This window comes from Vibrio hangzhouensis, assembly GCF_900107935.1.
GTDB classification, from domain to species: domain Bacteria; phylum Pseudomonadota; class Gammaproteobacteria; order Enterobacterales; family Vibrionaceae; genus Vibrio; species Vibrio hangzhouensis.
In genome coordinates, this window is sequence record NZ_FNVG01000002.1 from 1 (window position 1) to 115,343 (window position 115,343).

Sequence of the window (115,343 nt, forward strand, 5' to 3'; positions counted from 1 at the left end):
TTTAAGTGATGCTGACACAGAAAAAGAAGTCGACAATGAGTCAGATCGCCTCTATTAATGGCTCAAGAAAACAATGTTATACTCAAGTAACCTCAAGATGCGTGTTCAGCGAGAATTACTTGGCTTCTAGGCGCGGCAGTGATTTGAAGATCTAGTGGCTCTAAATCGAAAATCGCTAACAAAGCATATAAGCCAAGTAAACTCGCCCTTTGGGAGCTCATCAAGGTGCTCATTTCTGCGTCAAATAGCTTCGAAAGGGAATAGCCATTCCTTCAACTATTTTCCTTGAACTGAACACCTTGATGAAGCTCTGAGTCCAGCATCTTGAGGTCACTTGAGTATTAAAGCGAGCCTTCAATCATGGCTCGCTTCTTAATTAGCCACTAACACCAGCTAGCACCCTCTTTCGACCCTGGATTGAGCAGTTCGTTGATATTAGCCTCAATGACACGATAACCCACATTACCGAACAGAGTCTGCCTACCTCCATCGAGTAAATAGCTAGGACTGCCCTTTATCTGCTGCGCTTCTCTCAGCAACTGGTCTTCCCACAGTGACGCATATGCGGAACCATCTTCCAGAAAAGGAAATAACGCTGAGATATCGATACCTTGCGCAACAAAGACTGCTGATATCTCCTTGCTACAACTGATATCCTTAGCTTCTACAAAAAAGGCATGACGTAATGAAGACGCTAGCTGAAGAATTTGACGATTGTCAGCGCCAGAAAGTTGAGCAGCTTTCAAATAGAGATGCGCGGTCATTGAACTTGTAGGTCTTACCTCTGACCAAACCCTGGGATTCAGAGCCAGTTCAGGAAACTTATCGACCACTTCTATCGTATGTTTAGCAAAGCCATCAAAGCCTCCCTTCTCCTTCCAGCCTTGACCTATTCGAGCTTCGGTACTCCCGAACAGGTTGATAAATTTGGGGATCAGCTCAACCTGACCGTCGAAGTTAGACATTAATTCTTCATTGCGGGCCTCCGCAGCCCAGGCCCATACACAGAGAACATCGCTTATATAGTCTATCTTTACCATCACTCTATCTCTCCTGTTGGCACATTTAATGGCCCTTAATTATCAACAAGAAGTCATCTCAAACGCTGCATTTAGCGTTCGGGCATTCACTACATTACGGTACCCCAGTGACAACAACGCCTCAGCAGCTTGCGATGAACGCATTCCAGATGCGCAATAAACAACCAGCACATCATCCGGTGACAGATCGGAGTTAGCCAACGAGAAAATCATTTGCAACGGGACATTGATCGACCCTTCAATATGCCCAGCGGCAAATTCTTGAGGTGATCGTACGTCAATAAAGTATGACTTGGTTTTCGCTGCCACCGAAGCACTTGTGGTTAAGGACTGGTTTGCAAATGACATAAAAACAGCTCCCGCTAATTAAGTTAAATCTAATATAAAATCCAATTTCTCGATAGTCAAACTTTTTATTTAGCAATTACTAATAAAATGAGCGCTCGAAAGCGCTCATTTTATTAGTAATTGCTAAATAAAATGAGCGCTCGAAAGCGCTCATTTAGGGTACTTAAATAAATGGAAGCTTATATCAGCTTTAATACCGCTGCATCGTAGGGCTGAAGATCGAGTTCAGAAAGCTTCGAAGTATTCATGTCGCCATTTGATACCAGCGTCTCTATGTCAAAGCCCTCAAACTGGCTGAGGTCAACCGTTACTGACTCACCGCTGAAGTTAGCGACAACCAAAATGCGCGTGCTATCATCGTGACGTAAGTAAGCAAATACTTTGTCGTGCTGTTCTAGCACCGGAGTAAACTCACCATAGACAATAACCTTGTTCTGCTTACGAAGTGCGATGAGCTCTTTGTAATAGTGATATACCGATTCGTTCGAGGCCATATCTTGCTCGGTATTCACATCAATATAGTTCGGGTTAACCTCTATCCATGGCTGACCGGTGGTAAACCCTGCGTGAGGTGCTGCAGACCATTGCATTGGAGTTCGCGCATTATCACGCCCATTTTCCGCCAGGGCATGCATCATCTCATCATGGCTAACACCCGCTTCTGTTTTCACTTTGTAGAAATTGAGAGACTCTATGTCCTGATACTGTTCAAGGCGGTCAAACTGAACATTGGTCATGCCGATCTCTTCACCCTGATAGATATAAGGAGTCCCTTTCATACAATGCAAAACCGTCGCCAGCATCTTCGCAGACTTGATCCTATATTGACCGTCATCGCCATACTTGGACACTGCACGGGGTAAATCATGATTGTTCCAAAACAGTGAGTTCCAACCGGTTTCCTTTAGCTCAAGCTGCCACTTGGTCAGAACCTGTTTGAAAGCCTTTAAATCGAGTTCTTCGGGTTGCCACTTGTCGCCATCACGCCAGGTAAGCGTGATGTGTTCAAACTGGAACACCATAGAGAGCTCTTCGCGTTCCTCGGCACTGTACAACTTGGCAATGTCTGGTGTGGCTTCCCACGTCTCACCGACAGTCAGCAAATCTTTATCACCAAACGTGGCTCTGTTCATCTGCTTCAGCAAAGGGTGCAGACGCGGCCCATTCCCCGTGATCCCTTTATCGATTTCTTTGCCAATTAAGTCAATAACATCAAGGCGAAAGCCGCCGATGCCTTTGTCGATCCACCAGTTCATCATCGTATGAACTTCTTCGTGAACCTTTGGATTCTCCCAATTTAGGTCTGGCTGTTTTTTTGAAAACAGATGCAAATAATATTGGCCCGTCGGTTCATGCCACTCCCAGGCGCTGCCACCAAAAATGGAACCTAAATCACTAGGCGCGCTGCCGTCTGGTTGAGCATCTCGCCAAACATAATAGTCGCGATACGGTGAGTCCTTCGACTCACACGCTTTCTGAAACCAATCATGTTCATCCGACGTGTGGTTTACGACCAGATCCATCACGATTCTGATGCCTCGTTCTCTGGCCTCCGCCAATAAGGCATCCATGTCTTCCATAGTGCCAAACTCAGGCGCAATCGCCTGATAGTCGGAGATATCATAGCCATTGTCGTCCATAGGCGACTGATACACCGGAGAAAGCCAAATCACATCAATACCGAGTTCAGAAAGGTAATCCAATTTAGACCGAATACCATTCAAATCGCCAATACCATCACCGTTAGAGTCACAAAAACTTCTTGGGTAGATCTGATACACAACCGAGTCATGCCACCACTTTTGTTCCATAATCTTGTCCTTTGCAGGTAACTTCTATATCACACTACTTTACGTACTCAGTTGTGGGAAAGAAAATAGAATATACGTATAATCATATAGATTATTCTAATATCACTAACTTTATCCTATGGCTATCAACAAATCCCTGAAATACTTTCTGGCCGTTGCCAAACACGGCAATATAAAACGTGCGTCCGACGAGCTGTACATTAGCCAGCCGTCTTTAACTTCAGCCATCAAAAAGCTGGAAGCTGAGATGGGTGCGCCGCTGTTTAATCGACTGTCGAAGGGAGTCGAGCTTACTCCATACGGTCAAAGGTTTAGAGCATTTGCGCAGGAACAGCAGGAGCAGTACTTCTCTCTGAAACACCAGTTTAGTGACATGCAGCAACGCCAGTTTGGTAAGATCAAAATTGGTACAGGTGAAGTATGGTGGGAAGGTTTTGTGAAGCAGTCCGTCAAAGATTATCAGACTCTAAATCCAGCCAGTTCATTTCATCTTGAGTTTGGTAATAACCTTTCTTTGCTCAACCACCTTACCATGGGTGATATAGATTTATTCATAGGTCATGAGGTACTTGAACTGTCAGAAGACTGCCGTGTTTCCTTTCAACCATTGTTTCAGGATTTTGAGTCTATCTATGTCTCTAACAAGCACCCTCTGTCAAGGTCAACCCCTTCTCCGGACCTTATCAACAACTATCCTCTGCTTAGGGTTACACCAAATCATCCACGCCATCAGACTGTGCTAGCTAACGGTTTGCCCCATGATGATCTTCTGGAGGAACGTATTATTTATGATGTGGATTCTGTACTGGCCAGTATCGACATGCTGCACATGACTCAAGCAGTTATGCCATATAGTCATCGCGCAGAAACCTGGCTGTCAGGCTTGGGACTGTCCACCTGTTACACAGACAAAACAAAAGTGGGAAACATCGGCATTTATACCAAATTGGGAGAAACCAAATCTACGGTATCTGAATTTGTCACGCTGTTGAAACAACACGCCCAAAATTTGGTCTAGTGTGTAAGTTCAAGGTCAAGTCACCAAAGTGTCATTTTTCTTTCATTAAAGTTTGATGTAATCGCCAAACTTTAATGAAAGCCAGAGGTTGGAGCTCGACTTGACTCTGAATCAGATCACGCTCAGTGAATCCACACTAAGCAATTTAAAATCAGTGGAATATCAATGGATTAGAACCATGTATGTGGAAGGGTATCAACGTGATGAGATTAATCATTACATCAAGGCGTGCTTTGGTGGCGACGACGTCTTCGCCGACTTACTTCAGCGTGTAGCACTGGAGCAAGAAAGCCTGTACGTCTTGCTCCAGTATGTAGGCTGTGCCCCGTCTAGTCGTGAGCTAACTTAGCCTCTCGCTCCACTGATGTTGGTGAACGTTGCAAAATAACATCAACCTCGGTAACCGTATAAGGCTTATCCATCTTCTTCCTTAAGTCCGCTACGAATCGCTCGTAGCTCTTAAATGTCATCGACTCCCGTTTAGGATCCACATACACCGACACCCAGGTCTTGCGTCCGAGTTTAGCGATAAAGATATCGACAATCTCAATCTCATACTCCTGAGCCAATCCTTTAAGGCCTCTGTAAATTGGCTTAGTGTGCTCAATCGGCGGCATGGCCAAAGTGAGCTCTCGCATACCGTTCTTAATGAGTTTGATGGGGTCGCTAATGAACGCCAGACTAAACAGAACCACCAGAATTTGGTCAATGTAGCGAGCAATCCAGCCCAAAGATGTCCCCTGAATAAAGATGACTAACAGAAGCGCAACGCCAATGGCACCAGAGATCACACCGTTGATAAACCAAGCGTTCTTTTCTGCCTTAAGGATGTCTGAGTTGGACTTTTTGTAACCCAAATGACATATCCAATATAGAATCGCGCACAAGATAACAGCCGGGAATACGTACACAGCCATAAGACCCAAAGCGGGATCCCTTCCCCCAGCGAGTATCACCGGAATATTGCTGCCCACAGCAAAGGCGATCAAAATAAGGATCGTAATGCCCTTTATCACCACAATCAGAGGCTCAAATGCGAAATAGCCGATAGGATAATGCCGTGACGTGCCCGATTCCGTCAACTTTGCTACGCGGAGAGAAGCAAAGGAGACTATCGCAGACAGTAAGTTAAACGAGGCGTCCAAAAGAATGGCACTGGAGCCGGAAATAGAGGCCATAATACCACCCCACAGCGCTAATAACCCTGCGCCTATCGCAGAGATAATGAGTGCATTTGGCTCGTTGATTTTTATCATCCTGCGCTCCCTTTAATACCGATGTCTATTGCAATATCCACTAACTCATGAATGGCTCCTCAATGTAAAAAACTCTATGACCATCAATGAGTGTTTACATTGGAGTAAAATTTATAACACAGCTATCCGAGCTTGCCTATCGACCCAAAAGCCAAGTGCCTAAAAGTAAGCCAGTTGTTACATAATATTCATACTAGTGGTAGATGTCTCATAAAACAGGCAAATAGATGACCAAAAACCACCCAATGTAACATTAAGTAACTTGCTGACATTCAAATAAAAACTCTTTCAACGCCTAGACGTGCACTTACTTCTAACTGACAGAGAACGTATCGACTTTAACTATGTTTATGACATCTGAGTTAACATGAGACAATTGATATGATTCGATTCAAACACCTCACTTTGGCTTCCATCGTGCTTTCCCTGATTAGTTTTCAAGGACTCGCCCACCCGTCAGGCCACCACAAGCACAAACAGAAGCATAAGCATAAACATCACAAAGAAGTCATTGTTGTGAAGAAGTACTATCCATCACCCAAAAAGCGCCCTAAATACAAACACTATCACTACAAGAAGATGCCCAGGCATACAACGTATATTAAGATTGGTAACTTTACTTATGCCAAGGTAGATGGTCATTACTATCAGAGAAGAGGCGACCGCTACGTCAATGTGATCCTGAAGTAGTTGCCATAAGAAAAAGCCCGGGCGACTGCCCGGGCTCTGGTTACAAGAAACTGTTATTCGTGATAGTAAGGAATCCTGGTAACAGCCAGCTATACGTAACACCAGAATGGCTTGCTTAACTTGTCGGCGGCCAAACCAATGAACGTTAAACAAGACAAAAAAACGGGTGACCTTGCGGTCACCCTTATCGTTATTATCCTTTGACGCCGCCGGCGGTGAGTCCACCCACGAGCCAGCGCTGTGCAAGCAAGAATACGATCGTGATAGGTAGCGCTGACAGTACCGCTGCCGCTGCGAAATCACCCCACAGGTAATTCTGAGGATACAGGTACTGCTGCATACCAACCGCTAATGTGTACGAGTTTACATCAGAAAGTAGCAATGACGCCACAGGTACTTCACCCACTACACCGATAAACGAGAGAATGAACACAACCGCTAGAATTGGCACCGAAAGTGGTAACAATACCAGGCGGAACGCCTGCCAAGGGGTCGCACCATCCAGAGCCGCCGCTTCCTCAAGAGAACCATCGATCGTCTCGAAATAACCTTTAATGGTCCACACGTGAAGCGCAATACCGCCGAGGTACGAAAAGATCAGACCACCGTGAGTATTCAAGCCAAGGAACGGAATGTACTGGCCCAGTTTGTCAAACAACGCGTACAGTGCAACCAGCGCAAGCACAGCTGGGAACATCTGAAAAATCATCATTGCTTTCAGAATGGTGCTCTTACCTGGGAAGCGCATACGTGCAAACGCGTAGGCAGATGTCGTAGACAGCGCAACAATCAAAATCGATGAAATGCCCGCGACTTTAACTGAGTTCCACAACCAAGTCAGAACAGGGAACGGCGGTGGTGTCACAGAACCATCGGCATTTGTTACCGAAAAGCCCAGCGCCAATTTCCAGTGTTCCAGTGACGGATTGTCTGGAATCAGACTACCCGTTGCAAAGTTACCTTCACGGAATGAGATTGCTACTACCATCAATAACGGAAAGATGATGAGTGACAGGAATGCCCAAAGCGCAATATGGGTCGCCCACACTCGGTATTTTAAAGACTTACCTTGTACCATTGCCATTGTGATATTCCTTAATCTTGCTCTAGTTTAGTGAAACGTAGGTTTAGTAGAGCTAACGCACCAACCAGAAGGAAGATAAGCGTAGCAATCGCACTCGCCAGACCGAAGTCCTGACCACCTGAACCTTCAAACGCGATACGGTAGGTATAGCTTACTAGTAGGTCGGTGTAACCTGCTGGCTCAGAGGTACCAATCATGTTTGGACCACCTTGAGTCAATAGCTGAATCATTACGAAGTTGTTGAAGTTGAAGGCAAAACTTGCAATCAATAGCGGCGTAAGCGGCTTAATCATCAACGGTAGTGTAACGCGCGTAAAGTTATGGATGAAGTTCGCTCCGTCAATCGCCGATGCTTCATACAAATCATCTGGAATCGCTTTTAATAGACCCATACATAGGATCATCATGTAAGGGAAACCAAGCCACGTGTTTACTATCAACACCATGGTTTTCGCTAGAATAGGGTCAGAGAACCAGCTAGGGCTGATACCAAAGATCGCTTGCAATACCATGTTGATCTCACCAAAGCTCTGGTTGAAGAGACCTTTAAAGATAAGAATCGAGATAAACGCTGGGACCGCATAGGGCAAAATCAACAGCACGCGGTAAACAGCGCGGCCTTTCAGTTCTTCCCACTGAACCACACTTGCCAGCACCATTCCGATAACCAAAGTGAAGATCACTGTCAGCACTGAGAACACTACAGTCCAGATAAAGATGCTGATAAACGGTTCTTTAATACCATCATCTTTCCAGACACGCTCAAAGTTGTGCGTACCAATATCGACGATAAAGCCAGGAGATACCGTATTGCCAACAAACTCTCCGCTCGCGTCAATAGGCTGATAGAAGCCTACTTCCATATTTGGACGGAATGTCTCACCAGTCTTGTTGTTCAGCAGATCGTCAGTACCTTCGATTTTGCTAAACAATGACTGCACCGACGCGAATTTACGCAGGCCACTCATTCGAATATCAGCACCATCTGGCATATGAAGATCGATGGTGTTCAGAGACGAACGGTTCTGGATGATGGCTTTGATTTTCTCTTTCTCACCCAATCGAGTGTCCGCGACGGTCAGATCGTAGTCTGCTCGAGGACTGGTTATGTCAAACTCCGGCGTCACAAGTAACTGTTCGCCATCTTTCACATAAATACGGTGGCCGTTATCTGTTTTATACAAATCAAAAGAGAAGCTTTCACCGCTTTGGAAAGTGCGCTGCATTAATACGCCCTGCGCCCTATCCAGTGAAAGTTGGTTTTTCGCACTGTAGTTCGTGAAGGCCAATCCGACCGTATACGCTAATGGGAAAAGAATAAAGAGAATCATGCCCGCAATACCCGGGTAGATATAACGGTGTGCGTATGTTTTCTTACTGCCGAAAATGTAAAGTGCCAGAGCGGTTAGAATCACAGTAAGCAATGCGAATGCAAGCTCACCGCGTGAATACATTAGAATTGTCGCGTAACCATTCACAAGACCGACCGAGCCAAGAAGTCCCCACTTAATGAATACTTTCTTGCTGCTTGGAACTGTATTAGTTTCTGCTGACATGGCATCTGTACCTTGAACTGACTGCATAAAAGGACCTGCTAGCGATAATACAAAAAATATAGAAAAGAAGGAGGGGTTACCCCCTCCTTAAAAGGGTAGTTCTGATGTGAAAATTACTTCGTCATCTGTTTTTCAGCGTCAGCAACTGCTGCTTCTACTGTTTGGCGACCGTCTACCACGTTCACGATTGCATTCTTAGCAGATGCCCAGAAAGCACTCATTTGAGGAACGTTTGGCATGATCTCACCGTTCATCGCATTGTCCATTGTCGCCGCGATGCGCGCATCTTCACCCAGTTCGTTCTGGAATGATGTAAGGGCAACAGCACCCAGTGGTTTGTCATCATTCACTTTACGTAGACCGTCGTTTGTTAGCAGGTAGTTCTCAAGGAACTCAACCGCCAGGTCACGGTTAGGCGATGCCGTGCTGATACCAGCAGTCAATACACCAACGAAAGGTTTAGACGCCTGACCGTTGAATTTAGGAAGCGTTGCTACACCATAGTTGATGCCAGACTTCTCAATGTTCGCCCAAGACCAAGGACCGTTGATAGTCATTGCTGTCTTACCTTGGTTAAACGCAGACTCAGAGACTGAGTAGTCCATGTCTGCAGAGATAACGCCTTTCTCTACCAAAGACTTAACAAACGTCAGCGCATCTTTCACACCGTCTTTCGCAATACCTGCGTCTTTGATGTCATAGCTGCCGCCATTGTATTTAAACGCGTAACCGCCGTCCGCAGCCATTAGTGGCCATGTGAAGTACGGTTCTTTCAGGTTCCACATGATCGCTGTTTTGCCATCTTTAGCAAGCTTAGCATTCAGTGCTTCTACTTCTTCCCAAGTCTTAGGTGGGTTTGGAACCAGGTCTTTGTTGTAGATAAGAGATAGGGATTCAACCGCTACTGGGTAACCGATAATTTTGCCATCGTACTTAACTGCGTCCCATGCGAAATCAACGATACCTTCTTTAATTTCTTTTGAAGGTTTGATTTCAGCCAGCAAACCTGCTTGAGCATACTCACCGAAACGGTCATGCGCCCAGAATACGATATCAGGACCGTCACCAGTCGCAGCAACTTGAGGGAAACGGCTCTCTAGACCATCAGGGTGAGCAACTGTCACCTTAATGCCTGTGTCTTCTTCGAACTGTTTACCTACTTCAGCCAGACCGTTATAACCTTTATCACCATTGATCCAAATAGTGAGTTGTCCTTCTTCGATAGCAGCATTTGCACCAAAAGAACCAAGAGCAACTAGTGTACCTAGAGCTACAGTGCTTAGGGCTTTTTTCATGTTCATATCCTTTTTATAGTTTTGATCGCAGGTTCATCCAGAGGATTTCCCAAATTTCGATGAGTATCATCTAAAAAATCCAGCAAGGTCTCATCCTCCTACTCCCTACGCCCTTGGGAGTAGCGATGATTTCCGTGATCTCAGTCGCCCAAGACTATAGATCAACATCACAAAACTATCTCGTGTTGTGACTGATTTCACTATTATCAGAACGATTTTTTTGAACTAGGTCTCACAGGGACTTTCTCCCCCCCTAACCCCTCCTCCTTCTCTACTCCCCCCACAAATTTTTTTATCAGGAGGATGTACGTATTGCCCAAATCACGGAAACTGCAGTCATCCAAAAGTGGATGGTAAGAACCCTTATCCAGTAGAGCATTAAGCTCACTCGCTTAAATAAGCAATGAATACTGGTTTTGCATCGCCGGACTCGTTAAGTAGTCACAAATTGAAGTACTAGTGGTAATTAGTTTTACGGGGGAGGCTTTCAGTTTGTGTCGGGGGATACTAACGAAGTTTTGGCTTTGAGGGTGGCGCCATATCGTACTGCGCCGCCCTTTTTTCTTTCCATCAGGGGCTAGATAAACAACCAAAGGACACGGTCTTTAATCATAATCAAGCGTAACCCTAATCACTGACCAATTTCCTACTATTATTACCTGTCGACTTATCTCTATAATGACCGACGGAAAGATATAAAAAATGAATCGAGGACGAGCTACATGGCGAGTGTCACGTTAAAAAATGTTAGTAAAGCGTACGGTGACGTACTGATCTCCAAGAATGTCGATCTGGAAATCAATGAAGGCGAATTTGTCGTCTTTGTTGGTCCATCAGGTTGTGGTAAATCAACTCTACTACGTTGTATCGCAGGTTTAGAAGACATCACGTCCGGTGATTTGTATATTGGTGAAGAGCGCATGAACGATGTTGAACCATCAAAGCGCGGCGTAGGTATGGTATTCCAGTCATACGCACTTTATCCTCACCTTAACCTATACGACAACATGTCGTTTGGTCTTAAACTCGCTAAAGCAGACAAATCAGAAATCGACCGTCGAGTTGAGCACGCAGCAGAAATACTTCAGCTGGGTCACCTACTGGAGCGTCAGCCTAAAGCCCTGTCCGGTGGTCAGCGCCAGCGCGTTGCTATTGGCCGTACTCTGGTTTCTCAACCGAATGTGTTCCTACTGGATGAGCCTTTATCGAACCTGGATGCGGCGTTACGTGTAAACATGCGTTCGCAGATCACCAAACTACAACGACAGCTAGGCTGCACCATGATCTACGTGACTCACGATCAGGTAGAAGCAATGACTATGGCTGATAAGATTGTCGTTCTGGATGCAGGTTGGGTTTCTCAGGTTGGTAAGCCTCTTGAGTTGTACCACTACCCAGAAAACCGTTTTGTAGCGGGCTTTATCGGTTCTCCTAAAATGAATTTTATGAGCGTGTTCATTGAGGAAGTCGAAGCCGAGCGAGTAAAAGTTCAACTGTCTGATGGTGCTTCTTTCTGGATCCCCGTCGACGGCACAACAGTCAATCGCGGTGACCGTATGTCAATGGGTGTTCGCCCAGAACACTTAGTATCGGCAGAAGAAGGCGATGCGACAGTTGAAGGCGAAGTCATGATTGTTGAAAAGCTGGGCAATGAAACGCAGGCATATCTGAATCTGGAAAGTGCTGATGCGGACGTCATCTACCGTCAGCCAGATACACTGAATGTAGAAGTGGGCGATAAACTAGCAATTGGTATCCCTGCTCATCGTTGCCACCTGTTCCATAGCGACGGCAATGCCTGTCGTCGACTACACAAAGAAGCGGGTGTATAACCGCCAGTTAAACTCCAAGTTGTAAGCATCTTTGCTTGCTGAACACCCCCCTTCCTCGTTGAGGTTGGGGGATTTTTTATCGCCATTCATCTCATCTGACGACCGTTAGGACACAAACTCGTTAGAAGCGATGTTATTCTTAGCCCACAATAATGCCTGAAGCCGGTTTTTGACTTTTATTTTTTTAAAAGTATTGTGCAAATGCGCTTTTACCGTGTTCTCGCTAACAAATAATGCTTCAGCAATTTCAGTATTAGAGGCCCCATCACCCAACAATTTGATGATTTGCTGCTCTCGTTTGGTCAGCTTAGTGAAGTAAGGGCTGGTTTTCGCACATTGACGACCACGATAGAACTTGATGTACTCAAATACCAGCTTACGGCTCATCCACATTTCACCGCGCAGAATACACTCAAAGCCATTGACCAGCGTGTCCAGATTATCCGAAGAATAAAACAATCCAACCAAATTCTGCCACTTGAGCATTTCTGAGTGAGGGATGTCTGCAGGAGCATTGAGCAAAATCTCCTGTACTGTGTCCAAGGCCTGTTCCAAAACTTCGTGATATCGCTCAATATGTTGATTTGAAAGTGCGGGGAAATCGGCGACAATAAAGTCAACTGGCTGTTCGTTAAGGTCTAACGTTCCTTTGACTAAACACTCTGGTGACACCAACGTTATCTTAATAGCGACCTTTTGCTCGATGGATTCTTTAAGTAGACTTGATTGTAAATTGTCATCCGCTAACAAAATCGCACTTCGGGTTTCGGTTTCCGTCATAGCAAACTCCTTTTCTGAGCCCAATTTCCCGAACTGTCATTCTAAAGTTAATTTCTTTTAGTGTAGCGTCAAGTGACTGAATTGTTAATTACATCACCCAAACTTTGAAATACATCCAATAATCATTCAATTAACTTATTTCTCTCAGATTTGAGACAGTACGAAATTACATTCCACGAAGGTTTAGGAGTCAAAGGCGAAACGAGCGAGAAACAAAAAATAAAAGCACATTTCTCAATGTGCTTTTATCGGATAAATCTGGAGGGAAATTAGTGAACGGGTGTTTGATTCTTCTGGTTAAACTTGCCGAAGTACTGCTCTAAGATCTCAGGAGTCAGTTTTCCCTCTGCTTCTAGTTGTTTCAGCTTGGCCGCAATTTCACGCTGCTCCTCGATAGATGGAAGCGCAACTTCTGGCTCAGATTCAACTTGAGAAGACATTAGCTCCAACTCTTTCTCAAAATCACTCATAACACATTTACCTTACTTTAAAACATCGAAACTGGCGTTAGTGTACTTGTTTTACGCAATTGATGCCATTGCGCCATATCAATTCGCCGCTGACAATCTAGTTGTCAATCTGAACATACTGTGGAGCCAACATCACAAAACCAAACATGATTCGTGACAAATTCTGCTATTGTAATTACAAAACAATGACATAAATTAGGGAACTTTCGTCAGGATCAATTATCTACATATACTCGGATAAAGCCCGGATATCAGTATCGGTGTATGATGAGATGAACTCATTGTTACATTCTTAACGCTAGTCATAAGGAACATCAAACATGCCAGCGCAGTCTTTCCAACAACTACAACACTATCTCGAATCTCAGGTTATTGGTCAGGACAACCTTGTTAAACAACTTTTGGTCGCTTTGTTGGCTGACGGACACATTCTCGTCGAAGGCCCTCCAGGCCTCGCTAAAACACGTGCTGTAAAATCATTGGCGGATTGCATTGAAGGCAGCTTTCATCGAATTCAGTTTACACCTGACCTGTTACCCTCTGACCTGACAGGTACCGATATTTACCGCCCTGAAACCGGTGAATTCCAATTCAAGTCAGGCCCCATATTTCATTCACTAATCCTTGCCGATGAAGTCAATCGTGCACCTGCAAAAGTACAGGCGGCCATGCTAGAAGCCATGGCTGAAAAACAAATCAGTGTCGGTCAAACCACATATCCGCTACCGGAACTCTTTCTGGTGATGGCCACACAGAACCCTATAGAGCAAGAAGGTACCTACCCTTTACCCGAAGCTCAACTCGACCGCTTCTTACTGCACTTGGAAGTCAACTATCCTGATTCCGAAAGCGAGCTGGCAATTCTAAGACTCAACCGGGGTGAAGCCCTCGGTGAGATTCACAGCTTTACCAATAAGCTCTCTCAACAAGAGATTTTCGAAGCACGTCGTCAGGTTCTGTCTATTCATATGGCAGAAACCATCGAGATGTACATTGTTCGTCTCATTGTGGCCACCAGACAGCCGGGCATCTATAGTCAGAACCTGCTCAAATGGTTCGAAATGGGCGTCAGTCCTCGTGCTACCATTGCACTCGACAGGGCAGCTCGTGCACATGCCTGGCTCCACGGCCGTGACTTCGTGAGTCCGGAAGACGTCCACGCAGTGATCCATCCAGTGCTTCGCCACCGTCTACTATTAAGTTATCAGGCTCAGGCTGAGGGCGTTACTGGAAACAGGGTGATAGACGAACTGCTTCAGACGGTTGCTTCAGCCTAAGTAGAGTTGATTATGTTTGAGGCCATCAAATTTCTCCGCTTACTCCGCTCTTCTTCCGAGCCGCAGAGCCATCTCGAAAATTTTGTTACTGAGGGCGATCTCCCCGGGTCATGTAATGGTGTACGTGTCACTGTCGAAGAGTTAGCGTTTTACCAGACTCACGGCAAACGCTGGCAACCACCGGCCAAAAATCTTTGGTCGCAACTCAATGGACAGCATGCCAGTCAACGTAAAGGGCGGGGAATGACCTTCTCCGAAGTACGTCAGTATCAGGCTGGTGACGATGTTCGGCAGATTGACTGGCGAGTCACTGCACGCACAGGAAAAGTCCACACTAAGTTGTTTACCGAAGAACGGGAGCGCCCCGTTGTACTGTTCATCGATTTGACGCCAAGTATGTTCACCGGAACCGAACTACTTCTGAAATCAGTGCAGCTTTGCCACCTGGCGAGTTTGTTAGCCTGGATTGCCATTGGCAATAAAGACAGAGTCGGTGCTGTCATTCGAACTCAGGAGGAACTGGTAGAAATACGTCCTTCAGGCTCCAGATCATCCTTGTTTCAGTTATTGCATCGCCTATGTGAAATGCATAATCGTGCTTTCAAGCAACCTAGCGCAGAAGCCAGCTACCACCATGAGGATGTTTTTCGCGTACTGACAAACCTTTGTAGCAAAGGCAGTGAGCTCATTCTGCTCAGTGATTTCTCTGATATCCCCCAAAGCGGACTGGAGTCTGTCACGCGGATGGCACAGCATAACCGCGTTAGAGCAATACAACTCTACGATCCTATTGAACTAGGACAAAGTCGGGCAAAAGGACTGCAAAAGGTGCAAGGCAAAGTTGAACAAATGTCTATTAACTTGTCTAGTCAACAAGTCAGAGCCAGTATTAAGCGCGCCTTTTTAGCTCAGCAAAACACCTTAGAGACCCAATTGGGGCAGTATGGTATTGCGCTCTCTCAGGTTTCCAGTGGTGAGCCACTGTTAAAACAATTATTAAAAACCCATTATTGAGTGTCGAATTATGAGTCAGTTAGATCAAACTCAATCGTTGCCATTAAAAGCAATTCACCTCCCTGCCGAACCTGGTATCTGGCCTCTTCCCTGGGGATACTGGGCATTGCTCGCTTTCGTCATTTTTGCCCTTGTTACCGTCGTGGTCGGGCTGCGAATGCACAAACAAAAGCGCAGAGCCAAGCTTGCCGCCATTCAACTATTGAAGTACGAATCAGACAGCCTCACTCCCTCTGCAGCGAACGAGATTCTCAGACAGGCGGCTCTCAGTTACTTTCCTCGTCAGGACATTGCCAAGCTCACTGGTAACGAGTGGCTAAACTTTTTGGATTCTCAACTGGCAGCGCCAAGGTTTACCACACATTCTGAGCTTTGGATGAATACCCTGTATCGCGCAGAGAAATGTGAACCTGAAACCCAACTTCAGCTTATAGAGGACTGCTTTTACTGGTTGCATAATGCGTTGCCTCCCAAGAGACAGTTTAAAAACTGGAATAAGTCATGAGTGGGTTTGCTTTTGAATGGTGGTGGATGTTTATGCTTCTACCACTGCCTTATCTGTCCTATCGTTTACTGCCCCACCAGAAATCAGATTCTCACGTAGTGTTGCCCCATTTAACAACCATGGCGACTGCGGGGCAAAAAAGAATACTGGCACTGAGAATTATCGCCACTCTTGGATGGATACTTCTTGTGACAGCCAGTGCCCGTCCCGTCTGGTATGGCGAACCAATCGACATTCAGCCAAAACATCGGGATATGATGCTGGTCATCGACTTGTCCTATTCAATGAGTCAGGAAGATATGAAGCAGGGAGAGGGTTACATTGACCGTCTTAGCGCAGTAAAACAAGTGGTCTCTGAATTTGTCGACAGACGCAAAGGAGATCGGATGGGGCTGGTTTATTTTGCAGACCATGCATATTTACAAACACCTTTGACGTTCGATCGCCAAACAATTAACAGTCAACTCAATCAAACAGTGCTTAAACTCATAGGGACGCAAACTGCCATTGGCGATGGCATTGGTCTTGCGACCAAAACCTTTATTGATAGTGACGCCCCTCAGCGAGTCATGATTTTGCTCAGCGATGGAAGCAACAACGCTGGTGTGCTCGACCCTATCGAAGCTGCTGAAATTGCTCACAAGTACGATACCACCATCTACACCATCGGTGTGGGTGCCGGAGAGATGCAGGTGCGGGATTTCTTTATGACTCGGACTGTTAATACTGCAGAGGACTTGGACGAGAAGACTCTTATCAAGATTGCGAATATGACGGGTGGACAATATTTCAGAGCAAGAAATGCAAAAGAACTCGAAACCATTTACGACACCATTAACGCTCTGCAACCGGTTCAAAAAGCAACGCAGTCATGGCGTCCAAGAACCGAGTGGTTTTCGTACCCAGCAACACTGGGTCTGATACTCATCCTGACCGTTGTTGTAATAAGGAGGAATGATGTCTGATATTGTATTCCTTTACCCGACTGTACTCTGGCTGATGATTCCCTGGGCAGCAGTATGTCTTGTGCTAAGCGCCTCTGCATCAAAAACTGCCATCATCGCCCCTCACCTGGCTAAACAGTTGGGCACAAACAATCAGCCATCTCAGCGCAATAGCCGTTGGCTGTCGCTGCTAGGCTTTGTCGTGATTTTGGCCATATCCGGTCCCAGCTTTGAAAAAGCTTCACTACCCGCAGCGCAAACTTCGAAAGCGAGAGTGTTGGTATTGGATATGTCATTATCTGTACATGCAGCTGACATTAAGCCAAGTCGGCTGGCTCAAATCAAATACAAAGCCCAGGATATTCTTCCACTGCTCAATCAAGGACAAACCGGGCTCGTCGCATACGCTGGTGATGCCTACACATTGAGTCCTCTCACCACGGATTCTGCTACCCTGTCCAATCTGATACAAAACCTATCGCCTGAGATCATGCCGTTACCAGGGGCACGTGCAGATCTTGGCGTCAAGCAAGCGATAGACATGATGACGCAGGCCGGACTCATTCAGGGCGAAATTATCCTGTTTGCCGACGATCTCGATGATAGTGAAATCAACCATATCAGGAGCTTATTGGATAATGGACAGTGGACTCTTTCTGTTCTGGCGTTTGGCAGTCGCAGTGGTGCTCCGATCCCACTGTCTGATGGGACACTGCTTACTGACAATCAAGGTAGCACTGTGATTGCCAAAACACAGTTCGGCAATCTGAAGGCAGCAGCGAACCTCACAGGAGGACAATACTCGGTCTACCGCAGTGATAATGAAGACATCACTCACCTCGTCTCCGGTTCATCATTGAGCAATGCGTCGACCGAACGTGGCGTCACCGAGATTGAAACTCAGGTCAATAATGGCTTCTGGCTGATACCACTTGCCCTTGCTCTGGCGTTGCCCTTGTTCAGAAAAGGCACGCTTTTTTCTGCCTCTGTTCTGTTATTGGGATTGTCCATGCCCAGTGATCGAGTGGAAGCATCCATTTTCGACTCGGCTTTCTCAAACGCCAATCAGAGAGGCATGGCCGCATTTAGCAACCAGGACTATACCACCGCCGCACAGACATTCAGCGATGCCCGCTGGCGTGCAGCTGCGCTTTATGAGAGTGGCGATTATGAAGGGGCCTTGCTAGCCTCAGAAGGATTGACAGATATCGCATCCACCTACAATAAAGGCAACGCTTATGCACAATTAGGCCAATATCAGCAAGCTATAGAAAGTTATCAGCAGGTGCTTGCTCAAGATCCAGAACACATCGACGCGCGCTTCAACCTTGATTTAGTCAATCAAGCCCAACAGCAACAGCAACAGCAACAGCAACAGCAACAGCAACAGCAACAAGAGTCTGATAGCGAAGAGTCTCAAGATCAAGCCTCACCACAAGACAACACGGGAGCTGGAGATAAAGGTTCTGACCCGAAAAAGTCACAAGAGCAACATGGCAAAGAGCAAGCTCAACAAAACGCTTCTTCGCAATCAGATGCGAGCAAGTCAGAACCTGAGAAATCCAACCAGCAAACCTCCGAAGACTCGGCTCAAAAGCCCGGAGAATCAACCAGGGAAGGCACTGAAGAATCGAGTGCCGATGTTGACTCCACAGGTGACCCAGAAGTTAGGCATGAACAAGACGCCGCTCGCCAGGCCCAGCCCAGCTACCCAGTTCAACAAAGTGCAGCGGACCCTGAACTCAGAAAACTAGAACAGATCGAAAGTGCCAGGGATCCTGCGTATTTGCTGAAAGCACAAATGCTTCTGCAGGCAAAAGAGAAACAAGCCCCTTCATCAACCGGGAAAAATTGGTAGTTATGATGATAAATTTCAAACCGTTATGGCTGACACTGGCTCTATTGTTCACCACCATTGTTAGCGTGCCTTCATGGGCGTTGAATGTCACCGCAAGTGTCAGTAAGACCAACATCAGTAAAGATGAGGTCATCCAACTTAAAATTGTTGCCGACGAAAAGCTTGATGGCAATAAGGTCAGTTTTGACACACTTTCCAACGACTTCTATGTGGGGCGTCCCAGCTTCAGTTCTTCGGTTAATATTTTAAATGGGACACGTACGGACAGCAGTGTCTGGACGGTGGCCATCGCTCCCCAGAGACTAGGGAAATTAGTCATTCCAAGCTTTGACGTAAATGGTATTGCCACCACTCCCATTACCCTAAACGTGACCATGGATGAGCAGACACCGACAACAGCGGATATGGTGGAGGTTCGCACCCAACTCAGTAAGTCTGAGCTCTACCCGAAAGAGAGCGCCATTCTCGACACCAGAATCATCGTCAAGGTCGATCCTCGTATGCTGCAAAACCCCAACCTGAAAAAACCAGAAGGTTCTGGGCTACAAATGTCACCAGTCAGCGAGCCCAAGCAGTATCAGGCGGTACTTGATGGTGTCGAAGTTCTGATCATCGACCAAAGCTTTCGCGTGATCGCGGAACAAAGTGGCGAATTTGCCATTCAGGCACCAACACTCACCGGAGGCGTTTTGTATGGCAACACTCGTACTGGCGGTACCAAGATACTGACTCTTGATAGCGAGTCTCCGAAGGTCAACATCACTGTGCTACCGATTCCCGATAACTACAACGGTATCTGGTTACCCACCTCTAACCTGACTCTGAATCAAGACTGGCAACTGGATGGGGGACAAAAAGTGGACTCACCAACAGTTAAAATCACAACCGGAGACTCGTTGACCCGCACGGTGACCCTCACTGCCTCGGGAGTCACATCTGAGCAACTGCCAGATCTTACCCTTGCACATCCGGAGGGGTTTCGTGTCTATAATGAAAAGCCTACATTCCGTGACAACGGGGACAGCTCAGTTACCATGACGACAAAGCAAGTGTTGATAGCTAAGCGCAGTGGCGAGTTCGTAATCCCTGATTTGAGCGTGCAGTGGTGGGATTCATTGAATAAAAAGTCTACCCGCAGTCAGGTCGAGGGCATGTCTGTCGTTGTAAACGCAAGCGATGAAACGGTCGCGGCTAACTATAGCACTGCAAACCCCAACGTTTCTGACCCTGTTGTAGTCAACGATGCTGGTTATTGGCCTTGGGTGAGCGCACTGTTCGCGTGCTTATGGATAGGCTCCTGCTACATGTGGTACCGGGCGGCAAATAAACCGTCACTTACGATTAAAGCTTCGCCATCTGACGGCAAAGACAGTTCATCCATTCAAACTCAGCTTATCAACGCGATAAATCAGGGCGATAGCATTAAGGCTCATGCGATGCTTCCTCTGTGGCTATCTGACGTTGAACTCACTCATTCCGACATCACTGCAATACACCATGAATTTGATTCAATGAGCCGGGCTTTAGATGGTAACAGTGACGACCAATGGAATTCGACCACTCTGCTTGGGCTAATTTCTGCCGCCCAGAAAAGCAAGCGCTCTGCCCCATCACCATTAGCGTCTCTGTAAGGCCTAAAACCTAAAAAAGCGCTCGCATTAATGCGAGCGCTTCAAAGGGGGGAATCAAACAAATTGATTATAGGTAGAAACGACCACCAAGAAGGAATTCGTTGTTGCGCACTTTCTTGTATTCAACCCCTTCACCCTGGTTATCGAACTTATAGCCAGTGAATGCACGGAAGCGCGGTGTAATTGTGTACTCAGCCTGCAAAGATGTCGCAGAATTTACACGTAAACCTTTTTCTTCATCACGCAGTTCTTCGTGCTTGACGATTAGGTTTAGACCGTTATCCAGGCCATATGCAACTACAGAATCAAAACCTTTGGTGTCTTTCAAAAGAACGTTATTTGCAGTGTTCATGTTCTCGTTATCTGCATAAGTAGCAGAAACGTATAGACCCGCACCGAAGTTACCATATTTACCAGATACTACATGAGATTGAGCCTTCTTGGTTACAGAAGAACCGCTCTCACGAACATCACCACCTACATAACCGTAGTTCGCCTGGAAACCAGCGATGCTGTAGCCGATGCGACCTTGTGCGCGCGCAGCTGCATCGATTTTCTCGTTCGAGTTAGCACCTTGCCAGCCTAGACCAAAGTCTAGAGTACCTGCGTCACCAAGATCGATAGCGTTAGAATAAGAAGCTAGCTTGTCCGCACGTGCAGTACCTAGAATACCGTGGTTGTCGTAAAGGAAACCATTCGACCATGCGATAGGCTGATCAACAACACCTGCAGCCATGTAGTACTGAGACCACTGAGTACCAAGTGCAACACGACCTAACGTTGCGTGAGTTAGACCGATGTAACCTAGACGAGTGGTAAATGCTTGCTTGCCACCGTTGTCCATGTTGATAGCCCACTCACCTTTAACATCAGCAGTGAAGCCGTTACCTAGCTCTGTAGCAACTTCTAGGTTTACACGTGGCGATTTCTCGTTTTGAACAATTTGACCGTTTTGCTTGCCTTGTTCATTGCTTTGGAATGCCACAGTCGCGTGACCACCGATCTTCGCCGTTGTACCTTCTTTGTTGTAGATTTCAACTGCGTTAGCTTGAGTACCGATTGCAGCAGCTGTTACTGCAAGTGCTAGTAGAGTTTTGTTCATAATGACTTCCATATGACAGTTTCAAACCTAATGACTTCTCTTTATCCATTGAGCAAAGAAGCATGTATTAGGCTATTGGGTGTTAATACTGCACTTTGCTGAGCGAGTTGAATTAACAAATAACTCAGTACAAGTGCCTGAAAAACATGAATTCGTAATATGGAGATACTTTAACGAGGAAGTTCCGCAATGGGGCGTCAAATAAAATGAAGCTTTACAAAACACAACAGAAACCAAAATAGACAAATAAATTCAATAAGTTAAATTTATTCAAATTGGATAAACCAAGAACCCCTACTGTTTTGTTAGATATTTTTACCTTTTGGCAATAATTAAAGTCAATAACACTACAGTGCAGCATTCAGATGGTGAATTAACCATCTTCCAGATGCAAAAAAGCCGCTCAAAAGAGCGGCTTTTACAAACTAGGATGCTAGCTTTCCATTATAGGAAGAAACGTACACCCGCTGCGTATTGGTTGTCTTTGTCAGCTTTGTAGTCGCCAGTGCCTTGAAGGTCAAACTGGTAAGCTACGAACGCACGTACGCGTGGGTGAATGTCGTATTCAGCCTGGATAGCAGAAGTTGCGTATACTGTGTCGCTCTTCTTCTCATCTGTTACTGCTTCGTAGTTAACGCTTAGGTTTAGGCTATTAGTTAGACCGTAAGCTACGATTGCTTCGTATGCGCGAGATTCTTCTAGAAGATCGCCATAACCTGGCTTAGCTGCATCATCGTAGTTCATGTAGTCATTCATTGCGTAAACACCAGCTACGAATAGACCGTTACCGTAAGTACCGTATTTAGCAGAAACTACGTGAGATTGCGCTTTCTCAGTTGAACCAGAGATAGTGACGTCACCACCTGTGTATGCATAGTTCACGTTGAAGCCAGCGATATCGTAGCCTAGAGCTACTTGACCACGGTCAGCAGTTTCACCAGCTTTAGTACCTGCAGCGTCAGTGATGTCTGCAGAACCCTGCCAGCCTAGACCAACGTTAAGTGCACCAGCGTTAGCGAAATCAAAACCGTTTGTATATGCAACCATCTTATCAGCACGGCCTGTACCGAATGCACCATGGTTGTTGTATAGGAAGTCGTTCGCGAAAGCGATTGGCATATCAGCAATGCCCGCTGCAGAGTAGTATGGAGACCACTGCGTACCAGCAGCTACACGACCATAGTCATCGTGAGAAACACCGATGTAGCCTAGACGAGTTTTGAATGAAGTGTCACCACCGTTTAGCATGTTAAGTGCCCACTCACCTTTAACATCAGCTGTGAAGCCGTTGCCCAGGTCTTGAGTTGCTTCCATGTTGATACGTGGAGATTTCTCATCAACGGCAAAGTGATCTTGGTCGCCGCCAGCAACACCAACAGTAGCGTGACCGCCGATAGAGAAAGTAGAACCGTCTTTGTTGTATAGCTCAACTGCTTGTGCAGTAGTACCGAAAGCCGCAGCAGCAACTGCTAGTGCAATAAATTTTTTGTTCATTGGGATTTCCATATTTCAAGTTTTATGTGTCATCACGATGAATGACATTACGTACATAAAGCTGTTACGCACACAGACATAACACCCATGCATGTAACCCGACTTGATGTAACGCTGGATTAACATGACGGGAATCACTCTAACCCTAAAGTTCCCAAAGGCTTCATAAAAAGACGTAAAACATTAAAAACACCGTTTTCTATTTTAATAAACCATTAAATAACATGAACTTAAAACAAGAACAAAAAATATAAACAGATCTAAAAGAAGGGGAGAGATGAGTTTTCTTGAGGTTTTTTAGTGCTTCAAGGTGAGCTAATTCACATTTTTAAATACTTTTCGATGAAAAAAACGGCACTACAACTGGATTAATTCAATAGGTTACATTGTATTCGTCGGCTATTTTTGTGCTTTGTCAGTCTGCTTGGGAGGGATATTTCAATACATATTCTTTACTTTATGCCTTGCTGCATTGTTCATGACAATAAATACGAATAACAGTGATGTAACCAGCTGAACCGTTACTTTGTGGTGAGTTATAAATTTGCCAATGAGACACGCTTTTTATGCGCTATAGATCACAAAACGAACACTTCTAGGGAACTTTCTTTACCTCATAAAGGAAACCTCAGAAAGCCGTTCTATCCTTGCAATAGATCACTCTTGTTAGCAGCAGGGGTGCTCACGCAGTGGCAACATTGCAGTGGTTATAAATAATCAAAGGATAGAATTATGAAAATGGCAGCCATCGCTACGGCGATTACAACAGCACTCGTCTCTGGTTCAGCGCTAGCGGCAGAGGTTTACAACTCAGATGGTACTTCTCTCAGTATTGGTGGTCGTGCGGAGTTCCGTGGCGATTTCCAAGGGCAAGATTCAGGAAAAGAGCTTGATGGTACAATGTACAATAAGTCACGCTTTCGTATTAACGTCGGTGGCGTGACTCAAATTACCAATGATCTCAAAGGAATAGCATTTTACGAGGCCGAGCAAACCGTCAATTCTGATGGCAGCAACAGTCAGAACACTAACTTTAACCAGCGTTACATGTATGCTGGTTTGTCTAGCAATGCAGGCGATGTCACCTTTGGTAAACAGGATGCCGCGACCGTTCAAATCTCGCAAATGACCGATACCGTGACCACACACAGTGGTATCCAGAAAACCTATATAGAAGCGGGTGATGAGCAAATCAACAATGCACTAGCCTACTCTGGCTACTTTATGGACGCCCTGTCAGTCAAGGCAAGTTTCCTGGCATCTAGCAACTCAAGTGAAAACGGCTGGGCATTGTCTGGTATCTATACTCTGCCATTTGGTTTAGGCATTGGGTTAGGCTATGCCGCGAACGACAACCCTGTTGGTCAGGACTCCACTCAATTTATTGGTGCGGTCAACTACCGCTGGGAAGGGCTTTACCTCGGTTTAGGTTATACCCAGGGTGAAGGGTCGAAAAAAGATACCCAACTGCGCGACAACGACTTCAATAGTATTGAAGCCGTGGCTCAATATCGTTTCCCAAGTAACTTCGAAGCCGTCTTAGGCTATCAAAAGGGCGAAATCGATCCTGAGGGCGATAACAAGTACAGTGTCAGCGATTATGTGGAACTAACCGGTATCTACTACTTCAACAAGTCACTTCGTACCTATGCAACCTACAAGGTCAATAACTTGAAAGCCGACAGTTCTGAGCTAAACAGGGACGCTGACAACTCACTGCGTCTGGGCTTGCGTTACGATTTCTAAATCCAGAAAACGATACAAAAGGGGGCGACTTTGGTCGCCCCTTACTAATAGATAACACACAAATCTCTGCTTTCTATCTACCACTCCCTCTCATTGATACTTCCCCAATTTAGTGCACTTGCACCACCAAGCTCTGATATAACGGTTAGTCAGACATTCAATAATTGATATTTTTCACTAATTATCAATAAGTTAATCGCAAGATGCGAATTGGCACGACTACTGCTTTAGTAGTAGAGACAAATGCTGGCAGCATTTGCACTTATCGGTCTCGGTATCCAGAGAATTGTTTTTTTAGAGGGAGAAGATAATTCAACAGATGCTATCTAGGCAGAAGGGACTCTATAAGTGGTCACTATTTTGCCTCCCTTCCGTGAGGGAGGCCTTTTTTTATCTTGAGTCTAGCGAATCAGCCTGACGACCAACGCCCCAGGATCTCTCAAACTATCCACGTTATAACTCAATACCGTCGCATCAATTGGCGCATGATAGGTATCTGTTAACTGCCCGAAGCTATCAAACTGCCTGGCAACCAACTCACCTTCTTTGACGGTTTGCAGCAAGTCCACCTGAGGCAGTACGAAGCCACCTTGTCGTGCCCGTATGGTCACAACTTCCTGGCCTTCAATGGCGCAAGGCTCGGTTTTGACTCTATTCCCCTTAACAAACCCGTGATGAACAAGGATACGTTGAATACCCTCTACCGTTCGCTCAATAAGTTCAGGTTGAGTGATTTTTCCCATCCCGACTTCTATCGTGATACTTGGAATGCCCGAACTATTCCAAACGGTTTCTAGCACACCGGCATCACCAGGATCATTCAAAATTGCATCAGGTTCTATCAGGCGTGCCATCTCCAAAGAGGTGTCCAGTCTGAAATCAGCAAACACATACAAGGGGTAAGTCGCACCACGTGTTTGTGTATGCAAGTCGATAGCGATATTGGCATTCGGTTTAAGCAATCGACTCCAAAGGCTATCTAAGTAACGGTTGGCTGCGTCCCCCTCGGGGTTACCAGGAAAAAAGCGATTGAGATTTGCAGGAGAGGCATCGGGATCTGACGAGTTGAAGTCACGACTGTGGCTCAGAATGCCGGGAATATTCACCGATGGCACAATTGTAATTACGCCCGAATCCAGACTGTTTTCAATGCGGCGGATCAGCTTGTGAGCGGTCAAAATACCGTTAAGTTCATCACCATGAACACCCGCTGTCACCACAAGCTTGGGACCACTTTGTGCTGCCTTAACAACCACAACAGGCAATTGAATAGGTACGCCCATTGCGTTGGTAGATACCTGGAACCAGAACTTATGTGTTCCTGGTGATAAGCTATCAACATCCAGCGTATGTATAACAGGTAGAGGTTCTTGTTCGCTTAAGTATTTCATTTTTGGTCCTGTCGCTAAAAAAAGCGGGCCTTGGGCCCGCTTGTGTCAGAATTTGAAGGCGTCGATTAGGCAAAGCCCATCAAGTGAGCCCCAATCACAACGAAACTGGCTAATAAGAATAGCAGCAGTATAAAGCGCCAGCAGAATTTTGCCCAGTCACCCCAGTCAATTCGGCACACACCTAACGTTGCCATGAGTGACGCCGATGTTGGGACAATGACGTTGGTAAAACCGTCACCTAATTGGAAAGCCAACACAGCGACCTGACGTGTTACGCCCGCGATATCAGCGAGTGGCGCCAATAACGGCATGGTGAGTGCCGCCTGGCCTGAACCAGAAGTCACAAAGAAATTGAACACCGACTGAAATGCATACATCAACCATGCTGCTGCCACATCTGGCAACCCGCTGATCATGCCACCAGCACCGTTTAAAATGGAGTTCAACACACTGGACTCATCGGTAGTGCCACCACCCAGAATCAACAAGACACCTTTAGCGCATCCAACCAATAGTGCTGGCGCGAGCATAATACTCGCCCCTTCCTTAAAAGCATCGGCCATGTCATTCAGTGTCATATCATTAAGACGGAACAGAACACCGATTAAACCAGCAACGAAGCCCATAGAGAAAAATTGTGACGCAATTTCCGGGATATACCAGGCATGAGCAACCACACCCCATACCACCCACACAGTCGTCGCGATTACGGTGAACAATACCAGCGAGTCTCCAAGGACCCAGCGTGATTGCTGCTCTTTTTCCGCCTGCTTCCTGAAATACACATCCGTACGGCGGCTATAGGAAAGCTCTGGGTTTGCTTTAATGCGCGCTGCATACACCATAGTAAACACGATACCGATGATGGTGAAAGCTACCCACATAACCATTCTCATGGTCATTCCGGACAGAACCGGAATCCCTGCAATCCCTTGCGCCACCGCTACAGAGAAAGGATTCATCCAGGAAGTTGCAAAACCAATTTGTGTGGCAACATAAGTCACCATAACGGTCGTTATCCCATCGTAGCCAAGGCGTACCATCAGCGGTGCGATAATGATCGCAAACGCCACTGCTTCTTCGCCCATTCCAAAAACCGCACCGCCCAAAGAAAACAGAGCAAAAAGAACAGGAATAAATAGTGCTTCACTGCCTTTGGTTTTATCGATCAAGCGAAGAATACCGTTGTCGATGGTGCCCGTTCTCATTACTATGCCAAATGCCCCACCAATCACTAGCATAAACATAATGACGCCTATCGCGGATCCCCACTTTGACCCAGACACCAGACCTTCAAAGGCAAAGTTCATCAATCCAATGCCACCGCCGGAAGCGAATAGGCCGACAGACTTATAAATCAACTCGCCATTTTCGTCTGTAGCGTACTCGAACGAGTGAGGGTCGATAACCGTCCGGGTTTTCTCTGCACCATCCACCAGATAAGTCACCTCCTGACTATCAAAGTGGCCAGCAGGAATAAAGTAAGTCAGAGCCGTCGCCAACATACCCACAATAAATATCAAAATCAGAGTATCCGGCATTTGCCATGTTTTTGTGCCATCGCTCAAATTAGTATGGCATTCAGTATGAGAATTCATAATTATGTTCTGGTTAAGCATAAAATTTGGTGCAAATATCCATTAGGCAGCATAAAAAATCAATAGTTTCCAGTTCAACATTTAAACACTCGGGATATTAATTGATCTGCAGCACGAATATGCTCCCAAATTTACTTGTTGGGTCAGACATGAGTTCCGTAGTAACATTGTGAAAAAATTAAGAAAATTGAAATGAGCTTACAACATCACCCAATTCGAGGGGCCGCGTGGATGCTTGCTGCAGGCGCCTCTTTTGCTATCGTTAATAACCTTGCCCAAATTGTTAGCATTCATCATGGGATGTCTTCAACTATGGTAGCGCTTATTCAGTATGCGGTTGCCTTCGTTGTTATCATGCCTTACCTGAAGACGCTTGGCTTTCGGCAATCTTTACTCACTGCCCACTTTCCCGCTCACTTATTACGCGTCTTTTTGTCTGTCATCGGCATACAACTCTGGATGTGGGCACTGGCCTACCCGGTCCCCATCTGGCAGGGGATAGCGCTGCTTATGACCTCCCCTCTGTTTGCAACTTTAGGCTCTGGCCTGATTCTCAAAGAGAATGTTGGCTCAGCAAGATGGTTGGCGACCTTATGTGGCTTTATTGGCGCCATGATCATTTTAGAACCCTGGTCTGATAGTTTCAGTTTGGCAACACTCTTACCCATCGGTGCCGCGTTCTTCTGGGCGTGCTACTCTTTAATGGTAAAAAAGCTCTCAGCAGATGACTCCCCTTCAACCATGGTGGTGTATTTGCTGCTGTTGATCACGCCATTCAACCTGTTTCTGGCTTTGCCCGACTGGTCACTTCCCCAATCAGGCACCGTCTGGACTTTACTGTTGTTCGCAGGTGCGTTAACAGCGTTGGCACAATGGGCCATCGTCAAAGCGTATTCGGTAGCGGATGCCTCTTTTGTCCAGCCTTTCGATCACGCTAAGCTGCCGATGAATGTCCTCGCTGGCTGGATAGTCTTTGGATGGGTGCCTCCCGGTCGCCTCTGGTTGGGCGCTGCAATCATTATTGCCTCAGTGGCATTTATTACCCGCTGGGAAACCAGAAAAGAGCGATAATAGAAGTTAAGGTGAAATAAAAACGGAACCTGACAGTTCTTATTGTTAAACGGATAATTATTGAGGCTGAGAAAATGGCGGAACCAATCAAGATCACTCTTTATCGTTGGGCAGGAAGCTGGGGACCGTTTAAGGTTAACATCCCTTGCGGAGAGTGCACACTAACCAAGGATATCTTGCAAGACACATTCAAAAATGAGTTACGTGGCGTTCCTGTCGATTTGGAAGTAAAAGATTGGTTATCTCACTGGTGGGAACCATTAAAAAAAGGAGCTTGGCATGCCCCTATTCTCATGGTTGAAGGAAAGGTGATCAGCCAGGGTGAAGCACTGAACCGAGGCGTGCTCGTTCAGTCAGTGATTCAAGAGTGGACAAAGCGTGACACGTTAACAGGCAATATTGTTTACGGTAAATCGACGTGCCCCTTCTGTGTTAAAGCAAAACAAATGCTCGATGAAGCGGGTGTTCATTATCAATATTATGATGTAGTGAAAGACAGCGCGGCACTGTATCGAATGATTCCTGAAGTCAAAGCGCATATAGGTCAAAAGACCCCCGTTACCGTCCCTCAGATTTGGCTAGAAGATGAATATATCGGAGGCGCAGACAATCTGGCGGTCTGGCTAGAAAAGAAAAATCAGCAAAGCAAACCCAACAACGTCTTAACCTTCGGCGAAAAAAATGCCTCATAACTAAAAGATAAAAGCCCGTGAACGCTAGTTCACGGGCTTTTATTTTGTGTCTTTTAAATGGCGATTACTTAGCCATTTTTTTCATCATACGCTTGATGAGCGATTTTTTCTTTGGCTGTGGTTTGCCATAGAGCATTTCATTAATCATTTGTTTTGCAGCGATTTGACCAATGTATGCAGCGCCTAGTTCGTAACCCATGATCGTTTCTCCCATAGATTTTGTAATTAACTTTCAACTATGTGTAATTTTATACCTAAAAGAGAAAAAAACAAGACCCACATCACATATTTTTGTATTAAAATTTCACTACAGGGCTAATTTACGAGTTTTCAATCTAATATATTGATTTGATTAGTTATTACTGCTTGCCTTAAATAAAAAGCGATACATCAAACCAGACTGGGTTGTGAGCTTTCCTCAATCGTCAACTTACAAATTCTGCCTCTATCATTACTTACATTAATGCATCATGGATAAACAATTGATTTAAATGGGATATATCCAAATTTAATGAATATTCCAAAATGGAATTTCCATCATTCCACACATTCAATCATTTGTTTCTTATACTTGCGCTCAACAATATTTCGAGTTAAAAAAAAACTAATCGCTATTTCTTCATTTATCTAACAAGTGACCACGACCTTTCCCACACATGTTTACGTTAGTCACTTGTTTAGCAAGGTAAAGTTAATGCTCTATCCAAACTCTAAGGACTGCCTGATTATCGACAATTACCCGCTAGTTAGGGAAGCACTAGCACAAATCGTGTCCTGCATTGAAGATGTGAATCTGGTGCATCAAACCGGGAACACACAAACAGCACTTAACCTGATCAAATCAGGCAATATTGAACTGGTCATTTTAGATGTCAATCTTGCCGAAGCCGATGGGTTTGAGTTCATGCGGCGCGCGTATGCCTCCGGTTATCAGGGCAGAGCAATTTTTGTCTCTAGTTATGGCTATCCTGTCTACTCTGAAACCGCCTACAAGCTAGGCGCAAATGGCTATATCAGTAAGTCTGAGGAGAGTTCTTTGATTCGCGATGCGATTATCGGAGTGTCTCGCGGCTACAACCTCTTTAAAAGTGATTATAAGGAGCGCAACAGGAACATTGTTCTGTCTCAACGTGAAACCGTGGTATTCAACTATCTGAAAAAAGGTTACACCAACAAACAGATCTCAGAGTTTTTGTCACTCAGCGCAAAAACAATCAGCACCTACAAATCGCGAATTCTCGATAAGTATGAAGCGAACTCAATTGTAGAGCTGATCAATGCTCATGACGTGGTGGAAAATGAAAAACAGATGGTAATGAACTGACACTACTCTCAGTAAAAACTAAAGGGAAAGCACACTAGATTTTTCGTGGGCTTTCCTGAGTCACAACTTGCTTCAGTATCTGATGTAGTTTTTGATGCAGCGGACTTTGACGATTACTCTGTTTAATACAGGTCACCACGGGGATATGCGACTGCATATGGTCTGGCAAAGGCACAAACCTCACCTCACCATCGTTAATCAGGTGCTTAGCAAACAAAATTGAGTAGTCCTCGTTTTTCACCAGATCCAACGCTAAATCAAGGTTATCCAATTTAACTCGATAGTCGAAGATCAAATCATACTGGGCCATCTGCTTAATCAAACGGCGATTGGTTTCATTCCAACCGCGAATTTCAAAGAAAACACAGGGACGTTCAAATATCTGCTGCCATTGTTCGAAGTCGCTGTTGGCACCCACCAACGCGCCTAGCTCAACATTCAATATACTGTTCTGGTAAATAGACTTAGAACAGTCTTCATTAAAAAACTGCAAGCCTATTTGCACCTTTCCATCAATGATTTCCTGGTAAGTATTACTTCGCCAGGTTTTGAGTTCAATAAACGAGTTAGGAAATACACTTCTCAAAGTCTGCAACAAGACGCCACCAAAACACTCTATCGTGACATTATCCAGCCCAATGACGATAGGTTGGTCATACAGCGATTCATTGAAGGACTCTCCCTGTTTTAATGCATCCTCGACCAAGCGCAAACCATTTTCAATACCCGGGATAATACGTTCTAGATAATGAGTCGGTTCCAACCCGCTGGCAGATCGAACAAATAAGGGATCATCGAGTTGAGTTCTCAATTTAGCTAAGTGCTTACTCACTGCGCTTTCAGTTTTGCCCAAAACGGCCGCTACCGTAGTCAGGTTTCGGTATTGGTATATAAGAACCAACACTTTAAGCAAATTGTAATCGTGCTGCTTGTACATTCGGTTGTCCTTGGCATTGCATAACGGATTATACTTTCGAGCGTTTCACTTGATAGAGGCGACTGTCTGCCCTTTGAATGGCCGACTCTAATGTTTCGGCTTCTTCTACCACGGCGACACCAAAACTAATGTTCAAAGACAGCTGTTGGGTCCCAAAACTTTTAGCTCTCACTTCACTGGCTAATCGAGAGGCGAGGGATTGTGCCGTGCGCTCATCACAACCGGGCAACAAAACAAGAAACTCATCTCCTCCACTGCGGATTAAGTAATCACTTTCCCGGAAACAAGCCTGCATACAGCGTGCAATAAACACGATAGCCTCGTCTCCTACATGATGTCCAAAAGTGTCGTTGATGCTCTTCAGTTTGTCACCATCAATCGCTATCACAGCTAAGCCCTGTTTCTCTATCGCATATTTTAAGCTGCTATCCCGTAGCGCAGCTCTGTTATATAGTCCCGTCATTTCATCACGTCGAATGGCGATTTCGGCCAGTTTCAACTTCTCTCTTTTCGTTTTTAACTCTTCCAGACGGATAACCACATAGAACAACGCTGTGACCATCAGGAAATAGAGCCACAGTGTATCAACGATGATCTGGCTGTAAGGAATTCGATAAATGACGGCAAAATCTTCATCAACAACAAACCGTTCAGAGTAGGCGGATTGATGAAACGGGTACCGTAAATCTTCCACTATCATTTCCCTGCCATTCGAACTGTTGTTACTGACATAGGTTTTATTATCGAGAAATGGAAACTCATTCAGGTAAATATCAATATTCAGATCACCTACCATCACTAAACCATCGTACACGGGACTAGAGATGGTGATGATGGCCTGTCTAGTAATCCTGTCACGATAAACATCAGACACCACAATTCGATTACTCAGGTCCTGCGCCGACGCATATCGGGCACAACGAAACGACTCCGCACACATTTTCTCTGAAAATACCTCGTCAATCTCTTCTCCAGCAAGGCTAAAGGACTGACTGGCCAATATTTTTAGTCCTTCGTAAGAGCGATAGTACAGTAGGTACTCTAAACCCACGGCCAACTCCGGCATGCTAAGAAACAATCGTTGCGCGGTCGAACTGACGATTTTTTCATTCTGAGTAAGAGCCGCATCCGGGATCAAACGATAGACCCGTCCTTGATCTAGTAACGGTTCATCGACATCGTTACCGGCGTTCAGCTCAATTTCAGCCTCAAGTAATACACTGAGCAAATACAACGTAGACTTGTAATCCTGGATGGATTTGGTGACAAGGTGAAATTGTGCAATTTCATTTTTGACCAGCTTATCCAAGGTCTGATAGACAACAAAACCGTAGATGACAGAAGTGAGCATCGCTGATTTGAATAAGATAATGGCATATTTTTTAGTCAGCTTTTGCATCTGGATGTTTTTTGGCCAGTAGTTTCGATGTTTATTAGCGACAATTATCAATGAAGGCAATCACATGATCAATGCGATTGGTAAAACATCCCAAATCCATAGGGAGCGATGCAAGATTCGTGGGCAAAAACTGACATAGGGAAAAGAGACCCTGTAAACCTGAAAGCCACCTAGCCAAGTTGGTGCGTTTTTTTTCGTTGAATCAAATGTCCGGACGTTGTTAGTTAGGTCTACAGGGTCTGTTTAGAGTTATACCCTTATTCAGAAATTAAGAAACTGCAGAAATTGACAGGTTGACAAATTGGTAAACTGATAATTTTCAAGCTGATCAAATTGTCAGTTATCGACTTCAGAGCCACTGGTTACCCTATACCTGAACTGTATAGGAGATAAAACTATGGAACCTATTGTTTATATTAAAAAATATTCTGAGCTTACAGAGAAACAAAAGCTGGAGATGCACACTTTACGCTATGACGTATTTGTCCGTAGGTTACGCTGGTCACTGAACACGATAAACCAGTTAGATATAGATGAATACGACCGCCCAGACGCTAAATACATCATTATAGAATATGAAGGGAAAGTTGCGGCTTGCTGGCGATTGCTGCATACCAACACGCCTTACATGTTAAAAAATACCTTTCCCGAATTATTGCAAGGGGAATCTTTTGATGACGGTAACGTCGTAGAGTTAACTCGATTTGCCGTTGATCGAGAAATATCTAAGCGTGCAACTCACATCAACTTTACCGAGCTACTATTTTATTTGGTTGTTCAATACGGGTTTGAACAGGGATACTCCGCTTTTATTACTCCCACAACTACGGGTATAGAACGAATAATGCGGCACGTAGGAATACCTAATCATCGCATGGGGGATGGCAAGATTCGCATGCTAGAACACACCAAGAGTATCGCATTGCGAGTACCCATTGATTCAGCTCTGAGAGATTGGTTTACCAACGCTACGATAAACCAGCATAGGCTCGATAGAGCCAGTTAGCAGGGCTTTAGAGACCGCTTGAGTGCGAGAGAAAGCATTGAGTTTTTCACTCGCATTCTGTATATGAAAATTGACCGTTCGCTCAGAACAGCCAATGATCTGCGCGACTTCCCATGAGCTTTTTCCCTCAGCGACCCAGGCCAGGCAAACCTGTTCGCGTAACGTCAGGTTTGATTTAACTTGACCAAACTGTTGCTCGCATACGTGGTTTCTTATGTCATTAATATAGTCTGCCACCAAACTACTCACATAGGTCGCCAGAATGGTTGCCTCATGGCTCAACTTGGTGGCACCTTTGAGATTAGAAAAACTGATGAGACCTAGGCAGCCATGGTTGGCTCTTAACGGTACGGTTACACCTTCACCAAGCCCAAAATCCGAAGCAAGTTTGATTACGTTTTTGTCGTCTGGAACACTATTTTTGATAATGTCTTTCCAATGAATGGGAAGCATACTATTGCGGCAATGAAGCACCACTTGGTCAAAATACATGACTTCATTTTCTTCATAAAATTGGCGCCAATCCAGCGGCTGATTAGTCAAGACGACATTTTCCGCTCTCATTACCGTCACCGGAACAGAAACTGCGAACAAAAAATGTTCAAACCCTATCACTTCCGTCACTTCACTTAACTTTCGATTAAGATCATCAAAATTGAAGCATTCACCCGCTTGTAAATCCCGGACCAATATAGAGTTTATTTTTTCAACAACTTTCACGTCGAGATAGCCCCAGCAGACTGCCTAGTCATATGCATATTAATGACCACGATAACCAGACTCACCAAAGATTACAAATTTTCCATTTGGAAACACTTAATCAAAGATTACAAATTTTCCATTTGGAAACACTTAATCAAATGGTCAACACACTCGCGAATCTTTCTCGGTTGATAGCGATCTTTTTGATAAATCAGTGAAAGAGGGACTGATTTAATACCCCAATCACGAAAAACAGGGACCAACTCACCGTTAGAGATCTCCTGTCTGCAATACATTGCCGGTACTCTTATTAAGCCGAGTCCCTTCTTGGCTGCGTTAATCAACACGCGACCATTCTTGCACTGCAACGCTCCTTCAATAGCCACATCACATACCTCTCCTGAGCCTCGATGTTCAAACCGCCACTTAGTCACTGATCCCGTAATACATCTGTGATGTTTTAGGTCTTTCGGGTGATTAGGAACCGAAGACTGGTGCAGGTAGCCAGCACTTGCGAGGGTTTGCATCTCCACATCTGTCAGGTGCCGGGCCACATAACTGGCATCCGGTAACTCGCCCATCCGAATCGCCAAATCAAATTCGTCTTCCAGTAAATCCACTCTGTTGCTGGAAAAGTCCAGTTCGATATTGACGTCCGGATATTCAAGCAAAAACTGAGCAAGCATCCCCGCAACGAGATCTTCTCCTATATAACCACCAACACAATTGATTTTAATGGTGCCACGTACTGCTTGCGTGTCATCAACCGCATTGTGGACGGCTTGGTCGATAGAATTCAATGCCGTATCACATGAAGCCAGGAAATCCTGCCCGGCTTCGGTCAATTTCATGCTTCGTGTGGTTCTCACGAGCAGAGTGACTCCCATCTGACTTTCAAGCGACTGAATTTGTCGCGAGACGTGCGAACGTGAGACATGCAGTGCTTCTGCCGCCTTGGTGAAGTTCCCTAACTTAGCGACCAGAACAAATGCCCGAACATCAAGAAGATTTATTGTTGAATGAAACATAGTGAAATCCACGGTAGTGTTATGCCTGACACCCTTTTTGATAATGTCAGACGTTCTGGGCTTCTCAATGAGTGAAAACCGTTAATCTTAAGGCACTTGTGTTGTCAAAGGATAGATTTGAAACCAATACTTCGCCTCAATCAATCTATATCTGAATGACTGTCAAATTCTACACAATGAAAAAGCTAAATACTGATCGTCAATCTAATTTCTAGCCTTAATCGTTTAATTTGACAACCAAACTTAAAGCCACTCACATTTTGAAATTAGCCAATTTCGTAATTTGGCAATTTTAGAGGAGGTTTATGTTAGAGCTGCTCATCGGGCTAGTCGTCACACTAGTTGTTGGCTACTTCATCTGCATTAACATTCAGAGACCTGAGTCCATCATTTTCTCACTCCAAATATTTGTGCTCGAAGTTTGTTCCATTTTCCAACTCGCAACACTGCTTTTCCGTACTAAGCTTGTATTTAGCTTTCGTTAAAGTCGAAAAAGGACACACCATGAAAAAAGTACTCATTGGTATTGCGCTGACAACCGCTTTCGCGAGTCAATCTGCTCTGGCAGGAGAACATGTTGTCTACGAGTTAGATGGACAACCCTATGAAGGTTACTGGGCAAAGGTCAATAACACAGCTCCGCTAGTATTGCTCGTTCATGATTGGGACGGGCTCACCGAGTATGAAGAAAAGCGGGCCGAAATGCTCAACAGCATGGGCTACAACGTATTTGCCGTGGATCTGTTTGGTCAGGATGTCAGACCGACGAAAGTAGAAGATAAACGTCAGCATACCGGGGCTCTTTATAAGGACAGAATGAAGCTTCAGGCTCTGATGAATGCCGGGTTAGAGCAGGCAGGCAAGCTCGGGGGAAATCTAGACAATACCGTAGTCATGGGATATTGCTTTGGTGGGGCTGCAACTTTAGAAGCAGCAAGAGCAGGTATGAATGCTCGTGGCTTTGTTACCTTTCATGGTGGTCTACAAACCCCTGAAGGGCAAAACTACACTCAGACTAAAGCACCAATCCTGGTTCTCCACGGTACGGCAGATTCAGCGATTCCGATGTCTCAGTTTGCAGAGCTCGCCGTTGAGCTTGAACAAAGCGGCGTTCCTCACGAGATGATCACTTATAGCGGAGCCCCACATGCGTTTACTGTGTTTGGTTCTGACAGATACCGTGAAGACGCCGACAAGAAATCCTGGCAGGCCTTTTCTGAGTTTTTGGTCACAACAACCGGAAAACCTTAAAATTAACGGAGTTGCGAATAAACAAAAGGCCAGCTCGTTGACGACCTGGCCTTTTAAGTTTTCCATTATTGATCAACTACACTGCGTTACTGTGGATTCTTCGCCTTAAACAGAATCGCGTACATAACTGGAATAAATACCAATGTTAGAATGGTCGCGAAGCCCAAACCAAACATAACAGTAATGGACATATTCACGAAGAATACATCGCCCAATAGCGGTATCATCCCCAGAATCGTTGTACACGCTGCGAGCATAACAGGACGCATACGAGAGATAGAAGAATCAATAATAGCGTCGTATAGCGGCTTCTCCTCGGCTTGCATATCTATCTCTTCAAGCAACACAATCGCATTCTTAATCAATAGTCCAATCAAGCTGAGTGCACCTAGCAGTGCCATAAAGTCAAACGCACCATTTAATAGTAACAAGCCTGCTGTAATACCGATGATAGCCAGTGGTACGGTAATCCAAATGATCAACGGTTGACGTACCTTACCAAACAGCAACACAACCACGATGATCATCATGATAAATGACACCGGAATAGCACTAAACAGCGCTCCTTGAGCTTCTGCTGAGTCTTCGTACTCACCGCCCCAGTCCATGGTGTAACCCGGAGGCAGTTCAATGGATTCAATTTGCGGCTTCAGGCGCTCAAACAGAGGGGCCGCCAGTTCACCGGTAGGGTTAGCCGAGGCAATAATGGTCGTCAAACGATCACGACCACGTATCATTGCATCTTCCCAAACAGTTTCGAATCCAAGCACAACCTGCGCAATTGGAACCGTACGTTGCAACACTGGGCTATATACCTGAGCATCCATTAATTGCGATACATCCTGGCGCTCACTCGCATCGGCACGGAAGTAGATAGGAAGCAGTCTTACACCATCACGGTAAATACCGACCTGTGAACCTTCACTAGCCGCACGCAGTGAGGCGGTCAATTCAGTTCTGGTTACGCCCAACTGTCTGGCCACTTGCTCATTAAAGATCGGTTTGATCAGCTTAACGGGTTGACGCCAGTCATTACGTACCTCTTTTGCTTCAGGGTCTGCATGCATAATTGCCTCAGCCTGCGCAGAAAGATCTCTCAACACCTCTGGGTCCGGCCCTGCAAAGCGGGCTTCGATTTTTGAGTCGCGCCCCGGACCAATACGTAAGCTCTTAATTTTAGGCTCTATGCTATCGATATTTTCAGTCATGTACTTATCGATTTTTTGCTGGAGCCCGGCGATCAATTCTCGCGTCTCAGTACGAACGATGATCTGCCCATATGCTTTGGTTGAATCTTGTGGGGTGTAAACCAGTGAGAATCGCGAAGCACCGCCTCCGATAAAGCTCGCCGTCCATTCCACACCTTCTTGCTCGCGAATAAACTCAGCGACTTTAAGCGTATCGTCCCGGGTTTGACGAATATCAGTACCTTCAACTTCCCAAACATCAACGAAGAACATCGGTGTATTCGCATTCGGGAAAAAGGCGTTCTTAACGAAGCCGAAGCCCCAAACGGACGCCAAAAACATCGCGACAATAACGCCAATAGTCAGCAGACGCTGTTTGAGAGCAAATGTGAGTACGCCCTTGTAAATAACGAATCCAGCACCCGCATACGGATCCTTCTCCTCTTCGCCTTCTTTCTTTTCTTCTTTTTTGAGCAATAAAGCACACAGCAAAGGTGTCGTCGAAACCGCTGTTACCCAACTTAAAGAAAGAGAGATCAAAATGACGTAGAACAGTGAGCGAGTGAACTCACCGGTGTTACTTTGCGACATACCAATTGCCGCAAAAGCAAGGATACCTACAGCCGTACCGCCTAACAGGGCCCAACCGTTAGCGCCAACAACTTCTCCTGCTGCTTTTAGAGCCGGTACTCCCCGCTTAATCCGAATCATCATACCTTCGGCAACAACAATAGCGTTATCAACCAACATCCCGAGCGCAATGATAAGCGCACCAAGTGAAATACGCTGCAACTCGATACCATAGAGATGCATGAGCGCAAGAGTACCTGCAACCGTAATCAACAGTACCGCGCCGATGATCAGACCAACACGCAGCCCCATAAACGCCAGCAATACCACCACAACAATGATAAGTGCTTCGACAGTATTAGTCACAAAGCCCGCAACCGACTGATCAACTTCTGTTGGCTGATCGTAGATGATATCCAGATTCATTCCCAACGGGATCTGATTTTGCAAACTGTCTATTTTATCGGCAATTAAGCCACCGACCTCAACTACGTTCTTACCACTCAACATCGATATACCGATGGTCAGAGAAGGCTTACCATTGAAGTAAATAAGCTTGGTCGGTTCATCCACATATTCACGAGTAACTTGTGCGACATCTCCAAGTCGAATGAGTTTTTTGTCGTTACTGGAAATCAGAAGGTCTTCGATTTCGCTCACATGTTTAAAGCTTCCAGTTGGCTCTATACGAATGTACTCAGGCCCTACACGAAAACGTCCTGAGTCAGACACCAAGTTCTGCGAACTTAGCAGATTTTCAATAGTGGCCATGTCGATGCCTAGCTCCGCCATTTTCGAGCGAGACATTTGGACGTAAACTACCTCTTTCTGGTCACCATCAATAGACACCTTACGAACACCCGGCACTAATACCAATTGTTTCTTTAAGTTGTCTGCAACGTCTTTCAGTTCACGATACGTATAGCCTTTACCATTCAGCGCCAGGAACCCACCGTAAACATCAGCAAAATCATCCACAATTTGTGGCTCACCGGCACCTGGTGGCAACTTATGCTTGTTGTCGGCAATTTTACGTCTCAATTCATCGTAAATACCCGGCATTTCTGCCGAAGTGTATTCGTCTTTGAACTCGATAGTGATATCCGAAAGTCCTTCACGAGTCACTGAACGCTTAATCCGTTTTACCTGACCTAGCAGTCGAACAGCATCCTCAATGTGATAGGTAACTTCATCGTAGACCTCTTGTGGAGAGGCTCCTGGATAAGACGTGATGATCTTTGCTTCTTTGATCGTAAAAGCCGGGTCCTCTAACTTACCCATCTCGAAGTAAGCCAACACCCCGCCAATCGTCATCAACAGCACTAGCAGCCAACTGTTGACTTTGTTCTTTACTGAATACTCACCTAAATTCATAAAACTTCTCTTCTTGCTGAGTCACAGTTACTGAGCCTGGTCAATTTCTGGCATTAAGCTCACTTCCATACCTTCAATAAGGAAAGGCACACCTACCGTCACGATACGCTCACCCATATCTAGGCCAGAGAGAACTGTAATACGGTCTCCTGCCATAGTAGAGACTTCAATTGATTTCGGTGACACGGTGTTGTTCTCATTCACGACCCAAACGGTAGCATTATGTGCATTGTCACTCACCACTGCTGTAGCCGGAACCTGAATTGCCCCTTTGGTTTCCTGAAGTTTTGAAAAATCAGCAGTCACATAACCCGTCATACCCGGAAGAATATTTTGATCAGAGGGCGCTTCCATCGATACGGTGACTTCAAATGTCTGCGTATCTGAATCGGCTTTTGAAGACACTTCGGTGACGGTGACCGGATAAGGTTTCTCACGGCCTGCGTCAAAATAAGCAAATACAGGAATGTCTACTGGATCTGCGGATTGTTCATCACGAATTTGACGCACCAGTTTTTCCGGCACATTAAACTTGAGTTCTAGTGTGTTCAGATTTTGGAACGTGAATACGACTTGTTTTGCTTCGACGTTTTCAAAATTCTGTATCTCGCGCTTTGCAACAAAACCATCGAATGGAGCCAACAATTTTGTGTAGCTTAGCTCTGTAACCGCTTTGTCATATGCTGCTTTCGCTCGGGTTAAATCCGCTCGAAGTTGTTCAAAGTCCTTTTTGGAAATAAAGTTATCCTTGATCAGTTCCTGCGCACGCTTGAAGTCGGCTTGTGTTCTTTGCAATGTGGCTTGTGTGTCTCTGACCGCAAGTTTAAAACTGGTGTCGTCCAACGTCGCTAGTACGCTGTCTTTCTTGACATTGTCGCCTTCCTTAACTGGAATGCTGTTTACCTTACCAGCTACACGAAACGCCATTTCCGCACGGTTTGAAGCAAGCACTCGCGCTGGAAATTCGCGCACCATACTTTGGTTTTCCAAACCGATTACCATGGTTTTTACCGGACGAACTACAGGCGCTTCTGCCTTTTGCTCTGGCTCTGGTCCACAACCAGTGAGCGCGACACCTATTAATGTCGCTAACGTCATAGCTCTCAAATGCGTTTTCATAACAACCACCCAACAAAAAAATTTATAAAAACCAACACAATAATAGGTTAACGAGGTCAATTACACCTTCTTGGTACAAATTACATTAAGCGCAGCAAAAAGCAACAAATCAACCACAAAAACACAACCCGCCTACTTTAGTACGAAGATGAATCATCGCAGTAGCACAAAAAAACTTTATGTAAGACATCTGGTTAGTGAAAAGTTCATTATTATCACGGGTTTTTTTTGTTTTATTCAAGCGCAAAATAAGTAACACGGCGAAAGCACTCTCAACACTATAAATGTTACATACCGTATACATACGACAAAGAAATACACCTGGCACGACCCATTCATAAAGCGAATGGCTCATTCTCCAAATGCCCCAGTTCACTGACACATCTATATCCACCAACTTTCACCAGTTGTTGAGTCAATTTGATTAAGAGATACGTAACGACTCGCAAACCTCAAAAAGCAAAAATATGTATAAACATAGAAAGTGAACTGGTTTCAATAAGGCGCTACATGGGAAAAAACCTACAACCAGATCAATCGCCAGATTAGCTCCATGTACACTGTTGATGGATTCTTGATGGTCAACGTCATAGCCCAAGTGACAGTGTCACCATTAGGTGATTAAAAACCTGAATACTGGGTTACAAAGTAAGCTATTATTATTTAAAGTCTATTTGAGCAAGAGGGCACTCTTTTGACCATTGAAGCCGTAGTTTTTGATTTAGACAATACCCTCGTTTCTTCAGATCTGAACTTTAAACAATTGAGGGTTGAACTTTGTTGTCCTGAAGATAAGGACCTACTCCTTCATGTGGATGAACAATCGTGCGAGCACGAAAAAAGCCGTCTAAACGCCCTGATTCTAAAACATGAGCTTGATGATGCACGGGTAAGCAACACTATGGAGGGTGCCGTTGATTTATTGAGATGGTTGCGTCGCAAAGGTATTCGCTCAGGCATTGTCACTCGAAATTGCCGACAAGCAGCGACAGCAAAACTCAAAGCACATAATCTTAATGTACAAGAACTAATTACAAGAGAGGACTTTCCCGCCAAACCTGATCCCAGTTCGCTGCATTACTTAATGGATAAATGGCGTATCCCTCGACAACGTATTTTGTATGTGGGTGATCATCATTATGACATTCTGACGGCCAAGAACGCCGGATGTAAGAGTTGCTTCATCTCAAATAACGGAGTCAGTCAGAACTCTTTTGATGCCGACCTGTTTTACAGTTCATTGAAAGGTCTGTTGGATTATCTTGAACAACTGTAATCCTTCAATACCTTGCAGACTTAGTCGCCAATAAAGCGCGTTGCGCTTTATCAAACAGTTCGCTGAAACTAATCTCTTCAAGGGGAGAACAGCAAACAACGCCTACCCCACATCCCAATTCGTAAACCTTGTCACCAAACTGATTAAATTGTTTGAGTTGCTCTCTAAAACGCATTATTGGAAAGTGTGCATCGGTCCCTGTCGTACCAGACATTAAGACCGCAAATTCGTCACCACCGACTCTGGCAATCACGTCCGAATCCCTGAAGTTTTCCAACAACAACTGAGAGAACTGAACCAAAGCGTCATCACCAGTTAGATGTCCATGGAGTTCATTGATGTCTTGAAATGAGCTCAAGTCAAACAATGCTAGCGTGTAGGGTTCAGTATGAAAACGACACACGTTCATCACTTTTTCCGCAAGCAGATTGAAACCGCGACGGTTAGAAATTTGAGTGAGCTCATCGATAGTACTTTCCAGATTTGCTTCAAGTTCAATTTCGGCTAACTTAGCTAGGTCGATAAGATCCTGGACTTGCTGATCGGTAAAATGTCTAGGCTGGCTATCAACAATACATAAGGTACCTACCTTAACACCTTCCTTAAGCTTTAAAGGGACACCGGCATAAAAACGAACCTTTGGTTCGTCTAAAACCAATGGGTTATCGTTAAAACGAACATCCTTAGATGCATCAGGTATAATAAAAGGTTCATCACCAAGGATGGCATGACCACAGAACGAAACGTCTCTCGCCGTCTCCTCGACTTGTAATCCAGCACTTGATTTAAACCACTGACGTTTTTTATCCACGATACTGACTAAAGCGATGTCCACACCAAACATACGCCTGGCTAGGCGTGTCACTCGATCAAAACGTTCTTCAGGTGTGTCCAGCAAATTTAGTTGCTGAATTAAACGTAATCGATAGTCATCGTTGGCTGGAATTGGGGCTGGTTGCATAAATTTGAGCTTCCTTCACTATCTTCAGCTATAAAACTAGCCAATATAATTAGGATGCGCCATGAAAATATCATCAGAAAGGATTATCGTGATATGAAATTTGGGGCTCTACTGACAATAATGCAATTGCATAATGCATTATTATTGCATTATGCAATTGCATTTCGAGAATGTGAGAGTTTTATACTCAACTAGTTATGATATATAGCGGCCGATAGCGCCTTTTCTATGTTGGCACGTATCATGCAGGACTATCGGTGACTTCTAACTTTGAAGTCACCTAGCCAACTGACGTTGTTAGTGGACCAATTTGTTCACACTGTTTTCGGCCGATTGATTCGTCAATCGGCCTTTTCTTTACCTTTTCCTAGGCTTGTTTTTCGCATTATCCTGCTGTGCTAGCCGCTTCGTTCTGTTGACGTTCCATCTCAGCCAACTTTTGTTCTAATTCTTTTATGCGCAGTTCCGCCTCTAACTCATCCGCACGTTTTTCTGCATCACTGCGATTGTCTTGCTTAATCCCATCTGCCAACGTTTCAGTGCGACTCGTCTCACGTGACTCTTCAAGGTCCTTCATTGAACCAGCGACACCACCAGCAACGCCTCCGGCTACCGCACCTTTCACGGCAAGTTCCGGTTCCCCTGTTAACACCCCCATTGTCGCGCCTAACAACGCACCTCCGGCGGCACCTCGATTTCTAGCTGCGTTCTCATTTTCTTTGTCGAACGCTGGCGAAGAGCATCCTGCTAATAGTGCCAATGTTGAAACTGCAAATAGTGACTTTAGAGAAGTTTTTGAAAAGGTCATATGGATGCTCTCGAAGTTGTTCATTTAACTTAGGTGTAGATTAAACTTCGGGCTCCAATTACGGAATTCACTTGTCGTTATTAAGCTGATAAGCACTGGTTATCACACCGGCTAAATGACAAAAATACCGTCTTCGCAGACTTAATAGCTCTGGATACTCATAGAACAGGTAGCGACTGACAGCCTCTGGGAGATTAGTTTTCCAAACATGAACGACAAGGTAAATCTGCGTTCATGTTTGGTTCATGTATCTTCCATTATGATTCAATCATCAGGGAGCGAACGCCATAAGGACTCATCCATTTTTTACAAACGGTTTTTACTAAGAGGTCATTATGAAAAAAGCACTCCTAACAATCATTGCGATGTTTATTGGCTTTGTCGCCATGATGTTCAGTTTATTAATGGCAATCCCACTCACGATTGCTGCCTTTTTCACCGGAAAACGTATAAAAAAGCAGTTGGACCAAGAATTGGCCCAGCATCAGCAGGCTATGAATGGCAATACGATCGAGGGTGAATATGAAGAAGTCTCATCTAGGTAAAGCGGTATCGCGCGATATAAGGTTGCGTCATAAGCGAAAACTTGTGGCTCTATCTTTCTATATTTCGGTTTTTGTAAGCTCGGCAGTGATTGGCTGTTCGGTCAAAAGCGATGTTACCATCAATCGTCTGGCGGAAAGTTCTACTATGGCCTCAGGGCCTATGACAGTTGCCCTAACAGATATTACCGGAACCTCGCGCAATTAGCGACAGGCTGTCCACTAGCCAATATTTGAGCAAACAGACTGTGCCCCTACTCTATTTTGTTGATATTGATTCCAAAAATGATAAATTGACGATGATTAATTAAACACTTACAATACGTCATACTTATAAATATTAACGATATCTCAGTGCTTTCACATCGATTGTGTTTTCTGTTGTTCACTGTCTGCTCCACATTGAGCTCTACTCTAGTCTGGGCTGACTTTTCACCCCAGGCCTTGCTCGAAGACAAACCCTATAAACAGATTGCACTGAAACTTCAGTCTCAAGATGTTCACGATCCCCACCAAGCATCACTGATGCTGAGCAAACTGCAAGCACAGGCTAAAATTAATGAAGACCCTGTTGCGACTTATTTCTACTATCTTGGTCAATTCAATCACTATCGCTCATTCAAAAGACCTATTGACGCTCGGCAGTCACTGATTGAGATGAAACAGTTTGCGGTCACGCAAAAACTAGACTGGATGATTGCGGATGCCGACATGTGGTTATCAACTTTTGATATCACTGACGGCAACTACAGCAAAGCATTGCAGCGCGCCACAGAAACGCTATTGGTCGCTAAAAGCACAGGATTTATGCACCTGGAGGGACGCCTTCACAACCTAATCGCTGTAATTCACTCAACGCAAAATCGCCAGTTACAAGCCAAGCAGCACTATCTGGTTGCCCTTGAGATCTTCAAAGATATCAATGACGCTCCCTACGTCATCAAAGTCCTATCCAATATTTCTCTCATTTATGCCGACTTAGAGGAGTGGGATAAAGCCCTTGAGTACAATCTTGAAGGTTATGCGTGGCTGAACAAGCAATCAACGCCATCTACTGAGCAACAGGCTATCCTGGCGATCAACCGGTCCATTATTACCGGAAACCTGGGTGACTTCCGCGAACAGGCTCAGTATCTGAAGCTAGCTGATATCAATGCAAACAAACTTGGCGACATTGGTTTAATTGCTACGGTGAAAGGAAACAAGTCTCACAACTTAATAGAACAAGGTCATTACGCACAGGCAAGGATTTTAGCCAATGACTGCCTGCGTATAGCCCGTGAAAATTTGCTTAGAAACCAGATACCATATTGCCTTACCCACTTAGGTCGAGCGCTCACCTACCTGGGAGAGTCCAAAAGCGCTGAATCCCTACTCCTCGAAGCCAAAAGTTCGTTTGTTGCCCTCGATGACCCAATCAACACGGTTCGAGCCTACGACTATCTGGCCAAATTCTATGAATTTCAAGGTGAGTTCAAAAACGCTTATCACTATTCCCGCCTATATCAAACGGAGAATGAGATTCTTCTATTTGATAATCAAAAAAGGGCGCTGTTTGAACTTGAGCAAGTTCACTTAGATATCGAGCGACAAAGTCAGATTATCCAGTTGGACACAGAAAACAAACTCAAGCAGGCACGACTTGAACAACAGGATTCCATTGAAAAGATGTGGGTCGCCACTTTTGTCGCTGGCCTGTTTGGTTTTTTGCTGCTGTTTCGTAGCAAAAGCTCTCTTGAGCAACAAAACGCATCGCTTTTGACCACTAATCACTCCTTAAGAGAGCAAAGTCTGCTTGATCCGCTAACTCGTGTTCCAAACCGGCGCTTTGCAGAGAATTTCTTAGACGGTCCGAATCTGGAACAGGAATCCGGGCACTTCGCATTAGGGATTATAGATATTGATCATTTCAAGAATATCAATGACCAACTCGGGCACGCTGCTGGTGATATCGTACTGCAAGAAATTGCCCAAACTCTGAGCGGAAAGCTGCATCCTGCAGAAATACTGGCCAGATGGGGAGGAGAAGAGTTTTTATTGGTAGTTAAAGCTGAAAGCCTGACAGAATTAAATGTCCGACTAGAACACTTTAAACAGACCGTAGAGATAATAGATTTCTATTTTGATGGTGGGCAGATTAATGTCACTGCATCCATAGGGGCGACCTATTTAAGCCAAAGCAATTACCAGAAACAATGGCATTACTATTTCGATATTGCTGACAAAAACCTATACAAAGCCAAGTCACAAGGCAGAAACAAAGTCGTGTTCTGTTGACTGCCCGGCGACTAAATCGACCCTAACGAAGTTAATTAAGCCATCTGATAATTTGCCAGATATTGCTTTGGTGTTAATCCACGGTATTTCTTGAACATTCGACTGAAACTGGTCATGTTTCGGTAACCCAGGCTTCTCGCCACTTGCTCCAAAGGGATACCTAACGCAATCTGTTTCACCGCTTCGCCTGACAGAACATACCCAACAACCGAAGTGAAGTTTAATCCTGTCGCTTGCAATCGTCTTTGGAGTTGTTGCTCAGACAGTCCTAATAACTCAGATACACGAGCCAACGTCGGTAACCCAAAGTGACGTGAATAATTTACAACCTCATACAACACCTTCATGTGATCCTGAGAATCTGGCATATTCAGATAATCATCCAGATCGGCAAAACTCATCGACAACTTTTCAGCAGGAAGCGAGGGCACTTTACTGCCAGCCAGGCGCACTTTGTTTGGTAGCCATACCTCGGTTTGATTGTGACCCCATTCAATAGCGCAGCCAAAGTAACGTTCGTACTTAATTTTGTTCTGTTGGGTGCCGGGAATGCAAACCCGGTCAGGCGTAAAACCTTCCCCCAAATAGCGCTTTATTACATTACACATAAAATTAGCGACTCGAACTCCATCATGAGCTTTTGCTGGCGCGGAAATCGAATTATTACGGTAGGTCCATTTAATAATGGGCCCGACAACTTCACCACTTAAGTAAGCGCCTGATTGAATACAAGTAATGCCAAAATTAATCCTACGAATCGTGGAGGCGAGATCATGGCCAGAAAAGAACCAGCGGCTGATTGACCCTAACTGTTCAATATTCAATTTACTCACCAAGTTGAGCACTGCATCAGGGTCACCTGTAACTTGCTCTATATTCTCATAGTATTGATTCAGTACAGACACTGGGATAAGCGTCATCGGGTGCTCAAAGACCGAAGCTGGCAGCCCCAGTTGCTCTGGAGTAATGCCATAAGTAGCTCGAAGGCCATCTGTAAGGCCACGTATCCCCATCGCTCGAACAAAATAACCGTTCTCAAACACCTCAACCTCACTATCATCAATTACCTCAAATCATGCTAATTTTTGATGAAATCTGTCGCTTTGTAAATAATTGTTTCTGCTGTAAGTAAACTTCACGTTCCTCCAGAACAATTAAGGTTGATGAATGAGCTTACTGAGCGTCCCTTTTGTAGGTACCGGGGCAGACACCGCATTGCATGTTGTCTCAGGTGTTGTGTTAGTCGCTAGCGTGATTGCTGCGGTTTACGGTTTTTGGCGAATCCACGAACTTCCTATTAACAAAGCACACAGCAGCGACCACCACCAACTAGGGCTGATTACCGCGCTCACCTGGATTGGATTTATCTGGCACTGGGTTTGGGTGTTGGCAGTCATTATCGCGTTTGTGGATATGGAAAAAGCCATTATTCGCCTTCGTGACATTTGGAAAAATGAACATACCGATGAGGAGACCACACAATGCTAGAAGGCTTAGCGGTATGGGCGCTATTTATTTATCTACTCCGTTTGATTGGTATGCCTTGGAATAAGTACTCAAAGGGCTTTGCTTACATCGGCGGCACCGGTTGGCTAATGTTCGTTTGGGTTGGTCTTATTAACTACACACCCATGGATTTATCGGGTGGTTCTTTGGTACAAGCACCTCACATTCAGCTTCGTCCCGACTCTTCAAACGTATCTGGAAAAGTGATCAAACTTCACATTGAGCCGAATCAGCAGATCCACAAGGGTCAGTTGATCTATGAAATTGACCCTAAGCCTTATCAAATCGCGTTTGATCAGGCGGTCATTCAACGCAATGCCGCACAAATCGCATTAGAGACCGCGATTCAGGATGTTGATATCGCGAAGTCCAGTTACGTCTCCATGCTAAAAAGCGTTGAGACTTCAGAGAGTCAACTACGCTCAGCGAGAGTCGATTATCAATTACAGCAAAAAATGCTTAAACGCTATCAGGAGCAAAATCAGGCGGTTAGCAATACCATCACCGCCAGCGACATTGACAAGCAGACCAGCCTGGTTGAAGTTGCAAAGCACAAAGTAAAAACGATTGAAGCACAATTGGCAAAGCGCAAAGTGGACGCGGATAAAGCACGACTGAGTATCGGTAAGTCCCAGTTAGCCGTCACCAGCAAGGACAATGACCTGAAAAATTTACAAGAGTCAGTCAAACGCGCGCAATGGGACCTCGACAGCACCAAAGTTTACGCCCCCGCAGATGGGTTTGTGACAAACTTTATTTTGCGTGAAGGACAACTGCTTTCCCGTGTTCCTCGCCTACAGATGTATACAAATGAGAAATATGTCCTGATGCGCGTCAACCATCAAGCGATTCGCAATATTAAGCCTGGACAAGCGGCAGAATTTTCGACCTCAGTCTATCCTGGTCACGTTTTTTCGGCAGAGGTCGAAGGCATTGTCGAAGCGACCGGAGAAGCACAGGGTACATTGCTTGCGCTTGATCCATCAGTAAGGGCAACAACAGGAAAGAACCTGAATAACAAGCATCACTTTGTACGTCTGAAAATTCATGAAACGGACAGCTATGACATTCCGGTGGGATCGGTAGGTTTGGCTTGGATCAGTGGCGAAAAGCCAATCAGTTTCCTGGCTTTCTTAGATGTTATTCGAGGCATTATTCTTCGGATGAAGTCGCAATTGTACTTCTTTTACTCTATCTAATCAGTCCACTTACGGTAGCACAATATAGTTATCGCTTCCCTTTGCCACCCTTTTAGGGTGGCTTTTTAATTTTAGTGTGCAGGAAAACAGGTTCTGAGGGCAAATCGACAGACACTTGTCTTAATTTTGTCCTACATTCAAAGAACGGATAATAAGGGAGAATTCGTCGCAATGAAAAAGGTAGCTGTCATACTCAGTGGCTCTGGTGTTTTTGATGGAGCAGAGATTCACGAATCGGTACTCGCCCTGCATGCGATTGAGAAAGCAAATGCATCATGGCATTGCTTTGCACCCAATGTAGAGCAATTGCACGTAATAAACCATTTAACCGGAGAGGTCACCGAAGAGAAACGTAACGTGCTGGTTGAAGCGGCCCGAATCGCCAGAGGGAATATCGAGGACGTGGCAAAACTCAACGTCGACGACTTTGATGCGCTGCTGCTGCCAGGAGGATTTGGTGCCGCCAAGAACTTAACCGACTTTGCCCTCAAGGGTGCCGAGTGCTCTATCAATGCCCATGTCGCCAGCGCCTGCCGAGCGTTTGCTGAAGCCCTAAAACCCGCGGGGTATTTGTGTATCGCTCCTGCCATCATTCCTTTAATTTACCCAGAGAATGTCAAAGCTACTATCGGCAACGATATCGACACTGCGGCTGGATATAATGCACTGGGAGGGCAGCACGTGGATTGCCCGGTAGACGATTATGTTTTTGATGAACAGCACAAGGTGCTATCGACACCCGCTTATATGCTCGCAGAGAACATCTCTCAGGCAGCTAGCGGTATTGATAAACTGGTGGCTAAACTGGTGGCTATTGCCTGATTAAGCCACTCCTCACTGCCCTACTAACACATTTAACAATCAAGTGGGGCTTTGTAACATTCTGTACTCTTTACATCCTACTTATTTCAAATTCCCTCAATCTCACATACAATGCGCCACTCGTTGGCAATCTCGCATTGTATTTTGCCTGCGATTAAACAGATTCAACCATTCACTTTACCGGTGTTTCGAACATGCTAGATTTTTTGAAGTCCAGACTTAGCCCTTATTACGAGTTTTGGATCCTGAATGCCTTACTGGCCACACTTATTGGTGCTCGCTATTTTCTCTACTTCCCTGAAGTACCATTCGACGGATACCAGTTTTCATTTGCAGTAACCAGTCTGTTTAGCCATATGAGTTTACTCGCACTGGTATTCTGGCTTGTCGGTTTAATCCTATGCTTTTTGCCACTCAGAGCAAAACGCCCACTTCTGGCGTTAATCGCTACTGTGGCTCTGGCCTTTTTGTTTGTCGACACTATGGTCTTTGGCTTCTATCGCTTCCATCTGAACTATCCGGTGCTTTCATTAGTGATGTCCGGACAAATCGTCGAGTTCCCGGCTTCAGCCTGGGCAATGCTTGCATTCGGTTTACTCGCGGTATTTGGTTTTCAGTGGTGGGCCTTAGGTAAAATGGAGAACAGATCGTTCTCTGTGACCAAGAAGCTGCGCAGAGTATTTTTCCCTCTATTTATCGCAACCACATTAGCAAGTCACAGCATTCATATCTGGGCTTCAGCGACTGCTTATCAACCGGTATCATTCGTTAACCAGTATTTACCACTATTTTACCCGACCATTGCTAACTCGTTCTTGATGAAACATGGCTATATCAGTCGTGAGGAACTGGCAAAAAAGCAGGCTAAAGCACCTAAAATGCAAGGTGGTCTCAACTATCCGTTGAGTCCTATTGTTGGCGATGCCCCAGAAAACCCCAAGAACATCATGGTGATCCTAATTGACTCCTGGCGCCCGGACACCGTAACTCCGAAGTACATGCCAACGGTTTATCAAATGTCTCAGGATGGGTTGTCATTTGATAAACACTACTCGTCAGGCAATGCTACCCGCATGGGCACATTCGGCCTGTTTTACGGGTTACCTGGTCCTTATTGGCATCCAATGCTAGCAAACCAACGTCCTACAGTGCTGATGGACCGACTGCAAGAGTTGAACTACGAGATCGGCGTGTTTACGTCGGCGCACATCGAATCGCCTGAGTTCAACCGCACCATCTTCGCTAACATACCAGACCTGCGCATTCGTGGGAAAAGCAAAGGAAATGCTGCCGACAGAGACATTGAGTTAGTTGATGACTGGGTCAAATGGTACGATTCGAATCAGGACAAACCGAAGTTTTCATTTTTGTTCTTCGATGCGCCACATGGGTTTATCTTCCCTGATGACTATGAAACAAAGTTTGAACCAATGTCTGGCCCGAACAACCCATTTGTGCGTAGCAATGATTCGGATCCAGAACCTATCTTTAATCGCTACCGTACCAGCACGCATTTCGTAGACAGCAAAATCAAGGATGTGGTCGATAAGCTAAAAGCGGATGGCACCTATGAGGATACTCTAATCATCGTCACCGGGGATCACGGTGAAGAGCTTAACGATAATGGTCAGAACTTCTGGGGACACAACGGTAACTTTACTGAAGCTCAGATCAAAGTACCGTTCATCATGTTAGGCGCAGGCGTTGACAAACAAACCAACCAATGGCCGTCTGGCAAAATGACGACACACTTTGATATGGTGCCAACCATTATGACTAACTACCTTGGTGTCACAAATGCGATTTCTGACTATTCCGTTGGTGAAGACTTATATGGTCCATTTGTCGATCGTCCATACACTATTGTGGCAGATTACGGTGACTACTCGGTAGTGTCAGAAGATAAGATATTCTCTCTCAAAGGAAATGGTCTTTATGAGGTCAAAGATGGTCGAAATAGACTACTTCCCGTGCAGGAGATCGACCATGAACGTATGCACTATGCCATAGAACTTCTTACTCGCTATACTAAATAGCCATTTCGCAGGAATAGCCCTCTCTAAGAGAGGGCTTTTTTATAATTGTCGCGATTAACTTTGGTTCAGCAGAACCTCGGCACTTCCCGCTTTTACTTCAACTTTGTTGGCTGTCTTACTGATACTTTGACAACCAAATATCGAAGCATATTCGGCATCCAGTTCCAGCGTGATCGATTTGTCTCTGGTCGATTTGTTGAGCAGCACCAGGCCTTTCTCCCCGCGTTTGAACACCAGCAAGTCATCGTTGGCCTCAACCAGACTGAACGGTTCACCATGCACAGTATGACAAAAGGCAATCAGGGCTGACAGGCGCGGCTCTTTCCACCCATCGGTCCATCGTGGCGAACCACTGTCGCTGCGTATCCCACTTGGATCAAGATCGGAGTAAATCAAAGGTACACCCCCATCTCTGGTCAGGATGTACACTGTGGCTAACCACTCATTTTCTTCCTTCATAACCATGTCACTGAACACATCGTTATTTGGGATATCATGAGTAATCGCAAACGTAATCGAGCGCTCATTGGTCAAAGCCTGGCCAAAGCAGTAAGGGTCAATCAACGCCGTCATGCTACCCTTTTCTGATTCCAATGCGTCATACACTGTCTTAAATAACGGAAAGTCATAGGCAGCCAGTCTGGTCTGCTCCAAATAGGGCTGCAGGAATAATTCATACTCTTCTTCCGTGGCTCCCCCATCTGTAATAATTTCCCCGAACACATGCATTCCGGCCGTGATATCATCAGTAAACACTTGCTTGATATGTTCTAAAGTTAAGTGTTTTGCCGCGTCTATTCTGAAACCTCTCACACCGAGATCTTTCATCGCTTGCAAGTACGCCTGTTGTTGTGAGACTACATAAGGACTGGATCTTAACGTTGGTAAGCCAGGATCTTGCGGCCCCCCCGTTAGTCGGCCGTTTTGCACTTCCCAACGATCTTTCCAGTTTTCAATACCAAACGCTTCGACGAAATCCTTCTCGTTGAATAGCGGTTGACTCAAATCACCAAACAATTTCTGCTGTTCGAAGTAGCTTTGGTGACTCTGGTAACTAAGCATGTCGGCTTCACTCGGATACTGAAGGTCAAGCCTCTGACCTGACTCATTCGCCATATGATTGAAAACAACATCGATGTAGACCCAAATATCCAACGCGCTAAGTGCCGCCATCATGGCCTTAAAGTCTTCGGTGTTACCCAATTTGTTATCGATGACACGGTAATCTTGAGGCTGATAAAGTTGCCACCACAACACCTCATTCCCCACACGGTAAGATTTCATCGGTGGAGAAACCAATACTGTTTTATACCCAGCGGCTTTGATTTCTTCCGCCCTTTCTGTTACCAGAGCATATGGCCAGTCGAATGCGTGTAAAATCACATTGCTCTGATTCTTATTTGTTTTTGACATTAATTAGCCCCCCTTCCACGGGTTCACTGCTATTAATTCAAATTATAGTGATCGACAGAAACGATCAATCCTCCCCTAACCATCAATAGGCTGTATGAGGTGACAGGCGTAGGTGATAAAAGTGAGGGGTTTGTTCAAAAAAACTAACGTTTGATTCAGGTTCGCAAAGGAAAAGCAGCCACTAAACACCTGTATTTTAATTAAAAACCCCTAATCTCATAGCTTTTCATGACTCATCGTTCTTTAAGTAACAAAATATTACAATTACAGTGATAGCGAACAAAGCCGTGAACTTAATCACGACTTGTAGGGTTCGTTTGGTCGCAAAAACTCATGTAAACTCTTTTTTCGCAACTTTTAACCACTTAACATCATAAGCATCGAGAATAATGTTGTGCTGGTAAGACGTTTTCTGCTGATTCAGGATATCTTCAACGTCTCGTGAACCCAAAATATCGCATATTGATGTTGGGACTTCCTGACGGTGTTCGCTGAAGTTACATATTGCGAGTAACCGCTCACCGTTACTGTGCTTTCGGGCGTAGGCAAACAGGTGAGGCCGGAAAGTTTCCAGAATTTCTGTCTCTGCCTCGCCTAGCACTGGCTGGTGCTGTCTCAACGCGATCAGATAGCGGAGATCTGAATGAATACGACTTCTTGGATCACAAGTATCGCTCACACACTCTTCGTCCTCTTGGGTAATCCGCGGCCGATTTACCCAGCGGGCATCATCACTCTTAGTTAGGTCGTTTTGATAGCTATAGTCATTAAGCATCCCCAGCTCATCCCCTTGGTAAATCAACGGGATCCCTCCAATACTCAGGTTGATGCTGTTTAACAGTCGAACTCTCCTCACTGCGAGTTCAACTGCCCTATCACTACCGGCAGCCATCGCATTTTCTAACCCACACAGGGAGGATAAAGAACCACAAACCCGGCAATCTCCTGTCTGCGGGTTCTCCTGAAAAGGGACACCGTGCGCGAACGAACCCTCAAACTTGCCGGTATAAAACTGATTCAGGAACTGACGATGGTCATGCCCATTAATCCCAACCTGGTGAGCGATCTCATCATCGAAGGTCCAGCCAATATCATCGTGACAACGGATATAATTTACCCAGCTGCATTGAGGTGAAATCGCAAAACTCTTTTGCAACGACGCTGTCAACAACTTAGTTTCTCGTGTTGCCAAACTTTCCCACATTAATGCCATCATTAGAGGGTTATAGGATAACTGGCACTCGTCTCTGTCAATATATTGCGCCACCTCATCCGGATGAACGATGGCCTCACTCTTGAACAACACTGCAGGTGCTGTTATCTGTAAACAGCGGTTAAATGCCTGAATAAGCGTGTGTGCTTTGGGTAAACTCTCACATTGAGTCCATTTCTCTTTCCAGATGAATGCCAGAGCGTCCAAACGTAAGCCATCACAACCCAGATTGGCCAAGAAAAGCATTTCCTCCGTAATGGCATTGAAAACTGCCGGATTACTGTAATTTAAATCCCATTGAAAACTGTTGAACGTTGTCCACACCCACTGTTCCAAGTCGTCAAGATAGGTAAAGCTGCCACGACGAACCGTCGGAAATATTTCCCGGCAAGTCTGATTGTATTCATCCACTTCATTCTTATCTTCAAAGAAGTAATAGAAGTCCTGATACTCTTCCTGCCCACTTCTGGCTCGTAGAGCCCACTCATGCTCATCCGACGTGTGGTTGAATACAAAATCCAGTACCAGGGCGATCCCCGCCTCGTTAAAGGCGTTGGCAAGCGCCTTCAAGTCCTTTTCTTTGCCAAGTTTAGGGTCTACTTTTCGATAATCAGAAACCGCATACCCCCCATCGCTGTTTCCTTCTGGAGCCAGATACAAAGGCATCAAGTGAACATAGTTAACTCCAAGCGATTGAAAGTATGGGATCTTTTTCTTTAGCTTATTAAAGTCACCAGCAAATAAATCAACATAGACCGCCATCCCCAGCAATTGCTCACTACGAAACCAGTTAGGCTCTTCCTGTCTCTGAAGATCTTTATTCTTTAACTTTCTCGAACGCTCTGAGAAACCGTTACAAAGGGCAGTGACCAAATTCTGAAGATGAAGAAAGAAGTCATATCGATCTCCATAAAGCTGGTAATAGAGTTCAAACAGCGCAGGAAAATGTCGCTCCAGACGCTGATACAACATCTTCTCATCTTTCTTGGTGAGCTTTGGCAATTCGATTGACGCCATGACTTGCTTTAACGCTTTGTGACTATTCTCAGATCCATTCATTGACACACTCTTAATCGTTTAAGTTTACTTCAGTGATTATAGAACGCTTTGGCTGATTTTTGTGGACGATAATTGTGATCCAGTTCTTAATCGTTTAAGTCGGAGTATGTCCGAATATAGAGCAAAAAAAAGCGCACTTGTAAGTGCGCTTCTGGTATTTGTCTGTATGGTTAGAACGACTTAGGTGCGTAGCCAGTCATCGCTTTGAGCTTAAGCTCTTTGCCAATTTTGGTCATTGGGTGAACCACAATCAGTCCCTTCACTGATTTCTTAAGTTTGCCCATGTCGGCCTGCTCTGCTTTGGTGATTTCACGAGAAAACGGCATATCTAGTAGAGTCTTACGCTCTTTGCTCAAGTCATAGCTTTGCTTATGCTTCAGTTGAGACACTTTTTTACTCAGCTTTTCAATCTCATCAGTGAAACGTGAGATCAGTTCGTTGTCACCACGAGACTTCGCACTGTTAAGTTTGTGTTGACACTTATCAAGGCAGTTATTCAGTTTTTGGATTTCTTGTTTCATACTCATGGTTCTGAACCTTAAAAAAATGAGTTAACAGATAAAAATGCTGGTCGAGTTAAGTACGGTACAGAACCTTGACCACATGCCAGCCAAACTTCGTTTTCACTAGGTGTGGGACCAGTGTCTCACCGGAAAAGCACACTTTATCAAACTGTGGCACCATCTGCCCTTGACGAAACTCACCAAGATCACCGCCCTTTTTTCCCGATGGGCAAGTCGAATACTTTTTAGCAAGAGTCTGAAATTTTGCGCCTTTCTTAAGCTGCTTAATAATATCTTCAGCTTGCTCTTTGTGCTTTACCAAAATGTGAAGTGCTGCCGCAGTTCTTGCCATTGTATATCTGACCCTATTAGCGAGTGTGGGATGATGGAAAGGGCAGAGTGTAAAGGAAAATGAGATACAAATCACGTTTACTTTTCAAGCGACTAAACTTTTTTCTTTATCAGCCGCATTAACTTATAGCGACAAAGTTTGTAAAATCAGTCAATTGGCCAATAAAGTAACAAAGATAATGGAAATGAGCATCAGCAAAGCTAACCAGTCTCAAGGCATGTTACTGTTTACCCTTAACATGCAAAAACAGCGCTTCGCGATCGGCACGCTAAAAGTTAGAGAGATTGTCCCTTTCTTACCAACCACGCAGATCCCCTACTCTCATCGACATGTCATTGGTACCGCCAGCATCCGCGGGCTTACCGTTCCTGTTATCGATATGGCAGCCGCCATCGGCTTTAGGCCGATTGCACCCGAGGAATATCCTCAAACCTACCTCGTGGTGACTGACTGCCTGAGAACCGTGGTGGCATTTATGGTGCGTGATATCGATAAGATCATAGAGTGTGACTGGAAGTCCATCGAACCTGCCCCCGACAGCTCTGGCAAAAATGTCTTTGTTACTGGTGTCACTCGATACGAGGATCACATCGTTCAGTTGCTGGATGTCGAATTGCTACTTTCGAAAATCTATCCGCAATACGCAGACACCAAAATTCCTATGCTTACTGACGTTCAGCGTGAACGAATTAAGTCTCTAAATATTCTTTTAGTGGATGACTCTTCCATTGCCCGAAAACAGCTTGGAGACGCTTTGAACAATATCAACATTCCTTTTGATATCTGCCGGGATGGAAACAGTGCGCTTGCATTTATGCGCCACAAAGCTGAACAGAATGACGCTATCGATATTCTGGTAAGTGATATTGAAATGCCAGGCCTGGATGGCTATGAGCTGGCCTTTGAGGTACAGAACGATCAGGCGCTCAGTCACGCCTACCGCATTCTTCACACTTCACTTTCAAGTGAGATGTGCACTGACAGAGCCAGACAGGTTGGAGCGCATGAAGCACTGGTTAAGTTCAATGCGGGAGAGTTGATAGAAGCGATGCTACGCGGTGCTGATAGTCTCACCGCAAATTAGACTCGCCCCCTCAGAACCTAGAGCTAAAGGGGCGGGTTTCCAGTCAATTACCTTCGTAGTTGTTATTTGGGGCAAACGAAAACCCTTGTCCCCCTATTGATGCTTCATACATCAGACCGCCCTTGGTAACTGTAAATACAGCCATGCCATTAATATAGGTTGCCTTACTCTGCTTATCGCCCGCTTGTGCGCCTGCACCAGTAGAACCGGCCTGCGCACTGGCTCCCAAGGTTAAAGCAACCGCCGATGCCTGAGCACCAAACTCAAAACTACCGCTGGTAAAGGAGTAATAGTCTGCTTTGGTCTCAAAGAAGATTATCTCACTGTAGGCCTGTGCCCCCAACTGAAGGCCTATACTTAGTTGCGCCAGAGTGGAATCCCCGACATGGACACCCTGACGATAGACCTGCCCTTCTCCGTAGGAGCCCCCTATTCCAAAGCCGCCCTTTCCAACCGTGGGAAAGACCGCATAACCGTAGGCATTATCAAAGAACGGCCGTGTGGCTTCCGCTTGCCTGAACTTATTAAGTGTCGCCTCGTATTTACTGCCTACACTGGCAGAACTTGTGGTGGGCTCTGTGGTCTCCTCTTGTGCATACACACCCGGAACCACTGCAATACACGCCGCAAGCAGATACGGCTTTACTCTAATTAACATGCGCTTTCCTTATGCTTTGTAGCGATACCTGTGTCGCCTAACGAACACTTGAAACCTCTGAGTTTCATAGCGTTAGACGCCCCGGCCCTCTATTGGTTCAACCCAATCTCATTGAACCAAGCCGTTCAATAATAAAGCCTTCATTTTGCGAAGCTACCATTTTGAACCTACACTAGAGCCATACATCGCGAACATATAACCTTATGAAAATTTTGATAAAGAAGGTACTGATTAACGTCACTTTGATACTGCTGGGTGTCCCGATACTGCTTACCCTGTTTTTTAAATTCGTCGACCCACCGATTTGGGGGTGGAAGATTGCACGCACCTTATCGCCACCGGAAAGCTACCCGCAAGAGACACTTCAAACCTGGGTATCAATTAATCAAGTCAACACTAATATGCCTCTCGCCGTTGTGGCTTCGGAAGATCAAAACTTTCCTGAACACATGGGTGTAGACTTCATCGCCCTTTTTGGGGTCATTCTTACCAGTAGTGGCTCCGGGCCAATCAGGGGAGCGAGTACCATTACTCAGCAAACGGCCAAAAACGTATTTCTATTTCCCAGTCAGACCTATATCCGTAAGGCATATGAGCTTTACATCGCACTGCTACTCGAGCTGATTTGGGGAAAAGAACGGATTATGGAAGTCTATCTGAATGTGATCGAGTTTGGCCCCGGCATCTATGGTGTCGAAGCAGCAAGTCAGCATTTCTTTGGCATTTCTGCCAGTCAGCTGAATCGCATCCAAGCAGCGCAACTTGCGGTGGTTCTGCCTAACCCTTATCGGATTAAGCCCACTCCAATGACCGATTACGTCAATAAGCGGACTTATTGGGTAGTGCAACAAATGGGTAATATAGGCTCGCTTTCCTATTAGCTACCTGCGACTTCGGTAGATAGTGGTTTTCTATTATAGCGACGGATCTGACTAAGCAATAATACCCCTGCCATAAGAAACGCAGAAACAACATAAAAACTACCTAATGAACGCTGAGTCGTTACCCAATACTCCACCAGAAATCCGCCACAAATACCCGCAACCACCATCTGAATGGAGCCAGATAACGCTGACACTGATCCAGCCTGCTCTTTATGTGGTCCAAGCAACAAGGCGATCGAAATAGGGAATGACAACCCTTGGGCAACTGTCAGCCATGTAAAGGCAAATAGCAGATTAAACACCGTCATCTCTGTCATTAACAGCCACAGACCTGACATGGCCATGATAAGGATAGCCAACAAAAGCAGCCAGCTATTTGAAAAATAACGATTTAGTATGTTGAGTGATACACTGCCCATCATCAGCCCCGCCGACGGTATGATCATGATACTCCCGTATTCTGCGGCAGTCAGACCTAACTCATGTTGCATTAAGAATGGGAAAATACTCAAAGAGACCACGGCGCCCAAATAGCTAATCCAGTTGTAACTGGCACTGCCTACAACTTGTGGATTAACAATCAGTTGAGCATAGCTTTTCACCACCTGTTTAGCATCAAAACGTCGCGGTGCATAAGGCAAGGTTTCTGGCAGAATAAACCAACCCAGAACAAATATTGCGATCAAATAAACCAGAACAAATGCAAATACCGCCTGCCAGGTAAAATGGAAAGCAATCCAACCTCCGAATACCGGTGCAATAATAGGCATGATAGAGGCGGTTACCGAGATATAAGACAACGCTTTCGTCAACTGCTTACCATCATAGCTGTCTCTAAGCACGCTACGACCCAATACCGAGGCACTGCCCGCTCCCAAACCCTGAAGCAAACGCCCGATTTCCAGAGCACTGAAATACTCACTCAAGGCAATACACACCAGTGTACCGACCAGATAGACCCCTTGCCCGAGAATGAACACCGGCCGCCTACCGATAGCATCCGACAGTGGACCATAAAACAATTGTGACAGACCAAAGCCTATCAAAAAGAGGGTAACCAACATCTGCACTTCCGCATGTGCAATGGATAGTGATTCACTGATCAGAGGCAATGAAGGGAGATAGATACTGACCCCAACTTGCCCGGTTGCAATGATCATCATCGCAAGTAGCATTGGCGTTTTATTAAACGATTTATTGATTTTTCTATTCATACGCTCATTCTATATTGCGTATGAATTTGTGATAATACACTATGATGGAAAGAGAATACGTCCTAACAGGAAATAATAGCAGAGTGACTTATGGATTGGATATCATGTATCAATACTTACATTCGTGTCGTCGAGGAAGGAAGTTTTAACGGTGCTGCGCGTAGACTGAACACCACCAGTTCGGCCATCAGTAAGCGTATACATTGGCTAGAAGAACGAATTGGCGTCCAGTTACTGAAACGCACAACGCGATCGGTCACACAGACCGAAGCGGGCGCTCTTTTCTATCAACGTGCCAAAGATTCTCTCGACCGTTTTCAGTCTATTATCGATGAAACCCGTTCCGTGAACGAGACGCCAGCTGGTCTGTTAAAAATAGGAGCGACCATAGCCGTTGGCTCCAAATTTCTGGTTCAGTACCTCAACGACTTTCTCATCCAGTACCCTGATATCCTGATACAGCTGACAACCACGGTTCCGGGGCAACTTCCCGATTCGAATCTCGACGTATATATCAGCCGTGAAATTGAAACGCTCAATACTCTGAGCCTGAAACAGACCTCACTGTTTGAGCAACGTATCGGTTTCTATGCAGCCCCTTCCTACATCGAGAAGTACGGCGTACCTCAGTCTATCGAAGAGTTGAAATCTCACAATGTCCTCAACTGGGGAGAACGCCCACAACGAGAATACAAAATTGCAAAAAACCAGCGAGTCATGCTATCTGGCAACTTCGCTACGACAAATCCCGAGGCTCTGTTCTATGCGGCCAAGAACGGTATGGGCATACTGATCAGCAACGATATTATGATCAAAGAAGACGTCAACTCTGGCGCTTTGATTCGTATTCTTCCTGAAATTCAGGCTCAGGACTCCACCGTCTATGCCTACTATCCGAAACTGGACTACGAGCACACTCGCACTAAGCTCTTTTTGGACTACATGAAAATGCGTTTAGCTCAGTCGAACGAAGATGGTGCTGAAAACGCATAATTGATACCAAGCATCCATTTTCAGCCATCTTGTCACACCAATTTGGCTCAGACTGCACCAGAAAAGTGCAGCTTAGCCTTTTGTAAGGCATACTCAATTCCGTAGATCGCGGCAAACAGACAGGAGAAGAACCATAGAGATTGCCCGGCAATAGCGAGCCAGCTATTTTTCCACTCAGGTGCTGAATAAACAATAAGTTGCAAGCCAGAGAAGTAAATAAAAACGCCGATACTGATCGCAAACGCCAGTGAGACGGCTGTAAATAATGGTAACCACTTAGACATCTTAATCCTCCAAAAAAGTCATCGTATTTCTTTCTATGTCTAACAGTTGCATTAATAATGCCACTTTTTGTGTGGCTATTTATCATTCGAAAAAATTGAACATCTCTCTCGAATAATGCGACTTCTCACTCGGCCCCCGACTCCATAAACTGTCCCCATCGCTTAAATAAGCCAGATGAATAACAAGGAAACTACTATGTCAAATACTCTCATTCTTAAGTCCAGCATTCTTGGTAACTACTCTCAGTCAAACCAGATCATTGACCAGGTAGTTGAAGGCAAAACAAACGTCACTGTTCGCGACTTGGCGGCGGATCCTATCCCTGTATTAACCATGGAAATTGCCACTGCCCTGCGCGGTAGCACCGACGACCTGACATCAGAATTGAAACAGATTGTTCAGCTGTCGGATGAGTTGATTGCCGAGCTACAAAACGCCGATCAGGTAGTGATTGCAGCACCAATGTACAATTTCACCATCCCAACTCAGCTGAAAAACTACTTTGACCTTATCGCCCGAGCAGGCGTAACGTTCAAATATACAGACACAGGCCCTGTAGGACTGATTGAAAACACCAAAGTGGTCGTGCTCACTACACGCGGTGGTGTTCACAAGGATACGCCACGTGACAGCATGCATGCTTACTTGCAGACAATTCTTGGTTTCATGGGTATGACAGACGTTGAGTTTGTATACGCAGAAGCTCTGAATATGGGTGATGAGCCGGCTCAACAAAGCCGAACAACAGCACTGGATACACTGGGTGCCTTAGTATAGAAAACAAAAGGACGGCAGATCGATTCTGTCGTCCTTTCCCTATTTTTTCCCCTGCATACTCCCTCACTGCACTTCATACAAACCCACGACACATTTCCACAGTTATATCTGAATGAGTGTGCAACAATCTGTTTTATTGTGGATACAAGGACACCTCTTTGATCGTTTTCTTTTGCTTTTGTCTCAGCGCATACTACCTAATCGGGTTTCCCGTGGGAGTAAAGGCTTATCGCAGAGGTCTGTTAAGCTTAGGAGACGTGTTTTTGCCACTCACAGTCATCGCACTATGGTCACTTCTCGCTGCATTGGGTTTGGGGGCTCAAAGTCTGGGGAATTTGGTTGAGCTGTTATTGCTTCTTTCCGTCGCGTTATGCCTGTTCTACGTCAGGATTTTTTACGTTTGCAAGCGGCCAGAAAATCGCCGATTTTCTCTGACCGTGATTTATTCGCTTACCATCACTCTCGTCGTGATATCACGCCTTGCCTTTCCTCATGTTGCTGAGTAAGACTTCATTTTCTGTCTGAGTTGCTCTGCGAACTCTCGCATTTGTCGTGCGTTGTCCGCTCGGTCAGCAATACCACACTCCCTGCCATTGTTGCTCACTTCCGGACTTGAGTAGACGGGCAAAATGTCCACTTCGTAGCTCATAATAGTACCTGCCCCGCCACAATGATAACCTCGTGCGTAAGGTTTCAACCTTTGTTTATTCACTTCTGAAGTGTGTTTTTCCAAGGTATCATCTAACACCTGAAACCAAGACGTATCTTCATGCCAGGCCCATGACAAATGCCCGAGTTCATGCTCTAAGGTATATTCGTCCGCATGTTCCGATAACATGAAAAACTGACTGTCCTCATCAGGATTGGTCGTACCCAGTACGTCGTAATCAAAGTAGCCGTCTTCGATTGCCAGCACAGCCCCATAGAACTGATTTGGCTTAGCGTAGATCTGCTCCACCTTGTCCTCACCAATCAGTTCCCACAGGTAGCGCCGTATCTGATCAATATCAAACAAAGGTCGTCCAGAAAAATCGACCACCTCCACGCATGCAACGATCCGTTTCATCGGAATGCATGAGTTTTTCATCGTGAGGTTACTTTTACGTACAGAAGCTTTGATGGACGCTTCGATCTCATCCATTGACCATTTATCTGCAATTGTTCGAGAAACGAAAAAGTGAATAGGAGTTTCCACCGCCTCTGCCTCTTCACAAAGTGGCAATGTCATACCTGGCACGTCCACCTTATAAACCAAAGGAATGAACGTCAGAGACAGACAAAAAGCGATGATTAAGGTTTGAATAGACAGCAGTTTCTTCATTATTCTTATAAGCAAGTTGTTGTTTATAAGATATCCTACTGCAACTCTTCCCGTATGACCGCTCGCAAGATAGAGAAAAACGATTTACATCATATAATTACTTACTTTTACAGAGTGTGACCTAATGCTACATTGAAGTGAAAGGGGGAGTCATAATTAATCGGGAACGAACTCCCTGGTAAACCGTATAGATTTAACCAAAAATCAGCCTCTGGACTGAAATCCAGATAAAAAAAACGCTCTTAGATCATAAGAGCGCCAGTGAACGATCAGTTGAGACTCACTTCAACATTAGATTTGATGGTACTCGAACAAGCCAGCACGAAACCATTTGCTTTATCTTCATCGGACAGTGTTTCAAAGCTGGTCGAATCGACCTGCCCCACCTTGACCTTACATTTGCAAGAGCCACAGATACCACTTCGGCAAGCGGCGATTACCGGAACGCCACCTCTTTCAAGTGCATCTATAAGCAGGCTACCTTCGTCAGCCTCAAGCTCAACAGCAAAGTCTGGAACCGCAACTCTGACGACGCCACCCGTTGACTCACTCACAGCTTCTGCGGGCGTGAAACTTTCCTGATGAAACTGGGCCATATCGAAACAAGCATGCTCCAGCGCGCTCTTCACGACCTCCATAAAACCCGTTGGTCCACACAGATAAACGGTACGAGCATGAAAGTCTGGAACCAGTTTTTCCAACCATTCCAAGCTAATCAGGCCTTGCGGGAAACTCGTACCTGTGTTGTCTTCCAGTAACATTTTAAGAGTAAAGTTAGTGACATTACTATCCAGTTCTATCAGTCGATCATAATAAATCGTGTCCTGCTTACTCTTAGCAAGATGCAGAAATTCAATGTCAATGGGTGTCTTGTCTTGCAGCCAATGGTCAACCATCGACATTACCGGTGTAATACCGCAACCGGCACTCACCATTAGCACCTTACTTTTTGGGGTACAGTCGATGTTGTTGAAATTTCCCAATGGAGCTTGAGCATCCACCTTCGCGCCCACTTCTAAATTTTCTACGATGTGATTTGACACCAGTCCACCAGCAACTCGCTTTACAGTAAACTTCAGTGAGCGACTACCGGGTACTGAACTGATCGAGTACGCTCGGTAAGCCTTGCCACCGTTAATATCAAATCCAAGTGATGAAAACTGTCCTGGCTTAAAGTTAAATTGGGCACTTTCATTCGACGATGACAATTCAAATGAAACAGAATCTGGCGTTTCAAACCATTTATTAGTGCAGGTTAGCTCGACACTGTTCGATTGCGACCATGCCATATTAGTCAATCCTCTCAATCACAGATGGCGCCGAATTCACGCCATCTGATTACCTACCTATTACGCTGCTAGAATTGTTTTCAAGTCTTCTTCTACGGTAGAAATACCGCGCATATCAAACTTATCTTCTAGGATACTCATTAGATTGTCAGTCAGGAATGCCGGCGCAGTCGGTCCGGTGTAAATGCCTTTAACACCAAGTGCTAGCAGGGTTAACAGGATAACGATAGCCTTTTGCTCAAACCAAGAAAGGACCAGAGTCAGAGGTAGCTCATTGATGTCGCAATCAAATTCCTTCGCCAGCGCTAACGCAAGCTGAATCGCTGAGTAAGCATCATTACACTGACCCACGTCCAGTAAGCGTGGAATACCGTTAATGTCGCCAAACTGGTTCTTATTGAAACGGAACTTACCGCATGCCAGAGTCAGAATTACGCTGTCTTCTGGTGCTTGTGCAGTGAAGTCGCTGTAGTAACTGCGCTCGGCTTTATCGCCATCACAACCACCAACCAGGAAGAAATGTTTAATTGCACCCGCTTTTACTTGTTCTACCACCGCAGGAGCCGCTTGCATCAGTGCATTACGTCCAAATCCAACCGTGATCATGTGCTCGATTTCATCGTGTTGGAAACCTTCTTGCGCCAGAGCGCACTCAATTACCTGACTAAAGTCGTCGCCCTCAATATGGGCAACACCTGGCCAGCCTACAATGCTACGGGTAAACAAGCGATCCGCGTACTGACCCACATTCGGGTTAAGCAGACAGTTAGAGGTCATCACAATAGCACCAGGGAAATTAGCAAACTCTTTCTGTTGGTTCTGCCATGCACTTCCATAGTTACCAACCAAATGCGGGTACTTTTTCAGCTCTGGGTATGCGTGTGCAGGTAGCATCTCACCGTTGGTATAAACATTAATACCCTTGCCTTCTGTTTGTTGCAGAATCTTCTCTAGATCATGCAAGTCATGGCCTGAAACAAGAATACACTTGCCTTTTACAGTCTTTACATTCACCTGAGTGGGTTCTGGATGGCCAAAGGTCTCTGTTTCACCTTTGTCCAGCATTTCCATGATCTTGTAGTTCATAAGACCAATCTGCATAGATGTGTTAAGAAGTGGCTCAAGCTCAACCGGGTCCGTGCCTAACCAAGCCATAATCTGGTGGTATTCTGCGTAAACCGTTTCGTCAGTTTGAGACAGTACTCGTGCATGCTCCAAATAAGCAGCCGCACCTTTCAGGCCGTATAGGCAAAGTAGACGCAAGCCAATCACATCTTCGTGGAGACTTTCATGACCACGGTTGACAGCCGCCGTTGGTGCAAACGTCAGCAATGCTTCTTTTGAAGTCGGCAGTTCGAACTGAGCTGCAGGAGAAAGCTCATCGATTGCAATACCTTGAACCAGAGAAGCCGCTTGCACCTGCGCCTGAAGGCGAGCTTTGTAGGTCGCCGCTAGGTTTGCGAGCTCGATGATGCGCTCTGGATCAAAGTTCACGTTGGTGAGTGTAGAGAAGAATGCTCGTGGTGCCCACTGATCAATTTCTTGGTCAACAATGCCAAATTTGCGCCCCTGGTCAGCCCAGAAAGAGACGCCCTGTAGGGTGTACACTAATACGTCTTGTAGGTCAGAGACTTCTGACGTTTTACCACACATACCTTGTGTATAAGAACAGCCCTTAGAGACAGGGGTTTGAATAGTTTGTTCGCATTGAATACAGAACATAATGAGGACTCCAGTGTTTTATGTGGTGCTTTGATACATAGCCAAAGCCGATTATTCCTGAACCCTCTAAGGCATAAAGCATGCCAATTTTTATATAGTTGATTTATAATAGATTAAACATAATTTTCACATAAAAACGGGTCATTTAGACACGCAGCAAGTACCATTCAATTACACACCAAGGAGTCAAAATGACACAATACCTATCCAGGTATCAGTTTCTTTTTCTAACTTATTGAAGTTTATCTGATTCTATATTCAATCAAAGTTTACTGGTGACTTTAGCACCGTCGATGATGTCGGTTCCCGACGCGTGAACATTGCCGAACAGATAATGGCTGGCAACACGCTTTTGAGTTGGTTTTACGCCCACACGAAACGGTGAACTTAACTACTCTTTCAGGAAATGACGTTTGTTGGAACCAAAATCGCCAATTCATCAGGTTTGACCTTTGAGATATGGTTGATCGTTGGGCTCTGTTACTTCCTACTCTGTTTTCTCTGTCGCTCCCATTCAGACAACTGGAGCGCCCGGAAGAAAGCTAAAACGGTTCATCAGTTTCACTCTCCCCCGACACAACAGATCTCGCGTCAAGGAAGAGCAACTGTAAATTCAGCTAAAGAGGAAGGTAATGGTCAACCAACAAGACCACAAACAGTAACATCAGGTGGATAATAGAAAACTTAAAGGTTTCAATCGCCGTTTTATCATCACAGGCATATTTGAGCTTCCAGGCATAATAGATGAAACCTGTACTAAGAAGCGTCGAGCCCGCCAGGTATATCAACCCTGTCATTCCGACCAATGCAGGCATAAGACAAACCAGTGCCAACAAAATGGTGTAGAGCAAAATCGATGTCTTGGTATACGCAATACCATGGGTGACAGGCAACATAGGAATGTCGGCTTTGGCGTAATCTTCTCTTCTGTGAATCGCTAAAGCCCAGAAGTGTGGTGGTGTCCAGATAAAAATGATCATCACCAGCAACCATGCATTGGCATGCAAATCACCGGTGACCGCTGTCCAGCCTAATAACGGTGGCATAGCTCCAGCAATCCCGGCAATAACGATATTTTGCGGGGTGGCTCGTTTGAGATACAAAGTATACACCACCGCATAACCTAGAAGACTGGCAAACGTTAACCAAGCCGTTAGCCAATTCACCCCACCAGCTAATACGACAAAGCCCAACACACCAATCGCAGTGGCAAACACAAACACCCTAGTGGCACTTAAATCACCGGAAGGCAGAGGACGTTTGTGTGTTCGGGCCATTATGGCATCTATGCGCCGGTCAATCAGGTGATTAAAAGCAGCCGCCGATCCAGCCATCAGCGCAATACCACTCAAACCTAACACTGTCGCTTTCAAGGGCAAAGCACCCGGTACCGCGAGACACATTCCGACCAGAGCAGTCAGAATCATCAACGCAACCACTTTTGGCTTCGTCAGGGTTAAGTAGGTTCTCCAGCTAACGCCCCTGCGCTCAGATGCCACCAAATTATCTGTAGCAATCACATTTGATTTACTCATAGAGAACTCTCCTTGTCTCCGGACACCTTCAATGTCTCTATTGAAATACCCGGCTCAATTGCCGTTAGCTCTGGTTTTTTCAGACCCACATAACTCACTCGGTGTAATACATAGTTAGTTTGTATCAAACTTAATAACAGACACGCTGCCCCCAAATTATGTAACACGGCGACAGGCAGAGGTAAGTGAAAAACAACATTACTGACACCCAGAACTAACTGAATACTCAGGACCACAGCGACAATGCGTCCAAGCCGACTAATAACATGCTGTTCATGTTTAAGTAACTGCAACGCGAGCAGGCCAACCACCAAAGCCACCAAAATGGCCCCTATTCTGTGACTCACATGAATCGTTATCCTTGCGGGGTACTCAAGTACACCAAATTCATAGTTGTCGAAGCCAAAATGAACGGGCGTAAACGCGGTTTTGAAGTCCAGGTAACTGACCCAGTTACCCTCACAAATAGGTAACGCCGTACAGACGACGGCAGCATAGTTGGACGAGGTCCAGCCACCGAGAATAATTTGCACCACCGTCAATACCAGTGCGACCAACGCAAAGATCTGTAACCTTTGTGAAACGACGCCTTTACGCCTATGGGATGACTTGTTCGATACAACCTTCAGAGAACCCTGGCTAACAGGGTGAGTAGGACTCGTATCAAACTGTTCGATACGCGAGACTTCAACCTTTGGGCGCAGCCGTAAATATGTCAGAAACAGCAGTGAAAACATGGTAAAGCCACCAAGCAGATGACCCATAACGACAATAGGCATCAATTTAAGTGTGACCGTCCACATCCCTAGCGCAGCCTGAAACACAATGACCAATGACAGAGAGATGGGCAGCACAGTACCCAGCTGCTGTCTTTGTTTTCCTAATGCGAATGCCGTGATCGCGAAAACGACAATTCCCAGACTGCCTGCCAAATAACGATGAATCATCTCTAACCACGCTTTATGGGGTTCCACTGCGCGTTCAGGATACAATGTATTCGCTACTTCCACGTCCACTTTGGCGCTGGGTACCGTTAGATGACCATAGCAGCCGGGCCAGTCCGGACACCCCAATCCAGCATCTGCCAGGCGTGTATAAGCCCCCATTGCGATGACAATCACAGTGAGCACCAAACTTGTTCTAACCAGATTAATCAGCCCCATAGCGACTCCTTGCTTTACACTGCTTACCAGGCATGCTGCTTATTCCAATACCTAACCAACTCGAGAGAGCTTAAGTAGTTTCCTCAAATCCGAAAGCAAGCCCTTGCTATGCTCAAGCTGATTCGCTGTTGTAGTCGGTGGAAAAAACATCACCAGTTGGCCGAGAGTATCCGCAATGACATACCCTTCATTCGGAATAAGCTGGTTAAACTCCTCATTGACGACGACCCGTTGAATCGAATCAGGAAGCTCCGGAACCTTCTGGTGCGCCTGAATGTAAACTACAGGCGTGACCCGTTCTTTGTATTTACCCAGTGCGAGATAGGTCTGCCCCATAATATAAAGCCGATCTAGACATTCTTGCTCGCAGACTTTGGGCAACACAAAACCAAGTTGCCAACTCTGTCCCTGCAGCGGATTCTCTATGGCCAGACTGTCGAACGTCACTCTTGGTTCTATTAATTCACCATGGTTAGTCACCCCTGACTGATACCAGTTGTTTGTAAGAATTGCTTTGGCTACGATAAAAGGCATAGCAAAAAACAGGATCAGGGACAGGAGCATTAAACGACCTCTTGCAACCGACTTTGAATTCGAACGATCTGTTGCTACGTCAATATCCATTTTGGAACTCATCATCTCTCCTTAACTGACCAGGTATTCACTTTCATCCTACGTATTAGGACCACGAGTATTAAGCCAGCAAAAACAAACGCCATTGCGAACCACTGAAAGGCATAGCCATAATGCTTTTTAGCGTTCATCGATAAGGGCTTCCATGGGTGAACATAAGATGTAAGGTCGTCTGTAGGCTGAATCACCCACCTCACTATAGGTTGTTGAATAACCTCAGCCATCGCCTCCAAATTGAGGTTCTGAACTCGATACTGAGATACATCCCCTACCCCGAACGTCTCTGTATACAAGTCACTGCTCAAAACACTTTGCATCTTTTGATACAACCTTCCCGTTACTGCAACTGGCTTCGTGATAACGGACACCTCAGGAAGTTTCCGCCTGTCATCAGTTCCAGCAACAAAGCCCAGTTCAACCAACCAGTGACGAGATGAGTTATCCACCATCAGTTGCAATACAAGATAGCCAATTCTTCCATCGACAGTTTGATTATCCAGATAGAAAACGGTCGGCAATGGCTGCAATTCGCCAAAAACAGGCAAAGCAAACCATTCCATGTAAGTCGCTGGATGATCGCTGGTGACTGGTATCTCAAGAGAAAGAAGGGACCTGGGAGGCAGTTGTGCGCGCTCAGCTAACATGGTTTCGATCATGGTTTTGTCGTCACCGCGCTGCCTTTGCCACAGACCTAAGTTGACCAACGCTGAAAACACAACCACAGTTAATACACCCCCAATCCAGAACTTCATGGATTTAAACCACAGAACACGAGGCCTGCCAATGTCACCGACACTGCTGTTTAAGATTGCTTTAGTACTGCTGTTACTTTTCATCATCTTCAACTTAGCGCTTGCCCTAATCAGAATGGTTCGCGACGATCCAGACTCTGGAAAACCCATGAGTTATTATCTAGGTCGTCGCGTGCTGTTCTCAGCGATTGTCATTATTCTTTTAATTATTGCCCTACAAAGTGGTTTACTGACTCCTAACCCTCGCCCTTACTAAAAACCACTGTACCGTACCCAGCTACAATACGTAGACAAACACGAACAGGCATAGCCATACCACGTCAACGAAGTGCCAGTACCAACTGCCAGCCTGAAATCCGAAATGATCTCGGGGTGTAAAGTGATCCTTGGCAATTCGAAACAAAAGTACCGTCAAAAACACCGTGCCAATAAATACGTGTAACCCGTGGAATCCAGTCAACATAAAGAAGGTGTTTCCATAGATCCCGGACTGTAACGTCAGCCCCATATCCTGATAAGCATGTGCGTATTCCACCGCTTGGTAATACAAGAAGAGCACCGCAAGAACGATGGTGATTTCAAGCCAGACAATCAACGCGGTACGTTTGTTTTTTTCCAGACTCACGTGTGCCATATGCAGTGTGACAGAAGAGATCAATAAGATAATGGTATTTTTCAGAGGTAACCCTTGCCATGGCATAGCCTGTGTCGTCTCTCCACCAGGAGTGGTGGTCAGAGGCCACATGGCCTCAAACGTCGGCCATAGTATCTCATGGGTCATCACATTGTTGTCTGCACCGCCCAGCCACGGAACAGAGACCATGCGCGCGTAAAACAGTGCACCAAAAAAAGCACCGAAGAACATAACTTCAGAGAAGATAAACCAGCTCATTCCCTGCTTAAACGAGCGTGACAACTGATCTGAATACAACCCCGACAACGACTCAGAAATCACATTACTCATCCAGCCAGAAAACATATAAATCAGTACTACAAAACCGAGCGCGAGGACCACACCGCCAATCACGCTCCCCGCTCCCCCTGTCTCAAGATTCTGGACCGTAAGTCCGGCTCCTACAGCTACAAAAAATAACGCTACGGCCCCTACAATGGGCCAACTGCTTTGCGCCGGAACATAATATGGTTGAGGCTTACTCATAGCTTAACTCCGAAGTCGTTTGGTTGAGTGCGCTTTTACTGCTTATACCGGCTAGCGCATCGGGAGTCGCCAGAGGCTCCTCACCGCTGCTGGCACTGCCCGAGATGTTATAAAGCGTATAAGAGAGAGTGAGTGTGTGTATCGAGTCCGGAATGTCCGGCTCCAGATAAAAGATCAGTGGCATTTCCGCCTCTCCGTTACCTTCTAACGGCTGGCGGTTAAAGCAAAAGCACTCGATTTTATTAAAATAAGAAGCCCCCATTCCAGGAGAGACTGAAGGCACAGCTTGTCCAACGAGAGACTGGCTCGAGTTATTTTTGGCAAAATAGGCGGTTTTTATCACTTCACCCGGATGCACCTCAAGCGCCATCGTTTCAGGCTCAAAGTCCCAAGGCATATCCGGGTTAATATGCGCCATAAATTCAACCCTAACCGTTCGGGAAATATCGGCTTGCATCCCTACCGGCTGGACCGCTGAAACGGAGCTGGTTTTTCCATTGATGCCCAAAGCTTCACACATCACGTCGTACAAAGGAACCAGAGCAAAACCAAATCCAAACATGGCCACTACCGCAACGCTGAGTCTTGCGACCAACTTCCTGTTTGACGTTTTGGTTTTGCTGTCCATCGCTACACGTCCCCTTAATCAATCTTTGGTGGGGTGGTGAATGTGTGGTGAGGAGCAGGACTTGGTACTGTCCATTCGAGCCCTTCTGCCCTATCCCATGGCTTGGCTTCCGCTTTCTGGCCGCCTTTGATGCACTTGATCACGACCCACAAGAAAATCAACTGGGACACACCAAAAGCAAAACCGCCGATCGACACAATCTGATTCACATCGGCAAACTGAATGGCGTAATCCGGAATGCGTCGGGGCATACCTGCCAGCCCCAAAAAGTGCATAGGGAAAAACAACACGTTCACAGAAATCACCGAACACCAGAAATGCCACAGGCTCAACTTATGGTCATACATATTGCCCGTCCATTTAGGTAGCCAGTAATATGCCGCCGCCATGATCGAGAACACTGCACCTGACACCAACACGTAATGGAAGTGAGCGACAACAAAATAAGTATCATGATATTGAAAGTCCGCAGGAACAATGGCCAACATCAACCCAGAGAACCCACCAATGGTAAACAGGACAATAAAGGCAATCGCAAACAGCATAGGAGTCTCAAAGGTCAGCGCGCCTCGCCACATCGTCGCCACCCAGTTAAACACTTTTACCCCGGTCGGCACGGCTATCAACATGGTACAGTACATGAAGAACAGCTCGGCAAAGACCGGCATTCCCGTGGTAAACATATGGTGTGCCCAGACTAAGAACGAAAGCAACGCAATACTGCACGTTGCATACACCATCGAGTGATAACCAAACAGTTTTTTACCACTAAACGCAGGAACAATAGCGGAAATGATCCCGAACGATGGCAAGATCATAATGTAAACTTCGGGATGGCCAAAGAACCAGAAAATATGCTGGAACATGACCGGATCGCCCCCGCCAGCCGCGTCAAAAAAGCTAGTACCAAAGTACTTATCGGTGAGTACCATGGTCACTGCTCCGGCAAGCACTGGCATCACCGCAATAAGCAAGAACGCTGTTATTAGCCAGGTCCAGACGAACAGCGGCATTTTCATCAAAGTCATGCCTGGCGCACGCATATTAAAGATAGTCACGATGACGTTGATCGCCCCCATGATAGAACTTATCCCCATTATGTGTACCGAGAACACAAATAATGCCGTACTGTCAGGTCCATACGTTGTCGACAGAGGTGCGTAAAAAGTCCAACCGAAGTTAGGGCCGCCACCAGGAAGGAACAGTGAGGCGATCAGGATCAGAAACGCAAACGGCAATATCCAGAAACTCAGGTTATTCATTCGAGGCAGAGCCATATCTGGCGCACCTATCATCAAAGGCACCATCCAGTTCGCCAAGCCAGTAAACGCCGGCATAACTGCACCAAATACCATCACCAGTCCATGGACGGTCGTCATTTGATTGAAGAAATTTGGCTCAACGAGCTGGAGACCCGGCTGGAATAACTCTGCACGTATGACCATAGCCATCGCGCCACCAGTCAAAAACATGATGAAACTAAACCAAAGATATAAAGTTCCTATGTCTTTATGGCTGGTAGAGTATACCCAACGCTGCCAACCTGAAGGTGCATGGTCATGATGATCGTCTTCGATGACTGCCGTGCTTTCTGCCCGGCTCATGTCCGCATCCGTCACAGCCGATGCTTTCACTTTTTCCATTGGATCCGTTTTCATCATAACTCCTTGGAGCCTTGCTCCGCTTCCTGAGTTTTGTAGGCATTGATATCTGAAGCTTGAACTACATCTCCCGTATTGTTGCCCCATGCATTACGCTGATATGTCACCACCGCCGCAATTTCTTTGTCTGTAAGCTGATTGGCGAAAGACTGCATCGCAGTTCCGCTCACGCCGTCCACAATCTTACTAATATGAATGTCGATGTTTCCGGTCGTCGCTACCTCACTGCCTGCTATAGCAGGAAATGCACCCGGCAAACCTTGACCATTAGCCTGATGACAAACCGCACAGCGGCTCGCATACACCGCTTCCCCCGTCGTCAACAGCTCCTCAATCGACAGTGTCACGTCCAGAGCTTTTGCCGCCTCGGCTTTAGCGGTTGCCATTTCCTCTTTTTTACCTGCCAACCATACCGAGTAATCCTCCTGAGCCATGGCGTGCACGACGATAGGCATGAAGCCATGAGCCTTACCGCAAAGCTCAGCGCACTGACCCCGGTATACACCGGGTTGGTCTATCTTGGTCCATGCTTCATTAATGAATCCCGGAATCGTATCTTTTTTGACGGCAAAATCAGGCACCCACCAGGAGTGAATGACATCATCAGAGGTCATCAGGAAACGGATCTTCGTATCCACCGGCACGACGAGTGGATTATCCACTTCCAGCAGGTAATGCGCCCCTTTCTCTTCAACACCATCGATTTGTTGTTGCGTGGTGGACATCAATGAAAAAAACTCAACATCTTCACCAAAATAAGCGTAATGCCATTTCCATTGCGAACCGGTGATTTTGATTGTGAGGTCGGATTGAGAGGTGTCTTCCATAGCAACCAGAGTTTTAGTTGCCGGAATCGCCATTAACACCAGAATGATGATGGGAATGACCGTCCAAATAACTTCCACTTTGGTACTCTCATGGAAGTTAGCAGCTACTGCGCCCTTAGATTTCCTGTGTTTGAATATGGAATAGAACATCACTCCAAACACAATAAAGGCGATCGCACAGCAAATGTAAAAAATAAGCATGTGCAAATCATAGACTTGGTTACTGATATCAGTAACCCCCCGAGTGAGATTGAAGTTACTCGACTCGGCGAAGAGAGGTTGGCTGACAAGCGCAGTCGCCAAACCAATCCCAATGTGAGTGGTCAGCAATCTTTTCAAAAGATTTCTCCTTTGCCTAGCCACGTCTTTCCTGACGTGGTTCCCCTATGACTCTTACCAGGCACGTCCGGAATGAGATCAAACACTCCAGGATGGTATAAGTCCGTAATCAAAACCCAACAAGCTGTGATTCGACGACGTTAAACGAAGACCAACTAGGTTTTTTGACTCCAAAATGAGTCTCAAAAATTCTGCCAAACTACACAATTAAACGGTCAACACAACGAATTAACCACTTAGTTATTGAGTCTGGTGTTAATAAAATACAACCGAAAACAATTTGTTATATTTTTGTTAACTAAAGGCTAGTTACAGATTCAAAGATCTGCAAGAAGAAAAATAAATGCCCTTATTTTGTGATAGGGGCATTTAGAGTTCAGGCGGGAAATTTGACATCTTGGGTAGCGTGGACTTCCAGTGACGCTATCAGAAATTCTTATTCAACATACGTTTTGAACCACGTTTGTCAGAACGATAATTGAGTTGCTTCATTTGATGAGCGGTAAACTCATCTTCAGTCAACAAGCCATCGTTATTAATATCTAACGTAGTGAACATTGGCGCATTCGATGCGTTCTTCATTGGGCGGCCTAATTCGCTACGTGCTGCCATTCGCTCAGTTCGAAACTGCTCCAACTCAGACTCTGTTACCTGACTATCACCATTAATATCCAGTTCACTGAATGCCACACGATTACCGTAAACCCCCATTCCCGTACCTGAATTGGCGTACATTCCAGCATACGCGGCCGATCCCAAAATGACGCTCAACAATGTAATAGCAATAAGTTGTACTTTCATGATTCCATCCTCCGTCGCAACCTCAACATAAGCATAAGCTTATATGTGTAAAGCAACGTTATGGAATGTAAAGGTGGGTAAAGGGAGGGGGGAGTTGATGTGTAAGGAGGCCGTGATAAACCGGCCTTGTGAGAGTGACCTAAATAGCCACCCACTCTACCTCAATGATGGTCTTACCCTCATGCTTGATGCGGCCCAGAAAACGATCACCCTCGACAATCTCACCCACACCCTGTGGCGTACCTGTCATTATGATATCGCCATCCTCGAGCTCAGTGTACGACGACAACTCAGACACTATTACCTCCGGTTTGTAGATCATCTGTTGGGTGCTGCCAAGCTGCATTCTCATACTGTTGATAAAGAGTTCGACTTCAAGTTTCGTCACATCCATGCCCTTAAGGGGAACAAATCGACTGAATTTTGCTGAATGGTCAAATGCTTTGGCTCGCTCCCATGGCAGGCCTTTTCCTTTTAACTGAGATTGCAGTCCTCGCTTGGTCAAATCAAGCCCGAAGCCTACCGCAAACAGGGCCTTGTCCTTGATCAAGAAGCATATTTCTGCCTCGTAGTGAAGTGGCTCATCAAGATAAGCGTGCAGCTCAGAAGCAATGCTCGAGTTTGGTTTATTAAACACCACCATGTTCTCGGGGATCTCATTACCCAGCTCATGAATGTGCTCAACGTAATTGCGCCCTACGCACAGAATCTTCGATGGAAAATAGTTTTTGTCTCCAACCACGACCGCTTTCATTACTCTTCCTTGACGTACACATTAATCCAATAAATGAGAACGACGTATTTTAGCCGAAGAATAATGACAGACTTATGATTTAGAAGAGTATTTTTGAAAGTTGAGGCAAAGATCTGCTTTTTGAGTAGCGCCAAAAGATTGCCCATACCACAGAGTTAAGAGGAATACGTCTCGTCCCTTGCATTTTGATTCAATTTCATTAACCATTTGTATATTCAAATTTGTTTTCAGAGCCGTTCATGCCATCAGAGCCGTTATATATCCAGATAAAACAGTACATAGAGCGAAAAATTGACCAGGGACACTGGCCGGTTGGCGAACGTATTTCCACAGAAATGGAACTCACCGAGCAATTTTCAGTGAGCCGAATGACGGTAAATAAAGCCATTCGCGATTTGGTTGGTGAAGGAAAATTAGAACGGAAGCCTCGTCTGGGCACATTCGTCAAACGACCGGCAGAGAAAGCGGAGTCTCCTCTTCTCGACACTCGAAACATCGCTCAGGAAGTAGCAACCCGTGGCAAAAGTTACTCCTGTGTCGTCATCAAGCACCAGTCCATCCACGCCGATCAAACCATAGCGACCAAGCTCGGAGTCATGTTAGGAAGTACTGTGTACTACAGCGAAATTCTGCATAAAGAAAATGAGCTTCCCATTCAACTTGAGTGTCGCTGGGTCAACGCCAAGTACGCACCAGAATACCATCATCAGGATTTCTCCAAAGTCACCCCTAACGAGTACCTCACCGCGAACTGTCCAATGACAGCTGTGGAGCATACTGTCGAGGCGATTATGTGTGGCGACAACATCGGTAGGTTGCTTGAGATGAACGCACAAGATCCCTGCTTGTTGCTACACAGACGAACATGGAGTGACGACAAGCTCATCAGTAGTGCCCTGCTTTATCATCCAGGAAGCCGATATCAATTAAGTTCGAAGATTGAACTATAGTGTGTGGTGTTAGCATTCTCTGGATCAGCCACAACACCATCTGTCAGTTATAAATTCCAAAATTTGATCAGTTCTGACAGCCTACTGAGACTCATTTCTGCCCTTTTTTTGTTTCAAACCCAAGAAATAACCCCGTAATTCCCTTGATAAAGGGAATGTGATTCAGCGCGTCGCGAAGTCGATTTACGTGGCTTAATCTAAGGTTTTCAGCTGACTACACGCATTAAGAGATCCCCACTTTCGTGAGGACGACAATAATTTTTGATCATGCCGATTCCGAAATCAGGATCACTAAGTGATCACATTTCCAACCAATCCACTTGACCATTTGTATATATTGAACTATTAATTGTATATACAATAATAATTCAGTGATTAGTATGAACCTCATTCTTACCAATGCGCGCCTGGTTACCATGGAGCCCGGACTCAAAGGCTACCTACCAGGCTCGCCTTGCTGTCTGGTCATTCGGGGCGGATATATTGAAGCTGTGTTCGACAATGAACAGGAGATCGCACAGCTCACCAATAACGTAGGTCCTGACTTCACTCTGTTGGATTGCGAAGGACACATTGTGACTCCTGGCTTTATTGACCCCCACACCCATTTGATCTTCGCAGGCAGTCGCGCAGAAGAGTTTGAGGCACGTCTAAATGGCGAAACCTATGAAGCCATCGCCAATCGTGGTGGTGGTATCAACAGTACGGTACAAGCAACACGAAGTGCATCGGTAGACGAGTTAGTAGAGCTGGCTTTACCTCGTTTAGACAGCCTTATTCGCAGCGGTTGTACCACCGTAGAAGTGAAATCTGGTTACGGACTCACTCTGCAAGACGAAGTCAAAATGTTGGTCGCAGCTAAGTCTCTGGAAAATCACCGCCGCGTGACAATCACTACAACGCTGCTTGCCGCGCACGCCGTTCCCCCAGAGTACCAAGGCAATGCCGATGCCTATATCGATTACGTTGCGGACGTCATCATTCCTCATGTCGCTCAACATCAACTCGCTGATGCCGTCGATGTTTTCTGTGAATCCATAGGATTCAATCTCGTTCAAACAGAAAAGGTATTTTCCGCCGCAAAAGCACATGGCTTGGCCATCAAAGGGCATACTGAGCAACTGACGAATCTGGGAGGCAGTGCTCTGGCAGCACGCTACAAGGCGTTGTCTGTGGACCATATAGAGTATCTTGATAACGAAGGTGTATTGGCACTATCTAAAAGTGGCACCGTCGCCACTCTCCTGCCTGGCGCTTTCTATTACCTGAGAGAAACACAACAACCACCTATTGAATTGCTCAGAGAACTCGGGGTACCAATGGCTCTCGGCAGTGACCTCAACCCGGGCACATCACCATTTGCCCATCTTCAGCTGATGATGAATATGGCTTGTACACTATTTCGTCTTACCCCCGAAGAAGCATTACGTGGTGTCACATGCCATGCAGCTCAGGCCATCGGTCGCTCTGAAACGCTGGGACAAATTATACCTGGATACCAAGCCGACCTTGCGATCTGGGATATGTCACATCCCAGTGAACTTAGCTACCAGTTTGGCATGAAAGGCCTGAAACACCGCGTATATGCCGGGAGAGTTGAACATGTCATCTAAATCCGTCACAGAAAAACTTAACACACAGCATCATTACGTTTGGTCCGGCCGAAATGACCTTGAGGATAGTGATCGGCGCTGGCGAGTACACCACGTCATTGAACAAGTAGATACTCTGAGTTCCTTTACAGATTGCGTTCAACTACTGGGTTTTGAAACCGATGAAGGGGTTCGCCGTAACAAAGGTCGCACCGGAGCCCACGCTGGACCAGACATTATCCGCACAGCCCTAAGTAATCTGGCTTGGCATCAATCTTCTAAGCTGATTGATCTGGGAAACACCGCCACTATTACCGATGACTTAGAGAATAGCCAACTGACCACAGCGAAGGTGATCGAATCTGCGCTGGCGAACGGCCCTTTAGTGGTACTGGGGGGAGGACATGAAATTGCGTGGCCATCCTTTTTAGGTCTGTCCAATCACCTAAAAAACGCTCAATCCGCCCCGCGCATCGGTATTGTTAATTTTGATGCGCACTTTGATTTGCGGGAATACAAATCAGATATAACGGAACTCAAACCAAGTTCCGGAACCCCCTTTTCACAAATTGCTGACCATTGCCACGCAGAGTCGCTGCCATTCGAGTATTTCTGTATTGGGATCAGCGCCACGGGTAACACACAAGCACTGTTCGACAAAGCCAAACGACTTAACGTGCAATACATTCAGGATACTGAGTTGCTCTCCAGTCCACTCGACGTGCAGTTAGACAAACTGATCGCCTTTATGGAGCGTGTCGACTACCTCTACCTGACTATCGATCTGGATGTCTTCAATGCCGCACTCGCACCTGGTGTTAGTGCACCCGCTGCATTTGGTGTCTCACTCGAACATTTTTACCCACTATTTACGGCTATTCTCCAGCAGCAAAAACTGAAGCTGGCCGACATTGCCGAATACAACCCGACCTTCGACATCGACAACCGCACTGCCAAGCTCGCCGCAAGGCTCTGCTGGCAAATGATGAGCGCGATGTCTGAATCAAAACAATAACAGCGAACAAAGTAACACTGTTGCGCCCCTTCCAAACCACGGAAGACGCAATTCAAAAGGAAAATACGATGACTGATAGTAATAATCCACGTCTGGATGCCACTCGCTCAATCAAAGCGCCTCATGGCACCACTCTCAATGCGAAATCATGGCTGACGGAAGCGCCACTTCGCATGCTTATGAACAATCTGGACGACGAAGTTGCCGAACACCCACAATCTCTGGTTGTGTATGGTGGCATTGGACGCGCAGCTCGCAACTGGGAATGCTACGATAAAATTGTTGAAGTTCTGAAACGACTGGAAGACGACCAGACTCTATTGGTTCAGTCAGGTAAGCCAGTAGGTGTTTTTCCAACACACAAAGATGCCCCAAGAGTGCTGATCGCAAACTCCAACCTGGTACCTCACTGGGCCAACTGGGAGCACTTTAATGAACTCGATAAACAAGGTTTGATGATGTACGGTCAAATGACCGCAGGATCGTGGATCTATATCGGTTCACAGGGCATCGTTCAAGGCACCTACGAAACGTTTGTTGCCATCGCAAAACAGCACTTTAACGGTGACGCGTCTGACAAATGGATCCTGACCGGTGGCTTGGGTGGAATGGGTGGTGCTCAACCTCTAGCAGCAACGATGGCGGGCTTCTCGATGATCGCCGTCGAATGCGATGAATCCCGCATCGACTATCGTCTCAATACTCGTTATGTGGACACCAAAGCTCACTCGCTCGAAGAAGCACTTTCCATCATCAAAAACAGCGATAAACCCATCTCTGTCGGTCTGCTCGGCAACGCAGCGGACATCTACGCCGAACTGGTAGACAAAAACATCACACCGGACGTTGTCACCGACCAGACCTCTGCTCACGATCCCCTCAACGGTTATTTGCCTCAAGGCTGGACAATGGAGCAGGCCAAAGAACAACGTGTTACCGACCCTAGCGGTGTAGTAAAGGCCGCCAAGGCCTCCATGGCCGTCCAGGTGAAAGCCATCCTGGCCATGCAGGAGCGGGGCGCAGTGGCAACTGACTACGGAAACAACATTCGCCAGATGGCACTGGAAGAAGGCGTCGAAAATGCCTTCGACTTCCCGGGTTTTGTACCTGCGTACATTCGTCCTCTGTTCTGTGAAGGTATAGGTCCCTTCCGCTGGGCTGCACTGTCCGGCGACCCTGAAGATATCTATAAAACAGACCAGAAAGTCAAAGAGCTTATCCCGGATAATCCACATCTGCATAACTGGCTCGATATGGCCAGAGAGCGAATTCAATTTCAGGGGCTGCCAGCGCGAATCTGCTGGGTTGGCCTGAAAGATCGCGAGCGTCTGGGTCAGGCCTTTAACGAAATGGTCAGGAATGGCGAACTAAAAGCGCCAGTGGTGATAGGCCGAGACCATCTGGATTCAGGCTCAGTGGCAAGTCCAAACCGCGAAACGGAAGGCATGATGGATGGCTCGGATGCCGTTTCCGACTGGCCATTGCTGAATGCTCTGCTCAATACCTCCGGTGGTGCCACCTGGGTATCACTCCATCACGGTGGTGGCGTAGGCATGGGATTCTCACAACACAGTGGTATGGTTATCTGCTGCGATGGTACCGATGATGCTGCACGTCGCATCGGACGAGTCCTTCATAATGACCCGGCAACTGGCGTAATGCGCCACGCAGATGCGGGTTACGACATCGCCAAACAGTGCGCCAAAGAGCAAGGCCTTGATCTGCCAATGCTAGAACAAGATAGCAAACATGGTTAAGGAGCAAGAGATGTTGAAATTAGTTTTAGAACCAGGTCAGTTAACCCTTGCTCAGCTTCGCCAGTTAAGTCGCTCCCCAGTGAGTCTGTCATTAAGCCCTTCTGCGATAGACGACATCGAAGCCAGCACACGCATTGTCGAACAGGTAATTGCAGAAGACCGTACCGTTTATGGCATCAACACAGGATTTGGTCTGTTGGCCAACACACGAATTGAACCTGACGATCTGGAGATTTTGCAAAAGAGTATCGTACTTTCTCACGCCGCCGGTATTGGCGAGCTGATGAGTGACGAAACCGTTCGCTTAATGATGGTGCTGAAAATCAACAGCCTGGCACGTGGCTACTCCGGTATCCGCCTCAAAGTAATTCAGGCTCTGATTGAGCTGGTGAACTCGCAAGTGTATCCATGTGTCCCTCAAAAGGGCTCTGTAGGCGCATCTGGCGATCTGGCACCGCTGGCTCACATGAGCACCATCTTACTTGGTGAGGGAGAGGCAAGACATAACGGTAAGATCATCAGTGGTCTGGAAGCACTGCAAATAGCTGGCTTAGAACCAATCACCCTGGCACCCAAAGAGGGCTTGGCACTACTTAACGGCACACAGGCGTCGACGGCCTTTGCTCTAGAAGGCTTATTTCTGGCTGAAGATCTATTTGCCTCGGCAACACTCTGTGGTGCTATGTCCGTGGAAGCCGCACTGGGAAGCCGCCGCCCGTTTGATCCGCGCATTCATCGCGTACGCGGTCATCGGGCTCAGATGGATGCGGCACTGGCCTACCGCCATCTGCTGGAAAACGGCAGTGAAATTGGTGACTCTCATCAAGGCTGTGAAAAGGTTCAGGATCCTTATTCATTGCGCTGCCAGCCTCAGGTGATGGGAGCCTGCCTCCAGCAGATCCGCAATGCTGCAGAATCCTTACAAGTCGAGGCGAATTCCGTGTCTGACAATCCTCTGGTGTTTGCCGAAGATGGCGACATCATCTCAGGGGGGAATTTCCATGCGGAGCCCGTTGCCATGGCTGCAGATGGGCTGGCGCTCGCCATCGCTGAAATAGGCAGCTTATCAGAAAGGCGAATGGCGCTACTTATCGATAGCGCACTTAGTAAATTACCGCCATTTTTGGTCGACAATGGAGGCGTCAACTCAGGTTTCATGATTGCTCAGGTGACGTCTGCGGCACTCGCCAGTGAGAACAAAACCCTTGCCCATCCGGCTTCTGTCGATAGCCTGCCCACCTCCGCCAATCAGGAAGATCATGTTTCTATGGCGACATTTGCGGCAAGAAGGCTTAAAGACATGTCCGAAAACACGCGCGGTATTCTGGCTGTCGAGTATTTAGCCGCAGCTCAGGGCCTGGATTTCAGAGCACCACTGAAGTCCTCACCTGGGGTTGAACAGGGCAAGCAAATTCTGCGTGAATCCGTGCCCTTCTATGATAAAGATCGCTACTTTGCACCGGATATCGCCAAGGCCAATGACATCATTAAACTCGCTCTTCACAATAGCTTGATGCCTGAGAACATTCTTCCAAGCTTATGATTTGTAATTGTTAATATTGAGCCAGCCTATGTGCTGGCTCTTTTATTGTCTCGTTCAAACTTTTCCATCACTAAAAACCGAACGATATGTTGACAGTCACAAGTTTAAAATGAATCTGTGTGTACATGCATCAAATTGCGTTATAACAAAGTGCTTAATAAAAGAACAATGAGGCACAAAAACATGGAAAATACGTTTAACCACCCAATGCCCAATGCAGACGGTTACTTCGGTGAATACGGTGGCAGTTTTATCCCTCCTCAACTTCAGGAGATCATGGATGAGATCAGTGCTGCTTACGATGCTTGTCGTCAGGACCCAGAATTCAAGGCGGAACTTGCGCGCCTTTATAAACATTTTGTCGGCCGCCCGAGTCCAATATTTCACGCTCAAAATCTTTCAGAAAAATATGGCGCGCCGATTTACCTCAAACGCGAAGATTTGAATCATACCGGTGCCCACAAAATCAATCACTGCCTGGGAGAAGCTCTTTTGGCCAAGAAACTCGGCAAGAAAAAGCTCATCGCTGAAACAGGGGCCGGTCAACATGGCGTCGCTCTGGCTACCGCGGCTGCTCTGGTCGGCCTTGAGTGTGACATCTATATGGGTGAAGTAGATATCGCCAAAGAACATCCGAATGTCGTTCGCATGCGCATACTCGGCGCAAACGTCATTCCTGCTACCCATGGACGAAAGACACTAAAAGAAGCGGTCGATGCGGCATTTGAAGCCTACTTAGCTGACCCGCACACTCAGTTATATGCCATTGGTTCGGTTGTCGGTCCTCACCCATTCCCTGCAATGGTGCGAGACTTCCAATCGATTATCGGCAACGAAGCACGAATCCAGTTTCAGGAAATGACCGGACAACTGCCGGATAATCTGGTTGCCTGTGTCGGTGGTGGCTCCAATGCTATGGGATTATTCAGTGCCTTTCTGGAAGACGAGTCGGTACGTATTCACGGTGTCGAGCCATCAGGTCGAGATATAGAATCCGAAGGAGAGCACGCAGCTACGCTAACCTTGGGTGAGCCGGGTGTAATGCATGGTTTTAAATCGTACATGCTCAAAGATAGTCAGGGTGAACCGCAGGAAGTCTACTCGGTAGCAAGTGGTCTGGACTATCCTTCCGTGGGACCTCAACACGCATATTTAAAAGACAGTGGCCGAGTCAACTATGGGCATATTAATGATCAAGAGGCGATAGAAGCCTTCTTCGAACTGTCGCGTCTGGAGGGAATCATTCCCGCTATTGAATCCGCTCACGCCGTCGCCTATGCCCTTAAACTGGCAAAACAGGGGGAAACGGGTTCGATTTTGCTCAACCTGTCTGGACGAGGGGACAAAGATATCGACTTTGTCGTTGAACACTTTGGTAAAGACTACGGCATCGAGTCCTTAATTTAACATCAGATAATCACTTTAACCTGCCCAAGCTCACTATGAGCCTGGACAGGTTATTGCGTCAGGCCTTCAAATAAGCCTGTACTATCACGAAACAAAAATAAATTCCGAACAATACGCACACCGAAATTTAACAGGCTAAACTTTGTATTAACCTTATGATATATTGAAGGTGTTTATATCTTGATGTTTTCGGTGATAGAAATGGATATTCGTCATCTCTCAATAGCTGCTCTTTTAACAGCACTCTTTCCGTTTACTTCTGCTGCTGGCGATTTCAAAGTGGCAGTAGGTGCGTTTTTCTCTCAGGCGGACACCTCGATTGGTGTAACGGACCCTTTTACTGGACAGCCATATGAATTGGATTTGGAGTCAGATCTTAGTTTAAAAGAACGATCAACGCTCCCTTACTTATTGATTGGCTATGACTTTAACGATCGTCACGGCGTTTTTCTCGACTGGCGCAGTCTTCATCGTGATGCCACCAACGAATTCATTTCCAAACCTTTTCAAATTCCCGGTGAAGACTACTTAGTGCAAGCGGGAGCCAGAATCGAATCCACCCTGAATATCGATATCCTCCGGATAGGGTATACCTATAAGTTCTACGACGGTGAAGATTGGGACTGGAAAGCTCAGGCGGGGTTACATGTTATGAACTTCACTGTTGGGATAGGAGGAGAACTGGGCGTAAGGAGTGAAGATAATGGCGACATCATCACTCCTATCAATAAAGAAGAGTTTACCAGCCTCACCGCGCCACTGCCCAATATTGGACTTGTTGGTGAATACTGGTTTAATGAAGACTGGCAATTACTTGGTCATGCACAAGTGTTTGCGCTCACCGTAGAAGACATTTCTGGAATGCTGCTCGACCTTGGGCTTGGATTTGAGTATCAGTTTACCCAAGACTTAGGCCTGGCTGCGACCTACAGTTACTATGAAATCAATGTGGATTACGGGTATGAGTTTGCCGATCTCGATGCCAGATTCCGCTTTTTTGGTCCCAAGCTTATGCTGTCATGTGCCTTTTAAGTTTCCGCTAATCCGCGATGAACCTAAAAAAGCCCGCCTGAATACACAGGCGGGCTTATATGACTACACCATCTCAACTTGTTCGGTCATTGCTAGTGCCACAGCTTCAGCGGCCTTGATGCCATCAATACCCGCAGACAAGATACCACCCGCATAACCGGCACCTTCACCCGCAGGGAAGAAACCTTTTAGGTTTACGCTTTGATAGTCTTTACCACGCTTGATACAAACAGGTGATGAGGTACGAGTTTCAACACCCGTCAATAGGCCGTCTGCACCTGCGAATCCTTTGATTTTCTTATCGAAAGCAGGGATGGCTTCACGAATTGCTTCAACAGCAAAATCCGGTAGTGCTTTCGACAAGTCAGTAAGCTTGATACCTGGCGTGAATGACGGTTCAACGTCACCTAACGCACTTGGATCGTTACCTTTCAGGAAATCACCAATTTTCTGTGCTGGCGCATCGTAGTTTTCGCCACCCAGAACGTACGCGTTGCTTTCTAGTTCACGCTGGAAGCGAATACCCGCTAGCGGATCACCAGGGTAATCTTGATCTGGAGAGATACCCACCACAATCGCACTGTTCGCATTACGTTCGGCACGGGAGTACTGGCTCATGCCATTGGTGACCACGCGACCTTCTTCGGAGGTTGCCGCAACTACAGTACCACCTGGACACATACAGAAACTGTACACGGTACGACCGTTCTTACAGTGATGCACCAGTTTGTAGTCCGCCGCACCGAGGATTGGGTTACCAGCGTTAGGGCCAAAGCGTGCCTCATCAATCACAGACTGTTTGTGCTCGACACGGAAGCCGACAGAGAATGGCTTGGCTTCCATGTATACGCCGCGCTCGTGCAACATCTCAAAGGTATCACGAGCACTATGGCCTACAGCCAGAACAACGTAACGAGATTTGATCTCTTCACCGTTTGACAGAGTCAGACCCGTGATTTGTCCGTCTTCCATGTGAATATCATCAACACGAGTACTAAAGCGGATCTCACCACCAAGCTCCAGGATCTTCGCACGCATTTTTTCAATCATGGTAACCAGTTTAAAGGTACCAATATGAGGCTTACTAACGTAAAGAATTTCCTCTGGCGCGCCTGCGGCCACAAACTCTTCAATGACCTTGCGGCCATAATGTTTTGGATCTTTTACCTGACTGTACAACTTGCCATCAGAAAACGTTCCAGCGCCGCCTTCACCAAACTGTACGTTAGACTCAGGATTCAGCGTACGCTTACGCCAGAAACCAAAGGTATCTTTGGTACGCTCACGAACTTCTTTGCCACGTTCAACAATAATCGGTTTAAAACCCATTTGAGCCAACACCAGGCCTGCAAATAAGCCACAGGGACCAAAGCCAATAACAACCGGACGCTCAGTCTGGTTCTCTGGTGCCTTAGCCACAAATTTATACTCCATATCTGGAGTAACCTTAACATGCGGGTCGTTGGCAAATTTCTCTAGCAGAGCAGCCTCATTCTTCACTTCCACATCCAGTGTGTAGATGAGTAGAATTCGAGTTTTTTTACGTGCATCATAGCCACGTTTAAACACGTTGAATGAAACCACTTCATCGGCAGAGATGCCTAATTTATTCAGGATTGAATGGGAAATCTCACCTTCCTCGTGATCAAGAGGAAGTTTAATTTCTGTTAAACGTATCATGGAGAGTTCTCGCGTAGTAGGTGTCTTAGCGAACCAGTCCAGGTAAAGACAAGCCGCTCACAATGGCGCGCATTTTACGTTAACTTGCTTTGTCTGTCATACTTAATTGAATTTCACAGGCGACTGTCTGCTCAAGTCATCGCAAGATGTTGAATTTTGCGTCGGGATCAGTATTATCGCCCCTCCACAAATTTGGCTAATAAGAGTTCACCACCATGGCATTTGTCGTCACCGATAACTGTATTCAATGTAAATATACCGACTGTGTAGCGGTATGCCCTGCAGACGCCTTCCACGAAGGTCCAAATTTTATGGTGATCAACCCAATCGAATGTATTGACTGCGGATTGTGTGTACCCGAGTGTGATGCTCAAGCTATTTTCCAAGAAGATGAACTTACTGACGACCAACAGGTGTTTATCGAGCTTAACTCCGAACTTTCCGAAGTTTGGCCAGTGCAAACCGAAGTGAAACCAGCGATGGATGACGCGGACAAGTGGAACGGTGTGCCGAATAAGCTGGGTATGCTTGAAAAGTAACCATGACCTATTACTAAAAGGGCGCACTTCCATCCGGAGTGCGCCCTTTTACAATTTGTAACCGGTTTAATGTTCTAACATTCGCTGTGCTGACGACGAAAATTGTCCAGTATAATGCCCGTTGCCATTGCAACATTCAGTGATTCTGCCCCACCAAATGCCGGAATCGTGATTTTATCAGTCACATATTGCTTCGCTTCGGGGCGCACGCCATGTGACTCACTGCCCATCAGCAAGATACCTTGTGCTGAAAATTGTGTTTTATGCACATTCTCACCTTCCAGAAATGCGCCATATACTGGTAACGCAGATTGTTGCAGGTAAGCTGGCAAATCGAGTAGCGTCACTTGCACGCGGCCGAAACTGCCCATTGTTGCTCTGATGGTCTTAGGATTGTATGGGTCAGCACAATCTGTACTGGCAACGATATGCTTAATGCCATACCAGTCAGCGATGCGGATTATCGTGCCCAGATTTCCCGGGTCGGACACCCCATCCAGAGCAATCATCATTCCTTTTGCTTCCGGCGCCTGAGTTTCCGGGATCTCAACAACCGCAACGGCTGCATTATTGCTCACGAGAGAACTCGCCTTAGTGAGTTCATCAAGCGAGGCCTCAATGCACTCAAAACCTTTTAATTCTTCAAGATGCTTAGTCAGAAATTCACTCGTTGCAAAAATCTGTCTGACAGACAACGAAGTATGAACCAGCTCAAGGACATTTTTCTCACCTTCGACCAAAAACAGGCCATGCGCTTTGCGCTGCTTTTTTTGTCCTAGCGCGCGAAGAAGTTTTAATTGGTTTTTTGAAATCATAGTCATACCCCAGATGAAAGCGCGGGCATTATATACTTAATTGAGAATATGATGCGAGCGCCAAAGCTTTGGAATGTATTCACCACACTTTTCCGCCGCAATTTGACGACCGTTTTACCAGAAATTCGAAACATCTCACTAGCCACAAAGCCAAACTTTCTCAAGCCATATGCTCATATGCATCAATAGCACCTGAAATCTAACATTTAAACGCCATTTGCAAACGGTTGCTATATAAAATAATCAAAAAAATAGCATTTATAATTCACAAGATAAAAATCATAAATAATTGATTAAGTTAAACAATATAAAACACACCAACAGAAAGAGTAGAAATTATCCAAATTACGACCTTGACTCTAAGGTTTACATCACCATAATACGCGCCGTTTGCCTGAAATATGGCGATACGCATCGTTTAATTTGATGAACAATTTGTGAGGTAAAAGATGTCTGCGGATAACAACTACAGTTTAGGGCCGGTCCCGAAATCGGCCAGAAAGGGAGTCGCTTCATTAACCATGGTGATGCTGGGACTGACTTTCTTCTCCGCAAGCATGTGGACAGGCGGTTCACTGGGCACTGGCCTTTCCTTTAATGATTTCTTCCTCGCTGTTCTTATTGGTAACCTCATTCTTGGTATCTACACTTCCTTCCTTGGTTACATCGGCTCCTCAACTGGTCTTTCAACTCACCTCCTGGCTCGTTTCTCTTTCGGTTCTAAAGGCTCCTGGCTTCCCTCTGTTCTTCTTGGTGGTACGCAGGTTGGATGGTTTGGTGTTGGCGTCGCCATGTTTGCTATCCCGGTGCAAAAAGCCACGGGTATCGACACCAATACTCTGATTATCGTCAGTGGTCTGCTGATGACAGCGACGGTGTACTTCGGCATCTCTGCGCTGATGGTGTTGTCTGCCATTGCAGTACCGGCCATTGCGCTGCTGGGTGGTTATTCGGTTCTAACTGCCGTAGACAGTGCTGGCGGTGTAGCAGAACTTCAGAAAATCCAGCCCGCAGAACCACTCGACTTTTCTGTAGCACTCGCCATGGTTGTCGGCTCTTTCGTCAGTGCAGGTACCCTCACAGCCGATTTTGTTCGCTTTGGCAAAAAGCCAATGGGAGCCGTAATTATTACCATGGTAGCGTTCTTTATCGGTAACTCACTCATGTTTATCTTCGGTGCCGCAGGTGCATCGGTAACAGGTCAGTCCGATATCTCTGAAGTGATGATTGCTCAGGGTCTGCTGCTCCCAGCTATCATTGTTCTGGGTTTGAATATCTGGACCACCAATGACAACGCACTGTATGCCTCTGGTCTGGGCTTCTCTAACGTAACTGGCCTGCCAAGTAAGTACCTGTCTATGGTGAATGGCTTAGTGGGCACTTTGTGTGCATTGTGGCTATACAACAACTTTGTCGGCTGGTTAACCTTCTTGTCGCTTGCAATTCCACCGATTGGTGGCGTTATCATCGCAGACTTCCTGATGAACAAGAAGCGCTATGCAAATTTTGAAACGGCAAAATTCCAAACCGTTAATTGGGCAGGTATCATTGCCGTAGGTCTGGGCGTTGCTGCAGGAAACTTCCTGCCAGGTGTTGTACCAGTCAACGCAGTACTGGGTGGCGCACTAAGCTATCTTGTATTGGACCGTCTACTTAATAACAAAGCTGCTCAGCCACAAAACGCTGAAGCTTAATAACCGGGAATATGGTGTGATGTCATCTTTGCTCATTCAGAACGCTTCTATCAATGCTAAAGATGGTCTTTACGACCTTCTGATAGAAGATGGCGTATTTACAGCGATTGAACCTGCGGGCACTCAATCTTTTTCAGCTCAACAACGTATCGACGCCACCGGTCATATGGCCACCGCGCCATTTTGCGAACCGCACATTCACCTGGACACTACCCAAACGGCCGGAGAGCCTAGCTGGAATATTTCCGGAACTCTGTTTGAGGGCATTGAACGTTGGGCTGAACGTAAAGCATTACTTTCCATTGACGATGTAAAACAGCGTGCGAAGCAAACCTTAAAATGGCAAATCGCCAATGGCGTTCAACATGTGCGTACTCACGTTGATGTTTCCGACCCGACACTGACCGCCTTGAAGGCGATGGTAGAGGTTCGTGAAGAGATGAAGCAATGGGTCGACATCCAGATTGTTGCTTTCCCTCAGGAAGGGATTCTTTCCTACCCAAATGGTAAAGAACTGTTAGAGGAAGCAGTTAAACTGGGCGCTGACGTCATTGGTGCGATTCCGCATTTTGAATTCACACGCGAATATGGGGTCGAATCGCTGCACTATATCTTTGAATTGGAGCGCAAGTACGACTGCCTGATCGATGTTCATTGTGATGAGATTGACGATGAGCAGTCTCGCTTTGTAGAGACGCTGGCTGCATTGGCACACAAATTTGAAATGGGTGAAAAAGTTACGGCAAGCCACACAACTGCAATGGGATCATACAATGGTGCCTATGCTTCTCGTCTGTTCCGTCTGCTCAAAATGTCGGGCATCAGTTTTGTCGCAAACCCGCTAGTCAATATTCACTTACAGGGTCGCTTCGACGATTACCCGAAACGCCGAGGCGTAACACGTGTGAAAGAGATGCTGGCAGCGAACATCAATGTCTGTTTTGGTCATGATGATGTGTTCGACCCATGGTATCCATTGGGAACAGCCAACATGATTCAAGTTCTGCACATGGGATTGCATGTTTGTCAGGTCATGGGCTACGACCAAATCAACCAATCTCTGGATTTGATCAGCACCAATTCAGCAAAAGCGCTCAACATTCAGGCTAAACACGGCATTGAAGTGGGTAAACCAGGTAGCTTGTTACTGCTGGCCGCTGAAAATGGCTTCGACGCAGTTCGACGCCAGGTTCCGGTTAGCTACTCGATTCGTCACGGTGCGGTCATCGCTCAAACCAAACTAGCTGAGACACACATTCACCTGGAAGCTTCAGAAACCGTAACTTTCAAACGTTAACCCCCGCAAAAGAGCAAGCGACATAAATGCTTGCTCTTTTTGTCACTATTTCACAAGAAATTCATTTAATCCGTTGACAGGTGTGGTACACTGCTACCGCTCTGGTGTTCAGAGTTATTTAAAGTAAGAGTAAAAGAGTACGAGAAGTATTGTCAGATAGTATCCTTAGCGAGCATTTGCCAGTCGTTTTTCCCATTTACAGCTTGATTAAATAAACAGAACCACAAAGCAAGATCGCCGTAAGGCAAAAATTTTTAATCTGAAAAGTAAGGGACATAACATGTCTAACACAAATACTGGCACTGTAAAATGGTTTAACGAAGAGAAAGGCTACGGCTTCATCGCTCAAGAGAACGGTCCAGACGTATTCGTTCACTTCCGCGCTATCTCTGGCGAAGGTTTCAAAACTCTAAAAGAAGGCCAAGCGGTTTCTTTTGGTGTTGAGCAAGGCCAAAAAGGTCCTCAAGCTGTTAACGTTATTCCTCAATAATAACGACAGTTACCAAATTTCAAAAGGCTTCGAGAATTCGAAGCCTTTTTTGTATCTGTCGTCTCCTCACCTTAAAACTGGTGTATCCACGTAGTTAACCGATCTCTGAATCATCTCAAGTGGCTAATACCAGGCTTCGGGAACCGGATCGTTGTAAAGAAATACGTCAGGGTTTCGCTTCAGGAACGCCGTTGCCATGTCTGCCATTCCCGTGGCACTGGCTAAGAATGTTCGTGCCTCACCCACGTTACCCCAGTGACCTATTCCATGCTTGATAAACGGGAGCTCAAGTTTGTCGTAATTTTCGTGGATGCTACGAAACGGGCTTCTATGACGATGTAACACAGTCTCTATCATCTCCTCCCCCTTCTTGATGGTGATATTTTCTGGGATGGAGTCAATTCGGTTGGGGATCCCCAGCCATTCTTCAACGCCATGGATATAGGTATTGCGAGTTAGAGGGCAACCAAGAAACATAATTTGCGCGTCCACATCGTACAACTTTCCCCACACGCCAGATCTAGGACAAGGCGATGTCGCCGTTTCTTCCCCCTCTACAAACTGCTTTGCATTGTGGCCGAGTGCCGCCACGGAGTGCGTGGGGTGAAGCGACCGTACTACCCCAGATCGTTTTCTGAACAACTCACTGAGCAGTCCTACACAAGAAGGTTCTGTTTCGGGATCGAAGAGGCCATTTTGCAAATTATGCTTATCCCAACTGTGGGTTGGCAAAAGCAATAGGCCTTCAGACATCACTTCGGACAGTGCATCCAATACCGTATCTGCACCGCCCTCCACCTGACCGATAGCTTTCATCGAAGAGTGAACAAGTAGTACGCCATCAGCGCGCACACCCAGTTTTCTCAGATCATCAATTAGCGTTTGTTTCGTTATCATCATTCTTATCGGGGTAACCACAAATATTCTCAGGATATTGACAAAAATCGCAGTAAATAACTGTTATCCGGCCATTGATTCCGGCAAATTGACACAAAATTGACCTATAAAAAAACCGGAGCATCTAAAGCTCCGGTCTGACGCTTAATGAAGTCTAACGTGATCAGAAGAAACCCAGTGGGCTAGTCGAATAACTCACTAAAAGGTTCTTGGTATTCTGATAATGGTCAAGGGCCAGTTTGTGGGTTTCACGTCCGATACCAGATTTCTTGTAGCCTCCGAACGCCGCGTGCGCCGGGTAAGCGTGATAACAGTTAACCCATACTCGTCCGGCCTGTATTTCTCGCCCCATACGATACGCAAGATTACCATTACGAGTCCAGACGCCGGCTCCCAGGCCATAGTCAGTGTCATTAGCGATTTGCAAAGCTTCCGCTTCATCTTTAAACGTCGTAATTGCGATAACCGGGCCAAAAATCTCTTCCTGGAATACTCGCATTTTGTTATTGCCCGCCAGCATTGTTGGCTGGATATAATAGCCGTTTGCCAAATCGCCCTCTTGCTGACTGCTGTCACCGCCAATGATTACCTTTGCGCCTTCCTGACGACCAATTTCAAGATAGCTCATGATCTTGTCAAACTGCTCCTGAGACGCCTGAGCTCCCACCTGAGTCGTCACGTCTAGCGGGTTACCCTGCTTAATGGTCTTCGAACGCTGTTCCAGTTTTGCCACAAATTTTTCGTAAATAGATTCCTGTACCAGAACACGGGACGGGCAAGTACACACTTCGCCCTGATTGAAGAACGCCAGCAACGTGCCTTCTATACACTTGTCGAGAAAGTCATCTTCCTGATCAAAGATGTCTTCAAAATAGACATTCGGAGACTTACCACCTAATTCGACTGTTGATGGAATCAGACTCTCTGCCGCACACTTGAGAATATGATGGCCAATCTCCGTTGAACCGGTAAACGCCAGTTTGTTAATTCGCTCGCTGGTCGCCAGTGCCTGCCCGGCTTCAGTACCATAACCATTTACCACATTGACTACACCCGGCGGGATCAAGTGTCCAATCTTCTCCATCAACAACAAAATCGAGGCTGGTGTCTGCTCTGCTGGCTTGAGGACAACACAACAACCTGCAGCTAAAGCAGGTGCCAGTTTCCATGCCGCCATCAGCATAGGAAAATTCCATGGAATGATCTGGCCCACTACGCCTACAGGCTCCGGAAAATGGTAACTGGCGGTGTTGGCGTCAATGTCTGCCGCAGTGCCTTCCTGCGCACGGATACAACCAGCAAAATAACGGAAATGATCCACCGCCAGTGGAATGTCTGCCGCCAGCGTTTCTCGCACCGGTTTACCGTTGTCCCACGTTTCGGCAATAGCAAGTTCTTCGGTATGCTGCTCTATGGTATCGGCAATTTTGAGTAGAATATTGGCACGCTCAGCAACGCTGGTTTTGCCCCATGATTCACGCACCGCATGTGCGGCATCGAGCGCTAAGTTAATATCGGCTTCATCTGAACGCGGCACCTCACAAAAGGCCTGTCCATTGATGGGGGACGTGTTTTGAAAGTATTGCCCGTTTACCGGGGCTACCCACTCTCCTCCAATGTAATTTTCATATCGGCTCTTATAGTTAACTACTGCGTTTTCTGTTCCTGGCTGAGCGTAAATCATGTCATTTCCTTTCTTTTGTTTTTCAGAATGTTGGCAGCGCCTCTCAAAGCTGGAGCACCTCCACAACTCTGTGAGACACAGTGACAAACGCAACAATTACGCCAACCCAAACAAAAGAAATGTTACCAATATGTAAATTAATGATTAATATAATATTAACCAAACTTAAGATATTAAACCCATTGTTGATGCGAAAGCGGTTAGTGTTCCGTTAAGTAGCATGTTGTCACAGTGTACTGTCACAAAATGGAACACACATGTTAGTCAATCCAACACCGCCACAAAAAGCCTGGTTAAGAGACTCCTGGAAACGCAGTATTCAGGCCGGTTTAAACAGCCGAACTCAACCGGAAGATCACCGACTCCCCCGCAATGAGGTTACTGAACGGGTAGACCAACATCAAACGCTGATTCAAGTCGTAGAGGAGCATGCTTACCCATTGTTTTGTCAAATATTCTCTCGCACCGACAGTCGGTTAATACTGGCTGATACCAAAGGCATCATTATAAAAACCTGGGGACAGAAACGGTTTCGTGAAAAGCTAACAGAAATCGCTCTGGATCAGGGCGTATACTGGGACGAGGGGCTCAAAGGCACCAATGCGATTGGCACTGCCATCGTAGAAAAGCGCCCGGTTTCCGTCATTGGTGGGGAGCACTTTATCCGACATCACCATTTCATCAGTTGCACTGCCAGTCCAATTTTTTCGCCCACGGGTGAGCTGATTGGTGTCCTTGACGTTACCAGTGAGTATCAGGCGCACAATGATGCGACTCAGGTTCTGATTCAGAACATGGTTCAGAATATCGAAAGTGAGTTACTCAACTTTATTCCCGATGCGGCGCTCAAGATAAAGCTCGGCCACGATAGTTCCGTGCTTGACAGTGGTTGGCAGGGTATCGTTGTTACCGACAAAAATGGCCAAGTGCTAGCACAAAATGCCATTGCTGCCAGCGTGCTCGCCAATCAATTGCAACCCGGAGACGCGATCGAATCGGTTTTGGATTCTCTTGCACTAAATCGGGTACGTAAAACCGAACAGTTTTACTATCAGGTGGAGTCCGTAAACCGCCACCATTCCAACAAACCCTCTCTGGCTAAGAACATGCCAGTGAAATCGGAACAACAACCCTCTTGCCCACTTCACCAAGGTGATCCTGTTGTCGAGCAAGCATGGAAACAAGCTATAACGGTCATGGACAAGCGCATTGGTCTGGTGATTTCCGGAGAGACCGGCACGGGTAAAAATGAGTTTGTCAAAGCGCTGCACAGACAAAGCGTTTTGTCTGATAACCCATTGATTTCTATAAACTGTGGAGCACTACCCAAGGATCTTATTGAAGCCGAACTCTTTGGCTATGCCCCAGGGGCCTTTACCGGAGCCAATCCAAAAGGCTTTGAAGGACGATTTCGTCAGGCGGATGGCGGGATCTTATTTCTGGATGAAATTGCCGACCTGCCACTGAGCGCCCAGTCCCGACTGCTGCATGTCTTGCAGGAGAAGGTTGTCGCTCCTATCGGCGCAACACGCAGTTATCCCGTAGATGTTTACGTGATAGTGGCTAGTCACAAGAACTTGAAAGAAATGGTGGCTCAAGGCGAGTTCCGGGAAGATCTCTGGTATCGACTGGAGGGACTCAGCATTACCTTGCCGTCAGTACGTTACCGTCAGGATTTAGAGGCCCTGATCCGTTCGATTTTCGCCCAGCACGCAAACCAACAAACACTATCTGATTCACTGCTGGAAAAGATGACGCACTATCCTTGGCCCGGTAATATCCGCGAGATTGACTCCACTTGTCGGCTCATTGCGGCGCTTTGTGACATTGATAATATTCAACTCACTGATCTTCCAGACAATATACAAGAGAAATTTTGCTCTCTCGACGGCAGGGTCACTACCTCAGTCCATGACTTACAGGCTACTTTAGAAGCGAAACTGATTCAGACCATGCAAGCAACGAACGGAAATGTCAGTCTGGCGTCGCGTCTGCTGGGTGTCAGTCGCAATACCATTTACCGCAAACTCAACAAGCTTGGTATTAAAACGACAAAACAACAAAGCTAATCCTTTCGACAAAATAGTTTTGTTAGACTTCAAGGCCAAATTATCCGTTAATGCGCACGACTCTTGAGTACCCTGCTCCACAACATTGGCTCTCAAGAAGCTGTTCGTGACCATCATGGAAGATCATCACGAGGTTTGATTTTTCAGGTTAACGCTAATTTCCAATCATCAAATCGAGCGACAATTCGACAAAGACAAGATTAGTACCAGCCTGAGCGCATGATTAAGTGAGACATGCCGTGACTAATACTTCCAAACTTGACCGTATCCGTGCCGACTACAACGTACAACACTGGAGCCAGAACTTTTTTGGCATCAATGATGACGGCGACGTGACTGTTTCTCCTCGCAAAGACGGTCAACATCAGGTTCCACTAACTCGCATTGCACAAGCACTTGAAGACAAAGGCTTAACTCTGCCTGCTTTGGTACGTTTTCCGCAAATTATCCACCAGCGAGTTCATGGTATCTGCGATGCGTTTAACCAGGCGATAAACGATTACGGATATCAAAATGAATACCTGTTGGTTTACCCAATTAAGGTGAACCAACAAAAAGACGTCGTAGAGCAAATTCTTGCTAGCCAGGCAGAAGCTGAAACTAAACAGCTCGGCCTTGAGGCGGGCAGTAAGCCCGAGCTAATGGCAGTGCTTGCGATGGCGCAGCGTGCGAGCTCTGTGATTGTTTGTAACGGCTACAAAGACAGAGAATACGTGCGTCTTGCTCTTATTGGCGAAAAACTTGGCCACAAAGTGTTCATCGTTCTGGAAAAGCTATCTGAGCTTGATACTGTCCTTAAAGAAGCGAAAGCGCTAAACGTCAAACCTCGTGTCGGTTTACGCATTCGCTTGGCATCACAAGGGGCAGGTAAATGGCAAGCAAGCGGCGGTGAAAAATCGAAATTCGGTTTGTCTGCATCTCAAGTGCTACAAGTTGTAGATAGATTGAAAGCTGAAGATCAGCTCGAAATGCTGCAACTGGTTCACTTCCATCTAGGTTCGCAGATGGCCAACATCCGCGACGTGCGTAATGGCGTGAACGAAGCTGCACGTTTCTACTGTGAGCTTCGCAAAATGTCAGTGCCTATTGCTTACTTCGATGTTGGGGGCGGTCTAGCCGTTGATTACGATGGTACACGTAGCCAATCAAGCAGTTCCATGAACTACGGCTTGGCGGAGTACGCTCGCAACATCGTAAGTACCGTAGGTGATGTGTGTGCTCTTTATGAAGAAAGCGCGCCGGTGATCATTTCTGAATCTGGTCGCTCACTCACCGCACACCACGCGGTGCTGATTACTAATGTCATCGGTACTGAAAGCTACAACGTGACCGTGGTAGATGCGCCTGCACAAGACGCACCTATGCTGCTGCAGAATATGTGGCAGAACTGGCAAAACCTGAAAGCCGGTACTAACGCACGCGCACTGATTGAGATCTACAACGATACTCAAAGTGACCTGGTCGAGGCTCAGACTCTGTTCACCTCTGGTGTCGTGGACTTGCATCAAAGAGCCTGGGTAGAGCAACTCAGCCTGAGTATTTATGGTGAGCTGCATAACCAGATGGACAATAAGAACCGGTTCCACAGACCGATTCTGGACGAGCTGAGCGAACGCCTTGCAGACAAGTTCTTTGTGAACTTTTCTTTGTTCCAGTCTATGCCTGATGCCTGGGGTATTGAACAAGTCTTCCCTGTACTGCCGCTTTCGGGTTTAGACAGTGAAGAGCAAACTCGCGCCATTATGCTGGATATTACGTGTGACTCAGATGGAACCGTCGAGCAATATGTTGATGGCCAGGGCATTGAATCTACACTGCCTGTACCAGCTTGGAACAAAGACAAGCCGTATCTGATAGGCTTCTTCCTTGTCGGTGCCTACCAGGAAATTCTGGGTGACATGCACAACTTGTTTGGTGACACTCACAGTGCTGTGGTAAACGTGACCGAAGAAGACGATTTCGAGTTTGCCGCCATCGATCTCGGTGATACAGTGGAAGACATGATGCGCTACGTACACATCGACGTCGATGCCATCAAGAACAATTACAAAGAGCTGGTCGAGCGCCACATTGACGCAGACGAACAAGCGCTGATTTTGGAAGAACTAGAATATGGCCTGACTGGCTATACCTATTTAGAGGATTTTTAAATGAATGATTTGTTTACTAAAACTGATTATTCACTGTATTCCAATGCGATGACATTTGTACGTCGTCCATACGTGAAAAATCCAGTGTCTGCTGATGCTGACGTGGTGGTTTTGGGTGTTCCTCTCGACATGGCGACCTCTGGTCGCCCTGGTGCTCGCATGGGGCCAGACGCGATTCGCCGCGCTTCGGTTAACCTAGCGTGGGAAGGAAAGAAATTTCCATGGGATTTCAACGTATTCGACAAAACTAAAGTTATCGACTCTGGCGACTTAGTTTTCGATTGTGGTGATGCCGAAGATTTTACCTATCGCTTAGAAGCCGCGACCAGTGAAATTCTAAAGAGCGGAAAAACCATGCTCGCACTTGGTGGTGACCATTTCATCACATTACCTATCTTGCGAGCCTATGCTAAACACCACGGAGAGATGGCTCTAATCCATTTTGACGCACATACTGACACCTATGCTAACGGCAGTAGCTACGACCATGGCACCATGTTCTACCATGCACCAAAAGAAGGTCTGATCTCAGCTAAACACTCGGTGCAGATTGGTATTCGTACCGAGTACAATTATGACGACCATGGCTTTAACGTCATCAATGCTATGCAGGCCAATGATCTGAGCTCAGAAGAGATCGTCAAACAGATACGCGAAACCGTCGGCGACAAACCTGTCTATATCACATTTGATATCGACTGTTTGGACCCAGCATTTGCACCTGGGACAGGTACCCCCGTATGTGGCGGTCTGAATTCCGACAAAGTACTGAAGATCATTCGAGGCCTGGCGGGGGTCAACGTAGTGGGTATGGACGTGGTTGAAGTCTCTCCCCCATACGACCAGAGCGAACTCACCGCACTAGCTGGGGCGACTATCGCGCTAGAGCTACTCTACGTGTGGGCCAGCAAGGCGGAACAAGAGTAATACTACCAAGAAGCAAGTCACCAATAGGGGCTTGCTTCTTTTACATTCCATACCTTCATTCTCGTTGATGGCGATTAATCACGTTTTCCAGCGTCATGATGCCAAACATGATTTTTCTGACGAATGATTCTGAGCTACCAACAAAATAGAACTGAGGGTGACGCGACCATATCGCCTGAAGTTTTTTATCCAGTCGAGCCGCCTGCTCCGTCGATTCATTGCGAACCGGATTATTGCTGTTAATGTCATGACCGCTTGCAGCCGCTGATTCAAAGAAAATCACCGCATCATAACGCGCGACCTCAGTTTCAAAGTCTGAATCAATCACCTTGAAAAAGTCCTCTTCCTCACCCGGCCAATAAGCCAGACCATCCAACGATCCTCTGTCACACACCAGCAGCCTTTCTGGATATTGGAGCTTATACATCTCTTCAAGATTTTTTTGAAGCTGGTAAATGGTCTTCTGAACCAATTTAATGATTTCGTCGTCGTTAGTACGGGCAATCCCTTGCGAGAACAGCACCGTCGCAGCCTCAGGAACCACCGCGATTTTTTCGCATAACTCTCGCTGAAACAGATCCAGCGCCGTGGTTTTGCCACCGCCGGGTCCCCCTGTTACCACAACTTGCAACTGCTTTTTCATAGCGGCCTCTGCCTAGTGGTTTGTTCTATATAGAGTTTAGTTGAAGAACGGCATTTTTGAGCAGATTAGACGTCCGAAACGGAACAAACCTGAAACTCTCTTATTGAAGGCGTTTTTTTTGATAAATAGAACGAAAACTAATCGGCCCTGCTCTCAAGTACAACCCGACGACATCACTATTTGAATAAGGACGGGGGCTGCACCACTAGCTCTAATAAACGGTACACAGCAACCTCTGAGCATTCGTGGGTACTCACAAATCTAGAACAAGATTTCTTCCGGTAACATAGTTATAGGATGCTACGATGAGTTGAAGAACAATCTTTAGTTCTTCTTCATTCACGGGTGTGTAGATCATCACAAATCCTTCCCAACCCTTTCTTTTATCAGCCCAGGGGTGATGAACCGCCCAGCCTGCCTCAACCGCTTTAACCGCTAATGCTGGCGGCAGAGAAGCATGCAGGCTTCCATCAGGATGGACATGGGCAAACTCTCGACCACCAACGATTGCGTAGGGCTTGGCAAGTACAACATCGTCTGTTAGCCAAAAACCCAGAGCACCCGGTAATGAAATCACTGTGTTACGGACCTCAACGCCTGGAATTCGCGCGACGTGGGTAAGCAATGCGGTTGAAATCTCTGGATCTGGCTCGATGCCCAACTGTACATGCGGCACGCTATCTGTCGTCGCCGGTATCGGTGTAGCTTTCGCTGGCAGGTGTTCTGTCTCAGATGCCGCAGCTACCTGCATCATGAGAAATAAAGCAAGCACAGGTAATGTACGCAGTATATTAACAATATTCATGTTTAACTCCGCTATCAGATAATACATGTATTGCCGCACCGTCTATATGGGCAGGGACCACAACCAGATAACCCAACCTGCGGATACCACAACTGCGAAAATTAACAGAGAAATGCGGACTTCTATTACAATTTTCTCGATGGGTGGAAGCGGTTTACGACCATGAACCATTGCAGCGATCAGTGGTTCCTTCAACAAAAATTTATGAATCAGGACGGCGATGACGTGAAGTGCAACAATGATCTTAAGGCCAACCTCAAGCAAACGGTGGATAGTTCCACCAAACTCTCTAAGGTCAGCAGACACCAAGTGGTAGAGGGGCCCATTCCAAAGTATGTCGTCCGTTGTAACCAAACCTGTAAGCGCTTGAATGCCTAAACCAACTATCATTGCTATAACCATAATGGCTCCGGCCGGATTATGGCCCGCATAGTGGTTTGCGTGGCCTTTAACCACCTTCTGAAGGTAGTGCAGGGCTTGACGTGGTGATCGCACGAAATTGCTAAACCTTGCGTGATAAGAGCCCACAACGCCCCAAATAAATCGGAACAGAATAAGCCCTGACAGCAGATACCCAGCGAGCATATGCATCCTCATCCAGTCATTACCAATTTCACCACTGACGATCAAAAACAGAAACAAACAAACCAATGCCCAATGAAATATTCTGGTTGGTACATCCCATACTTTGGTGAGTGAGTGTGGATTGTTTTCCATACTATTTCGCTCTCTATAATAGAATTTGCTGGCATTGGTTTGGCTAGTGGAGACCATAGCCTGTCAGGAATTAATCGTCCGCTTTGACGAGTTTGTGACAGCCCTGACACGATTTACCCACTGCGCCTATGTTTTTTTGAAGCTCACTTAATCCGTTACCTGCATTTAACGCCAGTGCACCAGAAGCTTCAATCCAAATTCCATGTTTCTCCGCTACCTTGGGATATTGAGACCACGCTTCAGGCTTAGCATTGGTTGAAATCGCTGAGTTAGAATTATCCGAACCCACAGGCCACATAGCACCGTTATTCATTTGGGACGCAGCATGAATATTCTTGGCCAATGCTTCAGCCAGCTTTGCGTCGTATTCGCGATTACCTTTCGCCATATCACCCAGAATGCCAAGGTTAAATTTCAGCACCTGCATAAATGCCTGACGAGCTTCTACTTCTGCTTCAAAGGGTTCTGCCGCCAATGATTTGTTGCCAAAAGCCAATATCAAAACAGAACAGACAGTAACAAGGATCCTTTTCATACTATGAACTCCATATTCGTTCTTGTTAGTTGTTGTTTTTACTATACCCGTGCTAATTTGTAGGTAAATTCCTCAATTAAGCACAATGGATTTGCAAAAATGCACAACATTCGATGGGATGATTTACAGTATGTTTTGACTGTTGCGAACGAAGGCTCCGTCTCTGCGGCCGCAAGATCACTTGGTGTTAATCACAGTACGGTATTACGCCGACTAAACGCATTTGAACATCGTCATAAGTTACGAGTGTTTCACAAGCTACCAACTGGATACAAACTAACACTGGAAGGACGGCAACTACTCGACTCTGCCCTCTCAATCGAGTCTACCGTAAAAGCGCTGGAGCGTAAGATATTCGGTCAGGAAATGAAATTAGAGGGGACATTGCGATTAACAACAACCGACACACTGCTGCGCTTAGTCTTATTCCACCATCTGGCTAAATTTCATCAACTCTATCCACGAATTCAGATTGAACTGAATGTAACCTCTCGCCAGCTAGATCTTTCGCAACTGGATGCAGATGTAGCCATCCGACCCGCCAAGGAATTACCTGAATCACTCATTGGCATAAAACTGTCCAGCATCGCTTTTGGTGTTTATGGAGCACCAATTTATATCAACAGCCTCCAGGGGCAACATCCATTAGAGTCAGCAAACTGGCTAGGAATAAGCTCGGCAATGATACAGGGAAGTGCCTCACGGCAAATATCGAACAGCACTCCAGACGAACAGGTTGTTCTAAAAGCCGATTCCTTTGAGCCACTTGTAATGGCTGCTGAGCAAGGTATGGGACTGGCGTACCTGCCGTGCTTTGTTGGCAACTCTTCGGGGAGGTTGCAAAAAGTAGAAATGGAGATCAAACACAAGGGTACAGATTTGTGGATGATGACGCATAGTGACTTAGAAAACTCAGCGAGAGTAAAAGCCTTTTTCGACTATATGAAAGAAGCAATAAAACCAGAACGAACTCGTTTGGCAGGATTAAGTTAGTAAAAACAGTACTCATGAGTACTTTTCGACAATCCAAACATTCGCCTTAATCCTAATCTAGCGCCACGGGTAATACCCTTCATTGACAATAAACGACCTAAACTCTTTTACCTAATGGCGCGAAATGACAAGTTCTTCTTCGCCAAATATCTAAACTACGCCTCATCCAATTTTTCCATGAGGCACAAACACCATGCGTAACCTACTTCTGATTCTCGCTGCACTTCTACTACCTGTATCAGCAAGCTATGCAGACATCTCTATCAAAACAGATAACCTTGAACTTAGCGAAGACTGCGTAAGTTATGAGTCAAAGCACGTAAAAGTTGAATCAGAAGAGTGTGATAACAAGAACCATAAAGATAAAAAAAATCGAAGTGTTCACGGGGGAGATAACCCGGGTAAAGGACATGGAAAGAAAAAATAGCTTCTACAATAGCGACCACTGTTCGTCGAAGTGGTCGCGACCAATGACAATGTTGGCTTAATGGTTTCCACGGCGATAAATAGAGCCTAGTAACGCAAAAATACACACCAACACCATGGGTAAATTAATCAACGCTCCAGGTGCATCGCCAGCCGTCACCACTGGCTTATACATGCCAATCGCTAGTCTTCCTGCGTACTCGGCAATCATGATGATGTACATCAGTGGAATTAAGCTTCGATAGCGAATGGAAACCAAAAGATAGAGAAACGCAATCAGCAACTGCGATAACCCCCACAATGCGAAGACACCAATTATGGTTGATGCCGCCTCAGAGCTGAAAGCATCCAACGGTATCGTTGCAATACTTTGCGCACCGCCATCTGCGGCCAGTAAGTGATGCTGACTACGCCATAACGTGACAGCCGTCAGGAAGTAAAACAAATATTGGCTAAGCTTTGCGCCTTGATAGTGGTTATCAATGACTTTAGGGAAAATAGATTTAAAAACAAAACTCATTTCAACCTTCCTTTATTGAGTGTCAACAGGATCTTGGTTCAGTAACGTCTGCTCCAGCTTATTGACCCATAATCTTAGTATCTTGCGAATTTCTTCTTCTGGATCGAGGATATTGTCAAAACTTTTATCACCTGCAACGATATCAATTGCAGAAAACAGCGGCTCACCACTTTTGCTATCACTTATCAGTACTTCGACTCTGGCGGTTGTAACGTTAGTATGCTCCCCAGTGGTAAGCATAGACGCATATGAAATCGCTAACCCGATCGGTAATACCGTACTGGTTGTCGCCAATATCGAGTTTGGTGTCGATACATTACTCAGAGCAAACTGCACTGTTAAGCCACTCTTTTGACTACTCAACTCAGGGGCTGACGTGGGTGATTTATAGGCACCTAGAGTATCTTTGGCCTCCGATTCAAGGTAATTAGCAAAGGCTCTTAGCTGAACCTCGTCAAACTCAGAACCCTCGACTTCCAATCTCGTTGGAGCGACATAAAAACTAGAGTACGTAGAAAATTTGTCTTTTAATGTCCCATTATCAACGTATTTTTTCGGTATCCATACATAGCGCCATGAGGCTGAGTTATTCGTCGCATGATATTCAAATTCATTGCTCTTGGAGCGCTCTGGTGCCATGCTGCACGCGGTTAATGTTACTAAAAGTCCCATCCAAATGAGTGATCGCATCCTGCTTCCTATAGATTGCTGTCCAATATATTAGCTACTCTAACCGAGCCTCATCTTCGGGTAAGCGTTTAGAGAACGAATGGGTATAAATCTGGCATGAAATGTCCATTCAGAACAGGTCATTGAGTGTCACCGCACCTCGCCAGTTTTAAGAACTCCATGCCTCCAACTGATACGTATCGCAACGGCGATTTTATTCAATGCGTGTCCAAATCATGGTTTTCGAAAAAAATCCGGCTGTGACCTCTATCTGCAATGTGTTATCCACGGGCTTGATCTCCGCATCATAGTGTTTCGCTTTCTTAATCGCGTACACTTTGCCTTCATAACCATCTGGTGCTTCTACTATGGCCGACAATAATTGCGTACCTTCCAACTCCGCCTTGGACGGAGAGCTTGTCACGACTCCCTGCCAACGCCCTGATTCGGTTTGGCTAATTTCAATTTGTGTGGATTTATTTTCCGCCAACCATAGGCCTTCAATCGGGGCTGAATTGGCAAACGTCGTCACCGACCATAAGGTAAAAAAGAGTGTGACTAGTATTTTCATTGTAAAGCCCTTGTTTAATTTAAAATCGTTTCAAAAAGGGAGAGTGGCTCCCCCCTCCCATTAGTCCTTTCACCCACTAAAATTTGGGTTAAACCTCTACTCGATAGAAGATGCTGTACAGGACGGGAACAAATATCAGCGTCAGCAAAGTAGAGAAAATAAGCCCGGCAATAATGGCGATCGCCATGGTTTGCCACATTGCTCCCCCTGTTATGAGTAGCGGAATCATCCCTAGAACAGTGGTCAGAGTGGTAAGGAGAATTGGCTTCATGCGCCTCTTACCCGCTGCGATCAGTGCATCAATAGCACGCTTACCTGACAACAGTTCAATATCCACTTGTTCAAGTAAAACGATGGCGTTGTTAATCACGATACCCGCCAGCGATATCACGCCTAAGAATGTCATGAAACCAAAGAAGCTATTACCAATGTGTAGACCTGCTACTACCCCAACAAACGCGATTGGAATCGTTGATAAGATGATGATGGGCTTTCTAAATGAGTTAAACTGCGCCACCAGCAAACCAATAATGACAAACAGCGCCAGTGGCAGATTTTCACTGATACTGCCTGTCGACTTTTTCGACTTCTCTTCTTCACCGCCAATTTCATAGAAGATGCTGTTCGGCCAAGTTTGAGACTCTGTCTCCAACCAAGGTAAAATCGCATTCAGCCCTTCATTCGCGGTATAGCCAGGCTCCAACTGAGCACCAATGGTGACCGATTTGTAACTATTGCGACGATAGATCTTGGCGTTTTGCCATACGATATCGACGTCGGCAATGTGCGCGAGCGTCACGCTTCCCGCAGGAGTATAGATTGGCAGTGCCAAAATTTGTTCAACATTAAGTTCCTCACGCTCTTCATTAGAAAGCACGATAGGGATACTCAAGATTCCGTCACGAAACTCACTCAAGTTTTTGCCAACCAGTGACGTTTGCAAGCTAAGTGCGATGTCTCGGTTATTCACGCCTGCGAGCGCGGCTTTTTGTTGGTCAATAACAATACGGATGGTTTTGGTTTTTTGCCCCCAATCGTCACTCACATCCTTGAGGCCATCTATACTGGCTAATTTCGCCTTGACCTCTTGAGTAATCGCAAAGACCTTATCCTGATCCAAGCCATTTAATCGAATTTCAACCGGATTCAGAATCGCCGCGCCATTTTCGATAAGTCTTGTGGTCGCAATGGCATCTGGATGATTCTCGCTGATGTAAGACTCGATACGTTGCATCAGTTCAGGATTATCACGATAGTCGTGGGTGTTGATGATCCAGAATGAGTATTCCGGGCTCGACGTTCGAGAGCTGTGCGGTAAAATATAACGCGGGCCACCGTAACCTACGTACACCGTCCAGTTTTTGATACCTTGATTATCCGTATCTAATTCCTTGACGCTAGGCTTACCATGCGAAGGTTCCTTAGCTTGCAACGAAAATAAGAACTGCTCAATGTCCGCGACCATGGCTTGGTTGTGCTCAATGGACGTTCCCATTGGCATCGTCACTTCCATTTTGAAAAAAGTTCGCTCTGATGGCGGGAAGAAGATATTCGGTAACCACTTCATCGCTTGAAAAGCGAATACCGTTGCCACCACCATGGTCGCCACAGTGAGCCAGCGAAAACGGATAAGCCTGGTCAGTAATTTGGCATACCACGCGAGCTGGCTAGGTGACTCTTCCTTTACCTGTTTGGTTGGCTTTAAAAGCAGTACACAAAGTAGCGGGATCATCACTAGGCTCAACAGCCAAGAGGCCAAGAGCGTAATAGTTACGACCACAAATAATGCCCCCGTATACTCACCCATATTCGACTTTGCTAAAAAGATCGGCAAGAAAGCGGCGGACGTGGTTAAGGATGACGTTAGCAAAGGCAGTTTAAGCTCATTGGCACTCTCAATGGCTGCGACATTTTTGCTCACCCCTTGATTAATGCGCACCAGAATATTTTCCGACATCACAATGCCATTATCGACCAACATACCGAGTGCAATAATGAGCGCGGCAAGGGAGATCTGATCCAGACCAACCCCAATTTTAGACATCACCAAAATGGTCAGTAGCATACTGATAGGCACCAGTAGAGACACAATCAGCCCGGTTCGCCACCCTAGGAAAATAAACATCACCAAGCCAACAACCGTCATCGATTGCACTAAGCTTGATACAAATTGATCAACCTTGTCTTTCACTTCCTTGGGAGCAAAATTGACCTTGCTGATCTCCAAGCCAATAGGTAACTGACGAGTGAACTGCTCTACATAAGCGTCGACTTGTTCGCCCAAACGCACATTATTGCCGGTTTCAACCATAGCAATCGCAACGTTAACGGACGGCTTTCCATTGAAGTAGACTGGATTGTTGATAGGAAACTCGTACCCCGATTCGAGGGTGACCAGACTGTCCAACCTCACTGTCTTACCGCTACTTGGTAACGTCACCAAGGTACCTTTGATCTCATCCGGTGTGTTGTAGTTACCACTCGGCTCAATCGGTAAGCGCTCCTGACCAAAAACAACACTGCCGCCACTCAAGACAATATTCTGTTTCGACAAAATATCCGCGAGCTGATTGGGTGTTAAATCATAGGCCGCTAACGCATTGGCATCGAATTTAAGTTTGATTTGCTCTTGCTGTACGCCATGAAGGTCAACCTTAGCCACATCGTCAAGCAAGAACAGTCCACTACGAAGGTCTTCTGCTGTTTGTTTTAGTTCACGATAAGAAAAACCTTCACCGTGAATCGCCAGCACGATGCCATATACATCGCCAAACTCATCGTTAACCACAGGTGCTGAAACACCTTCTGGTAGTGTGCTCGCAGCGCGGTCTATCTTGCGACGCAATTTATCCCAAATAGGTTGTAGCTCAGAGTAGTCCTCTTTGATGGCGACGGTGAGTATCGACACTCCATTTTTAGATTGGCTCTTAACAAAGTCCAATTCCGCAAGCTCTAGCACCGCTTTTTCAAGCGGGTCGGTCACCAGATCCTCGACACGTTTTGGGCTGGCACCGGGAAACTGAGTAATGACCTGTGCATTTCGAATCGTAAACCCAGGATCATACGCCTCCGGGATCGTGTTATAGGCTTGGATACCCAAAAACGTCAACACCGCAATAATAAGCAGCGTGATGCGGCTGTTGTGTAGAGAAAAAGCAGTCATCGACATTATTTCGTCTCCACTCTTACCTGCTGACCGTCATGAACTTGGCTCACGCCGGCGACGACAACGCGCTCACCGTCCGATAATCCATCGACAATATTGATGCCTTGTTCACTGACGCCATCAACGCGCACGGTTCGCTTCTCGAGTACATTGGTTGTGGGATGTACTACGAACACATAATGCCCGTTGCCATCACTGAGCACAGTGTGGCTAGGCAATACCATCGAATGGCTTACACCAAATGCCTCAGCTTTGACCTTAACCGAAGTCCCCGTGAACAGTCTTCGCTCAGACGGGGGCTGCATCACTAAAGTGACATGGAGCTGCTGGCTGCTTTGCTGACTCACACTGAGCTCATCGACTTTTAGTGGGAATGGCTGTGAAAAGCCTTCAATTTCCGCGCTGAGTTTAACGGCATCAGCGGTTTGAATTTGCACAAACTGTGATTGCGGCACCGTGATGGTGATTTTGTATTGTTCAACGTCTTGCAAAGTGAGAATTTTGGTCGACGAGGTAACTTTAGAGAAGTTATCGATATAACGATGACTCACCACACCAGAGAAAGGAGCAAGCAAAGAGGTGTACTCAACATCTTTTACACTTTGCTCAAAAGCGGCTTGCGCTGAAATATATTGGGATTCCAACGCATCCAAGTTCGCCTGGCTAATGGCATTTTTATTGATAAGTGTCTGTGCTCGCTCGTATTCTGCTTTTGCTTGTTTCAAAGTGGCGTTACGAGACTTTTTATTGATCAGTTGTTGGCTATTATCCAGTTGAGCTAACAGTTGTCCTTTTTCGACTTTTTTCCCCGATTTAATGGGCAAATCTGTCAATTCACCTTGGATTCTAAAGTTCATATCGATGGTTTTGTTCGCCTCGAGAATCCCAGTAAAGTGCCTCACCTGATGCTGTTTCTGACTTACAACCAAGGTTTTCACCGGTTTGATTGGCACAGAAGTGACTTCTGGTGCTTCATCTTTGTTGCAGCCAAATAGGCTCAGCGCGACTATCAGGGTAGTCAGTCCATTTTTATAACTGTGTGGCACTCTCATTTCATTCAACCATTGCAGCGACATTGATGAGTCATAGTAATAGGCTGGGCCTGTCGCAAAATGGTAAAATGTACGAGTGGGTCTATTTCGGTCATGAGTGGGTCAACACAAGAAGCTGGTTCGCTTATACTATCGTTACCCCATGCCAAGAGTGCCTATTTTGAAATCCCAGTTATTGGACCCCATGCTCACAAAGTTACAGTCGCTCAACTTATCTTTTTCAAGACAAGACTTACTCATACTGGTTATCTGGCCACTCATTAACTCAATTATCATTTGCGTGGCTGTCTACTACGCGATGACCGTGCTAAACAAGCCTCACGCTGCTGTTTATGCGCTTCGTGCGCTGTCGGTCATTTTTATGGTTTGTGCCCTGTTTTGGGCATTCCGACGCGTTTTTGATGCGACTAAGTTTGGCACGGTTTATCGTCACAAGCTGATACATCAGATTTTCATCAATGTGGCACTGGTTTCACTGGCTATTGCGATCACATCTGGCGGTCTGCCCGTTATACAAACCTTTGATACGGTGACTATATTTCAGCTCGTCCGGTTAAAGCTGCTCACCTATTTAAACTTGTTACTCCAAGTCGTCATTTACACTATGGTGGTTCACAGCTGGCAGCTAAAACAAAAAGCATTAGAGTTAGAAATGTCGTTAAAGGAATCTGAGATTTCTCTATTGCGTATTCAAACCAACCCACACTTTCTGTTCAACACGCTAAACCTGCTGCACAGCGAGATCCCTGAGCGCCCCGAGCTTGCTCAAGAGCTTATTTTTGAGCTCAGTGACTTACTCAGGGGCACGATTGCTATCTCTGACAAAAAGCGAATTTTGCTCCGTGATGAGGTAGAACTGATTGAGCACTATTTAGCCATTCAAAAAGCGCGCTTTACCGAGCGATTGCATTTCTCCATCGATATTGGCGAAGAGAGTCAAGCGCTGCAAATTCCACCAATGCTGATCATGCCGCTGGTAGAAAACGTGATTAAGCATGCTATTAGTAGAACCATTGATCCGATTCACCTCGACATTAAAACTCGCTATGCAAAAAGTGAGCTTTGCATAACTGTCTGCAACAGTTGGCCGGAACCTACAACGCCAACATTTGAAGCAGGCAGTGGCCACAACAATATTATTGAAACTTTGAATTTAGAATACGACGACGCCAGTTTTTCGATGAATTTTGCTGACGGCATCAGCTGCGCGCAAATCACCATTCGTCATGGCTTTTAGGGAGAATACTGTGTACCGAGTGCTACTCATTGATGATGAACCTGCAGCCACTCACGCATTAAAGCGCAGTTTGGCCTCATTTAGCGAGATTGAAGTGATTGGCAGTTACAACAACCCGCAGCAAGGAATTGAGGCAATTTGCCAACAGACACCTGACATTGTGTTTATGGACATAGAAATGCCAGGATTGGATGGGTTTATGGTCGCTAAAGCTACGGAACATGTACCCTATCACTTGGTTTATGTGACTGCATATTCTGAGCACGCATTGAACGCATTTGAAACCAAAGTCGTGGACTATCTATTAAAACCCGTTCGCCAAACCAGACTTGAGCGCTGTTTTGAAAAGATTAAATCCCTTCCACCTCTGGTATCACCTGCTGTAGAACCTGAAATTCTAGTCAATGATGGCAAGACAACCTACAGGCTCACCGAAAGCGATATCAGCTACATAGAGAGTATCGGCCGCTACCAACAAGTTAACCTAACTTCATCGGGACAAAGAAAATTTCAACTGCAAACCATAGTGACAGAAGAGACTATGACAAACTTTGAAACCGAGTTAGGCCCTGAGCACTTTTTGAGAGTGCACCGCAGCTTTATAGTTAACGTGAGTTTGATAACGCAAATACAGCGCGAGGCCAGAAATACTCTCATTTCGTTAAGTGGTGTCGGTCAAAGTATCCCGGTAGCGAGGGCTAAGGTGTCTATAGTCAATGAGTACTTAAAATAGCGTCCAACAATGACTTCTTGATAAATGGGTGTCCCATCACTTCCTTAATGGCGGTTCACCCAATTTGCTTTCCTTAGCAGGCACAGTCCGAGACACACCTACTCAGCCGATGAGATAGCATTATTAATATAGATTTTTCGCAAAATCCCAGCAATTTCACCTGGTTCACCAGAGCCAATTTTGTGGCCATCGATCTCAACCACTGGCCAGACAAAGGTGGTTGCCGAGCTTACAAAAGCTTCAGATGCCTTATAGGCCTCTTCAATAGTGAAGTTACGCTCTTCTATTATGATCCCAGCTTGTTCGGCCAATTGCAGCAAACTTTTCCTGGTGATGCCATGTAGAATAGCGTCACTGAGCGGGCGTGTAACCAGAGTTCCGTCATTAGTAACAATATAGGCATTGTTGGAACTACCTTCTGTCACATAGCCCTCTTCCACCAGCCATGCATCATCAGCTCCCACATTGAGTGCCGCCTGTTTAGCCATGCATGGCGCTAAAAGACCAACGGTTTTAATATCACGTCTTTTCCAGCGAATATCCGGCAACGAGATTACTTTCATGCCTTTTGCAGCCTTTGGGCTGTCTAACAAAGCGCGGGCTTGGGTAAACAGCACTAACGTCGGCTTGGTATCCACAGGATAGGCAAAGTCACGGTCGCCAGCATTGCCCCGGCTAAGCTGAAGGTAAACCCCACCTTCTTCTAACTGATTTAATTTCACCAATTGTTTCTGAATTTGTGTCAATTGCTCAGCACTTACTGGCAAAGGCAACTCCAGCTCTTGACATGAGCGTTCCAGCCGAGCCAAGTGACCAGCATTATCAACCAACTTTCCGTTTAAGACAGCGGTTACTTCATATACAGCATCGGCAAACAAGAAGCCTCGATCAAAGATAGAAATCTTTGCGTCAGTTTCCTTTACATATTCACCGTTCAAATAGACGATGCGTTCCATAATTATTTCCTCAAATCTTTCTCAGGCACACTAGCATTTCATGACAATGCATTAACCCCAAAGCTGGGGCCGAAAAGGCTGCATTGCTTGCTGAATGAATTTAAAACCGTTTTCCCTGTCTTTATCTAGCAATAAGGGACCATCTAAATCAACAACCTGGGCCCCCTGAGCAACCACAAATGCCGGTGCCATCGCCAGTGACGTGGCAAGCATACAGCCAACCATGACCTGAAAACCTTCTTTTCTGGCTTCGTATTTCAGTGACAGAGCTTCAGTCAGACCACCGGTTTTATCCATTTTGATATTGACCATCTCATATCGCCCTCGCAACGCCGGAAGGCTTTTTCGGTCATGGCATGACTCATCGGCACACAAGGGAATTGGGTGTGGCAATTCGGCCAGTACTTCATCATCACCTGCCGGCAGGGGCTGCTCTATCATGGCAACATTCAGCTTGACCAGTTCAGGAACCAGCTCCTGGTATAGTTCTGGAGTCCAGCTTTCATTGGCATCAAGAATAATTTTAGCTGTTGGTGCTCCACGACGCACAGCTGCTACCCTTTCCAAATCACCTTCCCCGCCCATTTTCAATTTTAAAATTGGAAACTGTACGTTATCTCGAGCAGCTTGCTCCATCATGTCTGGAGAATCTAACGAGAGGGTGTAAGCACTGACTAAAGGTTGCGGCGGATAGCGACGTAATCGCTGCCAGATAGATACCCCAGCGGCTTTACATTCCAAATCCCACAAAGCACAATCCACGGCGTTACGTGCTGCCCCAGCAGGCAGTATCTCTTGTATGCTAAAGCGATCTAATCCCGCTTCTAGCAGAGGAACCAGCGCTTCAAGCTGGCTCAGAACACTGGTCACCGACTCGCCGTAACGACTGTAAGGAACACATTCCCCCCGGCCTACAACACCGCGCTTTTCCAACTC

General features: G+C 46.0%; 105 protein-coding genes and 1 pseudogene (1 of these 106 running past the window's edge). 48 read left to right on the forward strand and 58 right to left on the reverse strand.

What is annotated here, in order from left to right; all coding sequences use genetic code 11:
• Positions 1-383 precede the first annotated feature (383 nt).
• The 3 genes from C4S60_RS01830 to C4S60_RS01840 all read right to left on the reverse strand — a co-directional run bounded on the left by C4S60_RS01830 (position 384) and on the right by C4S60_RS01840 (position 3,199).
• Positions 384-1,040 (reverse strand): DsbA family oxidoreductase, encoded by a 657-nt coding sequence (locus tag C4S60_RS01830; protein ID WP_103878627.1) that lies wholly within the window; start codon positions 1,038-1,040, stop codon positions 384-386.
• Positions 1,041-1,082: 42 nt separating this feature from the next.
• On the reverse strand, positions 1,083-1,388 hold the full coding sequence (locus C4S60_RS01835) for a rhodanese-like domain-containing protein (RefSeq protein ID WP_103878628.1): 306 nt from the start codon (positions 1,386-1,388) through the stop codon (positions 1,083-1,085).
• A 179-nt stretch (positions 1,389-1,567) separates the two neighbouring features.
• Positions 1,568-3,199: a glycoside hydrolase family 13 protein gene (locus tag C4S60_RS01840; protein WP_103878629.1), complete on the reverse strand. Its 1,632-nt coding sequence runs from the start codon at positions 3,197-3,199 to the stop codon at positions 1,568-1,570.
• A gap of 124 nt (positions 3,200-3,323) precedes the next feature.
• Here C4S60_RS01840 and C4S60_RS01845 point away from each other — a divergent pair, with 124 nt between their 5' ends.
• Entirely contained in the window at positions 3,324-4,217 is an 894-nt protein-coding gene (locus tag C4S60_RS01845; protein ID WP_103878965.1) for a LysR family transcriptional regulator, read from the forward strand.
• Positions 4,218-4,317: 100 nt separating this feature from the next.
• The gene (locus tag C4S60_RS01850) at positions 4,318-4,566 is read left to right on the forward strand and encodes a hypothetical protein (protein WP_103878966.1); all 249 of its coding nucleotides are present in this window, start codon (positions 4,318-4,320) and stop codon (positions 4,564-4,566) included.
• Here the strand turns inward: C4S60_RS01850 and C4S60_RS01855 are convergent.
• The gene (locus C4S60_RS01855) at positions 4,547-5,473 is read right to left on the reverse strand and encodes a cation efflux transmembrane domain-containing protein (protein WP_103878630.1); all 927 of its coding nucleotides are present in this window, start codon (positions 5,471-5,473) and stop codon (positions 4,547-4,549) included. The genes C4S60_RS01850 and C4S60_RS01855 overlap by 20 nt on opposite strands.
• A gap of 381 nt (positions 5,474-5,854) precedes the next feature.
• On the opposite strand from C4S60_RS01855, the gene C4S60_RS01860 reads away from it, so the two are divergent.
• On the forward strand, positions 5,855-6,163 hold the full coding sequence (locus tag C4S60_RS01860; RefSeq protein WP_103878631.1) for a VPA0510 family protein: 309 nt from the start codon (positions 5,855-5,857) through the stop codon (positions 6,161-6,163).
• Between the two features lie 193 nt (positions 6,164-6,356).
• Here C4S60_RS01860 and malG read toward each other — a convergent pair whose 3' ends face one another.
• The 3 genes from malG to malE form a co-directional block, all read right to left on the reverse strand.
• Positions 6,357-7,247, reverse strand: coding sequence for a maltose ABC transporter permease MalG (gene malG / locus C4S60_RS01865; protein ID WP_103878632.1), 891 nt, complete (start codon positions 7,245-7,247; stop codon positions 6,357-6,359).
• A gap of 11 nt (positions 7,248-7,258) precedes the next feature.
• Positions 7,259-8,830 carry a maltose ABC transporter permease MalF gene (malF, locus tag C4S60_RS01870; protein WP_103878633.1) on the reverse strand — a complete coding sequence of 524 codons (1,572 nt, stop codon included), beginning with the start codon at positions 8,828-8,830 and terminating at the stop codon, positions 7,259-7,261.
• A gap of 86 nt (positions 8,831-8,916) precedes the next feature.
• Positions 8,917-10,098, reverse strand: a complete 1,182-nt coding sequence (malE, locus tag C4S60_RS01875) for a maltose/maltodextrin ABC transporter substrate-binding protein MalE (protein ID WP_103878634.1) — start codon at positions 10,096-10,098, stop codon at positions 8,917-8,919.
• Between the two features lie 722 nt (positions 10,099-10,820).
• Between malE and malK the strand changes: the two genes are divergently transcribed.
• Positions 10,821-11,930 (forward strand): maltose/maltodextrin ABC transporter ATP-binding protein MalK, encoded by a 1,110-nt coding sequence (gene malK / locus C4S60_RS01880; protein ID WP_103878635.1) that lies wholly within the window; start codon positions 10,821-10,823, stop codon positions 11,928-11,930.
• Between the two features lie 105 nt (positions 11,931-12,035).
• Here malK and C4S60_RS01885 read toward each other — a convergent pair whose 3' ends face one another.
• Together C4S60_RS01885 and C4S60_RS01890 are read right to left on the reverse strand one after the other, a co-directional pair.
• Positions 12,036-12,710: a LuxR C-terminal-related transcriptional regulator gene (locus C4S60_RS01885; protein WP_103878636.1), complete on the reverse strand. Its 675-nt coding sequence runs from the start codon at positions 12,708-12,710 to the stop codon at positions 12,036-12,038.
• 269 nt (positions 12,711-12,979) lie between these two features.
• Entirely contained in the window at positions 12,980-13,180 is a 201-nt protein-coding gene (locus C4S60_RS01890) for a chromosome partitioning protein ParA (protein ID WP_103878637.1), read from the reverse strand.
• Between the two features lie 320 nt (positions 13,181-13,500).
• Between C4S60_RS01890 and C4S60_RS01895 the strand changes: the two genes are divergently transcribed.
• From C4S60_RS01895 to C4S60_RS01920, 6 genes are read left to right on the forward strand one after another with little or no spacing between them, the layout of a single operon-like run.
• Entirely contained in the window at positions 13,501-14,457 is a 957-nt protein-coding gene (locus C4S60_RS01895) for an AAA family ATPase (protein WP_103878638.1), read from the forward strand.
• A gap of 12 nt (positions 14,458-14,469) precedes the next feature.
• Positions 14,470-15,471, forward strand: a complete 1,002-nt coding sequence (locus C4S60_RS01900) for a DUF58 domain-containing protein (protein WP_103878639.1) — start codon at positions 14,470-14,472, stop codon at positions 15,469-15,471.
• A 10-nt stretch (positions 15,472-15,481) separates the two neighbouring features.
• Positions 15,482-15,976 (forward strand): DUF4381 domain-containing protein, encoded by a 495-nt coding sequence (locus tag C4S60_RS01905; RefSeq protein ID WP_103878640.1) that lies wholly within the window; start codon positions 15,482-15,484, stop codon positions 15,974-15,976.
• Complete coding sequence (locus C4S60_RS01910; RefSeq protein ID WP_103878641.1) at positions 15,973-16,941, forward strand: vWA domain-containing protein; 969 nt, start codon at positions 15,973-15,975, stop codon at positions 16,939-16,941. Before C4S60_RS01905 ends, C4S60_RS01910 begins: the two co-directional genes overlap by 4 nt.
• Positions 16,931-18,778 carry a VWA domain-containing protein gene (locus C4S60_RS01915; RefSeq protein WP_244182996.1) on the forward strand — a complete coding sequence of 616 codons (1,848 nt, stop codon included), beginning with the start codon at positions 16,931-16,933 and terminating at the stop codon, positions 18,776-18,778. The genes C4S60_RS01910 and C4S60_RS01915 overlap by 11 nt, the downstream gene beginning before the upstream one ends.
• Positions 18,779-18,780: 2 nt before the next feature.
• Entirely contained in the window at positions 18,781-20,409 is a 1,629-nt protein-coding gene (locus tag C4S60_RS01920; RefSeq protein ID WP_244182997.1) for a BatD family protein, read from the forward strand.
• Positions 20,410-20,476: 67 nt separating this feature from the next.
• Here the strand turns inward: C4S60_RS01920 and C4S60_RS01925 are convergent, their stop codons facing one another.
• Positions 20,477-21,511, reverse strand: coding sequence for a porin (locus tag C4S60_RS01925; protein WP_103878643.1), 1,035 nt, complete (start codon positions 21,509-21,511; stop codon positions 20,477-20,479).
• 444 nt (positions 21,512-21,955) lie between these two features.
• Positions 21,956-23,005 carry a porin gene (locus tag C4S60_RS01930; RefSeq protein WP_103878644.1) on the reverse strand — a complete coding sequence of 350 codons (1,050 nt, stop codon included), beginning with the start codon at positions 23,003-23,005 and terminating at the stop codon, positions 21,956-21,958.
• A gap of 732 nt (positions 23,006-23,737) precedes the next feature.
• On the opposite strand from C4S60_RS01930, the gene C4S60_RS01935 reads away from it, so the two are divergent.
• The gene (locus C4S60_RS01935; protein WP_103878645.1) at positions 23,738-24,751 is read left to right on the forward strand and encodes a porin; all 1,014 of its coding nucleotides are present in this window, start codon (positions 23,738-23,740) and stop codon (positions 24,749-24,751) included.
• A gap of 401 nt (positions 24,752-25,152) precedes the next feature.
• On the opposite strand, the gene C4S60_RS01940 is transcribed toward C4S60_RS01935, so the two are convergent.
• Positions 25,153-26,142, reverse strand: a complete 990-nt coding sequence (locus tag C4S60_RS01940; protein WP_103878646.1) for a succinylglutamate desuccinylase/aspartoacylase family protein — start codon at positions 26,140-26,142, stop codon at positions 25,153-25,155.
• A gap of 65 nt (positions 26,143-26,207) precedes the next feature.
• Positions 26,208-27,683: a putative basic amino acid antiporter YfcC gene (yfcC, locus tag C4S60_RS01945; protein WP_208623237.1), complete on the reverse strand. Its 1,476-nt coding sequence runs from the start codon at positions 27,681-27,683 to the stop codon at positions 26,208-26,210.
• 249 nt (positions 27,684-27,932) lie between these two features.
• On the opposite strand from yfcC, the gene C4S60_RS01950 reads away from it, so the two are divergent.
• Both C4S60_RS01950 and C4S60_RS01955 read left to right on the forward strand, forming a co-directional pair.
• Positions 27,933-28,811 (forward strand): DMT family transporter, encoded by an 879-nt coding sequence (locus C4S60_RS01950; protein WP_103878647.1) that lies wholly within the window; start codon positions 27,933-27,935, stop codon positions 28,809-28,811.
• A 74-nt stretch (positions 28,812-28,885) separates the two neighbouring features.
• Complete coding sequence (locus C4S60_RS01955) at positions 28,886-29,503, forward strand: glutaredoxin domain-containing protein (RefSeq protein ID WP_103878648.1); 618 nt, start codon at positions 28,886-28,888, stop codon at positions 29,501-29,503.
• Positions 29,504-29,567: 64 nt separating this feature from the next.
• Here the strand turns inward: C4S60_RS01955 and C4S60_RS23840 are convergent, their stop codons facing one another.
• The gene (locus C4S60_RS23840; RefSeq protein ID WP_279626933.1) at positions 29,568-29,702 is read right to left on the reverse strand and encodes a hypothetical protein; all 135 of its coding nucleotides are present in this window, start codon (positions 29,700-29,702) and stop codon (positions 29,568-29,570) included.
• Positions 29,703-30,197: 495 nt separating this feature from the next.
• Between C4S60_RS23840 and C4S60_RS01960 the strand changes: the two genes are divergently transcribed.
• Positions 30,198-30,827, forward strand: coding sequence for a response regulator transcription factor (locus C4S60_RS01960; protein WP_103878649.1), 630 nt, complete (start codon positions 30,198-30,200; stop codon positions 30,825-30,827).
• A gap of 34 nt (positions 30,828-30,861) precedes the next feature.
• Here the strand turns inward: C4S60_RS01960 and C4S60_RS01965 are convergent, their stop codons facing one another.
• Both C4S60_RS01965 and C4S60_RS01970 read right to left on the reverse strand, forming a co-directional pair.
• On the reverse strand, positions 30,862-31,764 hold the full coding sequence (locus tag C4S60_RS01965; protein WP_103878650.1) for a LysR family transcriptional regulator: 903 nt from the start codon (positions 31,762-31,764) through the stop codon (positions 30,862-30,864).
• Between the two features lie 28 nt (positions 31,765-31,792).
• The gene (locus C4S60_RS01970) at positions 31,793-33,163 is read right to left on the reverse strand and encodes a GGDEF domain-containing protein (RefSeq protein ID WP_146060837.1); all 1,371 of its coding nucleotides are present in this window, start codon (positions 33,161-33,163) and stop codon (positions 31,793-31,795) included.
• A 397-nt stretch (positions 33,164-33,560) separates the two neighbouring features.
• Here C4S60_RS01970 and C4S60_RS01975 point away from each other — a divergent pair, with 397 nt between their 5' ends.
• Positions 33,561-34,169 carry an acyl-homoserine-lactone synthase gene (locus C4S60_RS01975; RefSeq protein WP_103878652.1) on the forward strand — a complete coding sequence of 203 codons (609 nt, stop codon included), beginning with the start codon at positions 33,561-33,563 and terminating at the stop codon, positions 34,167-34,169.
• Here C4S60_RS01975 and C4S60_RS01980 read toward each other — a convergent pair.
• Both C4S60_RS01980 and C4S60_RS01985 read right to left on the reverse strand, forming a co-directional pair.
• Positions 34,104-34,889: a helix-turn-helix transcriptional regulator gene (locus tag C4S60_RS01980; protein ID WP_103878653.1), complete on the reverse strand. Its 786-nt coding sequence runs from the start codon at positions 34,887-34,889 to the stop codon at positions 34,104-34,106. The two genes, C4S60_RS01975 and C4S60_RS01980, sit on opposite strands and share 66 nt — an antisense overlap.
• Positions 34,890-34,996: 107 nt before the next feature.
• Positions 34,997-35,899, reverse strand: coding sequence for a LysR family transcriptional regulator (locus tag C4S60_RS01985; protein ID WP_103878654.1), 903 nt, complete (start codon positions 35,897-35,899; stop codon positions 34,997-34,999).
• A 504-nt stretch (positions 35,900-36,403) separates the two neighbouring features.
• On the opposite strand from C4S60_RS01985, the gene C4S60_RS01995 reads away from it, so the two are divergent.
• Positions 36,404-37,150 carry a dienelactone hydrolase family protein gene (locus C4S60_RS01995; protein WP_103878656.1) on the forward strand — a complete coding sequence of 249 codons (747 nt, stop codon included), beginning with the start codon at positions 36,404-36,406 and terminating at the stop codon, positions 37,148-37,150.
• An 86-nt stretch (positions 37,151-37,236) separates the two neighbouring features.
• On the opposite strand, the gene C4S60_RS02000 is transcribed toward C4S60_RS01995, so the two are convergent.
• Both C4S60_RS02000 and C4S60_RS02005 read right to left on the reverse strand, forming a co-directional pair.
• On the reverse strand, positions 37,237-40,281 hold the full coding sequence (locus C4S60_RS02000) for an efflux RND transporter permease subunit (RefSeq protein WP_103878657.1): 3,045 nt from the start codon (positions 40,279-40,281) through the stop codon (positions 37,237-37,239).
• A gap of 27 nt (positions 40,282-40,308) precedes the next feature.
• Entirely contained in the window at positions 40,309-41,400 is a 1,092-nt protein-coding gene (locus tag C4S60_RS02005) for an efflux RND transporter periplasmic adaptor subunit (protein ID WP_103878658.1), read from the reverse strand.
• 694 nt (positions 41,401-42,094) lie between these two features.
• Between C4S60_RS02005 and C4S60_RS02010 the strand changes: the two genes are divergently transcribed.
• Complete coding sequence (locus tag C4S60_RS02010; RefSeq protein WP_103878659.1) at positions 42,095-42,676, forward strand: HAD family hydrolase; 582 nt, start codon at positions 42,095-42,097, stop codon at positions 42,674-42,676.
• Between the two features lie 4 nt (positions 42,677-42,680).
• Here the strand turns inward: C4S60_RS02010 and C4S60_RS02015 are convergent, their stop codons facing one another.
• Both C4S60_RS02015 and C4S60_RS02020 read right to left on the reverse strand, forming a co-directional pair.
• Positions 42,681-43,637 carry a sensor domain-containing diguanylate cyclase gene (locus C4S60_RS02015; RefSeq protein WP_103878660.1) on the reverse strand — a complete coding sequence of 319 codons (957 nt, stop codon included), beginning with the start codon at positions 43,635-43,637 and terminating at the stop codon, positions 42,681-42,683.
• 385 nt (positions 43,638-44,022) lie between these two features.
• On the reverse strand, positions 44,023-44,445 hold the full coding sequence (locus tag C4S60_RS02020; RefSeq protein WP_103878969.1) for a glycine zipper domain-containing protein: 423 nt from the start codon (positions 44,443-44,445) through the stop codon (positions 44,023-44,025).
• Between the two features lie 335 nt (positions 44,446-44,780).
• Between C4S60_RS02020 and C4S60_RS02025 the strand changes: the two genes are divergently transcribed.
• The 3 genes from C4S60_RS02025 to C4S60_RS02030 all read left to right on the forward strand — a co-directional run bounded on the left by C4S60_RS02025 (position 44,781) and on the right by C4S60_RS02030 (position 47,264).
• The gene (locus C4S60_RS02025; RefSeq protein ID WP_103878661.1) at positions 44,781-44,990 is read left to right on the forward strand and encodes a hypothetical protein; all 210 of its coding nucleotides are present in this window, start codon (positions 44,781-44,783) and stop codon (positions 44,988-44,990) included.
• A complete protein-coding gene (locus tag C4S60_RS23415) occupies positions 44,968-45,195 on the forward strand; it encodes a hypothetical protein (RefSeq protein WP_146060838.1) in 228 nt (75 codons plus the stop codon). The genes C4S60_RS02025 and C4S60_RS23415 overlap by 23 nt, the downstream gene beginning before the upstream one ends.
• A 146-nt stretch (positions 45,196-45,341) precedes the next feature.
• Entirely contained in the window at positions 45,342-47,264 is a 1,923-nt protein-coding gene (locus C4S60_RS02030) for a tetratricopeptide repeat-containing diguanylate cyclase (protein ID WP_146060839.1), read from the forward strand.
• A gap of 35 nt (positions 47,265-47,299) precedes the next feature.
• Here the strand turns inward: C4S60_RS02030 and C4S60_RS02035 are convergent, their stop codons facing one another.
• A complete protein-coding gene (locus C4S60_RS02035) occupies positions 47,300-48,277 on the reverse strand; it encodes an AraC family transcriptional regulator (RefSeq protein WP_103878970.1) in 978 nt (325 codons plus the stop codon).
• A 154-nt stretch (positions 48,278-48,431) separates the two neighbouring features.
• Here C4S60_RS02035 and C4S60_RS02040 point away from each other — a divergent pair, with 154 nt between their 5' ends.
• The 4 genes from C4S60_RS02040 to C4S60_RS02055 all read left to right on the forward strand — a co-directional run bounded on the left by C4S60_RS02040 (position 48,432) and on the right by C4S60_RS02055 (position 52,827).
• A complete protein-coding gene (locus tag C4S60_RS02040) occupies positions 48,432-48,752 on the forward strand; it encodes an MFS transporter (protein WP_103878663.1) in 321 nt (106 codons plus the stop codon).
• On the forward strand, positions 48,746-49,969 hold the full coding sequence (locus tag C4S60_RS02045) for an HlyD family secretion protein (RefSeq protein WP_103878664.1): 1,224 nt from the start codon (positions 48,746-48,748) through the stop codon (positions 49,967-49,969). The genes C4S60_RS02040 and C4S60_RS02045 overlap by 7 nt, the downstream gene beginning before the upstream one ends.
• A gap of 171 nt (positions 49,970-50,140) precedes the next feature.
• Positions 50,141-50,791, forward strand: a complete 651-nt coding sequence (elbB, locus tag C4S60_RS02050) for an isoprenoid biosynthesis glyoxalase ElbB (protein ID WP_103878665.1) — start codon at positions 50,141-50,143, stop codon at positions 50,789-50,791.
• A 194-nt stretch (positions 50,792-50,985) separates the two neighbouring features.
• Positions 50,986-52,827, forward strand: a complete 1,842-nt coding sequence (locus tag C4S60_RS02055) for a DUF3413 domain-containing protein (protein ID WP_103878666.1) — start codon at positions 50,986-50,988, stop codon at positions 52,825-52,827.
• A gap of 54 nt (positions 52,828-52,881) precedes the next feature.
• Here C4S60_RS02055 and C4S60_RS02060 read toward each other — a convergent pair whose 3' ends face one another.
• The 4 genes from C4S60_RS02060 to ppiC all read right to left on the reverse strand — a co-directional run bounded on the left by C4S60_RS02060 (position 52,882) and on the right by ppiC (position 57,367).
• On the reverse strand, positions 52,882-54,240 hold the full coding sequence (locus C4S60_RS02060; protein WP_103878667.1) for an alpha-amylase family protein: 1,359 nt from the start codon (positions 54,238-54,240) through the stop codon (positions 52,882-52,884).
• A 331-nt stretch (positions 54,241-54,571) separates the two neighbouring features.
• A complete protein-coding gene (locus C4S60_RS02065) occupies positions 54,572-56,512 on the reverse strand; it encodes an alpha-amylase family protein (RefSeq protein WP_103878668.1) in 1,941 nt (646 codons plus the stop codon).
• Between the two features lie 170 nt (positions 56,513-56,682).
• Complete coding sequence (locus C4S60_RS02070) at positions 56,683-57,039, reverse strand: YibL family ribosome-associated protein (protein WP_103878669.1); 357 nt, start codon at positions 57,037-57,039, stop codon at positions 56,683-56,685.
• A gap of 49 nt (positions 57,040-57,088) precedes the next feature.
• Positions 57,089-57,367, reverse strand: a complete 279-nt coding sequence (ppiC, locus tag C4S60_RS02075) for a peptidylprolyl isomerase PpiC (protein ID WP_103878670.1) — start codon at positions 57,365-57,367, stop codon at positions 57,089-57,091.
• A gap of 178 nt (positions 57,368-57,545) precedes the next feature.
• On the opposite strand from ppiC, the gene C4S60_RS02080 reads away from it, so the two are divergent.
• Positions 57,546-58,451, forward strand: coding sequence for a chemotaxis protein (locus C4S60_RS02080; protein WP_103878671.1), 906 nt, complete (start codon positions 57,546-57,548; stop codon positions 58,449-58,451).
• Positions 58,452-58,494: 43 nt separating this feature from the next.
• On the opposite strand, the gene C4S60_RS02085 is transcribed toward C4S60_RS02080, so the two are convergent.
• On the reverse strand, positions 58,495-59,109 hold the full coding sequence (locus C4S60_RS02085; RefSeq protein ID WP_103878672.1) for a lipid-binding SYLF domain-containing protein: 615 nt from the start codon (positions 59,107-59,109) through the stop codon (positions 58,495-58,497).
• Between the two features lie 203 nt (positions 59,110-59,312).
• Here C4S60_RS02085 and mtgA point away from each other — a divergent pair, with 203 nt between their 5' ends.
• Positions 59,313-59,990, forward strand: a complete 678-nt coding sequence (gene mtgA, locus C4S60_RS02090; protein ID WP_103878673.1) for a monofunctional biosynthetic peptidoglycan transglycosylase — start codon at positions 59,313-59,315, stop codon at positions 59,988-59,990.
• Here the strand turns inward: mtgA and C4S60_RS02095 are convergent.
• Positions 59,987-61,207: a multidrug effflux MFS transporter gene (locus tag C4S60_RS02095; RefSeq protein WP_103878674.1), complete on the reverse strand. Its 1,221-nt coding sequence runs from the start codon at positions 61,205-61,207 to the stop codon at positions 59,987-59,989. The genes mtgA and C4S60_RS02095 overlap by 4 nt on opposite strands.
• Positions 61,208-61,297: 90 nt before the next feature.
• Here C4S60_RS02095 and C4S60_RS02100 point away from each other — a divergent pair, with 90 nt between their 5' ends.
• Complete coding sequence (locus C4S60_RS02100; RefSeq protein WP_103878675.1) at positions 61,298-62,200, forward strand: LysR family transcriptional regulator; 903 nt, start codon at positions 61,298-61,300, stop codon at positions 62,198-62,200.
• A 47-nt stretch (positions 62,201-62,247) separates the two neighbouring features.
• Here the strand turns inward: C4S60_RS02100 and C4S60_RS02105 are convergent, their stop codons facing one another.
• Complete coding sequence (locus C4S60_RS02105) at positions 62,248-62,484, reverse strand: hypothetical protein (RefSeq protein WP_103878676.1); 237 nt, start codon at positions 62,482-62,484, stop codon at positions 62,248-62,250.
• A gap of 196 nt (positions 62,485-62,680) precedes the next feature.
• Here C4S60_RS02105 and C4S60_RS02110 point away from each other — a divergent pair, with 196 nt between their 5' ends.
• A complete protein-coding gene (locus C4S60_RS02110; RefSeq protein WP_103878677.1) occupies positions 62,681-63,262 on the forward strand; it encodes an FMN-dependent NADH-azoreductase in 582 nt (193 codons plus the stop codon).
• Between the two features lie 490 nt (positions 63,263-63,752).
• Here the strand turns inward: C4S60_RS02110 and C4S60_RS02115 are convergent, their stop codons facing one another.
• From C4S60_RS02115 to hcp, 3 genes are all read right to left on the reverse strand, one after another.
• Positions 63,753-64,583, reverse strand: coding sequence for a hypothetical protein (locus C4S60_RS02115; protein ID WP_103878678.1), 831 nt, complete (start codon positions 64,581-64,583; stop codon positions 63,753-63,755).
• A gap of 269 nt (positions 64,584-64,852) precedes the next feature.
• Positions 64,853-65,872, reverse strand: a complete 1,020-nt coding sequence (locus tag C4S60_RS02120; protein WP_103878679.1) for an FAD-binding oxidoreductase — start codon at positions 65,870-65,872, stop codon at positions 64,853-64,855.
• A gap of 60 nt (positions 65,873-65,932) precedes the next feature.
• Positions 65,933-67,594 carry a hydroxylamine reductase gene (gene hcp / locus C4S60_RS02125; protein WP_103878680.1) on the reverse strand — a complete coding sequence of 554 codons (1,662 nt, stop codon included), beginning with the start codon at positions 67,592-67,594 and terminating at the stop codon, positions 65,933-65,935.
• Between the two features lie 400 nt (positions 67,595-67,994).
• Between hcp and C4S60_RS23735 the strand changes: the two are divergent.
• Positions 67,995-68,140: pseudogene (locus C4S60_RS23735) on the forward strand (amino acid ABC transporter permease); the annotation flags it as partial.
• A 71-nt stretch (positions 68,141-68,211) separates the two neighbouring features.
• Here C4S60_RS23735 and cyoE read toward each other — a convergent pair.
• From cyoE to C4S60_RS02150, 4 genes are read right to left on the reverse strand one after another with little or no spacing between them, the layout of a single operon-like run.
• Positions 68,212-69,129 carry a heme o synthase gene (gene cyoE / locus C4S60_RS02135; RefSeq protein ID WP_103878681.1) on the reverse strand — a complete coding sequence of 306 codons (918 nt, stop codon included), beginning with the start codon at positions 69,127-69,129 and terminating at the stop codon, positions 68,212-68,214.
• Positions 69,126-70,292, reverse strand: a complete 1,167-nt coding sequence (locus C4S60_RS02140) for a COX15/CtaA family protein (protein WP_103878682.1) — start codon at positions 70,290-70,292, stop codon at positions 69,126-69,128. The genes cyoE and C4S60_RS02140 overlap by 4 nt, the downstream gene beginning before the upstream one ends.
• Positions 70,293-70,343: 51 nt before the next feature.
• Positions 70,344-70,931 (reverse strand): hypothetical protein, encoded by a 588-nt coding sequence (locus tag C4S60_RS02145; protein WP_244182999.1) that lies wholly within the window; start codon positions 70,929-70,931, stop codon positions 70,344-70,346.
• Complete coding sequence (locus C4S60_RS02150; protein WP_160111318.1) at positions 70,928-71,677, reverse strand: SURF1 family protein; 750 nt, start codon at positions 71,675-71,677, stop codon at positions 70,928-70,930. The genes C4S60_RS02145 and C4S60_RS02150 overlap by 4 nt, the downstream gene beginning before the upstream one ends.
• A gap of 31 nt (positions 71,678-71,708) precedes the next feature.
• Here C4S60_RS02150 and C4S60_RS02155 point away from each other — a divergent pair, with 31 nt between their 5' ends.
• Positions 71,709-71,933: a DUF2909 family protein gene (locus C4S60_RS02155; protein ID WP_103878684.1), complete on the forward strand. Its 225-nt coding sequence runs from the start codon at positions 71,709-71,711 to the stop codon at positions 71,931-71,933.
• A gap of 21 nt (positions 71,934-71,954) precedes the next feature.
• On the opposite strand, the gene C4S60_RS02160 is transcribed toward C4S60_RS02155, so the two are convergent.
• The 6 genes from C4S60_RS02160 to C4S60_RS02185 form a co-directional block, all read right to left on the reverse strand.
• The gene (locus C4S60_RS02160) at positions 71,955-72,836 is read right to left on the reverse strand and encodes a cytochrome c oxidase subunit 3 (protein ID WP_103878685.1); all 882 of its coding nucleotides are present in this window, start codon (positions 72,834-72,836) and stop codon (positions 71,955-71,957) included.
• A complete protein-coding gene (locus C4S60_RS02165; RefSeq protein WP_103878686.1) occupies positions 72,829-73,464 on the reverse strand; it encodes a cytochrome c oxidase assembly protein in 636 nt (211 codons plus the stop codon). The genes C4S60_RS02160 and C4S60_RS02165 overlap by 8 nt, the downstream gene beginning before the upstream one ends.
• A gap of 14 nt (positions 73,465-73,478) precedes the next feature.
• On the reverse strand, positions 73,479-75,122 hold the full coding sequence (ctaD, locus tag C4S60_RS02170; protein ID WP_103878687.1) for a cytochrome c oxidase subunit I: 1,644 nt from the start codon (positions 75,120-75,122) through the stop codon (positions 73,479-73,481).
• On the reverse strand, positions 75,122-76,261 hold the full coding sequence (coxB, locus tag C4S60_RS02175; protein WP_425275105.1) for a cytochrome c oxidase subunit II: 1,140 nt from the start codon (positions 76,259-76,261) through the stop codon (positions 75,122-75,124). The genes ctaD and coxB overlap by 1 nt, the downstream gene beginning before the upstream one ends.
• 456 nt (positions 76,262-76,717) lie before the next feature.
• The gene (locus tag C4S60_RS02180; protein ID WP_103878689.1) at positions 76,718-77,092 is read right to left on the reverse strand and encodes an EF-hand domain-containing protein; all 375 of its coding nucleotides are present in this window, start codon (positions 77,090-77,092) and stop codon (positions 76,718-76,720) included.
• A 139-nt stretch (positions 77,093-77,231) separates the two neighbouring features.
• Entirely contained in the window at positions 77,232-77,846 is a 615-nt protein-coding gene (locus C4S60_RS02185; RefSeq protein WP_103878690.1) for a fumarylacetoacetate hydrolase family protein, read from the reverse strand.
• A gap of 239 nt (positions 77,847-78,085) precedes the next feature.
• Between C4S60_RS02185 and hutC the strand changes: the two genes are divergently transcribed.
• The 7 genes from hutC to C4S60_RS02220 all read left to right on the forward strand — a co-directional run bounded on the left by hutC (position 78,086) and on the right by C4S60_RS02220 (position 87,142).
• Entirely contained in the window at positions 78,086-78,796 is a 711-nt protein-coding gene (gene hutC / locus C4S60_RS02190) for a histidine utilization repressor (RefSeq protein WP_103878691.1), read from the forward strand.
• A 380-nt stretch (positions 78,797-79,176) separates the two neighbouring features.
• On the forward strand, positions 79,177-80,409 hold the full coding sequence (gene hutI, locus C4S60_RS02195; protein ID WP_103878692.1) for an imidazolonepropionase: 1,233 nt from the start codon (positions 79,177-79,179) through the stop codon (positions 80,407-80,409).
• The gene (gene hutG / locus C4S60_RS02200; protein WP_103878693.1) at positions 80,399-81,403 is read left to right on the forward strand and encodes a formimidoylglutamase; all 1,005 of its coding nucleotides are present in this window, start codon (positions 80,399-80,401) and stop codon (positions 81,401-81,403) included. The genes hutI and hutG overlap by 11 nt, the downstream gene beginning before the upstream one ends.
• 68 nt (positions 81,404-81,471) lie before the next feature.
• Positions 81,472-83,160, forward strand: coding sequence for a urocanate hydratase (gene hutU, locus C4S60_RS02205; RefSeq protein ID WP_103878694.1), 1,689 nt, complete (start codon positions 81,472-81,474; stop codon positions 83,158-83,160).
• 10 nt (positions 83,161-83,170) lie between these two features.
• Positions 83,171-84,703 carry a histidine ammonia-lyase gene (gene hutH / locus C4S60_RS02210; RefSeq protein ID WP_103878695.1) on the forward strand — a complete coding sequence of 511 codons (1,533 nt, stop codon included), beginning with the start codon at positions 83,171-83,173 and terminating at the stop codon, positions 84,701-84,703.
• A gap of 183 nt (positions 84,704-84,886) precedes the next feature.
• Complete coding sequence (gene trpB / locus C4S60_RS02215) at positions 84,887-86,110, forward strand: tryptophan synthase subunit beta (protein WP_103878696.1); 1,224 nt, start codon at positions 84,887-84,889, stop codon at positions 86,108-86,110.
• 201 nt (positions 86,111-86,311) lie between these two features.
• Entirely contained in the window at positions 86,312-87,142 is an 831-nt protein-coding gene (locus C4S60_RS02220; RefSeq protein WP_146060840.1) for a hypothetical protein, read from the forward strand.
• Positions 87,143-87,205: 63 nt separating this feature from the next.
• On the opposite strand, the gene C4S60_RS02225 is transcribed toward C4S60_RS02220, so the two are convergent.
• Positions 87,206-88,822 carry an NAD(P)/FAD-dependent oxidoreductase gene (locus C4S60_RS02225; RefSeq protein ID WP_103878698.1) on the reverse strand — a complete coding sequence of 539 codons (1,617 nt, stop codon included), beginning with the start codon at positions 88,820-88,822 and terminating at the stop codon, positions 87,206-87,208.
• Positions 88,823-89,037: 215 nt separating this feature from the next.
• Between C4S60_RS02225 and fdxA the strand changes: the two genes are divergently transcribed.
• Positions 89,038-89,361, forward strand: coding sequence for a ferredoxin FdxA (gene fdxA, locus C4S60_RS02230; protein ID WP_103878699.1), 324 nt, complete (start codon positions 89,038-89,040; stop codon positions 89,359-89,361).
• 74 nt (positions 89,362-89,435) lie between these two features.
• On the opposite strand, the gene C4S60_RS02235 is transcribed toward fdxA, so the two are convergent.
• Positions 89,436-90,176 (reverse strand): RNA methyltransferase, encoded by a 741-nt coding sequence (locus tag C4S60_RS02235; protein WP_103878700.1) that lies wholly within the window; start codon positions 90,174-90,176, stop codon positions 89,436-89,438.
• Between the two features lie 449 nt (positions 90,177-90,625).
• Between C4S60_RS02235 and codB the strand changes: the two genes are divergently transcribed.
• The 3 genes from codB to C4S60_RS02250 all read left to right on the forward strand — a co-directional run bounded on the left by codB (position 90,626) and on the right by C4S60_RS02250 (position 93,657).
• Positions 90,626-91,870, forward strand: coding sequence for a cytosine permease (gene codB / locus C4S60_RS02240; protein WP_103878701.1), 1,245 nt, complete (start codon positions 90,626-90,628; stop codon positions 91,868-91,870).
• Between the two features lie 19 nt (positions 91,871-91,889).
• A complete protein-coding gene (locus tag C4S60_RS02245) occupies positions 91,890-93,167 on the forward strand; it encodes a cytosine deaminase (protein ID WP_103878702.1) in 1,278 nt (425 codons plus the stop codon).
• Between the two features lie 280 nt (positions 93,168-93,447).
• A complete protein-coding gene (locus C4S60_RS02250) occupies positions 93,448-93,657 on the forward strand; it encodes a cold-shock protein (protein ID WP_006069145.1) in 210 nt (69 codons plus the stop codon).
• 123 nt (positions 93,658-93,780) lie between these two features.
• Here the strand turns inward: C4S60_RS02250 and C4S60_RS02255 are convergent, their stop codons facing one another.
• Together C4S60_RS02255 and exaC are read right to left on the reverse strand one after the other, a co-directional pair.
• On the reverse strand, positions 93,781-94,557 hold the full coding sequence (locus C4S60_RS02255; RefSeq protein WP_103878703.1) for an AAC(3) family N-acetyltransferase: 777 nt from the start codon (positions 94,555-94,557) through the stop codon (positions 93,781-93,783).
• Positions 94,558-94,717: 160 nt separating this feature from the next.
• A complete protein-coding gene (exaC, locus tag C4S60_RS02260) occupies positions 94,718-96,238 on the reverse strand; it encodes an acetaldehyde dehydrogenase ExaC (protein ID WP_103878704.1) in 1,521 nt (506 codons plus the stop codon).
• Positions 96,239-96,495: 257 nt separating this feature from the next.
• On the opposite strand from exaC, the gene C4S60_RS02265 reads away from it, so the two are divergent.
• The 3 genes from C4S60_RS02265 (at position 96,496) to speB (ending at position 101,384) form a co-directional block, all read left to right on the forward strand.
• Positions 96,496-98,307 (forward strand): sigma-54-dependent Fis family transcriptional regulator, encoded by a 1,812-nt coding sequence (locus C4S60_RS02265; RefSeq protein ID WP_103878705.1) that lies wholly within the window; start codon positions 96,496-96,498, stop codon positions 98,305-98,307.
• 239 nt (positions 98,308-98,546) lie between these two features.
• Entirely contained in the window at positions 98,547-100,457 is a 1,911-nt protein-coding gene (gene speA, locus C4S60_RS02270) for an arginine decarboxylase (RefSeq protein ID WP_103878706.1), read from the forward strand.
• Positions 100,458-101,384 carry an agmatinase gene (gene speB, locus C4S60_RS02275; RefSeq protein WP_103878707.1) on the forward strand — a complete coding sequence of 309 codons (927 nt, stop codon included), beginning with the start codon at positions 100,458-100,460 and terminating at the stop codon, positions 101,382-101,384. It abuts the gene before it with no gap.
• A gap of 55 nt (positions 101,385-101,439) precedes the next feature.
• On the opposite strand, the gene C4S60_RS02280 is transcribed toward speB, so the two are convergent.
• The 4 genes from C4S60_RS02280 to C4S60_RS02295 all read right to left on the reverse strand — a co-directional run bounded on the left by C4S60_RS02280 (position 101,440) and on the right by C4S60_RS02295 (position 104,084).
• Entirely contained in the window at positions 101,440-102,027 is a 588-nt protein-coding gene (locus C4S60_RS02280; protein WP_103878708.1) for an AAA family ATPase, read from the reverse strand.
• A gap of 253 nt (positions 102,028-102,280) precedes the next feature.
• Complete coding sequence (locus tag C4S60_RS02285; protein ID WP_103878972.1) at positions 102,281-102,832, reverse strand: luciferase domain-containing protein; 552 nt, start codon at positions 102,830-102,832, stop codon at positions 102,281-102,283.
• Between the two features lie 42 nt (positions 102,833-102,874).
• On the reverse strand, positions 102,875-103,549 hold the full coding sequence (locus tag C4S60_RS02290) for a cytochrome b/b6 domain-containing protein (RefSeq protein WP_160111319.1): 675 nt from the start codon (positions 103,547-103,549) through the stop codon (positions 102,875-102,877).
• 70 nt (positions 103,550-103,619) lie between these two features.
• Positions 103,620-104,084 (reverse strand): c-type cytochrome, encoded by a 465-nt coding sequence (locus C4S60_RS02295; RefSeq protein ID WP_103878710.1) that lies wholly within the window; start codon positions 104,082-104,084, stop codon positions 103,620-103,622.
• A 99-nt stretch (positions 104,085-104,183) separates the two neighbouring features.
• On the opposite strand from C4S60_RS02295, the gene C4S60_RS02300 reads away from it, so the two are divergent.
• Together C4S60_RS02300 and C4S60_RS02305 are read left to right on the forward strand one after the other, a co-directional pair.
• Entirely contained in the window at positions 104,184-105,077 is an 894-nt protein-coding gene (locus C4S60_RS02300; RefSeq protein WP_103878711.1) for a LysR family transcriptional regulator, read from the forward strand.
• Positions 105,078-105,270: 193 nt separating this feature from the next.
• Entirely contained in the window at positions 105,271-105,504 is a 234-nt protein-coding gene (locus tag C4S60_RS02305; RefSeq protein WP_103878712.1) for a CG2 omega domain protein, read from the forward strand.
• A 57-nt stretch (positions 105,505-105,561) separates the two neighbouring features.
• Here the strand turns inward: C4S60_RS02305 and C4S60_RS02310 are convergent, their stop codons facing one another.
• The 5 genes from C4S60_RS02310 to C4S60_RS02330 all read right to left on the reverse strand — a co-directional run bounded on the left by C4S60_RS02310 (position 105,562) and on the right by C4S60_RS02330 (position 111,505).
• Complete coding sequence (locus C4S60_RS02310; RefSeq protein ID WP_103878713.1) at positions 105,562-106,023, reverse strand: hypothetical protein; 462 nt, start codon at positions 106,021-106,023, stop codon at positions 105,562-105,564.
• Between the two features lie 12 nt (positions 106,024-106,035).
• Positions 106,036-106,713, reverse strand: a complete 678-nt coding sequence (locus C4S60_RS02315) for a DUF3313 family protein (protein WP_103878714.1) — start codon at positions 106,711-106,713, stop codon at positions 106,036-106,038.
• A 193-nt stretch (positions 106,714-106,906) separates the two neighbouring features.
• Positions 106,907-107,263 (reverse strand): DUF2147 domain-containing protein, encoded by a 357-nt coding sequence (locus tag C4S60_RS02320; protein ID WP_103878715.1) that lies wholly within the window; start codon positions 107,261-107,263, stop codon positions 106,907-106,909.
• Positions 107,264-107,351: 88 nt separating this feature from the next.
• Positions 107,352-110,432 carry an efflux RND transporter permease subunit gene (locus C4S60_RS02325; RefSeq protein ID WP_103878716.1) on the reverse strand — a complete coding sequence of 1,027 codons (3,081 nt, stop codon included), beginning with the start codon at positions 110,430-110,432 and terminating at the stop codon, positions 107,352-107,354.
• On the reverse strand, positions 110,432-111,505 hold the full coding sequence (locus tag C4S60_RS02330; RefSeq protein ID WP_103878717.1) for an efflux RND transporter periplasmic adaptor subunit: 1,074 nt from the start codon (positions 111,503-111,505) through the stop codon (positions 110,432-110,434). Before C4S60_RS02330 ends, C4S60_RS02325 begins: the two co-directional genes overlap by 1 nt.
• 160 nt (positions 111,506-111,665) lie before the next feature.
• On the opposite strand from C4S60_RS02330, the gene C4S60_RS02335 reads away from it, so the two are divergent.
• A complete protein-coding gene (locus C4S60_RS02335) occupies positions 111,666-112,718 on the forward strand; it encodes a sensor histidine kinase (RefSeq protein ID WP_160111320.1) in 1,053 nt (350 codons plus the stop codon).
• Between the two features lie 10 nt (positions 112,719-112,728).
• Complete coding sequence (locus C4S60_RS02340) at positions 112,729-113,451, forward strand: LytR/AlgR family response regulator transcription factor (protein ID WP_244183001.1); 723 nt, start codon at positions 112,729-112,731, stop codon at positions 113,449-113,451.
• Positions 113,452-113,549: 98 nt separating this feature from the next.
• On the opposite strand, the gene C4S60_RS02345 is transcribed toward C4S60_RS02340, so the two are convergent.
• Entirely contained in the window at positions 113,550-114,407 is an 858-nt protein-coding gene (locus tag C4S60_RS02345) for a D-amino-acid transaminase (protein WP_103878719.1), read from the reverse strand.
• Between the two features lie 51 nt (positions 114,408-114,458).
• Positions 114,459-115,343: the 3' portion of an N-acetyl-D-Glu racemase DgcA gene (gene dgcA, locus C4S60_RS02350; RefSeq protein ID WP_103878720.1), read on the reverse strand. The gene runs 93 nt beyond the window's last position; 885 of the gene's 978 nt are visible here — the last part of the coding sequence; its start codon lies off the right edge, out of view; the stop codon is at positions 114,459-114,461.

What these genes read in the sequence shown, in the direction of transcription:
- C4S60_RS01830 (WP_103878627.1), bottom strand. Translation starts at nt 1,040, where the DNA reads ATGGTAAAGATAGACTATATAAGCGATGTTCTCTGTGTATGGGCCTGG.
- C4S60_RS01835 (WP_103878628.1), bottom strand. Translation starts at nt 1,388, where the DNA reads ATGTCATTTGCAAACCAGTCCTTAACCACAAGTGCTTCGGTGGCAGCG.
- C4S60_RS01840 (WP_103878629.1), bottom strand. Translation starts at nt 3,199, where the DNA reads ATGGAACAAAAGTGGTGGCATGACTCGGTTGTGTATCAGATCTACCCA.
- C4S60_RS01855 (WP_103878630.1), bottom strand. Translation starts at nt 5,473, where the DNA reads ATGATAAAAATCAACGAGCCAAATGCACTCATTATCTCTGCGATAGGC.
- C4S60_RS01860 (WP_103878631.1), top strand. Translation starts at nt 5,855, where the DNA reads ATGATTCGATTCAAACACCTCACTTTGGCTTCCATCGTGCTTTCCCTG.
- malG (WP_103878632.1), bottom strand. Translation starts at nt 7,247, where the DNA reads ATGGCAATGGTACAAGGTAAGTCTTTAAAATACCGAGTGTGGGCGACC.
- malF (WP_103878633.1), bottom strand. Translation starts at nt 8,830, where the DNA reads ATGCAGTCAGTTCAAGGTACAGATGCCATGTCAGCAGAAACTAATACA.
- malE (WP_103878634.1), bottom strand. Translation starts at nt 10,098, where the DNA reads ATGAAAAAAGCCCTAAGCACTGTAGCTCTAGGTACACTAGTTGCTCTT.
- malK (WP_103878635.1), top strand. Translation starts at nt 10,821, where the DNA reads ATGGCGAGTGTCACGTTAAAAAATGTTAGTAAAGCGTACGGTGACGTA.
- C4S60_RS01885 (WP_103878636.1), bottom strand. Translation starts at nt 12,710, where the DNA reads ATGACGGAAACCGAAACCCGAAGTGCGATTTTGTTAGCGGATGACAAT.
- C4S60_RS01890 (WP_103878637.1), bottom strand. Translation starts at nt 13,180, where the DNA reads ATGAGTGATTTTGAGAAAGAGTTGGAGCTAATGTCTTCTCAAGTTGAA.
- C4S60_RS01895 (WP_103878638.1), top strand. Translation starts at nt 13,501, where the DNA reads ATGCCAGCGCAGTCTTTCCAACAACTACAACACTATCTCGAATCTCAG.
- C4S60_RS01900 (WP_103878639.1), top strand. Translation starts at nt 14,470, where the DNA reads ATGTTTGAGGCCATCAAATTTCTCCGCTTACTCCGCTCTTCTTCCGAG.
- C4S60_RS01905 (WP_103878640.1), top strand. Translation starts at nt 15,482, where the DNA reads ATGAGTCAGTTAGATCAAACTCAATCGTTGCCATTAAAAGCAATTCAC.
- C4S60_RS01910 (WP_103878641.1), top strand. Translation starts at nt 15,973, where the DNA reads ATGAGTGGGTTTGCTTTTGAATGGTGGTGGATGTTTATGCTTCTACCA.
- C4S60_RS01915 (WP_244182996.1), top strand. Translation starts at nt 16,931, where the DNA reads ATGATGTCTGATATTGTATTCCTTTACCCGACTGTACTCTGGCTGATG.
- C4S60_RS01920 (WP_244182997.1), top strand. Translation starts at nt 18,781, where the DNA reads ATGATGATAAATTTCAAACCGTTATGGCTGACACTGGCTCTATTGTTC.
- C4S60_RS01925 (WP_103878643.1), bottom strand. Translation starts at nt 21,511, where the DNA reads ATGAACAAAACTCTACTAGCACTTGCAGTAACAGCTGCTGCAATCGGT.
- C4S60_RS01930 (WP_103878644.1), bottom strand. Translation starts at nt 23,005, where the DNA reads ATGAACAAAAAATTTATTGCACTAGCAGTTGCTGCTGCGGCTTTCGGT.
- C4S60_RS01935 (WP_103878645.1), top strand. Translation starts at nt 23,738, where the DNA reads ATGAAAATGGCAGCCATCGCTACGGCGATTACAACAGCACTCGTCTCT.
- C4S60_RS01940 (WP_103878646.1), bottom strand. Translation starts at nt 26,142, where the DNA reads ATGAAATACTTAAGCGAACAAGAACCTCTACCTGTTATACATACGCTG.
- yfcC (WP_208623237.1), bottom strand. Translation starts at nt 27,683, where the DNA reads ATGCCGGATACTCTGATTTTGATATTTATTGTGGGTATGTTGGCGACG.
- C4S60_RS01950 (WP_103878647.1), top strand. Translation starts at nt 27,933, where the DNA reads ATGAGCTTACAACATCACCCAATTCGAGGGGCCGCGTGGATGCTTGCT.
- C4S60_RS01955 (WP_103878648.1), top strand. Translation starts at nt 28,886, where the DNA reads ATGGCGGAACCAATCAAGATCACTCTTTATCGTTGGGCAGGAAGCTGG.
- C4S60_RS23840 (WP_279626933.1), bottom strand. Translation starts at nt 29,702, where the DNA reads ATGGGTTACGAACTAGGCGCTGCATACATTGGTCAAATCGCTGCAAAA.
- C4S60_RS01960 (WP_103878649.1), top strand. Translation starts at nt 30,198, where the DNA reads ATGCTCTATCCAAACTCTAAGGACTGCCTGATTATCGACAATTACCCG.
- C4S60_RS01965 (WP_103878650.1), bottom strand. Translation starts at nt 31,764, where the DNA reads ATGTACAAGCAGCACGATTACAATTTGCTTAAAGTGTTGGTTCTTATA.
- C4S60_RS01970 (WP_146060837.1), bottom strand. Translation starts at nt 33,163, where the DNA reads ATGCAAAAGCTGACTAAAAAATATGCCATTATCTTATTCAAATCAGCG.
- C4S60_RS01975 (WP_103878652.1), top strand. Translation starts at nt 33,561, where the DNA reads ATGGAACCTATTGTTTATATTAAAAAATATTCTGAGCTTACAGAGAAA.
- C4S60_RS01985 (WP_103878654.1), bottom strand. Translation starts at nt 35,899, where the DNA reads ATGTTTCATTCAACAATAAATCTTCTTGATGTTCGGGCATTTGTTCTG.
- C4S60_RS01995 (WP_103878656.1), top strand. Translation starts at nt 36,404, where the DNA reads ATGAAAAAAGTACTCATTGGTATTGCGCTGACAACCGCTTTCGCGAGT.
- C4S60_RS02000 (WP_103878657.1), bottom strand. Translation starts at nt 40,281, where the DNA reads ATGAATTTAGGTGAGTATTCAGTAAAGAACAAAGTCAACAGTTGGCTG.
- C4S60_RS02005 (WP_103878658.1), bottom strand. Translation starts at nt 41,400, where the DNA reads ATGAAAACGCATTTGAGAGCTATGACGTTAGCGACATTAATAGGTGTC.
- C4S60_RS02015 (WP_103878660.1), bottom strand. Translation starts at nt 43,637, where the DNA reads ATGCAACCAGCCCCAATTCCAGCCAACGATGACTATCGATTACGTTTA.
- C4S60_RS02020 (WP_103878969.1), bottom strand. Translation starts at nt 44,445, where the DNA reads ATGACCTTTTCAAAAACTTCTCTAAAGTCACTATTTGCAGTTTCAACA.
- C4S60_RS02025 (WP_103878661.1), top strand. Translation starts at nt 44,781, where the DNA reads ATGAAAAAAGCACTCCTAACAATCATTGCGATGTTTATTGGCTTTGTC.
- C4S60_RS23415 (WP_146060838.1), top strand. Translation starts at nt 44,968, where the DNA reads ATGAAGAAGTCTCATCTAGGTAAAGCGGTATCGCGCGATATAAGGTTG.
- C4S60_RS02035 (WP_103878970.1), bottom strand. Translation starts at nt 48,277, where the DNA reads ATGGGGATACGTGGCCTTACAGATGGCCTTCGAGCTACTTATGGCATT.
- C4S60_RS02040 (WP_103878663.1), top strand. Translation starts at nt 48,432, where the DNA reads ATGAGCTTACTGAGCGTCCCTTTTGTAGGTACCGGGGCAGACACCGCA.
- C4S60_RS02045 (WP_103878664.1), top strand. Translation starts at nt 48,746, where the DNA reads ATGCTAGAAGGCTTAGCGGTATGGGCGCTATTTATTTATCTACTCCGT.
- elbB (WP_103878665.1), top strand. Translation starts at nt 50,141, where the DNA reads ATGAAAAAGGTAGCTGTCATACTCAGTGGCTCTGGTGTTTTTGATGGA.
- C4S60_RS02055 (WP_103878666.1), top strand. Translation starts at nt 50,986, where the DNA reads ATGCTAGATTTTTTGAAGTCCAGACTTAGCCCTTATTACGAGTTTTGG.
- C4S60_RS02060 (WP_103878667.1), bottom strand. Translation starts at nt 54,240, where the DNA reads ATGTCAAAAACAAATAAGAATCAGAGCAATGTGATTTTACACGCATTC.
- C4S60_RS02065 (WP_103878668.1), bottom strand. Translation starts at nt 56,512, where the DNA reads ATGAATGGATCTGAGAATAGTCACAAAGCGTTAAAGCAAGTCATGGCG.
- C4S60_RS02070 (WP_103878669.1), bottom strand. Translation starts at nt 57,039, where the DNA reads ATGAGTATGAAACAAGAAATCCAAAAACTGAATAACTGCCTTGATAAG.
- ppiC (WP_103878670.1), bottom strand. Translation starts at nt 57,367, where the DNA reads ATGGCAAGAACTGCGGCAGCACTTCACATTTTGGTAAAGCACAAAGAG.
- C4S60_RS02080 (WP_103878671.1), top strand. Translation starts at nt 57,546, where the DNA reads ATGGAAATGAGCATCAGCAAAGCTAACCAGTCTCAAGGCATGTTACTG.
- C4S60_RS02085 (WP_103878672.1), bottom strand. Translation starts at nt 59,109, where the DNA reads ATGTTAATTAGAGTAAAGCCGTATCTGCTTGCGGCGTGTATTGCAGTG.
- mtgA (WP_103878673.1), top strand. Translation starts at nt 59,313, where the DNA reads ATGAAAATTTTGATAAAGAAGGTACTGATTAACGTCACTTTGATACTG.
- C4S60_RS02095 (WP_103878674.1), bottom strand. Translation starts at nt 61,207, where the DNA reads ATGAATAGAAAAATCAATAAATCGTTTAATAAAACGCCAATGCTACTT.
- C4S60_RS02100 (WP_103878675.1), top strand. Translation starts at nt 61,298, where the DNA reads ATGGATTGGATATCATGTATCAATACTTACATTCGTGTCGTCGAGGAA.
- C4S60_RS02105 (WP_103878676.1), bottom strand. Translation starts at nt 62,484, where the DNA reads ATGTCTAAGTGGTTACCATTATTTACAGCCGTCTCACTGGCGTTTGCG.
- C4S60_RS02110 (WP_103878677.1), top strand. Translation starts at nt 62,681, where the DNA reads ATGTCAAATACTCTCATTCTTAAGTCCAGCATTCTTGGTAACTACTCT.
- C4S60_RS02115 (WP_103878678.1), bottom strand. Translation starts at nt 64,583, where the DNA reads ATGAAGAAACTGCTGTCTATTCAAACCTTAATCATCGCTTTTTGTCTG.
- C4S60_RS02120 (WP_103878679.1), bottom strand. Translation starts at nt 65,872, where the DNA reads ATGGCATGGTCGCAATCGAACAGTGTCGAGCTAACCTGCACTAATAAA.
- hcp (WP_103878680.1), bottom strand. Translation starts at nt 67,594, where the DNA reads ATGTTCTGTATTCAATGCGAACAAACTATTCAAACCCCTGTCTCTAAG.
- cyoE (WP_103878681.1), bottom strand. Translation starts at nt 69,129, where the DNA reads ATGAGTAAATCAAATGTGATTGCTACAGATAATTTGGTGGCATCTGAG.
- C4S60_RS02140 (WP_103878682.1), bottom strand. Translation starts at nt 70,292, where the DNA reads ATGGGGCTGATTAATCTGGTTAGAACAAGTTTGGTGCTCACTGTGATT.
- C4S60_RS02145 (WP_244182999.1), bottom strand. Translation starts at nt 70,931, where the DNA reads ATGATGAGTTCCAAAATGGATATTGACGTAGCAACAGATCGTTCGAAT.
- C4S60_RS02150 (WP_160111318.1), bottom strand. Translation starts at nt 71,677, where the DNA reads ATGAAGTTCTGGATTGGGGGTGTATTAACTGTGGTTGTGTTTTCAGCG.
- C4S60_RS02155 (WP_103878684.1), top strand. Translation starts at nt 71,709, where the DNA reads ATGTCACCGACACTGCTGTTTAAGATTGCTTTAGTACTGCTGTTACTT.
- C4S60_RS02160 (WP_103878685.1), bottom strand. Translation starts at nt 72,836, where the DNA reads ATGAGTAAGCCTCAACCATATTATGTTCCGGCGCAAAGCAGTTGGCCC.
- C4S60_RS02165 (WP_103878686.1), bottom strand. Translation starts at nt 73,464, where the DNA reads ATGGACAGCAAAACCAAAACGTCAAACAGGAAGTTGGTCGCAAGACTC.
- ctaD (WP_103878687.1), bottom strand. Translation starts at nt 75,122, where the DNA reads ATGAAAACGGATCCAATGGAAAAAGTGAAAGCATCGGCTGTGACGGAT.
- C4S60_RS02180 (WP_103878689.1), bottom strand. Translation starts at nt 77,092, where the DNA reads ATGAAAGTACAACTTATTGCTATTACATTGTTGAGCGTCATTTTGGGA.
- C4S60_RS02185 (WP_103878690.1), bottom strand. Translation starts at nt 77,846, where the DNA reads ATGAAAGCGGTCGTGGTTGGAGACAAAAACTATTTTCCATCGAAGATT.
- hutC (WP_103878691.1), top strand. Translation starts at nt 78,086, where the DNA reads ATGCCATCAGAGCCGTTATATATCCAGATAAAACAGTACATAGAGCGA.
- hutI (WP_103878692.1), top strand. Translation starts at nt 79,177, where the DNA reads ATGAACCTCATTCTTACCAATGCGCGCCTGGTTACCATGGAGCCCGGA.
- hutG (WP_103878693.1), top strand. Translation starts at nt 80,399, where the DNA reads ATGTCATCTAAATCCGTCACAGAAAAACTTAACACACAGCATCATTAC.
- hutU (WP_103878694.1), top strand. Translation starts at nt 81,472, where the DNA reads ATGACTGATAGTAATAATCCACGTCTGGATGCCACTCGCTCAATCAAA.
- hutH (WP_103878695.1), top strand. Translation starts at nt 83,171, where the DNA reads ATGTTGAAATTAGTTTTAGAACCAGGTCAGTTAACCCTTGCTCAGCTT.
- trpB (WP_103878696.1), top strand. Translation starts at nt 84,887, where the DNA reads ATGGAAAATACGTTTAACCACCCAATGCCCAATGCAGACGGTTACTTC.
- C4S60_RS02220 (WP_146060840.1), top strand. Translation starts at nt 86,312, where the DNA reads ATGGATATTCGTCATCTCTCAATAGCTGCTCTTTTAACAGCACTCTTT.
- C4S60_RS02225 (WP_103878698.1), bottom strand. Translation starts at nt 88,822, where the DNA reads ATGATACGTTTAACAGAAATTAAACTTCCTCTTGATCACGAGGAAGGT.
- fdxA (WP_103878699.1), top strand. Translation starts at nt 89,038, where the DNA reads ATGGCATTTGTCGTCACCGATAACTGTATTCAATGTAAATATACCGAC.
- C4S60_RS02235 (WP_103878700.1), bottom strand. Translation starts at nt 90,176, where the DNA reads ATGATTTCAAAAAACCAATTAAAACTTCTTCGCGCGCTAGGACAAAAA.
- codB (WP_103878701.1), top strand. Translation starts at nt 90,626, where the DNA reads ATGTCTGCGGATAACAACTACAGTTTAGGGCCGGTCCCGAAATCGGCC.
- C4S60_RS02245 (WP_103878702.1), top strand. Translation starts at nt 91,890, where the DNA reads ATGTCATCTTTGCTCATTCAGAACGCTTCTATCAATGCTAAAGATGGT.
- C4S60_RS02250 (WP_006069145.1), top strand. Translation starts at nt 93,448, where the DNA reads ATGTCTAACACAAATACTGGCACTGTAAAATGGTTTAACGAAGAGAAA.
- C4S60_RS02255 (WP_103878703.1), bottom strand. Translation starts at nt 94,557, where the DNA reads ATGATGATAACGAAACAAACGCTAATTGATGATCTGAGAAAACTGGGT.
- exaC (WP_103878704.1), bottom strand. Translation starts at nt 96,238, where the DNA reads ATGATTTACGCTCAGCCAGGAACAGAAAACGCAGTAGTTAACTATAAG.
- C4S60_RS02265 (WP_103878705.1), top strand. Translation starts at nt 96,496, where the DNA reads ATGTTAGTCAATCCAACACCGCCACAAAAAGCCTGGTTAAGAGACTCC.
- speB (WP_103878707.1), top strand. Translation starts at nt 100,458, where the DNA reads ATGAATGATTTGTTTACTAAAACTGATTATTCACTGTATTCCAATGCG.
- C4S60_RS02280 (WP_103878708.1), bottom strand. Translation starts at nt 102,027, where the DNA reads ATGAAAAAGCAGTTGCAAGTTGTGGTAACAGGGGGACCCGGCGGTGGC.
- C4S60_RS02285 (WP_103878972.1), bottom strand. Translation starts at nt 102,832, where the DNA reads ATGAATATTGTTAATATACTGCGTACATTACCTGTGCTTGCTTTATTT.
- C4S60_RS02290 (WP_160111319.1), bottom strand. Translation starts at nt 103,549, where the DNA reads ATGGAAAACAATCCACACTCACTCACCAAAGTATGGGATGTACCAACC.
- C4S60_RS02295 (WP_103878710.1), bottom strand. Translation starts at nt 104,084, where the DNA reads ATGAAAAGGATCCTTGTTACTGTCTGTTCTGTTTTGATATTGGCTTTT.
- C4S60_RS02300 (WP_103878711.1), top strand. Translation starts at nt 104,184, where the DNA reads ATGCACAACATTCGATGGGATGATTTACAGTATGTTTTGACTGTTGCG.
- C4S60_RS02305 (WP_103878712.1), top strand. Translation starts at nt 105,271, where the DNA reads ATGCGTAACCTACTTCTGATTCTCGCTGCACTTCTACTACCTGTATCA.
- C4S60_RS02310 (WP_103878713.1), bottom strand. Translation starts at nt 106,023, where the DNA reads ATGAGTTTTGTTTTTAAATCTATTTTCCCTAAAGTCATTGATAACCAC.
- C4S60_RS02315 (WP_103878714.1), bottom strand. Translation starts at nt 106,713, where the DNA reads ATGCGATCACTCATTTGGATGGGACTTTTAGTAACATTAACCGCGTGC.
- C4S60_RS02320 (WP_103878715.1), bottom strand. Translation starts at nt 107,263, where the DNA reads ATGAAAATACTAGTCACACTCTTTTTTACCTTATGGTCGGTGACGACG.
- C4S60_RS02325 (WP_103878716.1), bottom strand. Translation starts at nt 110,432, where the DNA reads ATGTCGATGACTGCTTTTTCTCTACACAACAGCCGCATCACGCTGCTT.
- C4S60_RS02330 (WP_103878717.1), bottom strand. Translation starts at nt 111,505, where the DNA reads ATGTCGCTGCAATGGTTGAATGAAATGAGAGTGCCACACAGTTATAAA.
- C4S60_RS02335 (WP_160111320.1), top strand. Translation starts at nt 111,666, where the DNA reads ATGCTCACAAAGTTACAGTCGCTCAACTTATCTTTTTCAAGACAAGAC.
- C4S60_RS02345 (WP_103878719.1), bottom strand. Translation starts at nt 114,407, where the DNA reads ATGGAACGCATCGTCTATTTGAACGGTGAATATGTAAAGGAAACTGAC.